General features: G+C 72.4%; 91 protein-coding genes, 2 tRNA genes and 1 riboswitch (1 of these 94 running past the window's edge). Of the genes, 59 read left to right on the top strand and 34 right to left on the bottom strand.

Features of this window, described 5'->3' with window-relative positions; translation table 11 throughout:
* The 4 genes from AB0F82_RS10125 to AB0F82_RS10110 all read right to left on the bottom strand — a co-directional run.
* Positions 1–491: the 5' portion of a 50S ribosomal protein L25/general stress protein Ctc gene (locus AB0F82_RS10125; RefSeq protein ID WP_362625459.1), read on the bottom strand. It extends 97 nt beyond the left edge of the window; 491 of the gene's 588 nt are visible here — the first part of the coding sequence; its start codon is at positions 489–491; its stop codon lies off the left edge, out of view.
* Positions 492–670: 179 nt separating this feature from the next.
* The gene (locus AB0F82_RS10120) at positions 671–1648 is read right to left on the bottom strand and encodes a ribose-phosphate diphosphokinase (protein WP_356815134.1); all 978 of its coding nucleotides are present in this window, start codon (positions 1646–1648) and stop codon (positions 671–673) included.
* A 133-nt stretch (positions 1649–1781) separates the two neighbouring features.
* Entirely contained in the window at positions 1782–3227 is a 1446-nt protein-coding gene (gene glmU, locus AB0F82_RS10115; RefSeq protein WP_356815133.1) for a bifunctional UDP-N-acetylglucosamine diphosphorylase/glucosamine-1-phosphate N-acetyltransferase GlmU, read from the bottom strand.
* Between the two features lie 111 nt (positions 3228–3338).
* Positions 3339–3410 (bottom strand) — tRNA-Gln (locus AB0F82_RS10110).
* A 168-nt stretch (positions 3411–3578) separates the two neighbouring features.
* Between AB0F82_RS10110 and AB0F82_RS10105 the strand changes: the two genes are divergently transcribed.
* Positions 3579–4856, top strand: coding sequence for a histidine kinase (locus AB0F82_RS10105; RefSeq protein ID WP_362625456.1), 1278 nt, complete (start codon positions 3579–3581; stop codon positions 4854–4856).
* A 567-nt stretch (positions 4857–5423) separates the two neighbouring features.
* Here AB0F82_RS10105 and AB0F82_RS10100 read toward each other — a convergent pair.
* Positions 5424–5930 carry an SUKH-3 domain-containing protein gene (locus tag AB0F82_RS10100; RefSeq protein ID WP_356813495.1) on the bottom strand — a complete coding sequence of 169 codons (507 nt, stop codon included), beginning with the start codon at positions 5928–5930 and terminating at the stop codon, positions 5424–5426.
* Between the two features lie 3 nt (positions 5931–5933).
* Entirely contained in the window at positions 5934–6494 is a 561-nt protein-coding gene (locus AB0F82_RS10095; protein ID WP_356813494.1) for a YwqJ-related putative deaminase, read from the bottom strand.
* Between the two features lie 230 nt (positions 6495–6724).
* Here AB0F82_RS10095 and AB0F82_RS10090 point away from each other — a divergent pair, with 230 nt between their 5' ends.
* The 3 genes from AB0F82_RS10090 (at position 6725) to AB0F82_RS10080 (ending at position 11342) form a co-directional block, all read left to right on the top strand.
* Complete coding sequence (locus AB0F82_RS10090; protein ID WP_356813493.1) at positions 6725–7720, top strand: SMI1/KNR4 family protein; 996 nt, start codon at positions 6725–6727, stop codon at positions 7718–7720.
* Positions 7721–7727: 7 nt separating this feature from the next.
* The gene (locus AB0F82_RS10085; protein ID WP_436842060.1) at positions 7728–10292 is read left to right on the top strand and encodes an SUKH-4 family immunity protein; all 2565 of its coding nucleotides are present in this window, start codon (positions 7728–7730) and stop codon (positions 10290–10292) included.
* A gap of 177 nt (positions 10293–10469) precedes the next feature.
* Positions 10470–11342, top strand: a complete 873-nt coding sequence (locus AB0F82_RS10080; RefSeq protein WP_356813491.1) for a cellulose-binding protein — start codon at positions 10470–10472, stop codon at positions 11340–11342.
* 555 nt (positions 11343–11897) lie between these two features.
* On the opposite strand, the gene AB0F82_RS10075 is transcribed toward AB0F82_RS10080, so the two are convergent.
* Together AB0F82_RS10075 and AB0F82_RS10070 are read right to left on the bottom strand one after the other, a co-directional pair.
* Positions 11898–12740: a hypothetical protein gene (locus AB0F82_RS10075; RefSeq protein WP_362625451.1), complete on the bottom strand. Its 843-nt coding sequence runs from the start codon at positions 12738–12740 to the stop codon at positions 11898–11900.
* Between the two features lie 84 nt (positions 12741–12824).
* On the bottom strand, positions 12825–14540 hold the full coding sequence (locus tag AB0F82_RS10070) for an MFS transporter (protein ID WP_362625449.1): 1716 nt from the start codon (positions 14538–14540) through the stop codon (positions 12825–12827).
* Positions 14541–14889: 349 nt separating this feature from the next.
* On the opposite strand from AB0F82_RS10070, the gene AB0F82_RS10065 reads away from it, so the two are divergent.
* Positions 14890–15666 carry an ABC transporter ATP-binding protein gene (locus tag AB0F82_RS10065; protein WP_436842072.1) on the top strand — a complete coding sequence of 259 codons (777 nt, stop codon included), beginning with the start codon at positions 14890–14892 and terminating at the stop codon, positions 15664–15666.
* The gene (locus AB0F82_RS10060; RefSeq protein ID WP_362625445.1) at positions 15663–18248 is read left to right on the top strand and encodes an ABC transporter permease; all 2586 of its coding nucleotides are present in this window, start codon (positions 15663–15665) and stop codon (positions 18246–18248) included. The genes AB0F82_RS10065 and AB0F82_RS10060 overlap by 4 nt, the downstream gene beginning before the upstream one ends.
* Positions 18249–18337: 89 nt before the next feature.
* Here the strand turns inward: AB0F82_RS10060 and AB0F82_RS10055 are convergent, their stop codons facing one another.
* On the bottom strand, positions 18338–19738 hold the full coding sequence (locus AB0F82_RS10055) for a DUF2079 domain-containing protein (protein ID WP_436842071.1): 1401 nt from the start codon (positions 19736–19738) through the stop codon (positions 18338–18340).
* 278 nt (positions 19739–20016) lie between these two features.
* Between AB0F82_RS10055 and mfd the strand changes: the two genes are divergently transcribed.
* The 3 genes from mfd to AB0F82_RS10040 all read left to right on the top strand — a co-directional run bounded on the left by mfd (position 20017) and on the right by AB0F82_RS10040 (position 25934).
* Complete coding sequence (gene mfd, locus AB0F82_RS10050; RefSeq protein ID WP_362625441.1) at positions 20017–23553, top strand: transcription-repair coupling factor; 3537 nt, start codon at positions 20017–20019, stop codon at positions 23551–23553.
* Between the two features lie 168 nt (positions 23554–23721).
* The gene (locus AB0F82_RS10045; protein ID WP_362625439.1) at positions 23722–24354 is read left to right on the top strand and encodes a hypothetical protein; all 633 of its coding nucleotides are present in this window, start codon (positions 23722–23724) and stop codon (positions 24352–24354) included.
* A gap of 56 nt (positions 24355–24410) precedes the next feature.
* On the top strand, positions 24411–25934 hold the full coding sequence (locus AB0F82_RS10040; protein ID WP_436842070.1) for a protein kinase domain-containing protein: 1524 nt from the start codon (positions 24411–24413) through the stop codon (positions 25932–25934).
* Positions 25935–25954: 20 nt separating this feature from the next.
* Here AB0F82_RS10040 and AB0F82_RS10035 read toward each other — a convergent pair whose 3' ends face one another.
* On the bottom strand, positions 25955–28321 hold the full coding sequence (locus AB0F82_RS10035; RefSeq protein WP_362625435.1) for a YfhO family protein: 2367 nt from the start codon (positions 28319–28321) through the stop codon (positions 25955–25957).
* Between the two features lie 193 nt (positions 28322–28514).
* Between AB0F82_RS10035 and AB0F82_RS10030 the strand changes: the two genes are divergently transcribed.
* Together AB0F82_RS10030 and AB0F82_RS10025 are read left to right on the top strand one after the other, a co-directional pair.
* Positions 28515–29135 (top strand): SurA N-terminal domain-containing protein, encoded by a 621-nt coding sequence (locus AB0F82_RS10030; protein ID WP_362625433.1) that lies wholly within the window; start codon positions 28515–28517, stop codon positions 29133–29135.
* A gap of 28 nt (positions 29136–29163) precedes the next feature.
* Positions 29164–30213: a nucleoside triphosphate pyrophosphohydrolase gene (locus AB0F82_RS10025; RefSeq protein ID WP_362625431.1), complete on the top strand. Its 1050-nt coding sequence runs from the start codon at positions 29164–29166 to the stop codon at positions 30211–30213.
* Between the two features lie 87 nt (positions 30214–30300).
* Here the strand turns inward: AB0F82_RS10025 and AB0F82_RS10020 are convergent, their stop codons facing one another.
* Positions 30301–31491, bottom strand: a complete 1191-nt coding sequence (locus tag AB0F82_RS10020; RefSeq protein WP_362625429.1) for a globin domain-containing protein — start codon at positions 31489–31491, stop codon at positions 30301–30303.
* A gap of 181 nt (positions 31492–31672) precedes the next feature.
* On the opposite strand from AB0F82_RS10020, the gene AB0F82_RS10015 reads away from it, so the two are divergent.
* The 9 genes from AB0F82_RS10015 (at position 31673) to AB0F82_RS09975 (ending at position 42466) form a co-directional block, all read left to right on the top strand.
* On the top strand, positions 31673–32935 hold the full coding sequence (locus AB0F82_RS10015; RefSeq protein WP_356813471.1) for a cytochrome P450 family protein: 1263 nt from the start codon (positions 31673–31675) through the stop codon (positions 32933–32935).
* Between the two features lie 190 nt (positions 32936–33125).
* Complete coding sequence (locus AB0F82_RS10010) at positions 33126–34079, top strand: transglycosylase family protein (RefSeq protein ID WP_362625427.1); 954 nt, start codon at positions 33126–33128, stop codon at positions 34077–34079.
* Between the two features lie 280 nt (positions 34080–34359).
* Positions 34360–34531, top strand: a riboswitch (cyclic di-AMP (ydaO/yuaA leader).
* A 3-nt stretch (positions 34532–34534) separates the two neighbouring features.
* Entirely contained in the window at positions 34535–35239 is a 705-nt protein-coding gene (locus AB0F82_RS10005; RefSeq protein WP_356813469.1) for a transglycosylase family protein, read from the top strand.
* Positions 35240–35511: 272 nt separating this feature from the next.
* Positions 35512–36798, top strand: coding sequence for a phosphopyruvate hydratase (gene eno, locus AB0F82_RS10000; protein ID WP_031150828.1), 1287 nt, complete (start codon positions 35512–35514; stop codon positions 36796–36798).
* An 89-nt stretch (positions 36799–36887) separates the two neighbouring features.
* Positions 36888–37376 carry an FtsB family cell division protein gene (locus AB0F82_RS09995; RefSeq protein ID WP_362625424.1) on the top strand — a complete coding sequence of 163 codons (489 nt, stop codon included), beginning with the start codon at positions 36888–36890 and terminating at the stop codon, positions 37374–37376.
* A gap of 69 nt (positions 37377–37445) precedes the next feature.
* Positions 37446–37985, top strand: a complete 540-nt coding sequence (locus AB0F82_RS09990; RefSeq protein ID WP_356813465.1) for a DUF501 domain-containing protein — start codon at positions 37446–37448, stop codon at positions 37983–37985.
* Positions 37982–38935 carry a Ppx/GppA phosphatase family protein gene (locus AB0F82_RS09985; protein ID WP_362625422.1) on the top strand — a complete coding sequence of 318 codons (954 nt, stop codon included), beginning with the start codon at positions 37982–37984 and terminating at the stop codon, positions 38933–38935. The genes AB0F82_RS09990 and AB0F82_RS09985 overlap by 4 nt, the downstream gene beginning before the upstream one ends.
* A 610-nt stretch (positions 38936–39545) precedes the next feature.
* Positions 39546–40931 carry an NAD(P)/FAD-dependent oxidoreductase gene (locus AB0F82_RS09980; protein ID WP_356813463.1) on the top strand — a complete coding sequence of 462 codons (1386 nt, stop codon included), beginning with the start codon at positions 39546–39548 and terminating at the stop codon, positions 40929–40931.
* Between the two features lie 146 nt (positions 40932–41077).
* On the top strand, positions 41078–42466 hold the full coding sequence (locus AB0F82_RS09975) for a cyclopropane-fatty-acyl-phospholipid synthase family protein (RefSeq protein ID WP_362625420.1): 1389 nt from the start codon (positions 41078–41080) through the stop codon (positions 42464–42466).
* An 88-nt stretch (positions 42467–42554) separates the two neighbouring features.
* Here AB0F82_RS09975 and AB0F82_RS09970 read toward each other — a convergent pair whose 3' ends face one another.
* Complete coding sequence (locus AB0F82_RS09970) at positions 42555–45107, bottom strand: ABC transporter permease (RefSeq protein WP_362625418.1); 2553 nt, start codon at positions 45105–45107, stop codon at positions 42555–42557.
* Between the two features lie 58 nt (positions 45108–45165).
* Entirely contained in the window at positions 45166–45930 is a 765-nt protein-coding gene (locus tag AB0F82_RS09965; protein WP_106981591.1) for an ABC transporter ATP-binding protein, read from the bottom strand.
* Between the two features lie 420 nt (positions 45931–46350).
* Between AB0F82_RS09965 and AB0F82_RS09960 the strand changes: the two genes are divergently transcribed.
* Positions 46351–46432 (top strand) — tRNA-Leu (locus AB0F82_RS09960).
* Positions 46433–46602: 170 nt separating this feature from the next.
* The gene (locus tag AB0F82_RS09955; protein WP_362625416.1) at positions 46603–47451 is read left to right on the top strand and encodes a Bax inhibitor-1/YccA family protein; all 849 of its coding nucleotides are present in this window, start codon (positions 46603–46605) and stop codon (positions 47449–47451) included.
* A 127-nt stretch (positions 47452–47578) separates the two neighbouring features.
* On the opposite strand, the gene AB0F82_RS09950 is transcribed toward AB0F82_RS09955, so the two are convergent.
* Positions 47579–47809 (bottom strand): DUF4287 domain-containing protein, encoded by a 231-nt coding sequence (locus AB0F82_RS09950; RefSeq protein ID WP_356813459.1) that lies wholly within the window; start codon positions 47807–47809, stop codon positions 47579–47581.
* Positions 47810–47910: 101 nt separating this feature from the next.
* Between AB0F82_RS09950 and AB0F82_RS09945 the strand changes: the two genes are divergently transcribed.
* Positions 47911–48255, top strand: coding sequence for a hypothetical protein (locus AB0F82_RS09945; RefSeq protein WP_356813458.1), 345 nt, complete (start codon positions 47911–47913; stop codon positions 48253–48255).
* Here the strand turns inward: AB0F82_RS09945 and AB0F82_RS09940 are convergent.
* The 3 genes from AB0F82_RS09940 to AB0F82_RS09930 all read right to left on the bottom strand — a co-directional run bounded on the left by AB0F82_RS09940 (position 48239) and on the right by AB0F82_RS09930 (position 52132).
* Positions 48239–49054, bottom strand: a complete 816-nt coding sequence (locus AB0F82_RS09940) for a hypothetical protein (protein WP_362625653.1) — start codon at positions 49052–49054, stop codon at positions 48239–48241. The two genes, AB0F82_RS09945 and AB0F82_RS09940, sit on opposite strands and share 17 nt — an antisense overlap.
* Positions 49055–49586: 532 nt before the next feature.
* The gene (locus AB0F82_RS09935) at positions 49587–50807 is read right to left on the bottom strand and encodes an acetyl-CoA C-acetyltransferase (RefSeq protein ID WP_356813457.1); all 1221 of its coding nucleotides are present in this window, start codon (positions 50805–50807) and stop codon (positions 49587–49589) included.
* 308 nt (positions 50808–51115) lie between these two features.
* A complete protein-coding gene (locus AB0F82_RS09930; protein WP_362625414.1) occupies positions 51116–52132 on the bottom strand; it encodes an SGNH/GDSL hydrolase family protein in 1017 nt (338 codons plus the stop codon).
* A gap of 128 nt (positions 52133–52260) precedes the next feature.
* Between AB0F82_RS09930 and AB0F82_RS09925 the strand changes: the two genes are divergently transcribed.
* Positions 52261–53646, top strand: coding sequence for a cystathionine beta-synthase (locus tag AB0F82_RS09925; RefSeq protein ID WP_356812536.1), 1386 nt, complete (start codon positions 52261–52263; stop codon positions 53644–53646).
* 364 nt (positions 53647–54010) lie between these two features.
* Here AB0F82_RS09925 and AB0F82_RS09920 read toward each other — a convergent pair whose 3' ends face one another.
* Complete coding sequence (locus AB0F82_RS09920; protein WP_362625412.1) at positions 54011–54394, bottom strand: hypothetical protein; 384 nt, start codon at positions 54392–54394, stop codon at positions 54011–54013.
* A gap of 142 nt (positions 54395–54536) precedes the next feature.
* Here AB0F82_RS09920 and AB0F82_RS09915 point away from each other — a divergent pair, with 142 nt between their 5' ends.
* Positions 54537–55379, top strand: a complete 843-nt coding sequence (locus tag AB0F82_RS09915; RefSeq protein ID WP_362625410.1) for a MurR/RpiR family transcriptional regulator — start codon at positions 54537–54539, stop codon at positions 55377–55379.
* Between the two features lie 98 nt (positions 55380–55477).
* Here the strand turns inward: AB0F82_RS09915 and AB0F82_RS09910 are convergent, their stop codons facing one another.
* Positions 55478–56830: a diaminopimelate decarboxylase gene (locus AB0F82_RS09910; protein WP_362625408.1), complete on the bottom strand. Its 1353-nt coding sequence runs from the start codon at positions 56828–56830 to the stop codon at positions 55478–55480.
* A gap of 106 nt (positions 56831–56936) precedes the next feature.
* Between AB0F82_RS09910 and hutU the strand changes: the two genes are divergently transcribed.
* From hutU to AB0F82_RS09870, 8 genes are all read left to right on the top strand, one after another.
* Positions 56937–58601, top strand: coding sequence for a urocanate hydratase (hutU, locus tag AB0F82_RS09905; RefSeq protein WP_362625406.1), 1665 nt, complete (start codon positions 56937–56939; stop codon positions 58599–58601).
* Positions 58602–58669: 68 nt separating this feature from the next.
* A complete protein-coding gene (locus AB0F82_RS09900; RefSeq protein ID WP_356812537.1) occupies positions 58670–59860 on the top strand; it encodes an allantoate amidohydrolase in 1191 nt (396 codons plus the stop codon).
* Positions 59851–61191 (top strand): formimidoylglutamate deiminase, encoded by a 1341-nt coding sequence (locus tag AB0F82_RS09895; RefSeq protein ID WP_362625404.1) that lies wholly within the window; start codon positions 59851–59853, stop codon positions 61189–61191. The genes AB0F82_RS09900 and AB0F82_RS09895 overlap by 10 nt, the downstream gene beginning before the upstream one ends.
* Before the next feature lie 99 nt (positions 61192–61290).
* Complete coding sequence (gene hutI, locus AB0F82_RS09890; RefSeq protein ID WP_356812497.1) at positions 61291–62469, top strand: imidazolonepropionase; 1179 nt, start codon at positions 61291–61293, stop codon at positions 62467–62469.
* Positions 62470–62582: 113 nt separating this feature from the next.
* Entirely contained in the window at positions 62583–63269 is a 687-nt protein-coding gene (locus AB0F82_RS09885) for an LPXTG cell wall anchor domain-containing protein (RefSeq protein ID WP_356812499.1), read from the top strand.
* Between the two features lie 16 nt (positions 63270–63285).
* On the top strand, positions 63286–64332 hold the full coding sequence (locus AB0F82_RS09880) for a COG1470 family protein (RefSeq protein WP_362625402.1): 1047 nt from the start codon (positions 63286–63288) through the stop codon (positions 64330–64332).
* Between the two features lie 5 nt (positions 64333–64337).
* On the top strand, positions 64338–65510 hold the full coding sequence (locus AB0F82_RS09875; protein ID WP_436842069.1) for a hypothetical protein: 1173 nt from the start codon (positions 64338–64340) through the stop codon (positions 65508–65510).
* Positions 65507–66835: a hypothetical protein gene (locus tag AB0F82_RS09870; protein WP_362625398.1), complete on the top strand. Its 1329-nt coding sequence runs from the start codon at positions 65507–65509 to the stop codon at positions 66833–66835. Before AB0F82_RS09875 ends, AB0F82_RS09870 begins: the two co-directional genes overlap by 4 nt.
* A gap of 63 nt (positions 66836–66898) precedes the next feature.
* Here the strand turns inward: AB0F82_RS09870 and AB0F82_RS09865 are convergent, their stop codons facing one another.
* The gene (locus tag AB0F82_RS09865) at positions 66899–68419 is read right to left on the bottom strand and encodes a peptide MFS transporter (protein WP_362625396.1); all 1521 of its coding nucleotides are present in this window, start codon (positions 68417–68419) and stop codon (positions 66899–66901) included.
* Between the two features lie 499 nt (positions 68420–68918).
* Here AB0F82_RS09865 and AB0F82_RS09860 point away from each other — a divergent pair, with 499 nt between their 5' ends.
* On the top strand, positions 68919–69596 hold the full coding sequence (locus tag AB0F82_RS09860; RefSeq protein ID WP_030961403.1) for a response regulator transcription factor: 678 nt from the start codon (positions 68919–68921) through the stop codon (positions 69594–69596).
* A 169-nt stretch (positions 69597–69765) separates the two neighbouring features.
* Positions 69766–71031: an ATP-binding protein gene (locus AB0F82_RS09855; RefSeq protein ID WP_362625394.1), complete on the top strand. Its 1266-nt coding sequence runs from the start codon at positions 69766–69768 to the stop codon at positions 71029–71031.
* 172 nt (positions 71032–71203) lie between these two features.
* Here AB0F82_RS09855 and AB0F82_RS09850 read toward each other — a convergent pair whose 3' ends face one another.
* A complete protein-coding gene (locus tag AB0F82_RS09850) occupies positions 71204–71704 on the bottom strand; it encodes a GtrA family protein (protein WP_362625392.1) in 501 nt (166 codons plus the stop codon).
* A gap of 218 nt (positions 71705–71922) precedes the next feature.
* Here AB0F82_RS09850 and AB0F82_RS09845 point away from each other — a divergent pair, with 218 nt between their 5' ends.
* The 4 genes from AB0F82_RS09845 (at position 71923) to AB0F82_RS09830 (ending at position 75963) form a co-directional block, all read left to right on the top strand.
* The gene (locus AB0F82_RS09845) at positions 71923–73041 is read left to right on the top strand and encodes a 5-(carboxyamino)imidazole ribonucleotide synthase (RefSeq protein ID WP_356812538.1); all 1119 of its coding nucleotides are present in this window, start codon (positions 71923–71925) and stop codon (positions 73039–73041) included.
* Entirely contained in the window at positions 73038–73574 is a 537-nt protein-coding gene (gene purE, locus AB0F82_RS09840; protein WP_356812506.1) for a 5-(carboxyamino)imidazole ribonucleotide mutase, read from the top strand. Before AB0F82_RS09845 ends, purE begins: the two co-directional genes overlap by 4 nt.
* Positions 73571–74767 (top strand): dipeptidase, encoded by a 1197-nt coding sequence (locus AB0F82_RS09835; protein WP_356812507.1) that lies wholly within the window; start codon positions 73571–73573, stop codon positions 74765–74767. Before purE ends, AB0F82_RS09835 begins: the two co-directional genes overlap by 4 nt.
* 128 nt (positions 74768–74895) lie before the next feature.
* Positions 74896–75963, top strand: a complete 1068-nt coding sequence (locus AB0F82_RS09830; RefSeq protein WP_356812508.1) for a membrane dipeptidase — start codon at positions 74896–74898, stop codon at positions 75961–75963.
* Between the two features lie 93 nt (positions 75964–76056).
* Here the strand turns inward: AB0F82_RS09830 and AB0F82_RS09825 are convergent, their stop codons facing one another.
* Positions 76057–77400, bottom strand: a complete 1344-nt coding sequence (locus AB0F82_RS09825; RefSeq protein ID WP_362625389.1) for a UDP-glucose dehydrogenase family protein — start codon at positions 77398–77400, stop codon at positions 76057–76059.
* Positions 77401–77613: 213 nt separating this feature from the next.
* Between AB0F82_RS09825 and AB0F82_RS09820 the strand changes: the two genes are divergently transcribed.
* The 3 genes from AB0F82_RS09820 (at position 77614) to AB0F82_RS09810 (ending at position 80583) form a co-directional block, all read left to right on the top strand.
* The gene (locus tag AB0F82_RS09820; RefSeq protein WP_356812510.1) at positions 77614–78786 is read left to right on the top strand and encodes an acyl-CoA dehydrogenase family protein; all 1173 of its coding nucleotides are present in this window, start codon (positions 77614–77616) and stop codon (positions 78784–78786) included.
* A 61-nt stretch (positions 78787–78847) separates the two neighbouring features.
* Positions 78848–79351 carry a hypothetical protein gene (locus tag AB0F82_RS09815; RefSeq protein WP_362625387.1) on the top strand — a complete coding sequence of 168 codons (504 nt, stop codon included), beginning with the start codon at positions 78848–78850 and terminating at the stop codon, positions 79349–79351.
* A gap of 149 nt (positions 79352–79500) precedes the next feature.
* On the top strand, positions 79501–80583 hold the full coding sequence (locus AB0F82_RS09810) for an NDP-sugar synthase (protein ID WP_362625385.1): 1083 nt from the start codon (positions 79501–79503) through the stop codon (positions 80581–80583).
* 57 nt (positions 80584–80640) lie between these two features.
* On the opposite strand, the gene AB0F82_RS09805 is transcribed toward AB0F82_RS09810, so the two are convergent.
* Complete coding sequence (locus tag AB0F82_RS09805) at positions 80641–81936, bottom strand: LCP family protein (protein ID WP_356812513.1); 1296 nt, start codon at positions 81934–81936, stop codon at positions 80641–80643.
* Positions 81937–82042: 106 nt separating this feature from the next.
* Here AB0F82_RS09805 and AB0F82_RS09800 point away from each other — a divergent pair, with 106 nt between their 5' ends.
* Complete coding sequence (locus AB0F82_RS09800) at positions 82043–82579, top strand: acyl-CoA thioesterase (protein ID WP_030659854.1); 537 nt, start codon at positions 82043–82045, stop codon at positions 82577–82579.
* A gap of 53 nt (positions 82580–82632) precedes the next feature.
* On the opposite strand, the gene AB0F82_RS09795 is transcribed toward AB0F82_RS09800, so the two are convergent.
* Positions 82633–84129, bottom strand: a complete 1497-nt coding sequence (locus AB0F82_RS09795) for an LCP family protein (RefSeq protein WP_436842059.1) — start codon at positions 84127–84129, stop codon at positions 82633–82635.
* A 187-nt stretch (positions 84130–84316) separates the two neighbouring features.
* Here AB0F82_RS09795 and AB0F82_RS09790 point away from each other — a divergent pair, with 187 nt between their 5' ends.
* On the top strand, positions 84317–85342 hold the full coding sequence (locus AB0F82_RS09790; RefSeq protein ID WP_356812514.1) for a glycosyltransferase family 2 protein: 1026 nt from the start codon (positions 84317–84319) through the stop codon (positions 85340–85342).
* Between the two features lie 73 nt (positions 85343–85415).
* Here the strand turns inward: AB0F82_RS09790 and AB0F82_RS09785 are convergent, their stop codons facing one another.
* The 4 genes from AB0F82_RS09785 to AB0F82_RS09770 form a co-directional block, all read right to left on the bottom strand.
* A complete protein-coding gene (locus AB0F82_RS09785) occupies positions 85416–87107 on the bottom strand; it encodes an LCP family protein (protein WP_362625382.1) in 1692 nt (563 codons plus the stop codon).
* Positions 87108–87168: 61 nt separating this feature from the next.
* Positions 87169–88908, bottom strand: coding sequence for an LCP family protein (locus AB0F82_RS09780; protein WP_362625380.1), 1740 nt, complete (start codon positions 88906–88908; stop codon positions 87169–87171).
* 223 nt (positions 88909–89131) lie between these two features.
* Positions 89132–90370, bottom strand: coding sequence for an LCP family protein (locus AB0F82_RS09775; RefSeq protein ID WP_362625378.1), 1239 nt, complete (start codon positions 90368–90370; stop codon positions 89132–89134).
* A 174-nt stretch (positions 90371–90544) separates the two neighbouring features.
* The gene (locus AB0F82_RS09770) at positions 90545–91294 is read right to left on the bottom strand and encodes a TIGR03089 family protein (protein WP_356812518.1); all 750 of its coding nucleotides are present in this window, start codon (positions 91292–91294) and stop codon (positions 90545–90547) included.
* 139 nt (positions 91295–91433) lie between these two features.
* Here AB0F82_RS09770 and AB0F82_RS09765 point away from each other — a divergent pair, with 139 nt between their 5' ends.
* Entirely contained in the window at positions 91434–92819 is a 1386-nt protein-coding gene (locus tag AB0F82_RS09765) for a peptidoglycan recognition protein family protein (RefSeq protein ID WP_362625376.1), read from the top strand.
* A gap of 123 nt (positions 92820–92942) precedes the next feature.
* A complete protein-coding gene (locus tag AB0F82_RS09760) occupies positions 92943–93950 on the top strand; it encodes a DNA-3-methyladenine glycosylase family protein (RefSeq protein WP_356812520.1) in 1008 nt (335 codons plus the stop codon).
* A 211-nt stretch (positions 93951–94161) separates the two neighbouring features.
* On the opposite strand, the gene AB0F82_RS09755 is transcribed toward AB0F82_RS09760, so the two are convergent.
* From AB0F82_RS09755 to AB0F82_RS09745, 3 genes are all read right to left on the bottom strand, one after another.
* The gene (locus AB0F82_RS09755) at positions 94162–95460 is read right to left on the bottom strand and encodes a coenzyme F420-0:L-glutamate ligase (RefSeq protein ID WP_362625374.1); all 1299 of its coding nucleotides are present in this window, start codon (positions 95458–95460) and stop codon (positions 94162–94164) included.
* Positions 95457–96416 (bottom strand): 2-phospho-L-lactate transferase, encoded by a 960-nt coding sequence (gene cofD / locus AB0F82_RS09750; protein WP_362625372.1) that lies wholly within the window; start codon positions 96414–96416, stop codon positions 95457–95459. Before cofD ends, AB0F82_RS09755 begins: the two co-directional genes overlap by 4 nt.
* 169 nt (positions 96417–96585) lie before the next feature.
* Positions 96586–97140: a cysteine dioxygenase gene (locus tag AB0F82_RS09745; protein ID WP_356812523.1), complete on the bottom strand. Its 555-nt coding sequence runs from the start codon at positions 97138–97140 to the stop codon at positions 96586–96588.
* A gap of 625 nt (positions 97141–97765) precedes the next feature.
* Between AB0F82_RS09745 and AB0F82_RS09740 the strand changes: the two genes are divergently transcribed.
* The 3 genes from AB0F82_RS09740 (at position 97766) to AB0F82_RS09730 (ending at position 103387) form a co-directional block, all read left to right on the top strand.
* Positions 97766–98029: a WhiB family transcriptional regulator gene (locus AB0F82_RS09740; RefSeq protein ID WP_003983763.1), complete on the top strand. Its 264-nt coding sequence runs from the start codon at positions 97766–97768 to the stop codon at positions 98027–98029.
* A 238-nt stretch (positions 98030–98267) separates the two neighbouring features.
* Positions 98268–101906 (top strand): glycosyltransferase family 2 protein, encoded by a 3639-nt coding sequence (locus AB0F82_RS09735; protein WP_362625369.1) that lies wholly within the window; start codon positions 98268–98270, stop codon positions 101904–101906.
* Positions 101903–103387, top strand: a complete 1485-nt coding sequence (locus tag AB0F82_RS09730) for a DUF5719 family protein (protein ID WP_362625367.1) — start codon at positions 101903–101905, stop codon at positions 103385–103387. The genes AB0F82_RS09735 and AB0F82_RS09730 overlap by 4 nt, the downstream gene beginning before the upstream one ends.
* Before the next feature lie 26 nt (positions 103388–103413).
* Here AB0F82_RS09730 and AB0F82_RS09725 read toward each other — a convergent pair whose 3' ends face one another.
* Complete coding sequence (locus AB0F82_RS09725) at positions 103414–103893, bottom strand: metallopeptidase family protein (protein WP_385958695.1); 480 nt, start codon at positions 103891–103893, stop codon at positions 103414–103416.
* Between the two features lie 90 nt (positions 103894–103983).
* Between AB0F82_RS09725 and AB0F82_RS09720 the strand changes: the two genes are divergently transcribed.
* The 6 genes from AB0F82_RS09720 to AB0F82_RS09695 all read left to right on the top strand — a co-directional run bounded on the left by AB0F82_RS09720 (position 103984) and on the right by AB0F82_RS09695 (position 109624).
* A complete protein-coding gene (locus AB0F82_RS09720) occupies positions 103984–104358 on the top strand; it encodes a DUF3499 domain-containing protein (RefSeq protein WP_362625365.1) in 375 nt (124 codons plus the stop codon).
* A gap of 77 nt (positions 104359–104435) precedes the next feature.
* Positions 104436–105809, top strand: coding sequence for a phosphomannomutase/phosphoglucomutase (locus AB0F82_RS09715; protein WP_356812527.1), 1374 nt, complete (start codon positions 104436–104438; stop codon positions 105807–105809).
* A gap of 209 nt (positions 105810–106018) precedes the next feature.
* Positions 106019–106201: a Trm112 family protein gene (locus AB0F82_RS09710; protein WP_030032543.1), complete on the top strand. Its 183-nt coding sequence runs from the start codon at positions 106019–106021 to the stop codon at positions 106199–106201.
* Positions 106202–106294: 93 nt separating this feature from the next.
* A complete protein-coding gene (locus tag AB0F82_RS09705) occupies positions 106295–107428 on the top strand; it encodes an SIS domain-containing protein (protein WP_362625362.1) in 1134 nt (377 codons plus the stop codon).
* A 39-nt stretch (positions 107429–107467) separates the two neighbouring features.
* A complete protein-coding gene (gene manA, locus AB0F82_RS09700) occupies positions 107468–108628 on the top strand; it encodes a mannose-6-phosphate isomerase, class I (RefSeq protein WP_362625360.1) in 1161 nt (386 codons plus the stop codon).
* 72 nt (positions 108629–108700) lie between these two features.
* The gene (locus tag AB0F82_RS09695; protein WP_362625358.1) at positions 108701–109624 is read left to right on the top strand and encodes a cation diffusion facilitator family transporter; all 924 of its coding nucleotides are present in this window, start codon (positions 108701–108703) and stop codon (positions 109622–109624) included.
* Between the two features lie 68 nt (positions 109625–109692).
* On the opposite strand, the gene lepB is transcribed toward AB0F82_RS09695, so the two are convergent.
* Positions 109693–110379, bottom strand: coding sequence for a signal peptidase I (lepB, locus tag AB0F82_RS09690; protein WP_362625356.1), 687 nt, complete (start codon positions 110377–110379; stop codon positions 109693–109695).
* Between the two features lie 312 nt (positions 110380–110691).
* Between lepB and ahcY the strand changes: the two genes are divergently transcribed.
* Both ahcY and AB0F82_RS09680 read left to right on the top strand, forming a co-directional pair.
* Entirely contained in the window at positions 110692–112128 is a 1437-nt protein-coding gene (gene ahcY, locus AB0F82_RS09685; RefSeq protein ID WP_356812532.1) for an adenosylhomocysteinase, read from the top strand.
* Positions 112129–112227: 99 nt separating this feature from the next.
* Positions 112228–112848: a hypothetical protein gene (locus AB0F82_RS09680; RefSeq protein WP_356812533.1), complete on the top strand. Its 621-nt coding sequence runs from the start codon at positions 112228–112230 to the stop codon at positions 112846–112848.
* 4 nt (positions 112849–112852) lie between these two features.
* Here the strand turns inward: AB0F82_RS09680 and AB0F82_RS09675 are convergent, their stop codons facing one another.
* A complete protein-coding gene (locus AB0F82_RS09675; protein WP_362625354.1) occupies positions 112853–113761 on the bottom strand; it encodes an RDD family protein in 909 nt (302 codons plus the stop codon).
* 109 nt (positions 113762–113870) lie between these two features.
* Between AB0F82_RS09675 and AB0F82_RS09670 the strand changes: the two genes are divergently transcribed.
* Both AB0F82_RS09670 and AB0F82_RS09665 read left to right on the top strand, forming a co-directional pair.
* Entirely contained in the window at positions 113871–114878 is a 1008-nt protein-coding gene (locus AB0F82_RS09670; RefSeq protein ID WP_356812535.1) for a stage II sporulation protein M, read from the top strand.
* A gap of 143 nt (positions 114879–115021) precedes the next feature.
* Entirely contained in the window at positions 115022–115243 is a 222-nt protein-coding gene (locus AB0F82_RS09665) for a hypothetical protein (RefSeq protein ID WP_362625352.1), read from the top strand.
* Positions 115244–115343 lie beyond the last annotated feature (100 nt).

The raw sequence follows: 115343 nt of genomic DNA, 5'->3' as shown, positions 1-115343 counted from the left end.
GTGGTGCCGGCCGGCAGCTTCAGGTCGGAGGCGTGCACGGTCGCACCGGCCTCCAGGCCCTCGATCGAGACGGTGATCTCGGTCGGGATGTGGGTGGCCTCGGTCTCGACGGAGATCGTGGTGAGCAGGGTCTCCAGCAGGTTGCCACCGGCGGCCAGGTCGCCCTCGGTCACGACCGGAACCTCGACGGTGACCTTCTCGCCCTTCTTGACGATCAGGAAGTCGACGTGCGAGATGGTGCGCTTCAGGGGGTGGCGCTGCACGGCCTTGGGGATGACCAGCTCGGTGCCGCCGCCCGCGATGTCCAGGGAGAGCAGGACGTTCGCGGTCTTCAGCGCCATCATCAGGCCGTGGGCCTCGACGTTGACGTGCTTCGGGTCCGTGCCGTGGCCGTAGATGACACCGGGGGTCAGGGCGTCGCGGCGGGCCTGGCGGGCGGAGCCCTTGCCGAAGGTGTCGCGCAGGGTGGCGGAAAGCTTGACCTCGGACATGCTCACTCCTCGTGGGGTGACGGAAAAACGGACTGGAGTCACCCGGCCGAAACGGCCTGCTACGAAGAGCGCGTCGATAACGGAGCATCCGCACACGAAAGTGCAGCCTCCCTCGCCGAGCAACTTCATGAGTCTACCCGGCGGGAAGGCCGCACTTCAAAAGGATCTAGCCGCAGCGGTTACTGCTGCTCCTCGAACAGGCTCGTCACCGAACCGTCCTCGAAGACCTCGCGCACCGCACGCGCGATCATCGGGGCGATCGACAGCACCGTGATCTTGTCCAGTTCCAGGTCGGACGGGTCCGGCAGGGTGTTCGTGAAGACGAACTCGCTCACCTTCGAGTTCTTCAGGCGGTCGGCCGCGGGACCCGACAGGATGCCGTGCGTCGCCGTCACGATCACGTCCTCCGCGCCGTGCGCGAAGAGCGCCTCGGCCGCGGCGCAGATCGTGCCACCCGTGTCGATCATGTCGTCGACCAGGACGCAGACGCGGCCCTTGACCTCACCGACGACCTCGTGGACCGTCACCTGGTTGGCGACGTCCTTGTCGCGGCGCTTGTGCACGATCGCCAGCGGTGCGTCCAGCCGGTCGCACCAGCGGTCCGCCACCCGCACCCGACCGGCGTCCGGGGACACGATCGTCAGCTTCGTGCGGTCCACCTTCGCGCCCACGTAGTCCGCGAGAACGTTCAACGCCGAGAGGTGGTCCACCGGGCCGTCGAAGAAGCCCTGGATCTGGTCCGTGTGCAGGTCGACCGTCAGGATGCGGTCCGCGCCCGCGGTCTTCAGCAGGTCCGCCACCAGACGCGCCGAGATCGGCTCGCGGCCCTTGTGCTTCTTGTCCTGGCGGGCGTACCCGTAGGACGGGATGATCACGGTGATGGAACGCGCCGACGCGCGCTTCAGCGCGTCGATCATGATCAGCTGCTCCATGATCCACTTGTTGATCGGAGCCGTGTGGCTCTGGATCAGGAAGCAGTCCGCGCCACGCGCCGACTCCTGGAAGCGGACGTAGATCTCACCGTTGGCGAAGTCGAAAGCCTTGGTCGGCACGAGGCCGACTCCCAGCTGGTGCGCGACCTCCTCGGCCAGCTCGGGGTGGGCGCGGCCGGAGAAGAGCATCAGCTTCTTCTCGCCGGTCGTCTTGATCCCGGTCACAGCACTGTCTCCTCAGACGTGTTGAAGCTGCTCGCCCCCATGTGCGTCCGTCCCGCACACGGTGAGCCAGCCGAATTGCGTGCACGTATCACGGTACGCCGTTCGAGACGTACCTGTTTCCGGTCAGTTCACCTCAGGGGCGCTCGGAGTCCTCCGAGGCCGCCGACTGCGCCGCAGTGGCGGCAGCGCTTCCCGGACGCTTGCGGGCCACCCAGCCCTCGATATTCCGCTGCTGGCCACGGGCCACGGCCAGCGCGCCGGGGGGCACATCCTTCGTGATCACGGATCCGGCGGCCGTGTAGGCCCCGTCCCCGATGGTGACGGGCGCCACAAACATGTTGTCCGACCCCGTCTTGCAATGCGAGCCGACGGTGGTGTGGTGCTTGTGCTCACCGTCGTAGTTCACGAAGACGCTCGCCGCGCCGATGTTCGTGTACTCGCCGATCGTCGCGTCGCCCACGTACGACAGGTGCGGCACCTTGGTGCCCTCGCCGATCGTCGCGTTCTTCATCTCGACGTACGTACCGGCCTTCGCCTTCGCGCCGAGGGTCGTACCCGGGCGCAGGTACGCGAACGGCCCCACGCTCGCCTGCGGGCCCACGACCGCGCTCTCGGCCACCGTGTTGTCCACGCGCGCGCCCGCACCCACCCGGGTGTCGCGCAGCCGGGTGTTGGGGCCGACCTCGGCCCCCTCGGCGATGTGCGTGGTGCCCAGGAGCTGGGTGCCGGGGTGCACGACCGCGTCCTGCCCGAAGGTGACGGTCACGTCCACGAAGGTGCTGGCGGGATCGACGACCGTCACGCCCGCGAGCATGGCCTGCTCCAGCAGGCGGGCGTTCAGCAGGGCGCGGGCCTCGGCGAGCTGCACGCGGTTGTTGATCCCGAGGATCTGGCGGTGGTCGCTGCCCACGGCCGCGCCCACCCGGTGCCCGGCCTCGCGCAGGATGCCGAGGACGTCGGTGAGGTACTCCTCGCCCTGGCTGTTGTCGGTGCGGACCTTGCCGAGCGCGTCGGCGAGGAGGGCGCCGTCGAAGGCGAAGACGCCCGAGTTGATCTCGCGGATCGCACGCTGGGAGTCGGTGGCGTCCTTGTGTTCGACGATCGCGGTCACGGCGCCGCCGGCGTCGCGCACGATGCGGCCGTAGCCCGTGGAGTCGGGTACCTCGGCGGTGAGCACGGTGACGGCGTTGCCGTCGGCGGCGTGCGTCCGCGCCAGCCGGCCCAGGGTCTCCCCGGTCAGCAGCGGGGTGTCGCCGCAGACGACGATCACGGTGCCGTCGACGGGCCCGCCGAGCTCTTGGAGGGCCATGCGGACGGCGTGGCCGGTGCCGTTCTGTTCGTACTGGACGGCGGTGCGGACGTCGGTGTCGATGCCGGCCAGGTGCGCGGTGACCTGCTCCCGGGCGTGGCCGACGACCACGACGAGGTGTTCGGGGTCCAGCTCACGGGAGGCGGCGACGACGTGACCGACGAGCGAGCGCCCGCAGATCTCGTGCAGAACCTTGGGTGTGGCCGACTTCATGCGGGTGCCTTCACCCGCTGCGAGTACGACGACGGCTGCCGGGCGGTTGGCGCTCACGGGTGTGCCCTTCGGCTTCGGGGGTGGACCCGTGAAGGATACCGGGGGGGCCGGGGGCCCGAAACGAAGTCGGGTCCCGACCTCTGCGGTCAGGACCCGGACGTGCGCAAGCTCCCCCGCCAGGACTCGAACCCGGACATAAGGCACCAAAAGCCTCAGTGCTGCCAATTACACCACAGGGGACTATTTACGACTAAACCGGACATTGCGTCGCTGTGGTCGAGTCGACGGCACCTACTATGCCGCACCAGCGCCCTTCGATGCGACGGTAAAGATCGGTGCCTTGGGGGAGTTCTCGGAGGCGTTGGTTCTGTCGGTGGTCTGTAGGGGCGCCTGCGTACGCTGGGCGGCATGACCAGTACGGGGGAAGAGCAAGGCCGTGCCGGGCCGCCTTTGTGGTGGACGCGGCGGCGGGATGTAGTGGTGGACGCGGCGCTGGCCGCGGTGTCCGCCGCGGAGTGCGCGTGGGAGGGGGTCCGCTTCGCGCACGACGCGGGGATCCCCGTGCCCGCCGGGGTGCTGTTCGGAGCCGTCGTGGGGGCCACGCTCGTGCTGCGGCGGCGGTGGCCGATCGCGGTGGTGCTCGTGGGGATCGCCGTGGCGCCGGCCGAGACGGGGTTCCTGCTCTCGGTGGTGGGCATGTACTCGCTCGCCTCGTCCGAGGTGCCCCGGAGGATCATCGCGGCGCTCGCGTCGATGTCGCTGCTGGCGACCTTCGTCGTCATGTACCTGAAGACGCGCGGCGACGTGGAGGCCGATGCGTCGCTCGTGGTCGCCCTGTCCGGGTTCGTCGCGGTCGCGCTGACCGTGCCGCCCGTCCTGCTCGGGCTCTACATCGGCGCCCGGCGGCGGCTGATGGAGAGCCTGCAGGAACGGGCCGACTCGCTGGAGCGGGAGCTGTCGCTGCTGGCGGACCGGGCGGAGGAGCGGGCCGAGTGGGCCCGTACCGAGGAGCGGACCCGGATCGCGCGGGAGATGCACGACGTGGTCGCCCACCGGGTGTCGCTGATGGTCGTGCACGCGGCCGCGCTGGAGGCGGTGGCCGCCAAGGACCCGGCGCGCGCGGCGAAGAACGCCGCGCTGGTGGGGGACATGGGGCGGCAGGCGCTCACGGAGCTGCGGGAGATGCTCGGCGTGCTGCGGGCGGCGCCCAAGCCCGCGGTGGCCGTCGCCGCGGCCGCGGCCGTGGCCGTGGCGACGGCGGGGCCGGTCGCCGTCGGCGGTGCGGAGGAAGGACCCACGCTGGCGGAGCTGGAGGCGCTGGTCGGGCAGTCGCGGGCGGCCGGAATGGCCGTGGAGATGGTCGTCCAGGGTGACGGCGCGGGGACGGTGTACGCGGCGGAGGTGGAGCAGACGGCGTACCGCGTGGTGCAGGAGGCGCTCACCAACTGCCACAAGCACGCTCCGGGGGCGCGGGTCGTGGTGCGGGTCGCGCACCGGGAGGGCGAGGTGGCGATGCAGGTGGAGAACGGGCCGTGCGAGGGGGCGGCGGACGGGGTGGGGCTGCCGAGCGGGGGGAACGGGCTGGTCGGTATGCGGGAGCGGGTGCTCGGGCTGGGCGGGGTGTTCGTGTCGGGGCCGACGGATGCGGGCGGCTTCCGCGTGTCGGCGGTCCTCCCGGTCCGCTAGGGCCGGCCGCAGGCCCGGCCCGGTGGTGCCGGGGCTCCGCCCCGGACCCCGCGCCTCAATCGCCGGCGGGGCCCTTCCCTCGGCGGGGCGGGCGGGTTCGGATCGTCCTGCGGACCGGTTCGCGGGGCGGGATCCGGGTGCGGTGGGGGCGGGTCCGCGGGGCCGGGGAGGGGTGTCTCCTCGGCTCGGCGCGTGCGGGGTGCCGCGGCTGTACTCGGTGGTTGCGCGCTCGTCCTGCGGGGACACCCCTCCCCGTCCCCGCTCCCCAAGCGTCGGGCCCGCTTCGGGGAACCGTCCAGTCGGTCGGGGCGTCTTCGGGGCACTGTCGGAGCCCTGCCGTGGGGCGGGGACACGGGGGAGTGTCCCCGCAGGACGAGGCGCGACCACCGGGCACCACCGCGACGGCCCGTTGGCGCCGAGCCGAGGAGACACTCCGGCGGGGCACCGCCCCACACCACCAAGCCCCGCCGGCGATTTAGGCGCGGGACCCGGGGCAGCGCCCCAGCACCACCCACCAGCCGCAGCCGAACCGCAGGGACCCGGCTGCCAGGGCCACCCCCGCGGGAGCTACGTGGTGAGGCGGGGGGGTTGGAGGCCCGTCAGGAGAAGGGTGAGGGCTTCGTCGACCGTGGGGCCGAGGTACCAGTCGCCCGTGTGGTCGATGCCGTAGACCCGGCCCTCCCGGTCGATGGCGAGGTGGGATCCGCCGTCGGCCTCGACCCCGAGCGGGCAGAGCTGCGTGGACAGGGCCCGGCCCAGGTCGGCGAAGGTGCGGGCGAGGTGGAGCCCGGTGAGGGGGTCGATGCGCACCGGGACCGGGGCGATCTGGCGGCCCGGTCCGGGGGCGGTGACGGTGAGGCCGCCGAACTCGGCCCACGCCTCGACCGCGGCGGGGAAGACCGTGTGCCGGTGGCCGGCGGGCGTCGTGTGGTCCCGCAGGGCGTCGGCCCAGTACTCGGCCTGCTTGATGTCCCAGCGGCCGGGCTCCCACCCGGCGGTCCGCAGCGCGGCGTCCACCGCGACCGGGAAGCGGGTGGTCGAGGAGCGGTCGTAGGAGGCGGAGGTCGTGGTCATTGGCTACTCGGCTGGGGTGAGGTCGACGGAGCGTACGCCGAAGTGGGCGAGGAGGGCGTCGCAGGAGCGGCAGGGGGGCGCGTAGCTGCCGTGGAGGGGGTCGCCGTCCTCGCGGATGCGGCGGGCGGTGATCTTCGCGTGCTTGAGGGAGCGGCGGGCCTCGCTGGGCGAGAGCGGTTTGCGGGAGGCGCGCCGGGAGCGGGCGCCCTCGACGGCGGCCAAGTGGCGCGAGAGCAGTATCGCTTCGGGACATCGGCCGGTGAAACGTTCGCGCTGGCCGCTGGTCAGGGTGTCCAGGAAGTCCTGGACGAGGGGGTGGAGCGCGGGCGGCTGGTCGGCCTTGCCGGCGGTGCCGGTGAGGGTCTCGCCGCGTACGGAGAGGGCGGCGGCGACGGTGGGCAGGATGCCGTCCCTGCGGAAGCGCAGGACGGGTGGTGTGGGCCGGCCGTCGCTGCTGCTCCAGCGCAGGCGTGGGTCGCCGGTGGGGCCGCCCGCTTCGGCGGGTGTGCCGGCCGCTCCGGCGGTGCCGTCGCCCGGATCCGTACGTGTTGCCGTGTTCTGCATGGTCGCGCTTTCCCTCCCGTGGCGGCGGTGGTGACCGCTTTCGCGCACGCCCCCGTGCTGCGGGGACAGCCTGCCAAATGTCATCTGTCATACGGAAGCGGGGTCGAATTTTCGTATCAATTCGGATGTTCCTGGCCCTCGAGCTGGTGTGCGGGTCGTGGGCGGGTGAGCCTCTTGTCCCAGCGCATAGGCTGTGGTGAACCAGCCAGATCCAGCAGGGGGCTACCGCCATGACGACAGGTCGGCTCGGGCAGCAGGCCGCGCCACCCAACGCCGCTTACTCGGGGCAGGTCGTGCATTTCCCGGACCCCGTCCGGGCCGCTCGGCATCCCCACGGAGTGCGGATGGACGGCGACGGGTATCCGGACTTCTCCGCCTACGCGCGTGCGGCGGTGGAGATCGCCGAACCGCCCGAGGGCTTCGGCGTGGACGAGTTGCGGCTGACGGACTACGTGTCCGCGAACGCGGCGATGAAGGCCGCGGGGCACGAGCTGTGGGACACGGTCGGGCCGGTGGCCACCCCGCACGGCTGGACCTGGCACCACGTGGCCGGTTCGCGGCGCATGGAGCTGGTACCCGTCGAGGTGAAGGCGCTGCTGCGGCATCACGCGGGTCTGGCGACGGCTCCGGTCGACCACGAGAAGCGCGGGACACGGCCGTTGCAGGAGGTGCGCCCGGCGCACTTGGGGCTGCCGAAGTCGGTGGTGTCGGTCGGTGAGGAGCAGGTGCAGGGGGTCGAGGAGGACCTCGGCTACCGGCTGCCCGAGGCGTACCGCTCGTTCCTGAAGGCCGCGGGCGGTTGCGCGCCGGTGGGCGCGGGCCTGGACGTGGATCTGGGAGTGCTGGTCGACCAGCCGTTCTTCACGGTGCGTGAGGAGGCCGCGATCAATGATCTGGTGTACGTCAACAAGTGCCTGCGCGACCACCTCACGAAGGACTACCTGTGCGTGGCCTTCGCGCAGGGCGGACTGCTCGCGCTGAAGGTGAAGGGCGAAGGCATCGGATCGGTGTGGTTCTCCCCGTACGACGACGCACGCGACCGGGACGGATGGTCGGTGCAGGAGCGCGTGGAGCGGCTTTTGCTGCCGTGCGGCGGTGATTTCGATGCCTTTCTGGAGCGGTTGGCGGGTAACCCGCCGGAACTGGAGACGGTGGCCGGTCTGATGGTGGACGGCGGATTCGCACGTTCGGTTCCGGTGGCGCGCACCGGTTCGGATGAGGGGTGACGGCGCAGTGGTGACGTTTGCGCAGGCGCAGGAGCGCGCCGAGGAGTGGATCAACGGGGACGTGCCCGCGTACCAGCACCGGGAGGTGCGCGTACGGGAGTTCGGGCTCGGGTTCGTGGTGTGGGCGGAGGACCGTCCGGCGGGTCCGGTGTCGGGAGGAGGCCGGCAGCGGCTGGTCATCGCCCGGGACAGCGGCGAGGTGACGTTGTGGCCGGGGCTGCCGGTGGGTGAGGTGATCCGCCGGTACGAGGAGGAGTACGGGGCCGCGGCCGCGACGCCGCCTTCGGAGGCATCGGTTCCGCCGCCGCGGATCGACTCGGAGCAGACGTCGTTCATGCTGAGTCCGCCGGAGTGGCTGCAGGAGGCGGCCGACCGTGCGGGGATCCCGCGCGCGCCGGCCGCGCCGGTCTCGGCGGCCTCGGCCTCCGCGTCGCCGTCGGCGTCCCCGTCGGAGCCGCAGACGGTTTCGGTTTCGGCGGAGTCCGGTCAGGCCGAGGCTCCCGCCGCTGTTCCGGGCGCCGCGGACGCGGTGCCGTTGCGGCGCGGCGGTGAGATCCCGTACGAGCCGACGGCCAACGACGGGGTTCCGACGACTCCCGCGGTCGCGGTGCCGACCGGAGCCACGCCGTGGGCGGGGACCGATGTGAACTCCGGCACCGACGACGCGTCCGTGCCGCTGCCGGCGACCGTGTTCGCGCCGCCGCTGTCCGGGTCGGACCTGGAGGACGCGCCGTCGTCCTCCTCGGTGGCCTCCGAGGCGAAGACGACGTTGATGCCGGGCGGCAGCCAGCTGCCGAGGACCGCGATCGTGCCCGCGCTGGGGTCCTCCTCGCAGGACATCGCGGACGCGCCGACGAGCAGGGCCCGGGTCTCGCGGCCGGGCGCCGCGGAGACTCCGGGTGCGGGACAGCCGTCGACGCCGCCCGGTCCTCCCGGTGCGCCCGGTGGCGGGCTGGACCATGCCGCGACGATGTTGGCCGGTCCGGCCGTGACGGGTCAGCCGCCGGCGCCTCCGGGTCCCCCCGGGGCTCCCGGGCAGCCGCCCGCGCCTCCCGGTCCGCCGGGGGCTCCCGGGTCGTTGGGCCGTGGGCTGGACCATGCCGCGACGATGTTGGCAGGTCCGGCTGTCACGGGTCAGCCGCCGGCGCCTCCCGGTCCGCCCGGGGCTCCGGGTGCCGGTGCGCCGCAGCCTCCCGGCCCGCCCGGTCCGCCGGGAGCTCCCGGGTCGCTGGGCCGTGGGCTGGACCATGCCGCGACGATGCTGGCCGGTCCGGCCGTGACGGGTCAGCCGCCGGCGCCTCCCGGTCCGCCCGGGGCTCCGGGTGCCGGTGCGCCGCAGCCTCCCGGCCCTCCCGGCCCTCCCGGCCAGCCCGGTGCGCCCGGTGGCGGGGCCCATCACGCCGCGACCATGCTCGCGGGTCCCGGCGTACCCCAGCCTCCCGGTCCGCCGGGGGCTCCCGGTGCTCCCGGTGCGCCCGGTGGCGGGCTCGACCATGCCGCGACGATGCTCGCGGGTCCCGGCGTACCCCAGCCGCCCGGCCCGCCCGGCCCGCCGCCGGGCGGCCCCGCGGCGCAGCCGCCGGCCCCGACGGGTGCGCCCACGGTCGGCCCCGGCTACCAGGCCGTGCTGCGCTACCGCGCTCCCGACGGCTCCGAGCAGCAGCTCATCCGCCGCTCGGCGCCCGGCACCCCGCACCCCGAGTGGCAGATCCTGTACGAGCTGCGCGCGATGAACGTGCCGCCGCAGCAGGTGCTGGAGCTGCACACCGAGCTGGAGTCCTGTGAGCTGCCCGGCGGTTACTGCGCCCGGATGATCCGGGAGACGTGGCCGCAGGTGCGGATCACGAGCGTCGCTCCGTACGGGCAGGACCACGCGGGCCGCCAGCAGGGCATGCGGCACCTGCTCACCCATCAGGGCGAGCTGCACCAGGTCGCCGACGGTCCGGCGCGCCCGGCGCCGGTGCGCGCTCCGCTGCCGCAGGTTCCGCTGCAGCCGGCGATCCCGCTGGAGGCCATCGGACAGGAGCTGGCGGCGGCGTTCGGTCCGCAGGGCGTGTTCCGTTTCGACCAGCGGGCGGTGTCCCGTCAGGGTGTGCCGGAGATCGTGGCGCAGACGCTGATGTGGGCGGGACTGCCGGTCGATTTCGGGCCGTTCTTCTGGGCGCAGGCGGTGCCCGGGCAACCGGTGCCGACGCTGGCCGAGCTGGCGGCGCAGCGGCAGGTGCAGCCGGCGACGGACGCGGGCTCGTACCTCGTGATCGGCAGCGACTTCGGCAAGGCGCTGTGCGTGCAGTACGGGACCGCGCACATCGTGGCGGTGCCGGTGGAGGGTGGTCCGGGGGGTGCCCCCGTGCCGCCGCAGTTCGTGAATTCGAGCCTGCCGCAGTTCGTGCGCTCGGTGGCGATGCTGGGTCACATGTGGCGGCTGCGTCAGCATCTGACGCCGGAGCAGGCGGGCCGCTGGACCGTCGATTTCCAGGCGAATCTGGCGGGGCTGGACAGCGCCGCGCTGTCGTCGCCGGAGAGCTGGTGGTCGGTGCTGCTGGAGCAGATGTGGGACGGCCTGTTGTGAGGGCCGTCTGACACGACGTGACATGGCATGTGGCATGCCGCGGCTGATCGTGGCGTGAGCGTGAGCGTGAGTGGCCGGGTCGGGACCCTCGGAGGGGGTCTCGGCCCGGCCATTCGGGCTTCAGGGAGCAAATGGCGCATCCTTGAAGGGAATCCCCGCGAGAGAGGCGCATCCAGGATGAGTGCACCCATTGCGACCGTGCGCGGTCGCGGCTACCGCATGGAAGAGGTCGACCGGTACCTCGCCCGGCTCTCGGGGAGCCGTGACGAGGCCTGGGAGCGGGTGGCGCGGCTGACGGTCCTGGCCAAGCAGATGGAGGCAGAGGCGGCGCGGCTGCGCGAGGTGGTGGCCGGGCTCGCCCCGCAGACGTACGACGAGCTGGGCGAGCGGGCCCGGCGGATCCTGCTGCTGGCGGAGGAGGAGGCCGAGTCCGTACGGGCGGAGGCGCGGGCGGACGTGGCCGCGACGCTGGACGCGGCCGGCGCGCGGGCCGAGCGGGTGGCGGAACTGGCTCGCGGCGACGCGGAGGCGGTGCGGGAGCAGACCGAGGTCCGGGCGCGGCAGGGGCTGTTGCGGGCGGAGCGGGAGGCGGACGACCTGCGGGCGGGGGCCCGCCAGGACGCGGCCGCGTGGCGGGCGGACGCGGCGGCGGTACTGGCGCAGGTGCGGCGGCGGGCGGAAGCGGCGCGGGTGGAGCGGGAGCGGGAGCAGGGGGAGCGCTGGGAGGCGGCAGGGCGGGAGCTGGCGGCGCGGGAGGCGGAGGCGGACGCGCGGCACGCGGAGTCGGAGCGGTACGCGCAGGCCGCGCTGGCGGAGGCGCGGCGGGGGCTCGCGGAGGCGGAGGAGGCGGCGCGGCACGGGCAGGAGGACGCGGAGGCACGGGCCGCGGAGTTGGTGGCGCAGGCGCGGGTGGCGCAGGAGCGGATCGGCCGGGAGACGGAGCGGGTGCTGCGCGAGCACATGGAGGCGCAGGAGGAGATGCGGGCGCACATGGCCCATGTGAAGGCGAGTCTGTCGGCGCTGACGGGGCGTGCTCCAGCGGAGGGCTGAGGCGGTTGTCGCCGGCCCGGGCCGGACCGGGCTGACGCCTGCGACGGTGAAGAAGCACAGGAGGGCGGTCTCGCCCCGGTCCGGGCCGGCCGCCTCCCACCCGCCGCCGCGGGTCCGCGAGATCACCTCGTTCGTGCCGGCTGTTGCGCGGACGAGGCGCCGGTGGAAGCGGTGCACCGTGAACGCCAGGGTCCGTCCGTCGTCCAGGACGAAATGGATGCCCCGGCGGTGTGCCGGCAGTGCTCTGCCCAGGGCTCGGGCCGTGAACGGCACGCCGTCGAGCGTGCCGTGGATGCCGTGGCGCATCCGGACCCGTACTCCGCGCCAGGGCGGTGCGGCGTCCTCGATGTCGAGGACGGTGTCCTCGGCGAGCCGGAACTGCCACCGCTCCCCCGCCTCGGCCTTGGCGGTGGCGGTCAGTCGTCGGCCGGGCTCCCGGAAGAGCGTGTAGGCGCCCAGGGGCGTGTCGATCTCGGCGTGCCGTGCGCGGGTGTGCGCGGGCGCCGGCCAGGTATGCCACGGGGTGCGCCATGTCGGCGTGATCGCGGGCATGGGCTACTGGGCCGGGTGCTGTTGCGCCGGGACGGTGGGGGGCTCGTAGCAGTACGGGTCACTGCGTAGGCCGCGGGCGGTGACCACCAGGGTGAGCGGGGGCTTCGCCCGGGGTGGGAGGGGGGCGGTCAGGGCGCCCGTCAGGAGGTCGGCCCGGGTGGGGACGGCGGTGCCGTCGACGGTGAGGCGGGCGTCGGCGAAGCCGCCGCCCTCGACCGTGAGGTGGTCGCCGGAGACGGAGGCGCGGGTGATCACCGGGTTCGCACGGGTGGCGATCTTGTTGACGAGGTAGGCGCCCGCCGGGGCACCCGTCAGGGCCCAGATCTCCTCGGGCAGGCGGGGCAGGCCCGCGCCTACGTCGGCGAGGAAGAAGAGGACGACGTAGAGCATCGTGATCGCGCTGAGCGTGACGTACTGGAGGTCGATGAGGTCGGTGCGTCCGCTGTCGTTCGCGATGAGCTCCCGCAGCGGGCGGCGGCCCGACGCGGTCGGCGGGGCGGCGGGTTTGGCGAGGCTGCCGTGTTCCACGCGCAGGCCGACGACGGTCTTGGCGGCGATCAGGGCCACGTACGGGCCGCCGAGCAGCGGCAGGTACACCGTCGTCAGCGTGGACAGCGGGCCGTCGGCGCCGCGGAAGTAGGTCACTCCGCCGCCCGCGGTGAGGCCGTAGCCCAGGGTGGCGACCAGGAGCCAGACCAGGATCACCGTCCAGGCCAGGGCGAGTGCCGTGGAGGTGGAGAGCCGGCCGTCGCGGCCGGTGATGAAGGCCGGATGGCGGCTCAGCCGCAGGCAGATCGGGCCGGCCAGCGCGGCCAGTAACAGCAGTGCGCACAGTGCGGATGCCATGGTGTCCCCCCGGATGACGGTGCTGCGTACGAGGGTCGCCCACTGCCCTGGCCATGACAAGGCGGCTCTCCGGGCGCGGGCGGTTCAGTCGTCGCGCAGTTCGGGGAGGACCGGGAACCTGCGGGGCGCCACCAGGAGCAGGACGAGCAGCGCGGCCACGGCGGCCACCGTCGCGCCGAGGAAGATGTGCTCCACGGCGGCGGCCACCGCTTCGCGCAGGTGATCGGCGGCGGCCCGGGGGAGCAGGTCCGGGTGTTCCAGGGCCTTGGCGACGTCGTCGAGGTGGCGCGGGAGTCCGGCCACGGGGGCGTCCGCCAGGCGGGCGGCGATGGTGGCGTTGGCGACGGCGGCGAGCAGGGCGGCGCCCACGCTCTGGCCGACCTGGCGGCAGAAGAGCACCGAGGCGGTGGTGGTGCCGCGTTCGGCCCAGCCCACGGTGGACTGGACCCCGACGATCAGCGGGAGCTGGAAGAGGCCGAGGGCGGCGCCGAGCAGCAGCATGATCAGGGCGGGCTGCCAGGGCCGGGCGGGGTACGGGAGCAGGGTGAAGGAGTACAGGATCACCGCGGCGAGGCCGATGCCGACGACCGCGCTGTTGCAGAAGCCGATGCGCCGGTAGACGTGCTGGCTGAGGGCGGCGGTGACCGGCCAGCTCAGGGTCATCACGGACATGACGAGTCCGGCGCCGACGGGGCCGAGGCCGAGGACGGACTGGGCGTACGTCGGCATGAAGACCATCGGGGCGACCATCAGCAGGCCGAGCGCGCCCATGGCCAGGTTGACGGCGGCTATGGTGCGCCGGCGCCACACCCAGCCGGGCAGGATCGGTTCCTCCGCGCGCCGTTCCACCCGGACCACCACGGCGGCCAGGACGGCGCCGGCGCCCAGCAGGCCCAGTGAGGGGGCGGACAGCCAGGGCCAGGCGACCCCGCCCTGGACGAGAGCGAAGAGCAGGAGGCCGCCGCAGCAGAAGACGCCGAGGGCGCCCGCCCAGTCGACGGGGCCGCGGCGGCCGGGGGAGCGTACGGGCTCGGTCAGGTGGCGGGTGATCATCCACAGGGCGAGGGCGGCCAGCGGCAGGTTGATCAGGAAGATCCACCGCCAGTGGGCGTAGGAGGCGAGCAGCCCGCCGAGGGCGGGGCCGGCCACGGCCGAGGTGGCCCAGACGCTGGACATGCGGGCCTGGATCTTCGGGCGTTCCTTGAGCGGGTACAGGTCGGCGGCCAGGGTCTGGACGGTGCCCTGGAGGGCGCCGCCGCCCAGGCCCTGGACGATGCGGAAGGCGATGAGGGCGGCCATGTTCCAGGCGGAGGCGCACAGCAGCGAGCCGAGGAGGAACAGGCCGATGCCGAAGAGCAGGACGGGTTTGCGGCCGAGGGTGTCGGACAGCTTGCCGTAGACCGGCAGGGTGACGGTGACGGCGAGCAGGTAGCCGGAGAAGAGCCAGGAGAAGACGGAGAAGCCGCCGAGGTCGCCGACGATCTGCGGGACGGCGGTGGCGACGATGGTGCTGTCGAGGGCGACGAGGGCCATGCCGAGCATCAGGGAGGCCACGACGGGGGCAGCGGGGCGTTCGGCCGGCCGGTCCGCGCCCCCACGGCCGTCCGCGTCCGTATCGCCGCCCGCGGTTCCGCCGCCCGCGGTTGCGCCGCCGACGGTTGCGCCCGTACGCCCGCCCGCGGCCCCGGCGGCGCTGCCGGTGTTCGTGCCCGTGGCCGAAACGGCGGCACCGGGGGTGGCGCCCGCACGCCCGGCGGGTATGCCGGCCGGGCCTCCGTCCGTGCTGTCCGCTGCCGGCACCGAGATTCCTTCCCCTTGCACGTAGTTGCGGGGGACACGATCTCACCGCAGTCCTGCGGGCGGTATCCCTCAGGCCGTGTCGTCCGAAGGGCGGACAACCCCTAAGGGTCTCTCCGCACTACGGGCCAGGGGTGTTTCCTCCCGGCGGAGGAGGTGCGGGCGTCCGGCGTCTCCTTAACTGGAGCCTACGTACCGGGGGGCCGGGTGGGGTTAACCCCCGGGTGGATACGGCTACGGGCACCAGCGCGCCGTAGGGCCCTGCCGCCGCAGACTCGTCACGGCGGAGCACGCACGCACGTTCACGCACACGCACGCATTGCGAAGAAGGAGACAGACCGTGACAACGGCAATGACCGAAACCAGGCACGGGGGTACTGGAGGGCATGCTGCCGTCGCGGCCCGGGCGCGAAAGGTCGTCAAGGCCTACGGCTCCGGGGAGACACGTGTCGTCGCCCTCGACGAGGTCGACGTGGACATCATGCGCGGCCGGTTCACCGCGATCATGGGACCCTCCGGCTCCGGCAAGTCCACCCTGATGCACTGCCTCGCCGGCCTCGACACGGTGACCAGCGGGCAGATCCACCTGGACGACACCGAGATCACCGGGCTGAAGGACAAGAAGCTCACGCGGCTGCGCCGCGACCGGATCGGCTTCATCTTCCAGGCCTTCAACCTGCTGCCCACGCTCAACGCCCTGGAGAACATCACGCTCCCCATGGACATCGCGGGCCGCAAGCCCGACGCGGAATGGCTGAACCGGGTGGTGGAGACCGTGGGCCTGGCCGGCCGGCTCAAGCACCGTCCGACCGAGCTGTCCGGCGGCCAGCAGCAGCGCGTGGCGGTCGCCCGCGCCCTCGCCGCCCGCCCCGAGATCATCTTCGGTGACGAGCCGACCGGAAACCTGGACTCGCGCGCCGGCGCCGAGGTCCTCGGCTTCCTGCGCCGTTCGGTGGACGAGCTCGGCCAGACCATCGTCATGGTCACCCACGATCCAGTGGCCGCGTCCTACGCCGACCGCGTCGTCTTCCTGGCCGACGGCCGGATCGTCGACGAGATGCACGCGCCCACCGCCGAACAGGTCCTGGACCGGATGAAGGACTTCGACGCGCGCGGGCGGACCTCATGAGCAACACGGTCCTGAAGACCTCGCGGCGCAACTTCGTCGCGCACAAGGGGCGGATGGCGCTCTCGGCCGTCGCGGTCCTGCTCTCCGTCGCGTTCGTCTGCGGCACCCTGGTGTTCACCGACACCATGAACACCACCTTCGACAAGCTGTTCGCCGTCACCAACTCCGACGTGACCGTCAGCCCCAAGAGCGCCGGGAGCGGGGAGGAGACCCCCGATCGCGGCAAGCCCGAGACACTGGCCGGCTCGGTCGTCGAGCAGGTCAAGAAGGCCGAGGGCGTCAAGAGCGCCGAGGGCGGCGTCGTCTCGATGGCCGTCACGGTGGTCAACGCCAAGAACGAGAACATGGGCTCGACCACCGGCGCCCCGACCATCGCGGGCAACTGGAGCGACAACGAGCTCAAGTCCATGAAGATCACCTCGGGGCAGGCACCGCGCGGCCCCACCGAGGTGATGGTGGACGCCGACACCGCGAAGAAGCACGGCCTGGGACTCGGTGACGAGCTGCGCACCATCGCCATCACCGGCGACATCCGCGCCAAGATCACCGGCATCGCCGCCTTCACCGTGACCAACCCGGGAGCGGCCGTCGTCTACTTCGACACGGCCACCGCGCAGCAGTCGCTGCTCGGCTCCCCGGACGCCTTCACGCACGTCAACGTCACCGCCAAGGACGGGGTGAGCGACGAGCAGCTCAAGGCGAACATCGGACGCGCCGTCGGAGCGGACGCCTACAAGCTCCAGACCGCCAAGGAAGCGGCGGACGCCAACCGCAAGGACGTCGGCGCCTTCCTCGACGTCATGAAGTACGTGATGCTCGGCTTCGCCGGCATCGCCTTCCTCGTCGGCATCTTCCTGATCTTCAACACCTTCTCCATGCTGGTCGCGCAGCGCACCCGTGAGATCGGCCTGATGCGTGCCATCGGCGCCGACAGCGGACAGGTCCTGAAGTCCGTGGTCGTCGAGGCCTTCCTGCTCGGCGTGGTCGGCTCGGTCCTGGGTGTCGGCGCGGGCGTCGGCCTGGCCGTCGGCCTGATGGCGCTCATGGGCCAGATGGGCATGCACCTGTCCACCGACGACCTGACGGTCGTCTGGACCACGCCCGTCGTCGGCATCGTCCTCGGCGTCATCGTGACCGTCGTCTCCGCCTTCGTCCCGGCCCGCCGCGCGGGCAAGGTCTCCCCGATGGCCGCGCTGCGCGAGTCCGGAACCCCGGGGGACAAGAAGGCCGGCCGTGTCCGCGCCGCGCTCGGTCTGGTCCTCACCGGCCTCGGCGGAGCCTCCCTCTACCTCGCCGGAGCCGCCGAGAAGGCCGTGGCCGGATCCCTCTGGCTGGGTCTGGGCGTCGTCCTCACCCTGATCGGCTTCATCGTGATCGGCCCGCTGCTCGCCGCGGGCGTGGTGCGGGTGCTCTCCGGTGTGGTCCTGCGGCCCTTCGGGTCCGTGGGCCGGCTCGCCGAGCGCAACGCCCTGCGCAACCCGCGCCGCACCGGCGCCACCGCCGCCGCGCTGATGATCGGCCTCGCGCTGGTCGCCTGCCTGTCGGTGGTCGGGTCCTCGATGGTGGCCTCCGCGACCGACGAGCTCGACAAGTCGGTCGGCGCGGACTACATCGTCGCCTCCGAGGCCGGCCAGCCCGTCCTGCCGCAGGCCGAGCAGGCGCTGCGCGCCACCGCCGGCCTCGACCACGTCACCGCCTACCGCCAGCTGGAGGTCAAGCTCACCGCGCCCGACGGCACCACCGAGGAGACCGACCTCGGCGCGACCGACCCGACGTACGCCAAGGACATCCGGCGCAAGATGACGGCCGGCGAGCACGCCGCGGCCTACGGCGACGGCTCCATGTCGGTCGGCTCCCTGTACGCCACCGCGCACGGCATCAAGCTCGGTGACGAGATGACGGTCGCCTTCACCGGCGGCAAGACGGTCAAGCTGAAGGTCGCGGCGATCACCAGCGACGAGGGCAACCTCGACAAGGGCATGAAGTACATCAGCACCGAGACCGCGCGGGCGAACGTGCCGGCGGACCGGATGCCGCTGCCCTTCATGATGCTGGCCACCGCCAAGGACGGGCAGTCCGACGCCGCCGCGTACAAGTCGGTCAAGGCGGCCCTGGGCGCGTACCCGCAGTACGTGGTGCGCAACCAGGCCGACTACAAGCAGGCCCTGAAGGACCAGGTCGGCCAGCTGCTGAACATGGTCTACGGGCTCCTCGGACTCGCGATCATCGTCGCGGTGCTGGGTGTGGTGAACACCTTGGCCCTGTCGGTGGTCGAGCGGACCCGCGAGATCGGCCTGATGCGCGCCATCGGCCTCTCCCGCCGCCAACTGCGCCGCATGATCCGCCTGGAGTCGGTGGTCATCGCCCTCTTCGGCGCCCTGCTCGGCCTCGGGCTGGGCATGGGCTGGGGGGCCACCGCACAGCAGCTGCTGGCGCTGGAGGGCCTGAAGGTCCTGGAGATCCCGTGGCCGACGATCATCGGGGTGTTCGCCGCGTCGGCCTTCGTGGGCCTGTTCGCCGCACTGGTCCCGGCCTTCCGGGCGGGGCGGATGAACGTCCTGAACGCGATCGCGAGCGAGTAGCGGGCGCCGCGTTCGTACGGGGTTGGCGCAGGCCCGGGACCGTTGTCCCGGGCCTGCGCCCTTTTTCGCGTCCGCCGGTACGGGCCCGCTCAGCCGGCGGTGTCGCGGCGCATCAGGACGATCCCGCCGGCCTCGCCCACCAGGGTGTACCGCTCGCCCGGGTGGAGCTGGGAGGCGTAGCCGGTCGGGTCGTCGCCGGCCCACTTGTTCCCGTTGTCGATGGTGATCCAGTCGGGGACGACGCCCTTGCTGCCGCCGATCCACAGGACGCGGCAGCGGGAGGTCAGCCGCGTCAGCGGTGTGGTGTCCGCCTCCACGGTGGCCCCGTCGGGGATCCGGTCGAGGAGCCGTTCGATCGCGGCGACGCGTTCGGGCTTCTCGTAGGTGGACGCCTCCGTGAGCTTGGCCGTCGGCATGGTGGTCATGGCCAGGGCGAGCGAGGCGGCGAGCACCGCCGTGGGCATCTGGAGGGCGTAGGCGCGCAGCCGGGGCCGGTCTCCGCGCCGGACGGTGTCGATGGCGTCGACCAGGGCGAGGGCGACGACGGGCATCAGTACGGCGCTGTAGTGCCAGTCGGTGGACCAGTAATGGTCGTCCCCGGACAGGAACCGCCAACCGAGGGTGGGCGCGGCGACCAGCAGCAGGGGCGAGCGCAGGGCGAGCAGGCCGGAGGTGGGGATCAGCACCCAGCCCAGCGTGGCCAGCTTGGTGCCGGCACCGGCGAAGGGCCCGCCGCCCTCGATCTTGTGCCAGTAGCCGTAGCCGTCGGTCGCGAAGGCCGGTATGAACACGGTGAACACCAGTACGGCGCACACGCAGGCGGCCGCGGCGATGCCGAGCGCCGTCCAGACGGTGCGCCGGTCGGTGGCCCGGGCGCGCCAGGCCACCACGACGGCCAGGGCGGCCAGCGTGAAGCCGAGGTCCTCCTTGACGAGGAGCAGCGGCAGCCCCCACAGCAGCGCGGCCCGCCAGCGCCGGGCCAGGACCGCCTCCAGGGCGAAGGCCAGCAGCGGCACGGCGAAGGCGATCTCGTGGAAGTCGAACTCCACCGCCCGCTGGATCCCCCAGGACAGGCCGTACGCGACGCCGACGGCGATCCCGCGGGCCCGGCCCAGGAGCCGTCCGGCCGCCCGGGTGACGGGCACGGCGGAGAGCGCGAACAGCGCCGCCTGGACGACCAGCAGCGTGATCGGCCCGGGGAAGACCCGGTAGACGGGTGCGATGAGCGCGATGATCGGGCTGAAGTGGTCCCCGAGGATGTTGGCGCCCGGCCCCTTCAGGTCGGCGACCGGCTCCCGGAGGTGGGCGTACGCCCGGATCGCCTGCTCGAAGATCCCCAGGTCCCAGGAGGCCCAGTCCATGCGCCGGAACCGGCCGACGGACAGCACGAGGTAGACGAGGAAGAGCCCGCACGCCACCAGCCAAGGTCCGGCCCAGCGGGTTGCGGCCGCCCGGGGCGGGGCCTGGGGGGCCGGTGCCGGGCGGGCCATGGCATCGCTCGTCACGGACTCGTGCTCCTCGGCCGTTCGGCGTGAACTCCTGCGGAAAAGGACGCGGCGAGCTCAGGCGGTGGTTACGTGCACATCGTAAAGCGGGAGCAACGTCTCCAGGAGGAGGGGCCCGCCCCGCGCCGTGAACCGAATCCCTCGCGCGTCGGTGCCGGCGTCGTCGTAGGGTGGGAACCCCCGGCCCGTACGACGTGTCGGGTGCTTCGCGTTGCCCCTTCACGCCCTCAAGACCAGACCCTCACCGGACGGAAAGCCCCCTCATGAGCCTGCACGGACTGCTCGACGCCGTCACCCGGGACGCCGCCCTCACCGAGGCGGTCACCGCGGCCGGTGACGGCAACCGCATGCACGTGGACCTCGTCGGACCGGCCGCCGCGCGCCCCTTCGCGATCGCCGCGCTGGCCCGGCGCACCGAGCGGACCGTGCTGGCGGTCACCGCCACCGGGCGCGAGGCCGAGGACCTGGCCGCCGCGCTGCGCTCCCTGCTGCCGCCCGACGAGGTGGCCGACTACCCGTCCTGGGAGACCCTCCCGCACGAGCGGCTCAGCCCGCGCAGTGACACCATGGGCCGCCGGCTCGCCGTACTGCGCCGGCTGGTGCACCCCAGCAAGGACGACCCGGCCGCAGGACCCGTCAGCGTGATCGTCGCCCCCATCCGGTCCGTGCTCCAGCCCCAGGTCAAGGGCCTGGGCGAGCTGGTTCCGGTGAGCCTGCGACAGGGCGCGACCGCCGATCTCGGCGAGATCACCGAGGCGCTGGCGGCGGCCGCGTACGCACGCGTCGAGCTCGTCGAGAAGCGCGGCGAGTTCGCCGTCCGCGGCGGCATCCTCGACGTCTTCCCGCCCACCGAGGAGCACCCGCTGCGCGTGGAGTTCTGGGGCGATGAGGTCGAGGAGATCCGCTACTTCAAGGTCGCCGACCAGCGGTCCCTGGAGATCGCCGAGCACGGCCTGTGGGCGCCGCCCTGCCGGGAACTGCTGCTGACGGACGCCGTACGGGAGCGGGCCCTGGCCCTCGCCGAGGCCCACCCGGAGCTCGGCGAACTGCTCGGCAAGATCGCCGAGGGGATCGCGGTGGAGGGCATGGAGTCCCTCGCTCCGGTCCTGGTCGACGACATGGAACTGCTGATCGACGTGCTGCCGGCCGGGGCGATGGCCGTCGTCTGCGATCCCGAGCGGGTACGGACCCGGGCCGCCGACCTCGTCGCGACCAGCCAGGAGTTCCTGATGGCCTCCTGGGCGGCCACCGCGGGCGGTGGCGACGCCCCCATCGACGTCGGCGCGGCCTCGCTGCGCGGCATCGCGGAGGTCCGCGACCGGGCCCGCGAGCTGGACATGATGTGGTGGTCGATCTCCCCGTTCGCCGCGGACGACACCGGCCTGGCCGCCGACACCCTCAAGCTGGGCATGCACGCCCCGGAGGCCTACCGCGGCGACACCGCCCGCGCCCTGGCCGACACCAAGGGCTGGATCGCCGACGGCTGGCACACCGTCTACCTCACCGAGGGCCACGGCCCGGCCGCCCGCACCGTCGAGGTGCTCGCCGGCGAGGGCATCGCCGCCCGGCTGGAGCCGGACTTGGGAGCCCTGGAGCCGAGCCTGGTCCACGTCGCCTGCGGATCGATCGACAACGGCTTCGTCGACCCGGTGCTGCGCCTGGCCGTGCTCACCGAGACCGACCTGACCGGGCAGCGGACCGCCAGCAAGGACCTCGGCCGGATGCCGACCCGCCGCCGCAAGACGATCGACCCGCTGACCCTGGAGGCCGGCGACTACATCGTCCACGAGCAGCACGGCGTGGGCCGCTACGTCGAGATGGTCCAGCGCACCGTGCAGGGCGCCACCCGCGAGTACCTGCTGGTGGAGTACGCCCCCGCCAAGCGGGGGCAGCCCGGCGACCGGCTCTACATCCCCACCGACCAGCTGGAGCAGGTCACCAAGTACGTCGGCGGCGAGGCCCCGACCCTGCACCGGCTCGGCGGCGCCGACTGGACCAAGACCAAGGCGCGCGCGAAGAAGGCGGTCAAGGAGATCGCCGCCGACCTGATCAAGCTCTACAGCGCGCGCATGGCCGCCCCCGGCCACACCTTCGGTCCCGACACGCCCTGGCAGCGGGAGCTGGAGGACGCCTTCCCGTACGCGGAGACGCCCGACCAGCTGACGACCATCGCCGAGGTCAAGGAGGACATGGAGAAGTCGGTCCCGATGGACCGGCTGATCTGCGGCGACGTCGGATACGGCAAGACCGAGATCGCCGTGCGCGCCGCGTTCAAGGCGGTGCAGGACGGCAAGCAGGTGGCCGTCCTCGTCCCGACCACGCTGCTCGTGCAGCAGCACTTCGGGACCTTCTCCGAGCGTTACAGCCAGTTCCCGGTCAACGTGAAGGCGCTGTCCCGCTTCCAGAGCGAGACGGAGTCGAAGGCGACGCTGGAGGGCCTGCGGGAGGGCTCGGTGGACGTGGTCATCGGCACCCACCGGCTGTTCTCGCAGGAGACCAGGTTCAAGGACCTGGGCCTGGTCATCGTCGACGAGGAGCAGCGCTTCGGCGTGGAGCACAAGGAGCAGCTGAAGAAGCTCCGCGCCAACGTCGACGTGCTGACCATGTCCGCGACGCCGATCCCGCGCACCCTGGAGATGGCGGTGACCGGCATCCGCGAGATGTCGACGATCACCACGCCGCCGGAGGAGCGCCACCCGGTGCTCACCTTCGTCGGGCCGTACGAGGAGAAGCAGATCGGCGCGGCCATCCGCCGTGAGCTGCTGCGCGAGGGCCAGTGCTTCTACATCCACAACCGGGTCGAGTCCATCGACCGGGCGGCGGCCAAGCTGCGCGAGATCGTGCCCGAGGCGCGGATCGCGACGGCGCACGGCCAGATGTCGGAGCAGGCGCTGGAGCAGGTCGTCGTCGACTTCTGGGAGAAGAAGTTCGACGTACTGGTCTCCACGACCATCGTCGAGTCGGGCATCGACATCTCCAACGCCAACACCCTGATCGTGGAGCGCGGCGACAACTTCGGCCTGTCGCAGCTGCACCAGTTGCGCGGCCGCGTCGGCCGAGGCCGGGAGCGCGGGTACGCGTACTTCCTCTACCCGCCGGAGAAGCCGCTGACGGAGACCGCGCACGAGCGGCTCGCGACGATCGCCCAGCACACCGAGATGGGCGCGGGCATGTACGTGGCGATGAAGGACCTGGAGATCCGAGGCGCGGGCAACCTGCTCGGCGGCGAGCAGTCCGGTCACATCGCGGGCGTCGGCTTCGACCTGTACATCCGCATGGTCGGCGAGGCGGTGGCCGACTACCGGGCCGCCGTCGAGAACGGCGGGGTGGAGGAGGAGCGGCCGCTGGATGTCAAGATCGAGCTGCCGGTCGACGCGCACGTCCCGCACGACTACGCGCCGGGCGAGCGGCTGCGCCTGCAGGCGTACCGGTCCATCGCGTCGGCGACCTCCGAGGCGGACATCAAGGCCGTCCGCGAGGAACTCACCGACCGCTACGGAAAGCTCCCGGAGCCGGTGGAGAACCTGCTGCTGGTGGCCGGGCTGCGGATGCTGGCACGGGCCTGCGGGGTCGGTGACATCACCCTCCAGGGCAACAACATCCGCTTCGGGCCGGTGGAGTTGCGCGAGTCGCAGGAGCTGCGGCTGAGGCGCCTCTACCCGGGCACGGTCCTCAAGCCGGCGACCTCGCAGATCCTGGTCCCGCGCCCCAAGGCGGGCAGGATCGGCGGCAAGCCGGTGGTCGGCCGCGAACTGCTGGCCTGGACCGGCGAGTTCCTCACCACCATCCTCGGCTCGTAGCGCCCGGCGGCCGCGGCCGGGGAGCCCGCGCTCCCGGCCGCGGCCGACGTGCCGGCGGGGGCCGTGCTGCGACCCTGCAACGGTTGCGCGCATCCCCTCACTGATGGCCGGGAACGCTGTATACCCTCAGACCCGAAACCTCTTCCGCACGGCCCGTCAGGAGCAGCGATGCACGGCCCCGGCCTTCCGCCGCAGCACGCCCCCCAGTCCACCTCGGGCGGCGTGGTGACACTGCGCGTGCTGTTCATGCTGCTGCCCCTTCTGAGCTGCGGCTTCCTGGCATGGGGCTCGATGCTGCGGCTCGCGCTGGTCACCCGTAGGTCCCGGGACTGGACCCTGCTGGTGGCCAGCGGTGTGCTCGCCGTCGTCTGGATGACGTTGATCCAGCTGGACCCGACCCCCGACGTCGACGGCTGGCAGGGCAACCTCGGCGCCGGTGGCTCGATCCTCACGGGCTTCGCGATCTGCGTGTACTTCCTCGTCGCCGACATCAAGCACCACGAGGCCGTCAGGGCCTCGGCGCCCGCGCCCTGGTACCCGGGGCAGCCCATGCCGTACAACCACCCGCCGCAGAACTCGCCTTCCTACGGCTACCCGCACGCCGCCCAGGCCCCCACCGTGATCTCCGGCCAGACGCCGGCCGCCCCGCAGGTACCGCCGCAGCCGACCCCGCCCCCGCGCATCGGGCAGGTCCGCGCCGAACTCGACGAGCTCAGCGAGCTGCTGCGCAAGCAGACCCCGCCGCCCGGCGGGCACCACCAGGACCCGAACCAGACCGCCTTCCGGGATCCGCAGCAGTGACCGAACGCCTCATCGGAGACCGCTACCAACTGGCGAGCGTCCTCGGGCAGGGCGGCATGGGCCAGGTGTGGACCGCGTACGACCGCCGTCTGGACCGGCGGGTCGCCGTCAAGCTGCTGCGCCCCGACAAGGTCGCCGGCCCCGGCACGGTCGCCGAGGAGCTGCGCCGCCGCTTCGTGCGCGAATGCCGGGTCACGGCCCAGGTCGACCACCCCGGCCTGGTCACCGTCCACGACGCGGGCAGCGACGGCGACGAGCTGTTCCTCGTCATGGGCTACGTCGAGGGCTCGGACCTCGCCGACCACCTCGCCGCCCACAGCCCCTACCCGTGGCAGTGGGCGGTCGCGGTCGTCGCGCAGCTGTGCTCGGTGCTGTCGGCCGTGCACGCGGTGCCGATCGTCCACCGCGATCTGAAGCCCCGCAACGTGATGGTCCGCCCGGACGGCACCGTCCTGGTCCTCGACCTCGGCGTGGCCTCGGTGATGGACACCGACACCACCCGCCTCACCAGCACCGGCACACCGATCGGCAGTCCCGCGTACATGGCGCCGGAGCAGGCGATGAGCGGCGCGGTGGGCCCGTACACCGACCTGTACGCGCTCGGCGTGCTCCTGTACGAACTGCTCAGCGGCAACGTCCCCTTCGCGGGGTCCACCGCCCTGGGCGTGCTCCACCGCCACCTGTACGAGGCGCCGGTCCCGGTCCGCCCGCAGCGCCCGGAGGTCCCGCAGGTGCTGGAGGCGCTCCTGATGCGCCTCCTCGCGAAGGACCCGCAGGACCGGCCGTCCTCGGCGCAGGAGGTCTACGAGGCCCTCGCCCCGCTGCTGCCGGCCCGCGACGGCCGCGGCCCGGTCCGCCCGCTGGACCCGACCCGGCCCTTCGTACGCCCCCTGGCCCCCTGGCCGGACCGGGCCGCGGTGATCCCGCCCCGGCCGACCACCCCGCCGCCGTCCACGCCGACGGGCACCCCCGTGCCGCCCACGTCCGCGCCGACGCCCACGCGGACCCCCGCGCCGGTGCCGGCGCCACAGAAGCCCGACATCCCGGGCGCCGTGGACCAGGCCCGCACGCTCCTGGACCAGGGCCGGCTCACGCAGGCCGTGGACATCCTCGGCGGGATCCTCCCGGCGGCGGCCGCCGAGCACGGCGAGCGCTCACCGGTGGTCCGCTCCCTGCGCAAGCAGTACGCGGCCACGCTGATGGACGACGGACAGTACCGCCGCGCCCTGCCCGAACTGCGCCGCCTGGCGGAGGAGTTCCCGGCCGGCGATCCCCAGTCCCTGCGGTTCCGCTACGACGCGGCGCAGTGCCTGGAGCAGCTCGGCGAGCCGGCCGCCGCCCTGGCGGAGTACCGCTCGCTGCTCCCGTACTTCGAGAACCGCTACGCCAACCCGGACCAGGCCCTGCCGCTGGAGATCCGCCGCCGGATCGCGCACCTGCTGCTCTCCCTCGGCGACCGCCCGGCGGCCCACGAGACCCTGGCCCGGCTGCTGTTCGACGCGGAGCGGCTGCACGGCCCGACCCACCCCTTCCCGTCGGAGATACGCCGCACCCTGCAGTGGCTGAGCCAGGTCCGCTGACGCGGGCTCGGCCGACAGGATCAGAGAGAGACGACCCGCTGCCGGCGGCGGGCGCCGCGGGTCCTGACGGCGGTGACCGCCAGGACCGTCAGGGCCACGGCCGCGACCGCCAGCCCGGGCACCAGCCCCGGCGGGCGGAAGGAGCACTCGACCCGCGTGGTGCCGGCGGCCAGCGGGACCGCGACCAGCCCCAGGTGGGCCGAGGCGGGGCGGCCGTTGCAGGTCCAGCCGGCGATCGCGGGGACGGAGAGGACCGCCGTGCCCGTGGTGCCCGCGGGCAGCACGGCCCGCACGCCCGAGGAGCCGACCCGGACCGAGGTCGCGGCCGTGGCCCGCAGGGCGGCCACGGCCGCGTCGAGGCGGGTGCGGTCCAGGCACGACAGGGTCCAGCGCGCGGGCGGGGCGGCGTCGAAGACCAGCGCCGAGGAGGCGCCGCGGGAGACGCCCATCGGCTGGAGGGCCGCCCGGTTGCGGGGGGCGCTGCCGTTCAGGCGGAAGGCCCGGCCGTCGGCGAGGCGGGCCGTGGCGTTGTACTCCGGCGCCCACAGGTAGGCCTCGGTGCCCGCACGGCAGACCCCGGGCGCGAGCGGGTCCTCGTACACACGGGCGCCCAGCAGCAGTTCCTGATTGGTGAAGGGCGACTCGCCGTAGGAGACGGACGGGCCGGGCGGGCGGGTGGTCACCAGCGGGGGCACCTCGGCCCGCAGCACCGAGCCGTCCGGCTGAAGGCGCGCGCCGACCGCGAAGACGGCGTCCGTCACCGGGTTGTCGATGCTCTGGACGTTGCGGCCGCGCGAGGTCCAGCCGGCGCCGAGCGCGACCATCGTCCGCGTGAACACCTCGGGCGTGTGGCTGCTGTAGTACGAGCCGCCCTCCCCGCCCAGCAGCAGCGGGTCGTTGCCGGACAGCGCGGGCCGGCTCGGATCGGTGCGGTACGCCGGCCAGCCCCCGGCGGCCGCCAGGGCCCCGGCGCGCGCGGTGTGGCTCCGCCCCCAGGAGGGGTAGTCGTCGAGGCCGCCCAGTTTGCCCCGGTGGCCGAAGGCGGTCGTCGCCGCCGCCTGCACGAGCAGGACCAGGGCCAGCAGCCCGGCCGCCGGGAGGACCAGGCGGCCGTGGCGCAGCGCCCACCAGGCCGCGGCCGCCGACGCCAGGCCGCCCGCGAACAGCACGTACCCCCATGCCGTCGTCAGCGTGCTCCCGCGCGCCCACAGCGCGGCGGCCGCCAGCAGGCCCGCCCCCGCGGCCAGCGCCGGCGGCCGCGGCAGGCCGTGTTCCAGGGCGGTCCAGGCGGCGATGACGGCGATCCCGGCCAGGACGAAGGTCTGCCGGTACGGGCTGCCGTTCGGGGTGGCGAACAGGTGCCAGGCCAGATGGGTCGGAGCCCACTGGAGGGAGAGCGCCACGGCCGCCGTCAGCCCCGTCCACCACAGCCGGTCGCGCGGCGGCACCGCCCGGTGGAAGGGCAGCGCGGCGGCCAGCAGCAGCGTGCCGGTGCCCACGAAGACGGCGGGGGAGGAGAAGGAGTAGGTGCCCGGCAGCAGCCGGGCGAAGAGGTCGGCCCAGGACACCGGCCGGAACTCCTTGACCCACCCCGGGTAGGCCCGGCCCGAGCTGAGGAACAGCGGGAGCAGGACGGGCGCCGCCAGCGCGATGCCCGGCAGGGTGGTCCCGGCCACCCGCGCGGTCACCGCGATCCGCATCCGGAGGCCGTCCCGGGTCAGCACCATCCGTACCAGCAGCACCAGCGCGGCGCCCAGGGTCGCCATGTAGGCGGTGTAGAAGTTCGCCGTCCAGCAGACGGCGACGACCAGCGGCGCGAGCAGCACCCGCCGGCCGCGCAGGGCCCATTCACCGGTGAGGCAGAGAAGGGGGAAGGCGGTCAGCCCGTCCAGCCACATCGGGTTGTAGGAGGCTTCGATCACCGACCAGCCGCACAGCGCGTACGAGGCCCCGAGCAGTCCGGCCGCCCACCAGGGCCCCCGGTGGAGGGTGCGCAGCAGCCAGGCCATGGCCGCCGCCGCGGCCGCCGTTTTCAGCACCGTGACGACGTACACGGCCAGGTCGATGTCGGCGCGCGGGAACACGGCGACGAGGACGGACAGCGGGCCGGTCAGGTAGGTGCCGAGGTCGGGCAGGAAGCTGGTGCCGTACCCGGACTGCCAGTTGAACAGCAGTCCGCCCCGGGCACGGCCGTGCAGGAGGTCCCACAGGTGCGCGTGGAAGGGTACGAACTGATTGCCGAGGTCGTTGACGCTGCGGTGGCGCGGTCCGTACGGGAAGACACGGGCGGCGGCGTCCCCGGCGCACACGGCCACCGCCGTGAGCAGGGCGGCGAGCGCCGAACCGGACAGACTGCGGCGGCGCGGCGAGCGGTGCGGTGTCGACATGGTGGGCCGACCCTGGCAGCACCGGGGGACGCGGGAGTGGCCGCGCAGTGGCCGCGACACGAACAGACACGTACCCCGGACACCCCGCGAATCGTTGGTCGAACCGGTGGCCCGGGCCACCCTTACTGCATACCATCGATCACCGCACGGCCCTTGTGCATTGACGCACAATCTCCCGGCCCTGGAGGCTCCTTTGCACCGTCGCACTGCGCTCTCCGTCTCCGCCGCCCTGCTCGTGGCGGCGCCCCTGCTGTCCGCCTGCTCGGGCGAGACCCGGCCCGGCACCGCGGCCGTCGTCGGCGGTGAACGGATCACCACCTCCGCGCTCCAGGCCCAGGTGGGCGACGTCCGCGCCGCACAGAACCGTTCCGAGCACGCCGCGACGCTCATCTCCAACACCCCGCAGCTGGACCGGATCAAGCTCGGCAAGATGATCCAGCTCCGGGTGCTGGAGCGGGCCGCGAAGGACGCGGGCATCTCGGTCACGACCAAGGAGGTCGAGGACGCCCGCAAGGCCCAGGAGGGCGGCAAGGGCGCGGCGGCTCTGGAGCAGGCGGCCCTCCAGGGCCGCGTCCCGCTCGCCGCCGGGCAGATCGACGAGGAGGTGCGCTTCCAGCTGCTGCTCGGCAAGCTGAGCGAGCGCTACGGCGAGGACAAGATCATCGAGCCGCTCGCCAAGGCCTCACAGGCACTCCACATCGAGGTGAACCCGCGCTACGGGGCCTGGGATGCCCAGCAGGTCGGACTCGGCCCGGTGGAGACCTCCTGGATCACCCAGCGGACGCGCCCCGAGCAGGCACCCGCCGGAGCCTGACGTCCCGCGGCGGGGGTAGGTTCGGAGGGTGACCGACCACTCCCAGCCCACCGCCGCCCCCGAGCCCACCGGCCGTATCGTCCTGCTGACCACCAGCCACCGGGTCGCCCCCGGGGTGCTGTCCTGGCCGGCGTGGCAGACCCTGCACGCCGCGGACCGGGTGCTGTGCGCCGACCCCGGCCACCCGCAGCTGCCGTACCTGCGGGAGGCGGGCGTCGAGGTCGAGTACACGGTCCCGGACGCGCACGAGCTGGTCGAGGCCTGCGCCGGCGGCCGTACGGTCGTGGTGCTCCCGGCCGGGGAGGGCGACCGGCGGCTCACCGACGGGCTGGCCGGGCTGGCCGGCTCCGGCCGGGTCTCCATGCCCGACCTGGAACTGCTGCCCGGCTCGTACGACCTGCCGGGCGCGCGCCTGCTCGACCTGGTCCAGGTGATGGACCGGGTCCGGCGCGAGTGCCCGTGGACCTCCCGGCAGACCCACCGGGGCCTGGCCAAGTACGCGATCGAGGAGGCGTACGAGCTCGTCGAGGCGATCGAGGACGGCGACCGGGAGGAGCTGCGCGAGGAACTCGGCGACGTCCTGCTCCAGGTGGTCTTCCACGCCCGGATCGCCGAGGAGGGGGTCCCCGGCGGGGAGGGCGAGGACGAGGACGACGGGGACGGCGACGGGGAGGGCCTCGGGGCCTTCTCCATCGACGACGTGGCCGGAGCCCTCGTGCAGAAGCTGATCCACCGGCACCCGCACGTCTTCGGCGACGCGGAGGCCGAGACCCCGGAGGACGTTCACGCGCACTGGCAGCGCACCAAGGCGGTCGAGAAGCGGCGCGAGTCGGTCACCGACGGGATCCCGGTGGGCCAGCCGGGCCTGGCGCTCGCTGCCAAGCTCGCGGGCCGGGTCCGTACGGGCGGGGTGGCCGTCGAGCTGCCCCGCGGCGACGGCATCGGCTACGAGCTGCTGCGACTGGCGGCGCGCGCCGAGGCGGAGGGGGTGGACCCGGAGACCGCGCTGCGCGCGGCGGCCCGCGTCTACCGCGACGCGATCCGGGCGGCCGAGGGCGTCGGAGCCGCCACGGAGTAGCCCTGCCACGGAGTGGCCCCGCACGGCGTGGCCCCGCACGGCGTGGCCCCGCACGGCGTGGCCCCGTACCCCTCCTCGGTTCCTACCTCAGTACTCCCTCGGGGCGCGGGCCGAGGGGTTGTGCCAGTGCGGGGCCGGGCGGTTCAGGAGCCACTCGGCGAAGCCCAGCGGGCGGCCGCCCTGCGCGGGGTCGGCGGCTCCGGCGGGCACGGAGTCGTGGAAGAGGCGGGAGGGGAGGGCGCCGAGCTCCTCCAGGAGCCGGGCGGTCTCGTCGATGAACTGCCCCGGCCCACTGAGGTAGACGTCCTGGTCGGGCCACAGGCCACGGTTGCTCAGGGCGGTCGCGAGCCGCTCGGTGGCCTCGTTGCGGGGCCGGCCGGGGGCGGGCGTGATGTAGGTGACGTCGAGCCAGCCGCAGGAGGTGCCGTACGCGTCGATGAGCGGCCGGTCGTAGAGGTGCGCGCAGTCCCGGGCCACCACGAAGAGCCTTACGTCCTGATCGGGGGGCCGGTCCGCGAGTTCCTCCAGCATGGCCCGGATCGGGGCCCAGCCGGTGCCCGCGGCGATCAGGCTGACCGGGCGGTCGGAGCGGCGGAAGGTCAGGTGCCCGCCGGGGGCGCCGAGTCGCAGGACCTCGCCCGGCCGGGTCTCGCGGACCAGGGCGGTGCTGAGCCGCCCGTGGTCGATCCGGCTGACGTGCAGGTCGACGGTGCCGTCGGGGCGGGGGGCGTTGCCGATGGAGTAGGTGCGCCAGGTCCGGGGGACCCGGTCGCTGCTCACGCTCGTGTACTGGCCGGGGAGATAGGGGAAGGGGGCGTGCGGCCGCAGGGTGAGCACGCCGATGTCCTGCCCGTACTGGAGGTGGCGCACGACCTCCGCGTCCCACCACGGCGGGTCCTGGCTCGCGCCGGCCCCGGCGAGCATGGCGTCGGCCATCACCTGGTAGGCCTCGGTCCAGGCCTTCTCCACCTGCGGGGTCCAGGCTTCGCCGGAGGTCGCGGCGAGTGCGGCGAGCAGGCTGGAGCCGACGACCGCGTAGTGCTCGGGGCGGACCAGGAACTTGCGGTGGTCGCGGCCCAGGTCGCGCAGGTAGGGGCCGAGGGTCTCGTCGTCGTCGCCGAGACGGGAGATGACGTGGGTGAGCGCCGCGAAGAGCCGGTCGCGCTGGCGTTCCATGTCCTCGGAGGAGACCGGGAAGAGGTCACGGACTCCGGGGTTGTGCCAGAACAGGTGGGAGTAGAAGAACTTGACCGCGTGCTCGGCCCGTCTCTCCACCACCGCGAAACTGCTTTTCAAGATCCTCACATCCACACGACCGAAAGTAGGAGTGCTGGACGGGGCGAGGTCAAGCGTTGTCCGATCTACGGACAGCCTCGACGAAGCAGTCATATGGGATGACCGGTCGGGTGGGCCGCGGCCCGCGCGGGTCCGCCCGTGCGCGGCGGCTACTGTCGGGGACATGCACGATCAGTCGTCCACTCCCTCCGTCGGCGCGGCGCCCGAACTCTTCACGTGGGAGTTCGCGACCGACCCCTACCCGGCTTACGCATGGCTGCGCGAGCACTCCCCGGTGCACCGCACGAAGCTCCCCAGCGGGGTCGAGGCCTGGCTCGTCACCCGCTACGCGGACGCCCGCCAGGCCCTCGCCGACCAGCGGCTCAGCAAGAATCCGGCACACCACGCGGAGCCTGCGCACGCCAGGGGCAAGACCGGGATCCCGGGGGAGCGCAAGGCGGAGCTGATGACGCATCTGCTGAACATCGACCCGCCGGACCACACGCGGCTGCGGCGCCTGGTGTCGAAGGCGTTCACGCCGCGCAGGGTCGCCGAGTTCACCCCGCGGGTGCAGGCGCTCACCGATCATCTGATCGACGGGTTCGCGGGGAGGGGGGAGGCGGACCTCATCCACGAGTTCGCGTTCCCGCTCCCCATCTACGCCATCTGCGAGATGCTCGGGGTACCGCGCGAGGACCAGGACGACTTCCGCGACTGGGCCGGGATGATGATCCGCCACGGCGGCGGTCCGCGGGGCGGAGTCGCCCGGTCGGTGAAGCAGATGCGGACCTATCTCGGTGAGCTCATCCATCGCAAAAGGGATGACCTGGGCGACGATCTGATCTCCGACCTGATCCGGGCGAGCGACCACGGCGACCATCTGACGGAGGGTGAGGCCACCGCGATGGCCTTCATCCTGCTCTTCGCCGGTTTCGAGACGACCGTGAACCTCATCGGCAACGGCGTCCACTCCCTCTTCATGAACCCCGTCCAGCGCGAGCGCCTGCAGAGCTCCCTGGCCGCCGGGGAGAGCGGGCTGCTGGCCACCGGCGTCGAGGAACTCCTGCGCTACGACGGCCCCGTGGAGCTTGCGACGTGGCGGTTCGCCACCGAGCCGTTGACCCTCGGCGGCGAGCGCGTCGAGACCGGCGATCCCGTCCTGGTCGTCCTCGCGGCCGCCGACCGGGACCCCGAGCGGTTCACCGACCCGGACACCCTCGACCTCTCCCGGGCCGACAACCAGCACCTCGGGTACGGCCACGGCATCCACTACTGCCTGGGCGCGCCGCTGGCCCGGCTCGAAGGACAGACCGCGCTCGCGACCCTGCTGACGCGCCTGCCCGACCTGGAACTCGCCGTTCCGCCCCAAGACCTGCGCTGGCGTGGGGGGTTGATCATGCGAGGGCTTCGTACTCTTCCCGTTCGCTTCACAGCTCAAAACACTTGAGCGGGATCTGATCAAAAGTCAGATCCTGCTTGAACTTGTGACAATCGTTCGAAGGCCGCTAGGTTCTGCCGTTACCCCGCTGTTATGCGAAAGGTGATCCCTCATGCTCTCCGGGAACGGCCGTCACAGACGCCCCCGCCAGGTCCCCGCGCTGGTAGTCACAGCCGGAGTCACTGGCTCTGCGCTGGCCATGCCGCTGCTTGCCGCCACCAGTGCCACCGCTGCCGACACCGCCACCTGGGACAAGGTGGCCGAGTGCGAGAGCGGCGGCGCGTGGAGCGCCAACTTCGGCAGTGGCGCGTACGGCGGCCTCCAGTTCACCCAGGAGCAGTGGCAGAACGCCGGCGGTCTGGACTTCGCCGAGCGGGCCGACCTCGCGAGCCGCTCGCAGCAGATAGCGGTGGCCGAGCGCGTGCTGGCATCCCAGGGCCCGCAGGCCTGGCCGCTGTGCGCGGCCTCCGCCGGACTGGACCAGCAGGGTCCGGCCGCGGTCGTCGACCCCGGTCTGCCCGGCAGCCCCACCGCGGTGGGCCCCGCGCCGTCCCGCCCCGACGACACCGTGCCCTCCGCCAAGGGCGGCAAGCCGGCCACGGACTTCGGACTCTCGACCGCGGAGACCCCGAGCCCTTCGGGCACCCCCTTCCTGATCCCCGACGCGCCGTCCCTCGGACTGCCCGTCATGCCCGCGCCCGACGTCCCGACGACGCCCCCGGCCGACCCGGGCACCCCGGTCCTCCCGACCGACCCGGCGACCCCGCCGGTGAGCCCCACCGACCCCACGGCCCCGGTCCTCCCGACGGACCCGACGGCTCCGACGGCGCCCACGACCCCGCCGGTCACCCCGGGTCCGTCCCCGACTGACCCGACGGCCCCCGCGGCACCGGCGGCCCCGGCGACCCCGGGCGCCACTCCCGCCGAGGGCAACGGCAAGCACCGCGGTGCGCCCTCCCCCGAGGAGGGCGCCCCGTCCGATGCCGCGCCGGACCCCGTCTACACCGTGCAGGCGGGCGACAGCCTGGCGACCATCGCGGTTGCCAAGGGCGTGAAGGGCGGCTGGAGCGGCCTCTACGAAGCCAACGAGCAGGTCATCGGCGAGGACGCCGATCTGATCAAGCCCGGGCAGAACCTGGATCTAACCACGTAATAAGGACAGTTGGTTCGCCCGGAAAGACCTTGATTGTCTGTTTTCGGCAAGTGAGACATGTGTCTCTTCCGGTCAACTGGCGTGTCCCGCCCGGGGCCTTCCGCAAACCCCGGTCTCACCTGCGCAAACACCTCTGCGGAGAGCGCAAGTAGGGCCCCTTTCTCCCCGATGTTCCTCGTTGAACATCGGGGAGAGCTGTGTCTACCTTCTGAATCGCTCGCCACCGCGAGCTCCTTCGACCGCATCGCCGAGTCCTGCCGGCGGACGGGGGGAACAGTCGTCGCGTAAAGCGCCGAAGGCAGGAGCGGGGGACCCAAGGTAGGTGCCGCGAGCGTCCGTTGAGAGACGGTCACGCAAGCGGCTTGGGGTTAAGCGGTGCGCTAGGTCGCACCGCCGGGCACTCACAGGCCCGAACCCGACAGCTCACCTCGTAGGCGTCGGTGAGGAGAAACCTCATGCTGCTTTCCGGCAAGGGCAAGCACCGTCGCGCCTCCAAGGCCGTCCGCATCGTCACGCTCGCCGGTGTCGCCGGTGTGGCCGTCGCGGCCCCCCTGATGACCGCGGGCGCCGCCAGTGCCGCCACCGCGTCCGAGTGGGACAAGGTCGCGCAGTGCGAGTCCGGTGGCAACTGGGCCATCAACACGGGCAACGGCTACTACGGCGGACTGCAGTTCTCGTCCTCCACGTGGGCGGCGTTCGGCGGCAAGTCGTACGCCTCACAGGCCAACCAGGCCTCGAAGGCGCAGCAGATAGCCGTGGCCGAGAAGGTCCTGAAGAAGCAGGGCAAGGGCGCCTGGCCGCACTGCGGCAAGGGCCTGTCGAACTCCTCGTACACGGGCGGCTCCTCCGAGACCCCGGCCTCCACCAAGCCGAAGGCCGAGACGAAGAAGACCGAGACCAAGAAGACCGAGACCAAGGCCGCGCCGAAGAAGGACACCAAGCGCGCCGAGGCCCCGGTCACCCGCTCCGAGCGGACCGAGGCCCCTGCCGCGCCGAAGACCGGCAACGGCTCGTACGAGGTCAAGCCGGGCGACACCCTGGGCACCATCGCCGAGGCCAACGGCGTCAAGGGCGGCTGGCAGCAGCTGTTCGAGCTGAACAAGGACATCGTCTCGGACGCCGACCTGATCTTCCCGGGTCAGAAGCTGAAGCTCAGCTGACCGCTGCGGCAATAGCCGCAAAAGCGTACGCAACGCGCAGAATTCCCACCGCCCGGCGCCCTTCCCCCCACGCGCCGGGCGGCGGTGTGTGCGGCAGCGGAACCCCCGTCATGCGGGGCCCTATGTCCGGGAAGAGGGGTATTCGGGCCCTTTTTCGTCCCAGGACCCGGGCGGTCGGCAGGGTGAGTGCCCGGATCCGGTTAGGCTCTAGTCGGCCAGGCCGTCCCACGGCCTGACGCCACCGCACACCCAGCGTCACATCCCAGAAGGAGATGCTCGTGCCGTCCATCGACGTCGTCGTAGCCCGGGAAATCCTGGACTCCCGAGGCAACCCCACGGTCGAGGTCGAGGTGGGCCTCGACGACGGCAGCACCGGCCGTGCTGCCGTTCCGTCCGGCGCCTCCACCGGTGCCTTCGAGGCCATCGAGCTCCGTGACGGTGACCCCAACCGTTACTTCGGCAAGGGTGTCGAGAAGGCCGTCCTCGCCGTCATCGAGCAGATCGGCCCGGAGCTCGTCGGCTACGACGCCACCGAGCAGCGCCTGATCGACCAGGCCATGTTCGACCTGGACGCCACCGACAACAAGGGCTCGCTCGGCGCCAACGCCATCCTCGGCGTCTCGCTCGCCGTCGCCCACGCCGCGTCCGAGGCCTCGGACCTCCCGCTCTTCCGCTACCTCGGCGGTCCGAACGCGCACCTGCTGCCCGTTCCGATGATGAACATCCTCAACGGTGGGTCGCACGCCGACTCCAACGTCGACATCCAGGAGTTCATGATCGCCCCGATCGGCGCGGAGTCCTTCTCCGAGGCGCTGCGCTGGGGTGCCGAGGTCTACCACACCCTCAAGAAGGTCCTGCACACCAAGGGCCTGTCCACCGGTCTCGGCGACGAGGGCGGCTTCGCCCCGAACCTGGAGTCCAACCGCGCCGCGCTCGACCTCATCATCGAGGCCGTCAAGCAGGCCGGCTACACGCCGGGCAAGGACATCGCGCTCGCGCTCGACGTCGCCGCGTCCGAGTTCTACAAGGACGGCAAGTACGAGTTCGAGGGCCAGTCCCGCTCGGCCGCCGAGATGACCGACTACTACGCCGAGCTCGTCGAGGCGTACCCGCTCGTCTCCATCGAGGACCCGCTGTTCGAGGACGACTGGGCCGGCTGGAAGACCATCACCGACCGCCTGGGCGCCAAGGTCCAGATCGTCGGCGACGACCTCTTCGTCACCAACCCCGAGCGCCTGGCCCGCGGCATCGAGGAGGGCTCCGCGAACGCCCTCCTCGTGAAGGTGAACCAGATCGGCTCGCTGACCGAGACCCTCGACGCCGTCGAGATGGCCCAGCGCAACGGCTTCAAGTGCATGATGTCGCACCGCTCCGGCGAGACCGAGGACGTCACCATCGCCGACCTCGCCGTCGCCGTGAACTGCGGTCAGATCAAGACCGGCGCCCCGGCCCGCTCGGACCGCGTCGCCAAGTACAACCAGCTGCTGCGCATCGAGGAGATCCTCGACGACGCCGCGGTGTACGCGGGCCGCAGCGCCTTCCCGCGCTTCAAGGGCTAATCACGCTCTGCCTCCGTACGTCCCCGCACTCGGTCCCGTACCGTGTGCGGGGACGTATTGCGTAGTGCGTACAAAGGGGAGGCGGACCAATGGCCGGGAGCCGGGATCGGTTCTCCACCTTCTCCACGGCGACGCGGCTCAAGCAGCTCGGTGAGCGGACCGCGGCCCACGTCTACCGCTCGCAGTCGCGCCGGCAGGTGCGCCGCAGCCGCCTCACCGGCAGGGCCGCGCTCCTGGTGCTCGTGCTCTGTACGCTGGTGGTCGCCCTCGCGTATCCGATGCGCCAGTACGTCTCCCAGCGCTCGGAGATCGCGGAGCAGCAGCGGGCCGCCGCCGCCGCGCGGGACCGCCTGGAGCGGCTCCGCGACGAGAAGGCCCGCTGGCAGGACGACGCGTACGCGGAGCAGCAGGCGCGCAAGCACCTGCACTTCCTGCGCCCGGGGGAGGTCGGCTACATCATGAGCGACCCCGGGTCCCAGCCCCCGGAGCCGCACCGGACCGGCCAGGCCGGCTCGGACCGCCCCTGGTACTCCAACGTCTGGGACGGCGTCGACAAGGCCGACCGCCCCGGCGAATGAGCACGGCGGTACCGGAGTACCGCAGTACCGCAGCACCCATCCACGAGAACGAAGAGACTTCCTCCAGGCATGCAGACGCCCCCGCCCCAGACCGACCGGACCGAGCCGACCGACGCGGACATCGAGGCGTTCGAGCAGCAGCTCGGCCGCCCGCCGCGCGGGCTGCGCGCCATCGCGCACCGCTGCCCCTGCGGTCAGCCCGACGTGGTGGAGACCGCGCCGCGGCTTCCCGACGGCACCCCCTTCCCGACGCTGTACTACTTGACGTGCCCGCGCGCGGCCTCCGCCATCGGCACGCTGGAGGCCAACGGCGTGATGAAGGAGATGCAGGCGCGGCTTGCCGAGGACCCGGAACTCGCCGCCGCCTACCGGGCCGCGCACGAGGACTACATCCGCCGCCGCGACGCCATCGAGGTGCTCCAGGGCTTCCCGAGCGCCGGCGGGATGCCGGACCGGGTCAAGTGCCTGCACGTGCTCGTCGGCCATTCCCTGGCCGCCGGCCCCGGGGTGAACCCGTTCGGCGACGAGGCCCTCGCGATGCTGCCGGAGTGGTGGGCCAAGGGCGCCTGCGTCACCCCGTGCGGCGAGAAGGCCGAGGAGTCCGAGTGACCCGGGTCGCGGCCATCGACTGCGGTACGAACTCCATCCGGCTGCTCGTGGCGGACTGCGAACCCGCCACGGGCGAGCTGACCGAGCTGGACCGGCGGATGATCGTGGTCCGGCTCGGCCAGGGCGTGGACAAGACCGGGCGCCTGGCCCCGGAGGCGCTGGAGCGCACCTTCGCCGCCTGCCGTGAATACGCGGCGGTCATCAAGGAGTTCGGCGCCGAGCGGGTGCGCTTCGTGGCGACGTCCGCCTCCCGCGACGCCGAGAACCGCGACGACTTCGTCCGTGGCGTCGTGGAGATCCTGGGCGTCGAGCCCGAGGTGATCTCCGGCGACCAGGAGGCCGAGTTCTCCTTCACCGGCGCCACCAAGGAGCTGACCGCGCACGAGCACCTGGAGCGGCCGTTCCTGGTGGTCGACATCGGCGGCGGCTCCACCGAGTTCGTGGTCGGCGACGACCACGTACGGGCCGCCCGCTCCGTGGACGTCGGCTGCGTCCGGATGACCGAGCGCCACCTGGTGGTGGACGGGGTCGTCACCGACCCGCCGACGCAGGAGCAGGTCGCCGCCGTTCGCGCCGACATCGAGGCCGCGCTGGACCTGGCGTCCGAGACGGTCCCGCTGGCCGAGGCGCGCACCCTGGTGGGACTGGCGGGCTCGGTGACCACCGTCGCCGGGATCGCCCTCGGCCTGCCCGAATACCGGTCGTCGGCGATCCACCACTCCCGGATCTCCTACGAGCAGGTCCGCGCGATCACCGAGCGGATGCTGACGGCCACGCACGCCGAGCGCGCGGCGATCCCCGTGATGCACCCGGGGCGGGTGGACGTGATCGGCGCGGGCGCGCTGGTCCTGCTGGCCATCATGGAGCGCACGGGCGCCGAGGAGGTCGTCGTCTCAGAGCACGACATCCTCGACGGCATCGCCTGGAGCGCGGCGGCCGCCACCGCGTGACGGCCTGAAACGCCGGACGACGACGGCGTTCCGGGTCGCAGAACGGAGCGCCCTCGTCCTGGCCGCCGTCAGATGCCGCGGTGGACGTCGCCCCAATCGCCGACCCCGACGACGGGGATGCCGGTGCCAGGGGATGAAAGGTCATCGCGCGTTCTGACCCCGTGGATCCCACACGCAGCACCTCCGGGACGGATGAACCGTGGGGTGCTGCGTGCGTTTCGGGCCTTCGTAACGGCCTTACGGGGGTCCGGGGTCGCCGCGCGCCGAAGAAGTTCGTGAAGTTCTTCACAAGGAAAAGTTCGCGATGGCGCACTGGAGGGCCGCTTCGGGCCGTTCCGGGGCTCCACGGGGGCGTCTGGCAGTGGGCGTTCGTGCGATGCGAGGAGGCCGACGAGTGGTGTCGGTAGGTATCCACGAACCCGGTGGTCTACTCCGGTTTCGGCCTTGGAGGCCAGTTCAGGACGGGTGAACAACGACTCCCGTAACCCCTTGGTTCCCGTTGCGCGTCATGACGTCCGTCACGTGGGCGGCGCAGTGTAGCAGAGGCCTCCCGAGTCCTTGTGAAGGGGCTCACGAGCAACACCCCATTGGGTGCTGGATACTCGTTCTCATGAGCACCACGGAGCGTCCCAGGATCCTCGTTGTAGGAGGTGGGTACGTAGGCCTGTACGCAGCCAAGCGCATCATGAAGAAGATGCGTTACGGCGAGGCGACCGTCACGGTCGTCGACCCGCGCTCGTACATGACCTACCAGCCCTTCCTCCCCGAAGTGGCCGCAGGCAGCATCTCGCCTCGGCACGTCGTCGTCCCGCTGCGACGCGTGCTGCCCAAGGCTGAGGTTCTCACCGGCCGGGTCACCAGCATCGACCAGGACCGCAAGGTCGCCGTCGTCACGCCGCTGGTCGGCGAGGCGTACGAGCTGCCCTTCGACTACCTGGTGATCGCCCTCGGTGCCGTCTCCCGCACCTTCCCGATCCCCGGCCTCGCCGAGCAGGGCATCGGCATGAAGGGTGTCGAGGAGGGCATCGGCCTGCGCAACCACGTACTCGAGCAGCTGGACAAGGCCGAGTCCACGACGGACGAGGACGTCCGCCGCAAGGCCCTCACCTTCGTCTTCGTCGGCGGCGGCTTCGCCGGCGCCGAGACGATCGGCGAGGTCGAGGACATGGCCCGCGACGCCGCGAAGTACTACTCCACGATCAAGCGCGAGGACATGCGCTTCATCCTGGTCGACGCGGCCGACAAGATCCTCCCCGAGGTCGGGCCCAAGCTCGGTACCTGGGGCAAGGAGCACCTCGAGTCCCGCGGCATCGAGATCTACCTCAACACCTCCATGGACTCCTGCGTGGACGGCCGCGTGGTGCTGAAGAACGGCCTCGAGGTCGACTCCAACACCATCGTGTGGACCGCCGGCGTCAAGCCGAACCCGGTCCTGGCCCGCTACGGCCTGCCGCTGGGCCCGCGCGGCCACGTCGACGCCCAGCCGACCCTCCAGGTCACGGGCACGGACTACATCTGGACCGCAGGCGACAACGCCCAGGTTCCGGACATGGCCGCCCGCAAGGCCGGCATCGAGAACGCCTGGTGCCCGCCGAACGCCCAGCACGCGCTGCGCCAGGCCAAGGTCCTCGGCGACAACGTCATCTCGGGCATGCGTGGCTTCCCGCAGACCGAGTACTCGCACTCCAACAAGGGTGCGGTGGCGGGCCTCGGCCTCCACAAGGGCGTCGCGATGATCGTCATGGGCAAGACGAAGATCAAGCTCAAGGGCCGGCTCGCCTGGTACATGCACCGTGGCTACCACGGCATGGCCATGCCGACCTGGAACCGCAAGATCCGCGTCTTCGCCGACTGGACCCTCGCCATGTTCCTCAAGCGCGAGGTCGTCTCCCTCGGTGCGCTGGAGACCCCGCGCGAGGAGTTCTACGAGGCCGCCAAGCCGGCGCCGGCTCCGGCCGCCGCCGCTGCCCCGGCCGAGAAGGCCAAGGCCTCCTGACCCTGCGTCGGGAACCCGGCCCTTGAGCCGGTAGAAGGTACGACCCCGAAGGGGCCGCCCGCCATCCGTGGTGCGGGCGGCCCCTTCGGCGTACCCGGGGCCGCGGATGGGTAGAGGGATGGGTCGGAACTTTGTGGAGGTGCGCCATGACCGACGCCGCTCCGCGGCTGGCCGCTCTTGCCGAGACCCTGCTGGGCGGCCCCCTGCCCGTGCGCATCCGCGCGTGGGACGGGAGCGAGGCCGGGCCGCCCGGCGGCCCCGTGCTCGTCGTCCGGGGCCGCCGTGCCCTGCGCCGGATGCTGTGGAAGCCCGGCGAACTGGGCCTGGCCCGGGCCTGGGTGGCCGGCGAACTGACCGTCGACGGCGATCTGTTCGAGGTGCTGGACCGGGTGGCCGGCCTGCTGTGGGAGCGTGACCGGGAACCCGTCCCCGCGCCCGCCCCCACCCCGTCCCGCCTGGCCGCGCTGCGCACGCTCCTGCCCCGGCGCGCCTCGGCCGCCGCGGGCGCCGCCGCCGGCACCGCCGCGCTGCTGCGCGACGCGGACGCGCGGGGCGCCGTACGGGACCTCGTCACCCTCGCCCGCCCGCTGCCGGCGCCCCCGCCGCCCGCGGAGGAGGCGCCCCGGCGCGGCGGCCCCCGGCACACCAGGGGCCGCGACCGGCAGGCCATCGGCCACCACTACGACGTCGGCAACGACTTCTACGAGCGGGTCCTCGGCCCCTCCATGGTGTACTCCTGCGCCTACTGGACCCCCGGCTCCACCCTGGAGCGGGCCCAGCACGACAAGCTCGACCTGGTCTGCCGCAAACTCGCCCTGAAGCCCGGGGACAGGCTCCTCGACGTCGGCTGCGGCTGGGGCTCCATGGCCCTGCACGCGGCCCGCGAGTACGGCGCCCGCGTCACCGGGATCACGCTCTCGCGCGAACAGGCCGTGTACGGCCGCAAGAAGGCCGCGGACGAGGGCCTGGCCGACCTGGTCGAGATCCGGATCCAGGACTACCGGGACGTCAAGGACGGCCCCTACGACGCCATTTCCTCCATCGGGATGGCCGAACACGTCGGAGCCGACCGCTACCGCGACTACGCCCATACCCTGCACGGCCTGCTGCGCCCCGGCGGCCTGCTGCTCAACCACCAGATCGCCCGCCGGCCGGAGGCCGACGAAACGGCCTACAGGGTGGACGAGTTCATCGACGCGTACGTCTTCCCCGACGGCGAGCTCTCCCCGGTCGGCACCACGGTCGGCGAACTGGAACGGGCCGGCTTCGAGGTCCGCGACGTGGAGGCGCTGCGCGAGCACTACGCCCTGACCCTGCGGGCCTGGGTGGCACGGCTGGAGGAGCACTGGGACGAGGCCGTGGCCCTCACATCGGCCGGCCGGGTCCGGGTCTGGCAGCTCTACATGGCCGCCTCCGCCCTCGGCTTCGAGCGGGGCCGCCTCGGGGTCAACCAGGTGCTCGCGGTGCGGCCCGCGGGCCGTGGGGACGCGGGGCTGCCGCTGCGGCTGCGCACCTGGGGCGCACAGGCGGGCTGATCGTTCCTGCGAGGGCGACGGGAAGAGCCCCGGGGCATGTCGCCCCGGGGCCCTTCCGTGTCCTCCCGCCGGTTTCCGCGCGGCGCTCCTACTCGGTCTTGATGGCGGTCAGCATGTTCAGGCGGGCGGCGCTGCGGGCCGGCCACATGGCGGCCAGGACGCCGACCACTGCGGCCAGCAGGAGGAAGATCCCGATCCGGTCCCACGGGAGGATCAGCTCGTAGCCGGGCATGGCCTTCGCCAGCGTGGAGCCGACGGCCCAGGCGAGGAAGATGCCGATGGCGACGCCGAGGACGGCCCCGAAGAGGGAGATCACCACGGCTTCGAGGCGGATCATGTTCTTGACCCGGCTGCGGTCGAGGCCGATGGCCCGCAGCATGCCGATCTCCTGGGTCCGCTCGAAGACGGACATGGCCAGCGTGTTGACCACGCCGAGCACCGAGATGACCAGCGCCATGCCGAGCAGGCCGTACATGATGTTCAGCATCGTGTTGATCATGCCGCCCATCTCGTTGCGCATGTCCTGCTGGGTGGCGACGGTGATGGCCGGGTTCTTGCCGAGGGCGTCGACGACCTTCTGCTGGGCGGCCTTGGAGGCCCCGCCGTCGACGTTGACGTACACCTCGGGGATGTACATCTCCTCGCTGTGCTCGCTGAGGACCTTGTCGTCGATGACGTAGGGGGAGAGCAGGCCCTCCATGTCCTTGAAGATCGCGCCGACCTTGACGGACGCTTCGCTGCCGTCGTCGTACTGCAGCTTGATCGGGCTGCCGACGGTGAAGTTGTGCTTCTTGGCGGTCTTCTCGGCGACGGCGACCTCGCCCTTGCCGAGGCTGTCGAGCGAGCCGCTGAGGACCTCGACGTTGAGGAGCTGGCCGATGGTGGCCGGGTTGACGCCGGATGCGGCCCGGAAGTCACCGTCGACCAGGAAGTAGCCGGCCGTCTGCGGGGAGACCGCCCTGATGCCGGGGGCCTTGGCCAGCGTCTCGGCCACGGACTTGTCGAGGCTCCCCGCGTCGGAGGACATGGAGACCCGGTAGTCGGCCTTGAGCTTCTCGGTGCTCATGCGGTCGACGACCTTGCCGACGGTGATGCCGAGCACGGACAGCGTGGTGACGAGGGTCAGGCCGATCGCCAGGGAGGCGGCCGTGACGGCGGTGCGGCGCGGGTTGCGGACGGCGTTCTGGGCGGCCAGCTTGCCGGGGACGCCGAAGACCTTCTGCAGCAGCGGGCGGACCGCGCCGATGACCGGCTTGGAGAGCAGCGGCAGCAGCACGATCATGCCGATCAGCATGAAGAAGGCGCCGCCGCCCATGGTCATGCGGCCCGTGTCGCCGCCCTTGGACACGCCCAGGAAGACCAGGCCGATGCCGGCGAGGCTGATGACCGACCCGAGGATGTTGCGTACGAGCAGGGACTTCGAAGTGGCCGGCAGGTGGGCGCTGCCCATGGCGGCTACGGGTGCGATCCGGCCGGTGCGCCAGGCCGGCAGCACGGCGGCGACGGTGGTGACGACGACGCCGATGACGAGGGCGGCGACGACGGTGCCCGGGGCGATCACGGGGGCGCCGCCCGGCAGCTTGGCGCCGAGGGAGCCGATGACGGAGCGGATCCCGATCGCCAGGCCGATGCCGCCGAGCAGGCCGGCGGCGGCCGACAGGACGCCGACGACGAGGGCCTCCGTCAGCACGGAGCGCATGACCTGGCCGCGGTTGGCGCCGACGGCGCGCAGCAGCGCCAGCTCCTTGGTCCGCTGGGTGACCAGCATCGTGAAGGTGTTGTAGATCAGGAAGATGCCGACGAAGAGCGAGATGCCGGCGAAGACGAGCAGCATCGTGCTGAGGTTGCTGAGGCCCTTCTCGATCTGCTCGGCCTGCTCGTCGGCGAGCGCCGCGCCGGTCTGCGCCTTGGTCGTCTTGCCGTCGATCAGCGGCTTGATGTCGGCGAGCAGCTTGTCGGCGGAGGTGCCGTCCTTCGCGGCGACCGACAGCTCCTGGAAGTAGCCGGGCTTGAGGTAGAGCTCCTGGGCGACCTTGGTCTCGAACAGGACCAGGCTGCCGCCGGCCTGGACGGCGCCGTCCTCGGTCGTGAAGACGCCGGCGAGGGAGTACTCCTTGACCGGGCCGTTGGTGGCGACGCGGACCTTGTCGCCGACCTTGTAGCCGCCCTTGTCGGCGGTGGCCCTGTCGAGGGCGACCTCGTCGGCCCTGGCCGGGCCGGCGCCCTGGACGAAGGCGTAGCGCGGGTTCTTGCCGTCCTTGACGGGCATGTAGTTGGCGCCCTGGTTGGACCAGCCGGAGCCGATCAGCTTGCCGTTCTCGTCGCCGACGCCGGCGAAGCCGGAGACACGGCCGGAGACGGAGTCGACGCCCGGGAGCGCCTTGATCTTGTCGAGGGTCGGCTGGCCGAGGCCGGGCTCGCCCTCCTTCTGGCCCTGCTCGTTGCGGCCCTGGCCGTACGAGGTGACCGAGACGGCGACACCGTCGTAGCTCTTGGCGGACTGGCCGGAGAGGGACTTCTTGAGGGTGTCGGTGAAGACGAGGGTGCCGGATACGAAGGCGACGCCGAGGGTGACGGCGAGCACCGTCATCAGCAGCCGGGCCTTGTGCGCGAGGACGTTGCGCAGGGCGGTACGGAACATGGGGGATCTCAGTCCTGGGGCTGGAAGTCTGGAGGAAGGGCCGGGGCGGGACCCGGGATCAGCTGGTGCGGCCCTTGGCGTCGAAGGCCTTCATACGGTCCAGCACGCCGTCGGCGGTGGGGCTGAGCATCTCGTCGACGATGCGGCCGTCGGCGAGGAAGATGACGCGGTCCGCGTAGGAGGCGGCCACCGGGTCGTGGGTGACCATCACGACGGTCTGGCCGAGCTCGCGGACGGAGTTGCGCAGGAAGCCGAGGACCTCGGCGCCGGAGCGGGAGTCCAGGTTTCCGGTCGGTTCGTCGCCGAAGATGATCTCGGGGCGGGAGGCCAGGGCGCGGGCGACGGCCACGCGCTGCTGCTGGCCGCCGGAGAGCTGGGTGGGCCGGTGGCCGAGGCGGCCGGAGAGGCCGACCATGTCCACGACGGTGTCGAGCCACTGCTGGTCGGGCTTGCGGCCCGCGATGTCCATCGGGAGCGTGATGTTCTCCAGGGCCGTCAGCGTGGGCAGCAGGTTGAACGCCTGGAAGATGAAGCCGATCTTGTCCCGGCGCAGCTGGGTGAGCTGCTTGTCCTTCAGGGAGCCCAGCTCGGTCTCGCCGATGCGGACGGAGCCCGCGGAGAAGGTGTCCAGGCCGGCGACGCAGTGCATCAGGGTGGACTTGCCGGAGCCCGAGGGGCCCATGATCGCGGTGAACTGCCCCTGGCCGAAGTCCACGGAGACGTTGTCCAGGGCGACCACCTGGGTCTCGCCCTGGCCGTACACCTTGGAGAGGCCGGTGGCGCGGGCGGCCACGGCCTGGGCGGTGTGCGGGGCGTAGTTCATGGTGGTCACAGGACGGCTCCTCGGTCTGTTGTGCGGGGACCCCTCCATCTTCACCGCGGCCTTACCCGCCGCGGATCAGCCGCCGTGCCTGTTCCCGGGCCCACTCGAGACTGACGGCGGGCGGGCCCGCCTCCTCCTCTGGTATGACAGGAGCTCCGGCAGGAGATGACGGGAGCCCTGGTCGGCGGGCGGTGGCCCGGGGTGGCGCGGGGGGTGGCGCGGGCCGTCGAAATCCCGTCATTCCCGTACAGGTGGTGATCGACGTCCAGAACGGGCCGACCGTGCATTCTGGGGCCTGACGGACCCTCAAGCGCCAATAAAATCAGACAACATCGGATAGGCGGCCGGTCGGCGGCGAGTGTGTTCCGGATAGGCTCGGCGCAGCGTTCAAGGCTTTTTCCACGGGGGCCGCCACGCCCTGCCCGGATGGTGGAATGCAGACACGGCGAGCTTAAACCTCGCTGGCCTTCGGGCCGTGCCGGTTCAAGTCCGGCTCCGGGCACTCCGCAGCTCTGGCGAGGTACCCCTCGCGGCCGCGGCGGGACTCCCTCGTTTTATCCTCTGCGCTTCGCCATGCCTTCTCCTAAGATCCTCCTCCAGCAGTAGGGTGCTTTCTTTGCGAGCGCATTACTCTTGTTGCAAGGCCGCGCTCGGTGGCCACGGAGGAGTGAGATGAGGAGCAGTAACCCGGTCTTCTCGCGACGGGGGTTCAGCCGCGACAACGGTGGCTACGCGGGCTTTGACGCGCAGCACCAGCAGGCCGGGACCAACCCGTACGCGACGAACCCGTACGCGACCGACCCGACCACGGGTATGCCGCAGGCGCCGGCGCGCACCAACGCGATGACCATGGACGACGTCGTGAGCCGTACGGCCATGACGCTCGGCACGCTCATCGTGACGGCCACCCTCTCCTGGGTGCTGCTGCCCGTCGACCCGGCGAACCTCAACAAGTCGTACGCGATCGGCATCGGCGCCGCCCTGGTGGCGTTCGTCTTCGCGATGATCCAGTCGTTCAAGCAGAAGGCCTCCCCGGGCCTGATCCTGGCCTACGCGGCGTTCGAGGGCGTGTTCCTCGGCGTGATCAGCGCGGCCACCAGCACCTACTTCGGTGCCGGCGTGGTCATCCAGGCCGTGCTGGGCACGATGTGCGTCTTCGCCGCCGTGCTCTTCTCGTACAAGATGGGCTGGATCCGCGTCACCCGCCGCTTCTACGGCTTCGTGATGGCCGCGGCCCTGGGCTTCATCCTCCTCATGCTCGCGAACACCCTGTTCGCGGTCTTCGGCGGCGGTGACGGCCTCGGCTTCCGCAGCGGCGGCCTCGGCCTGCTGTTCGGCGCCATCGGCGTCATCCTCGGCGCCTGCTTCCTCGCCCTCGACTTCAAGCAGGTCGAGGACGGCGTGACGTACGGCGCCCCGCGCGAGGAGGCCTGGCTGGCGGCCTTCGGCCTCACCATGACCCTGGTGTGGATCTACATCGAGATGCTGCGCATCTTCCAGATCCTCTCGGGCGACGACTAGCAGGACCTGCGGGCCGCCAGGCCCGCCCGGTCCGGCACACGGCACGGGGAAGGCCCCGCGAGCACACCGCTCGCGGGGCCTTCCCGCGTCCAGGGACCAGGGCGTGGCTTGTCGGGGCCAGGAGTGGTCAGCCGAACCTTCGTGCGGCCCGGCGCAGGTCGTACTCGTGGATGATCGCCTTGGCCTGGCCGTACGACAGCTCGTGCGCGCCGCGCAGCCAGCTGACCTTCTCCTCGAACCGGACGAGCGAGGGGCCTTCGTCGACGGTGCGGAGCCAGTAGGAGACCTCACGGCCGGTGGTCAGGGGGATTCTGTCGATCATGTTGCGGTGGGTCTGCTCGGAGAACTCTACGGACATGGGCGCCTCCGGAGGTTTTGCCGTGCTGTTCTCTTCACGCCACCGTGCCGGAGAGTTCGCCCATTGGCAATGGTGCCCGGACGGCGCGTAGGGTCGGCCGGGTGCTTGACACTTCGCCCCTGAGCGCCGCCGTGGAACGTTTCGCCGACCGCCTGCGGGCCGCACCGCAGAGCCGCCTCCAGCAGGGAGCGGCCGCCGCCGCGCTGGACCTGGCCCGTGAGCTCTCCGTACGCGCCCAGCGGCTGGAGGAGCCCGGGCGGGCGCCGCGGGAGATGCCGGACGAGGGCCTCTTCGTCGTCGGCGACCAGGTGGCGGTGGCCGGCCGGGACCTCGCCGAGGCCCTGCGCGCCGGGGCCGGGGCCCCGGACACGGCGAAGGCCCCGTCCGAGATGCTGGACGAGGCCGTATCGCTGGTGGAGCAGGCGGAGATCAGAGCGATGCGATGACGCGGTCCGCGAGGATGTAGACGTTGCTGTCGGGGTCCTCGGAGTCACCGCAGGAGAAGGTCAGCGCGTAGGCGCCGGAGATCCCCGAGCCGCCCAGCAGGACCGGCGCGGTGCCCGAGCGCAGCGCCTCGGCGAGGCGCTCCGCGGTCTCCCGGTGCCCCGGGGTCATGCAGAGCGTCGTGCCGTCCGTGAAGACGTACACGTCCAGCGTGCCCAGCGGGCCGGGACGGACGTCCGCGAGGGCCGTACGGGCCTCCGCGAGCTCTTCCAGACGGTTCACGGTGCGCTCGTGGTCGGCGCCGGGGTGCGAGGCCTGGGCCGGTACGAAATCGGGGTGCGAGGGGTGGCGCCGGCGGGCGGCGGCCAGCTCGGCCGAATCCTCCGGGTAGCCGGGCAGCTCGTCGAGGGCCTCCTCGCCCAGGACCGGCTCCAGGCCCACCAGGTCGGCCTGCCGGGGCAGGAAGACCGGGTTGTCCTCGCCGAGCCCGGACAGACCGCCCAGCAGCGACGGGGCGTCGGCGGCGTCACGGGCCTCCTGCGCCGCCCAGAAGGCGCGCGCCTCGGCCAGCTCGCGCTCGCGCTCCTCGGCCAGGGCCTCGGCCACGGCGGCTCGTATCTCCGCGGCGGGGGACTCGGCGGCGTGGCGGGCGTGCGGGACGGTCGTGCCACGGGCGTGGACCGGCACCGCCAGCTCACTGCGCAGGGCGGAGACCTGCTTGCGCAGACCGTGGACGGCGTGCAGAGCAGCAGCGCCCACAGCCGTGGCAGCGGCCGTGGTCAGCAGCAGGGCAAGAGACATGGCGCTCACTGACTAACTCCTGAGGTGATTCGATCCCCCGACTTCCTACATCAGAGTGTCCCGGCCTGGGAATGGCGTGCAGTGCATTACGTCACGAAATGGACAGGGCATTCGTCACACCTTGCACCCCTGCGGCGGTGCTGACCTGCGTAAACACCGATCCCCCAGGACATAGGTCACATCCTGGGGGAGATTCGGTCACAGGTCGGCCGCGACGGGATTAGAACCAGCGTCAGTACGGGCCGAGGGTCCTTGCGGCGTCTGGCCCCACACTTGATCCAGTAACCGGACCCCTACTTTCGGCCACGTCCGGGCGGGGGTTTCGACAGCTCGGCCGAGCCGCGCTGTTGCCTGGTCGCGCTGAGCTTCGCCACCGCTGCGGGCAGGTGCCGGCATTCGTTCCTCAGCCGGCTCCTACCCTCCGCTACGGCTCAGCTCAGCCGCGCTGTTGCCTGGTCGCGCTGAGCTTCGCCACCGCTGCGGGCAGGTGCCGGCATTCGTTCCTCAGCCGGCCCCTACCCTCCGCTACGGCTCAGCTCAGCCGCTCGATCACCATCGCCATGCCCTGGCCGCCGCCCACGCACATCGTCTCCAGACCGAACTGCTTGTCGTGGAACTGCAGGCTGTTGATCAGCGTGCCGGTCAGGCGGGCGCCGGTCATCCCGAAGGGGTGACCCACGGCGATGGCCCCGCCGTTGACGTTCAGCTTGTCGAGGGGGATCTCCAGGTCCCGGTACGACGGGATGACCTGGGCCGCGAAGGCCTCGTTGATCTCGAACAGGTCGATGTCGCCGACCGTCAGGCCGGCCCGCTTCAGGGCCTGCTTCGACGCCTCGACCGGGCCGAGGCCCATGATCTCGGGGGAGAGCCCGGTGACACCGGTGGAGACGATCCGGGCCAGCGGGGTCAGGCCCAGCTCGCGGGCCTTGGTGTCGCTCATGATGACCAGCGCGGCGGCGCCGTCGTTCAGCGGACAGCAGTTGCCGGCCGTCACCAGGCCGTCGGGGCGGAAGACGGGCTTCAGGCCCTGCACACCCTCCAGGGTCACGCCGGCGCGCGGACCGTCGTCGGTGGAGACGACCGTGCCGTCCGGGGTGGTGACGGGGGTGATCTCTCGGGCCCAGAAGCCGTTCTTGATGGCCTCCTCGGCCAGGTTCTGGGAGCGGACGCCGAACTCGTCCATGTCCTGGCGGGTCACGCCCTTGAGGCGGGCCAGGTTCTCCGCGGTCTGGCCCATCGCGATGTACGCGTCGGGGATCAGGCCGTCCTCGCGCGGGTCGTGCCACGACGAGCCCTCGCTCTGGGCGACGGCCGCAGTGCGGGCCTCCGCGTCGCCGAAGAGCGGGTTGTGGGTGTCCGGCAGGCCGTCCGAGGACCCCTTCACCGAACGCGAGACCATCTCGACGCCCGCGGAGATGAAGACGTCACCCTCGCCCGCCTTGATGGCGTGCAGGGCCATGCGGGAGGTCTGCAGCGACGAGGAGCAGTACCGGGTGATCGTGGCGCCCGGCAGGAAGTCCATGCCCATCTGGACGGCCACGATGCGCGCGAGGTTGTGGCCCTGCTCGCCGCCCGGCAGACCACAGCCGAGCATCAGGTCGTCGATGTCGCGCGGGTCCAGCTCGGGGACCTTGGCCAGGGCGGCCTGGATGATCGTCGCGGTCAGGTCGTCCGGGCGGACGTCCTTGAGGGACCCCTTGAAGGCGCGCCCGATGGGAGAGCGGGCGGTGGAAACGATGACGGCTTCGGGCATCGGGACTCCAAGGGGTGCGTCGTTGCGGGACCGCATGCGAAGTTACCGCCCCGTACGGTCGAGGTCACCGGCCTGAGGGTGTGATGCCGGTCGCTCCCACGGGCCCCGGCCGGCAGGGGCCCGCACCCCAAGGGTGCGCCACACCGGCCGGGCCCGGGCCACACCCCCTGGTCTCGCCGATCGGGCCGGGCCCCACGGCCCCCAGCACTGATCCGGCCGATCGACCAGACACCCCTGGGCCGTGTCGTCGAAGTCCCGCCCGGCCGGCCCCGCCCTTCGGGCGGCCGACGCTCCTTTGACGACCCTCCCTAGGGAGCGAGCTCCGCCGCGTCCGGGGCCGCGGGCGCCGGGTCCTCGCCCGGCACCCGCCGCCGGCGGCGGTGCTTGAGCAGCACCCACGGACCGCGGGCCGCCGTGACCTCCGTACCCGCCTGGCCCGCGGCGGCCGACGCGGCCTTCGCCACCGGCAGCATGTCCTCGTCCCGCGACACGTCGAGCCGGTCCGACTCCGGCCACAGCGCCAGCGCCGCGCACAGGGTCGGCAGCATGGCCATGGCCGCCGTCGCATACCCCTCCGCCGACGGGTGGTAGGAATCCGGGCCGAACATCTCACGCGGGTTGGCGGCGAACTCCGGGCCCAGCAGGTCCCCCATCGAGACCGTACGGGCACCCAGCGCGACCACTCCTATGGTCTGCGCGGCGGCCAGCTGCCGTGACACACGGCGCGCCAGCCAGCGCAGCGGCTGGTACACCGGTTCGATCGTGCCCAGGTCCGGACAGGTCCCCACGACAACCTCGGATCCCGCCATGCGCAGCCGGCGCACCGCCGACGTCAGCAGCCGGACCGACTGGGTCGGCGGCATCCGGCGCGTCACGTCGTTCGCGCCGATCATGATCACGCAGACGTCCGGCGGGGGCGCGTCCCGGTCCAGCAGCAGCCCCACCTGGCGGTCCAGGTCGTCCGACATCGCACCCGACAGGGCCACGTTGCGCAGCTCCACCGGCCGCTCCGCGACCGCCGCCAGCCCCGAGGCCAGCAGCGCGGCCGGAGTCTGCCGGGCCCGCCGCACACCGAGCCCGGCGGCCGTGGAATCACCCAGCATCCCCAGCCGCAGCGGGCCAGGGCTCTGCTCCGGGCCGCCGAACTCGCTCCCGTACAGCCCGTCCGCGCGCGGCGGGTCCGGCAGCCCGGAGCCCACCGTGCGCTTGGCGAACTGCACCTCCGCCACTACCAGCCCGACCGCGGCGGCCCCGACGAGTCCGATTCCGCCACCGCCGTACGCCGCCCCCGCCGCGATGCGGCGGGCTGTTCGCGCCCTGGACACCTTTCAGGCCACCTCCTCGGTCCTCATTGACCCCTACCTGCCCCGTACACACGGTCGGCCAATCCCTTTCGGCATACCCTGGCCATGCCTCCCGGAGAACCCGTGGAGTCCCCTCCTTGGAGAACATGGTGCAATTCCACGACTCGATGATCAGCCTCGTCGGCAACACCCCGCTGGTGAAGCTCAACCGTGTGACCGAAGGCCTGCAGGCCACCGTCCTTGCGAAGGTCGAGTACTTCAATCCCGGCGGATCCGTGAAGGACCGGATCGCCGTACGGATGATCGAGGCCGCCGAGCAGAGCGGAGCCCTCAAGCCCGGTGGCACCATCGTGGAGCCGACCAGCGGCAACACGGGTGTAGGACTCGCCATCGTGGCCCAGCAGAAGGGCTACAAGTGCATCTTCGTCTGCCCTGACAAGGTGTCCATGGACAAGATCAACGTGCTGCGCGCGTACGGCGCGGACGTGGTCGTCTGCCCGACCGCCGTCGACCCCGAGCACCCGGACTCGTACTACAACGTGTCCGACCGCCTCGTGCGCGAGACCCCCGGTGCCTGGAAGCCCGACCAGTACAGCAACCCGAACAACCCCCGTTCGCACTACGAGACCACCGGTCCGGAGCTGTGGGAGCAGACGGACGGGAAGATCACCCACTTCGTCGCCGGCGTCGGCACGGGCGGCACGATCTCCGGCACCGGCAACTACCTCAAGGAGGTCAGCGGCGGGAAGGTCAAGGTCATCGGCGCCGACCCCGAGGGCTCGGTCTACTCCGGCGGCTCCGGCCGCCCGTACCTCGTCGAGGGCGTCGGCGAGGACTTCTGGCCGACCGCCTACGACCCCAACGTCACCGACGAGATCATCGCGGTGTCCGACAAGGACTCCTTCCAGATGACCCGCCGGCTGGCCAAGGAGGAGGGCCTCCTCGTCGGTGGTTCCTGCGGCATGGCCGTCGTGGCCGCGCTGAAGGCCGCCGAGGGCCTCGGCCCGGACGACGTCGTCGTCGTCCTGCTGCCGGACAGCGGCCGCGGCTACATGAGCAAGATCTTCAGCGACGAGTGGATGGCGGGACACGGCTTCCTGGAGGAGGCCGGGCCGGCCGCCCGCATCGGCGACGTGCTGGACGACAAGGAGGGCGGCATCCCCTCCCTCGTCCACATGCACCCCGAGGAGACCGTCGGCGAGGCCATCGAGGTCCTGCGCGAGTACGGCGTCTCCCAGATGCCGATCGTCAAGCCGGGCGCCGGCCACCCCGACGTGATGGCCGCCGAGGTCATCGGCTCGGTGGTGGAGAAGGAGCTGCTCGCGGCGCTGTTCGCGCAGCGCGCCTCGCTCTCCGACCCGCTGGAGAAGCACATGAGCTCGCCGCTGCCGCAGGTCGGCTCGGGCGAGCCGGTGTCCGAGCTGATGGCGGTGCTCGGCGAGGCCGACGCGGCGATCGTGCTGGTCGAGGGCAAGCCCACCGGTGTGGTGAGCCGGCAGGACCTCCTCGCCTTCCTGGCGAAGACCGCGAAGTAACCGGCGTTTTCCGGCCGTCGCGCAAACGGTACGGGCCGGACACGTGACAGCAGCACGGCCTTAACACGGCTCCGGCACAGTGGTGGTCGTCGGCAGGGAGACCGGGAGACCGGACCCGGCCGGCACCACCGACGGTGTTCGCGCACCTCCGGAGCGGCTCCCGGACACGCGGACACCACGGACGCGGACGGCCCTGACCCGGCCGTGTCCTCCGCGGGGACCGCCGTCGTCCCGCCCCTCGCCCGCCGAGGGTGCGGCGGTCCCCGCGCCAGAATTCCGGGGCTCGGTTCGCCTCAGAGCCGGCCGGTCGATCCAGCCCCGCCGGCGTTCGAGGCGCGGGGCAGCGGTCGGGCGGCGGCGGCAGTCAGTCGAGGGGATCCGGCCGGGTGCGCCGCAGGCGAGCGGCGTGGATGAAGTTCACCCCCAGCACGCCCACCCAGGCCACCACCAGCCCCTTGAAGCCCGTCTGCGCGGCGCCGACGGCCGAGAGCGGCACCGCCAGGACCAGGGTGATGACCGCGAAGCCGAAGCGTTCGCCGAAGTTCCCCTCCGGCGGTCCGGCGGCCGCGTACGGGCTCTCGCCGCGGGCATGGGACAGCCGTTCCTCGGCGAGTCTGCGCCGCAGCTGGGTGTCGACCTTCTCGACGAACGAGTCCACCAGCGCGGCCTCGTACTCCGGGCCCAGCTCCCGCCGGGCCTTCAGCGTCGCGTCGAGTTCCTTCTTGAGCTCTTGGGCGTGGGCGTCCATGCCCTCACCGTAGGAAGCGCCGCCGGCCCCGGCACTGGGGCTGGCCCCCCTATCCGCATCGCGGGCACCGGCTTGCCCCGCTGCATAACCGCATGCAGAGTGCTCCGTGACTGAATAAACCACCGGGACGGAGGGGGACGGCATGAGCGACAGCCCGGCGGCGCGGCTCCAGGCGCTGTTCGAGGGGCACCGGCTGACGCCGACCCAGCGGCGGATCGCGCACTGCATGGTGCGCGGGGCGGCACAGGTGCCCTTCCTGTCGAGCGTCGAGCTCGCCGACCTGGCCGGGGTGAGCCAGCCGTCGGTGACCCGGTTCGCCGTGGCGCTGGGTTTCGACGGCTATCCGGCACTGCGCAGGCACCTGCGCGAGGTGGCTCCGGCCGAGCGGGCCGCCGCCGTGCAGGAGGACTCGTACAACGAGTACCAGCAGGCGGTGCTCGGCGAGATCGAGAACCTGCGGCAGCTGGCCGAGATGCTCGCCGACCCCGCGCCGGTCGAGGAGGCGGGGCGGCTGCTCGCCGCCTCGACCCCGCTGCCCGTGCTCGGGCTGCGGGCGGCGTCCTCGCAGGCGCGCGGCTTCGCGTACTTCGCGGCCAAGGTGCACCCGGACGTACGGCTCCTCGACGAGGGCGGCTCGATGATGGAGGACCGCATCGACGCGGCCCTCTACGAGGGCGCCACCGCGCTGCTGTGCTTCGCGCTGCCCCGGCACCCCCGGGAGGTCGTCGACACCCTGGAACGTGCGCGGAAGGCCGGCCTGACCGTGGTGACGGTCGCGGACTCGGCCTTCGCCCCGGTGGCCCGCCACTGCGACCTCCTGATCCCCGCCCCGGTCGGCACCGGGCTGGCCTTCGACACGGCGTGCGCGCCGATGCTGCTGGGCCGGGTGCTGCTGGAGGCGATGGCGGACGCGCTGCCGGACGCCCAGGCCCGCCTGGAGGCCTTCGACACCCGCGCCGCGGCCCGCGGCCTGTTCGTGGAGTGAGCCCCGCCGCCGGCTGAGCCCCCGCGACGACGCCGAGCCCCGCTAGGACTTCCGAGCCCCCGCGACGACGCCGAGCCCGCGACGACGCCGAGCCCCCGCTACAACAGGGCGTCGCCCAGGGTGCCGCCCGCCTCCGCCACGATGTCGGCGAGGGTCTGCGCGGGCCTGGCGAGGCTGAAGCGGACCTCGCCCCGCGGGGTCACCGTGAAGCCGTGGACCGCCGGGCGGGGCAGGCTGTTGTAGCCGTAGTGGGCCGTGAAGAAGTACGCGCCGGTGTCCGGTACGCCGATCAGGTCGCCGGGGGAGAGCAGCGGCAGCTCGCGGGCCGCGGCGAGCAGGTCCCCCGCGAAGCAGGCCGGGCCCGCGACGTCCTGGGCCACCGGGGCGCCGGCCTTCGGGGCGCCCTTCGCGTCGTACGGCAGGATCCGCACCGGCCAGGCGGCCGGCGCGTAGGCGGTGCGGGTCGCCAGCTGGACGCCGGCGTGCGTGAGCGCGATCGGCCGGGAGCCGCTGCTCTTGGTGTACTCGACCCGGGCCAGCACGAGCCCGTGCTTGGCCAGCAGGGACCGGCCGAATTCGGTGACCAGGCCGTACGAGCCGTCGAAGAGCGCCGGGACGGCCCCGCGCAGGGCGCGGACGTACTGGGCGTACGTCGGGGTCGCCTCGTCCGAGGCGAAGTTGACCGGCAGGCCGCCGCCGATGTCGAGGGTGTCGATCCGGCGGTGCCCGGCCGCCGCGTTGATCTCCTCGGCCAGGGCGTGCAGCTCCCGTACGCCCTGCGCGATCAGCTCCAGGGGGACGCCCTGCGAGCCCGAGTGGATGTGCAGGCGGGTCAGCCACGGCCGGTCCAGGCAGGCCCGTACGAGCCATTCGCGCGCCCCGGGGTCGCGCAGGGCGACGCCGAACTTCGAGGTGGACGTCGCCGTGGACAGCGCGTCGATGGCGCCCGCGCCCGTCTGCGGGTTGATCCGGACGCCGATCGGGGACGCGGTCGGCGCCCCGGCGACGAGTCGGTCGAGGCGTTCCAGCTCCTGCCGGTTGTCGGCGTTGACGGCGATCCCCAGCGCCAGCGCCTCGCGCAGCTCGGCCGTCGTCTTGGCGGGGGAGTCCAGGACCGTCAGGGCCGCGGGCACTCCCGCCGCCCGGGCCAGTGCCAGCTCGCCCGGGCTGGCCACCTCGCAGCCGAGCCCGGCCGCGGCGAGCAGCCGCAGCACCGGGACCAGCGGGGCGGCCTTCACGGCGAAGGCGTGCAGGACGGGCGTGCCGGGTGCCAGGGCGTCCGCGAAGGCGGCCGTCAGGGCGGCCGCGGAGGCCCGGATCCCGTCGGTGTCCAGCAGGCAGACCAGGGGCTCCGCGGAGTCCGTCCCGCCGACCAGTCCCTGTTCGACGGCGGCCCGTACGACCAGATCCCGGCGCTCGGCGGCGCCCTCGCCCTCCGTGTCTGCGGCCATGTCCGCCATCCCATCACCCGACGGGGCCGCCCGCAGCTGTTGACTGAATCTATTCAGGGCGAGAGGATGTGAATGGAAACACCAACATCGGAGGAGGCACCCCGCCATGTCAGGACCCCGCCCCGTACGCGCCGCGCGCGGCACCGAGCTCAGCGCCCTGGGATGGCAGCAGGAGGCCGCGCTGCGGATGCTCCAGAACAACCTCGACCCCGAGGTGGCCGAGCACCCCGACAAGCTCGTCGTCTACGGCGGCACCGGCAAGGCCGCCCGTGACTGGCGCTCGTACGACGCCATGGTCCGCACCCTGCAGACGCTCAAGCAGGACGAGACCATGCTGGTCCAGTCCGGCCGCCCGGTCGGCGTCATGCAGACCCACGAGTGGGCCCCGCGCGTGCTGCTCGCCAACTCCAACCTGGTCGGCGACTGGGCCAACTGGGAGGAGTTCCGCCGCCTGGAGCACCTCGGCCTGACCATGTACGGCCAGATGACCGCCGGTTCGTGGATCTACATCGGCACGCAGGGCATCCTCCAGGGCACCTACGAGACCTTCGCGGCCGTCGCGGCCAAGAAGTTCGGCGGCACCCTCGCCGGCACGATCACCCTCACCGCCGGCCTCGGCGGCATGGGCGGCGCCCAGCCGCTGGCCGTCACCATGAACGACGGCGTCGCGATCTGCATCGACGTCGACCCGCGCGCCATCGACCGCCGCATCGAGCACCGCTACCTCGACGTCAAGGCCGACAGCCTGCGCCACGCCCTCCAGCTGGCCGTCGAGGCCCGTGACGCCCGCAAGCCGCTCTCCATCGGCCTCCTCGGCAATGCCGCCGAGCTGCTCCCGCAGATGCTCGCCGAGGGCGCCCCGATCGACATCGTGACGGACCAGACTTCAGCGCACGACCCGCTGGCCTACCTGCCCGTCGGTGTCGACTTCGACGACATGGCCTCCTACGCCGCCAAGGACCCGGCCGGCTTCACCACCCGGGCCCGCGAGTCCATGGCCAAGCACGTCGAGGCCATGGTCGGCTTCATGGACGCCGGCGCCGAGGTCTTCGACTACGGCAACTCCATCCGCGGCGAGGCCCAGCTGGCCGGCTACGACCGGGCCTTCGCCTTCCCCGGCTTCGTGCCGGCCTACATCCGCCCGCTCTTCTGCGAGGGCAAGGGCCCCTTCCGCTGGGCCGCCCTGTCCGGCGAGGCCTCGGACATCCACAAGACCGACAGGGCGATGCTCGAACTCTTCCCGGAGAACGAGTCCCTGCACCGCTGGATCAAGATGGCCGGCGAGCGCGTCCACTTCCAGGGCCTGCCCGCGCGCATCTGCTGGCTCGGCTACGGCGAGCGCGACAAGGCCGGCGAGCGCTTCAACGAGATGGTGGCCGACGGCACCCTCGCCGCGCCGCTGGTCATCGGCCGCGACCACCTCGACTGCGGCTCGGTGGCCTCCCCGTACCGCGAGACCGAGGCCATGCTCGACGGCTCCGACGCCATCGCCGACTGGCCGCTGCTCAACGCCATGGTCAACGTCGCCTCCGGCGCATCCTGGGTCTCCATCCACCACGGCGGCGGCGTCGGCATGGGCCGCTCCATCCACGCGGGCCAGGTCACCGTCGCCGACGGCACCCCGCTGGCCGGCGAGAAGATCCGCCGCGTCCTCACCAACGACCCGGGCATGGGCGTCATCCGCCACGTCGACGCCGGCTACGACATCGCCGAGACCGTCGCCGACGAGCGCGGCGTCCGCGTCCCGATGCGCGAGGGCGACGACGCGTGAGCGGGGCCCGGTTCACGCCCGCGGCCGGTTCGGCCGCGGGCCCCGGCGGGACGCCGTCGTTCCACGAGATGTGGGCCGAGCTGGCGCCCGTCGGCCGCAACGCCGACACCGGCGGCTACCGCCGCTACGCCTGGAGCGGGGCCGACGCGGACTGCCGGACCTGGTTCCAGGAGCAGGCCGAGGCGCGCGGGCTCACGTACGAGACCGACCGCAACGGCAACCAGTGGGCCTGGCTCGGCGACCCCCTCGCCGGGGACGCCGTGGTCACCGGCTCACACCTGGACTCCGTCCCCGACGGCGGTGCCTTCGACGGCCCGCTCGGCGTGGTGTCCTCCTTCGCGGCCCTGGACGAGCTGCGCAGGAGGGGCGCGCAGTTCTCCAGGCCGCTGGCCATCACCAACTTCGGTGACGAGGAAGGCGCCCGCTTCGGGCTCGCCTGCGTCGGCTCCCGGCTCACCGCCGGCCGGCTGACGAAGGAGAAGGCCCACGAGCTGCGCGACGCCGACGGCGTCTCCCTGCCGCAGGCCATGGAGGCCGCCGGCTACGACCCCGAGGCCATCGGGGCCGACCCCGAACGCCTGGGCCGCATCGGCGCCTTCGTCGAGCTGCACGTGGAACAGGGCCGGGCCCTGGACCTGTCCGGGGACCGGGTCGGCATCGCCTCCGCGATCTGGCCCCACGGACGCTGGCGGTTCGACTTCCGCGGCGAGGCCAACCACGCCGGCACCACCCGGCTGGTCGACCGGCGCGACCCGATGCTCACCTACGCGGCGACCGTGCTCGCGGCCCGCAGCGAGGCGGCCCTCGCCGGTGCCGTCGCCACCTTCGGGAAGATCTCCGTCGAGCCCAACGGCGTCAACGCCATCCCCTCGCTCGTGCGCGGCTGGCTCGACTCCCGGGCCGCCGACCAGGCCACCCTCGACACGGTCGTCACCGCCATCGAGAAGGCCGCCCGAGAGCGCGCCGACCAGGACGGCATCGACCTCGGCATCGTCCGTGAGTCCTTCACCCCGGTCGTCGAGTTCGAGCACGCCCTGCGCGACGAGATGAACCGGATCCTGGGCGGTTCGGTCCCCGTCCTAGGAACCGGGGCGGGACACGACGCCGGAATCCTCTCCGCCGCCGTCCCGACCGCGATGCTGTTCGTACGGAACCCGACCGGCGTCTCCCACTCCCCTCGGGAGTTCGCCGCCGAGGACGACTGCGTGGCCGGCGTCCTCGCCCTCGCCGACGTACTGGAAGGCCTGGCATGTCGCTGACGACGTACTGGCTGGAGCACGCCTGGCTCGGCACCCATGTCGAGCCGGGCGTCGCCCTCGACGTCACCGAAGACGGGCGGATCGCCGCCCTGCGCACCGGCGCCGACACCCCGCCGCCCGGCGCGGAGGTCCTGCGCGGCCTGACCCTGCCGGGCCTGGCCAACGCGCACAGCCACGCCTTCCACCGGGCGCTGCGCGGGGCCGTCCAGGTCGGCTCCGGCACCTTCTGGACCTGGCGCGAGCTCATGTACCGGGCCGCCCAGAACCTCACCCCCGACAACTACTTCGCGCTCGCCCGCGCGGTGTACGCCGAGATGGCCCTGGCGGGCATCACGAACGTCGGCGAGTTCCACTACGTCCACCACGCGCCCGGCGGCACCCCGTACGCCGACCCCAACGCCATGGGCGAGGCCCTGATCGAGGCGGCCGCCGCGGCCGGGATCCGGATCACCCTCCTGGACACCGCCTACCTCTCGTCCGGCTTCGGCGAGGCGCCCAACGCCCACCAGCAGCGCTTCTCGGACGGCAGCGCCGACGCCTGGGCCGAACGCGTCAGCGCGCTCAAGCCCCGCGAGCACGCCCTGATCGGCGCGGCCGTGCACTCGGTGCGGGCCGTGCCCGCGGACCAGCTGGCCACCGTCGCCCGCTGGGCCGAGGAGCGCCGGGCGCCCCTGCACGTGCACCTGTCCGAGCAGACCGCGGAGAACGACGCCTGCCAGGCCGCCCACGGCCGCACCCCGACGCAGCTGCTGGCCGACCACGGGGTGCTCGGCCCGCGCACCACCGGCGTCCACAACACGCACCTCACGGACTCCGACATCGCCCTGCTCGGCGGCACCGGCACCGGCACCTGCATGTGCCCCACCACCGAGCGCGACCTCGCCGACGGCATCGGCCCGGCCACCCGGCTCCAGCAGGCGGGCAGCCCGCTGTCGCTGGGCAGCGACAGCCACGCCGTCATCGACCTGCTCGAAGAGGCGCGCGCGATGGAACTGAACGAGCGGCTGCGCAGCCGTACGCGGGGCCACTGGACGGCGAACGCGCTGCTGACCGCCGCCACCGGTGAGGGGCATACGGCGCTCGGCCTGGTCGACGCGGGCCGCCTGGAGGCCGGCGCGCTCGCGGACTTCACCACCGTCGCCCTGGACTCCGTCCGCACGGCCGGCCCCCTGCCGCGGCTCGGCGCCGAAACGGCCGTCTTCGCCGCCACCGCCGCGGACGTCCGCCACACGGTGGTCGCCGGCCGGCACATCGTCCGCGACGGCCACCACACCCTGGTCGCCGACGTCCCGTCCGCCCTGTCCGAGTCCGTCGCGGCCCTGCGCGCCTGACCGTGCCGCCTGCGGCGGGCCCTTCCCCCATCCCGCCCCTTCCCGAAACCGGGCTCTGCGCGGGGTCTGGGGCGGAGCCCCAGGAAACCGAGAGGAACCATGACCACCACGGCCATCACCAACATCGGCAGCCTGGTCACCAACGACCCGGCCCTCGGCGACGGCTCGCCGCTCGGCCTGATCGAGAACGCGGCCGTCGTCATCGACGGCGGCGAGATCGCCTGGGTCGGCCCCGCCGACAAGGCTCCGGCCGCCGACGAGAGCTTCGACGCGCAGGGCCGGGCTCTGATCCCCGGCTTCGTCGACTCGCACTCGCACCTCGTCTTCGCCGGCGACCGCACTCAGGAGTTCAACGCCCGGATGTCCGGCCGCGCCTACTCCGCCGGCGGCATCCGCACCACCGTGGCCGCCACCCGCGCCGCCTCCGACGCCCAGCTGGAGGCGAACCTCGTCCGCCACCTCGACGAGGCCCGCCGCCAGGGCACCACCACCTTCGAGACCAAGTCCGGCTACGGCCTCACCGTCGCCGACGAGGCCCGCGCCCTGCGCATCGCCGCCGCGCACACCGACGAGGTCACCTACCTCGGCGCGCACATCGTCTCCCCGGACTACGCCGAGGACCCGGCCGGCTACGTCGCCCTCGTCACCGGCGAGATGCTGAGCGCCTGCGCCCCGTACGCCCGCTGGGTCGACGTCTTCTGCGAGAAGGGCGCCTTCGACGGCGACCAGGCCCGCGCGATCCTCACCGCCGGCGCCGCGGCCGGGCTGATCCCGCGCGTCCACGCCAACCAGCTCTCCTACGGCCCCGGCGTCCAGCTCGCCGTCGAGCTGGAGGCCGCCTCCGCCGACCACTGCACCCACCTCACCGACGCCGACGTCGACGCCCTCGCCCAGGCGGCGGACACCACGGTCGCCACCCTGCTGCCCGGCGCCGAGTTCTCCACCCGCGCCCAGTGGCCCGACGCCCGGCGCCTGATCGACGCGGGCGCGACCGTCGCACTGTCCACCGACTGCAATCCGGGCTCCTCCTACACGAGTTCCATGCCGTTCTGCATCGCGCTCGCCGTCCGCGACATGCGGATGACCCCCGACGAGGCCCTCTGGTCGGCCACGGCCGGCGGCGCCCGCGCCCTGCGCCGCACGGACATCGGCACCGTGACTCCGGGAGCCCGCGCCGACCTGGCCCTGCTGGACGCCCCCAGCCACGTCCACCTGGCCTACCGGCCGGGCGTACCGCTCGTCTCCGCGGTGTGGAGCAAGGGCGTCCGCGCCTACTGACGAACGGTCAATTCGGGCCTGTCCTTTGTCTTCCCTCCGTAAGGCCCCGGGCGTACCTTGAGCCACCGATCTGATGTGTCGTCAGCTACTTGTGGCCCGAGGGGAAGACGAAGGTGTCCGACCGCAAACGCTCCACCGCGCTCGCGCTGGCCTCCGCGCTGGCCGGATCGGCGGTGCTGCTCGCCGCCCCCACAGCCCACGCCGCGGTCGTCGACGTGGCCTACGACTGCAAGACCCCGATCGGGGACAAGTCGGCCGTGTCGCCCATCGACATCAAGGCCGTCAAGGAGGGCGACGGCTACAAGCTGACGATGTCCTTCCAGAAGGGCGTCTCCTCCAGCCCCATCGAGCTCGGCAAGGGCGCCATGAGCCCCGGCGCCGTCATCGTGGTCGGCGGCGCCGAGAAGGTGTCCGTACCGGTCTCCGGCCCGTCCAACCCCGAGGCCGTGCCGCCCGACACCCCCATCAAGATCACCGATCTCTCGGGCACCTACACGCCCAAGAAGAGCGGCAAGGTCACCTTCACCGCCGGCGTGCTCACCATCAAGGCGATGGGCACCACGACCACCTGCACCCCCGGCAACAACCCGGGGCCCTCGCTGGAACTGGACGTCACCGCGGCCGGCGGGACCGGCGGAGCCGGCGCGCGGCCCGGCGGCGACGCACCGCCCGACACCCTCCCGCAGACCGGGCCGACCGACTCCGCCCTCGCCCTCGGCACCCTCGGCGGCACCGTGATGCTCACCGGCGCGGCCGGCGTGCTCTGGCTGACCCGGCGCGGCCGGCGGGCCCGGTCCTGAACGGAGCGCCCCGGCCATGCCCGTGCTCCACACCCTCAGGCGCGCCGCCCGCCGCCTCCTCCTGTTCCTCCTGGTCCTGCCGGCGGCGGCCGCGCTGCACACGCTCCCCGCGGCCTGCGCCGCCGCCGACGAACCGGGCTGGACCGCCGAGCCCGCCGCCGGAACGGCCGCGGCCCGGCCCGGCGGCGCCCGCCCGTACTTCTACCTGGAGGGCGCCCCGGCCACCGTGCTGGAGGACCGCCTCGCCCTGACCAACACCACCGACCAGGAGCGCACCGTCACCCTCCGCGGGGCCGACGCGCACGACACCGCCGACGGCGCCCTCCCGGCCCGCCCGGCCGCTTCCGGCGCTCCCGGCGCTCCCGGCGGCGCCGGTTCGTGGTTCAGCTTCGGTGCCGGAGCCACCGTGAAGATCCCGCCCCGCACCCGCGCGGTGGTCCCCTTCACCGTCACCGTGCCGCCCGCGTCCCCACCCGGCGACCACCCGGCTGCCCTCATCGCCGCCGAAGCGGGCCGGGAGGTGGGCGTACGGGTCCACCTGCGGGTCAGCGGCCCCAGCCTGGCGGCCCTCACCGTCGAGGACGTCTCCGTACGGGGCCGGGGCGGGGCCGCGGTCGTCGCCTACACCCTGGTCAACCGCGGCAACGTCGCCCTCGCGCCCGAGCTGGGCATCCGCGCCGACGGCGTCCTCGGCGAGGTCACGGGCCGGGGCCCGCGCGCCGTGCCCGTCGAACTGCTCCCCGGCCGGCGGGTCGAGCTGACCGAACCCTGGCCCGGCGCCCCGGTCCTCGACCGGGTTCGCGTCACCGTCACCGTGACCGCCCCCGGCGGGGCCCGGGCCGTCGCGGGCGCCTCCGCCTGGTTCGTGCCGTGGCGGGCCGCCGGCTGGACGGGCCTCGGCCTGCTCGCCCTCGGCGGGACCGCACGGGCCGCGCTGTGCCTCGTACGCGGCCGGAGCCCGTGGCGGCGGCCGGCGGACGGCGCGGCACCGGGCGGACCGTCCGGGAAGCCCGGAGCGACGAGCCCGGCACCGGAACACGAACTGACGGGAGCCTCCAGGTGAGCGCCATGGCCGGCGGCAGGATCGACGTCAAGACCGGTGCCAGGGCCGGCGGCGGGTTGGGCGGCGGGTTCGGCGGCGGGTTGGGCGGCGCCGTCCGGGCTCTCCTGGTGGGGCTGGCGGCCTGCGCCCTCGCACTCCTGCCCGCGGTCCCGTCCGCCGCGGACGAGGGCAAAGCCACCGTGGCGCTCTCCCTCCAGGAGGCCGCCAAGGGCACCGAGCTCACCGTCACGGGCGCCGGCTGGCGGCCCAGGACCCTGGTGATGCTGCTGGTGTGCGGCCAGAACATGATCGGCGGCACCAACAGCTGCGCCAACGCCGACGGGGCGGCCGTCTCCGTCGCCGAGGACGGGCGCTTCGCGGGCCGGCTGCCGGTGGTGGCACCGCCGAAACCCTGCCCCTGCATCGTCAACGTCACCTCCGTCAACGGCGACCGGTCCACCGTCACGGCCACCCTGAAGATCACCGACCATCCGGTGGCCGAACTGCCCGCGGAATCCGGCACCGGCCGCCTCGCGATGCTCACCGGGGTCCGGCTGGAAGGGGACGACGGCGTGCTGACCTGGTTCGGCGCCCCGCCCGGCCGGAAGTTCAAGGTCACCGTCGGGAACCTCGGCACGGCCCCCGTCAAGGACCCCGTCTTCCAGCTCGGCACCGCCCACGGCGTGTTCGCCCCGCTGTGGGAGGAGGCCCGGTGGAAGGGGACCATCCCGCCCGGCGGCAAGGCGGAGGTCGCGCTCGACGTCACCCTCCCCGCGGGCGCCCACGGCGACTACACGATCTCCCTCAAGTACGGCGAGACCGTCGTGGCCACCCAGCCCTGGGGCGTGGCTCGCCCGTACGGGGTCCTGCTGTTCTGGGGCCTGCTCCTGCTGGTGATCCCGGCCGCGGTCTTCCGTACCGGCATGGCCGTCGTCGACAAGGTCCGGCCGCGCACGGCCCACGGCGCCGGACGCCACCGCGGCACACGGCCCGCCGATGCCGCGGCCGCCGTGACGGCCCGGCTGCCCGGGCTCCCCGCCGCGCGCCCGGCCGCGCCGGCCCGCGCCGAGCGGCCGGCGGATCCCCCTGAGACCTCCACGGCGGTCCTGCCGTGGTTCACCCCGGACAGCGCGCCGGAGAGAGCACCACAGACGTCCGCACCGTCTGAGAACCGTTCGACGACGAAGGGACCATCGTGAAGAACCGACGGAGGGTGAGCGCGGCCCTGGTCGCGCTGCTGCTCGGCGGCGCGGGCCTCGCCATCACGGCTCCTACCGCCCAGGCCGCCGAGGCCACGTTCAAGGTCAAGTGCGTGCCGCCGGCCGGCGGTGGCTCCCCGGTGGAGGGGGAGACCACCGCCAAGGTCACCGCGCCGGCCACGGCCAAGGTCGGCGACGAGGTGGACGTGTCCTGGGAGACGGTCAAGCCGGCCTCGAACAACACGGACCTGATGGACATCCCGGCGGACTCCGTCCAGCCCACCGGCTGGATCACCGTCGGCGGCGGGGGCGGAGAGCTGAAGGTCGTCGGGGAGAAGAAGAACCCGCCGATCCCCAAGAAGGCCCCCATGCAGATGTCCACGATGAAGGGCAAGCTGAAGCTCACCAAGGCCGGCAGGATCAGCCTCACCCCCGGCAAGTACGACGTCGCCGTCACCTTCCCCTTCGGCACCTTCGTCACCAAGTGCGCGCCGGTCGGCGAGGTCAAGGGCGGCGCCGTCATCGACGTGTCGGGCGGCTCCAGCGGCGGTACGACCACGGGCGGTACGACGACGGGCGGCACCACGACGGGCGGCAACACGACCGGCGGCACCACGACGGGCGGCACCACGACCGGCGGTTCCGCCACGGGCGGTTCCACCGCCTCGGGCGGCAGCGGCGGCGGGGGCGGCCAGACCGACTTCCCGGGCAAGGCGGTCCAGGTGACCTTCGACTGCGGCGCGGTCGTCCCTGGAGGCATCAAGACCCCGGTCACGATCAACGCCAAGAAGAACGGCGGCAGCTACGACCTCACCGTCAAGACCGCCAAGGGCGCGATGGCGGCGCCCATGGCGCTGCCCGCGGGAGCCCTCAAGCCCTCGATGGACGTGAAGCTCGGCGGCGCGGACAGCGGCACGGTCAAGGTCTCCGGACCCGCCAACGCCGAGCCGATCCCGGACAAGGCCCCGGTCAGCCTCAGCGACATGACCGGCACCTACAAGCCCGGCACGTCCGGGAAGGTGACGCTCAGCCCGGACCAGCTGACGATCGACGTCACGATGGCGCCCGGCTCCACGCCGATCAACGTCCCCTGCAAGGCGACGAGCAGCGGCGTCTCGCTGGAACTGGACACCACCGCCCAGCCGGGCGGCTCCGGCTCCTCGACCGGCACCACCGGCAGCACCACCTCGGGCGGCCTCGCCGAGACCGGCGCGGAGGACGAGGGCGGCATCAAGGCCCTCGCCCTCGTCGCCGGCACGGTGATCCTGCTCGGCGGCGCGGTGTTCACCTTCACCCCGTGGCGCCGTCTGCGCGGCACCCGCTGACACGGAGACGGCCCGGCACACCTTGCGGTGTGCCGGGCCGTCTCTCCGCCGGAGCGGGACGGGTCAGTTCATGCCGCCCATCAGCGCGTTGACCTTCTTGCGGTACATGAAGATCGCGACACCGGCGAGCACGGCGGCGAACGCCTGGAAGAGGATCACGCCGACACCGTTCAGCTGGACATCGGCCAGGCCGAGCAGACCGGTGACGCAGTCACCGGCGGTGACGGCCAGGAACCAGACGCCCATCATCTGGGAGCCGTACTTCTGCGGCGCCATCTTCGTGGTGACCGACAGGCCCACCGGGGAGAGGCACAGCTCGGCGAGCGTGTGCATCAGGAAGATGAGCACCAGCCACCACATGGTGACCTTGGTGTCGTTGCCGGCGGTCTGGCCCAGCGGGATGGCGAAGACGAAGAACGAGGCGCCCACGATGACCAGGGCCGCCGAGAACTTCACGATGGTGCTGGGCTCGCGGTTGCGGCGGGCCAGCGCCACCCACGCGGCGGCGAAGACCGGGGCCAGGGCCACCACGAAGAGCGGGTTGAGCGACTGGAAGATGGTGGTCGGGACTTCCCAGCCGAGCAGGCTGCGCTCGGAGTTCTTGTCACCGAACAGCGAGAGGGTCGAACCGCCCTGGTCGTAGATCATCCAGAAGACGGCGGCGGCCACGAAGAACCAGATGTAGGCGCTCATCCGGGTCTGCTCGCCGGCGGTGAGGTCCTTGTCCCGCTTGATACGGGTGAGGACGGCGACCGGAATGATCAGACCGGCGATCGTGATCGGGTACAGCGCCCACTTGATGGTGAACATGTCCGCAGCGACCACGGCGCCGTAGAAGACGGCGACGACGGCCAGGACGGCGAGGGCCTTGGTGATCACGGCCTTGCGCTCGGCGGCGCTCAGCGGGTTCGGGACCAGGCTGCTCTTCGGGCTCAGGGTGCGGCCGGCGAGAAGGAAGACGGCCAGGCCGATGCCCATGCCGACGGCGGCGAGCGCGAAGCCGAGGTGCCAGTTCACGAGCTCGCCGACCATGCCGATGCCGACCGGGGCGAGGAGGGCACCCACGTTGATGCCGATGTAGAAGATCGTGAAGCCACTGTCACGGCGCGGGTCGTCCGCGTCCTTGTACAGGTGGCCGACCATCGTGGAGATGTTGGCCTTCAGCAGACCGGAGCCCACCGCGACCAGCAGCAGACCCATGAAGAAGGCGAGCTGGCCGGGGACGGCCAGCGCCACGTGACCCGCCATGATGACGAAGCTGGCGATGGCGACCGTCTTGCGGGCGCCCCACACGCGGTCGCCGAACCAGCCGCCGGGCATGGCCATCAGGTAGACCATGGCCACGTAGACGGAGTAGATCGCCGTCGCCGTCGCCGCGGTGAAGCCGAGGCCACCGCCCTGGCTCCCGGTCGCGGCGTCGACGCCGCCGGAGACCAAGTACAGAACGAGAAGCGCACGCATGCCGTAGTAGGAGAAGCGCTCCCACATCTCGGTCATGAACAGCGTGGCCAGGCCGATCGGGTGGCCGAGGACGGTCTTCTCGTGAGCGGGGCTCGGTGAGGCCGTCGTCAGGCTGGAAGCCATGGTCGATCCTTGCTTGCTCGGGACGCTTCGGCCTCGTGAGCCCATCCGCGCCCGGTGGGGGGTGGCCGGCACCGGCGGTCGGACCTCCCACCCCACGCCTGGGGGTCTCGCCCCCGTCGTACCGGGAGTGAAGGGACATCCGTAACCGGGATCCGCGCCCACCCGCGCATCATCACGCGAGGGGCCCGGCCAACAGGTCATCCACTGTCGCCAAGGCCGGCCGGGTCAGTCCTCGACAAGGCTGCCCGTCCGGTTCCGGACAGAAATAGAGACCTATGCGCTGTTTTTCGGCACAAAGGTCCCTGAGGTATTGCATCAGGCGTCTCGCCACCATACGACACGACACTGTGGCATATGAAAGGACTTGAGAGATGGATCACAAGGCGAGTCGGGAACCGTTCGACCATATTCGAAGGCGCTCAGTGGTCCATAAAGCCAGATCGGAAGGGGTCTGCGGGCAGGCCTCTCGATGCAGTCGCCTCGGACTACCATCACCCACATGACGCGTGTACTGCTCGCCGAGGACGACGCATCCATCTCGGAGCCCCTGGCCCGCGCCCTGCGCCGGGAGGGGTACGAGGTCGAGGTCCGGGAGGACGGCCCCACCGCCCTGGACGCGGGACTCCAGGGCGGCGTCGACCTCGTCGTCCTGGACCTGGGCCTTCCGGGCATGGACGGACTCGAAGTGGCCCGCCGGCTGCGCGCCGAGGGCCACGGCTTCCCGATCCTGGTCCTCACCGCCCGCGCCGACGAGGTCGACACGGTCGTCGGCCTGGACGCGGGCGCCGACGACTACGTGACCAAGCCCTTCCGCCTCGCCGAACTCCTGGCCCGGGTCCGGGCCCTGCTCCGGCGCGGCGCCACCGAGGCCGCCCAGCCCCCCGCCACCCACGGCGTCCGGATCGACGTCGAGTCGCACCGCGCCTGGATGGGCGAGGAGGAGCTCCAGCTCACCGCCAAGGAGTTCGACCTGCTGCGCGTCCTGGTGCGCGACGCGGGCCGGGTCGTCACCCGCGACCAGCTCATGCGCGAGGTCTGGGACACCACCTGGTGGTCCTCCACCAAGACCCTCGACATGCACATCTCCTGGCTGCGCAAGAAGCTGGGCGACGACGCCGCCAACCCCCGCTACATCGCCACCGTCCGAGGCGTCGGCTTCCGCTTCGAGAAGAGCTGACCTCCAGGGCCTTCCTTCCGGGTCAGGCCGGGCTCGCGCGCTCCGGTGCGCCCGCCGCGTCGGCGCCGGCCGCCAACGCTCCGCGTCGTCTCCCTCCTCCGCCTTGCGATCGAGCGCACCGGACCCCGCCCCCTGATCCGGCCCGACCCCGGAAGAAAGGCCCTGGCCCATGCGCCGCCGCCTCATCCAGTCCACGCTCGCCGTGGTGCTCGTGGTGATCGCCGTCTTCGGGGTCTCCCTCGTCATCGTGGAGACCCGGACCATCACCAGCAGCGCCCAGGACCGGGTCGAGTCCGAGGCGCTGCGCCTGGTGAGCGTCGTCGAGGCGAACGTCCTGGAGAAGAAGCCGACCGACCCCGTCGCCCTCGCCGAACAGCTCGACGCCGGCCACTACGCCCGGATCACGATCCCCGGGCAGCCGACCGTCGAGGTCGGCGCGTCGATCCCCGACAGCGTCGTACGCGGCACCGCCCGCGGCGAGCAGGGCGAGACCGTCGTCGTGGAGGAGGCCCGCTCCACCGTCACCAGGGAGGTCGTACGGACCCTGGCCGTGGTCGGAGCGGTGGCCCTGCTGGCCGTCGTGGCGGCCGTGTTGCTCGCCGTACGGCAGGCGAACCGGCTGGCCTCCCCGCTCACCGACCTCGCCGAGACCGCCGAGCGGCTCGGCTCGGGCGACCCGCGGCCCCGGCACAAGCGGTACGGGGTTCCCGAGCTGGACCGGGTCGCCGACGTGCTGGACTCCAGCGCCGAACGGATCGGCCGGATGCTCACCGCCGAGCGGCGCCTCGCCGCCGACGCCTCCCACCAGCTGCGCACCCCGCTCACGGCGCTGTCGATGCGCCTGGAGGAGATCACGGTCACCGACGACCTGGAGACCGTACGGGAAGAGGCGACGATCGCCCTGACCCAGGTGGAGCGGCTCACGGACGTGGTGCAGCGGCTGCTCACGAACTCGCGGGACCCCCGTACGGGCTCCGCCGTCCCCTTCGACCTCGACGAGGTCGTCAAGCAGCAGGTGGAGGAGTGGCGGCCGGCCTACCGCAGCGCCGGCCGGGCCATCGTGCGCTCCGGGAAGCAGGGCGTACGGGCCGTCGGCACCCCCGGCGCGGTCTCCCAGGTGCTGGCCACCCTCGTGGAGAACGCCCTGATGCACGGCGGCGGCACCGTCGCCCTGCGCACCAGGGTGATCGGCAACCAGGCGGTGCTGGAGGTCACGGACGAGGGGCCGGGCGTCCCGCCGGACCTCGGCAACCGGATCTTCGAGCGGGCCATCAGCGGCCGGAACTCGACCGGGATCGGCCTCGCGGTCGCCCGGGACCTCGCGGAGGCGGACGGTGGCCGTCTGGAGCTGCTGCAGACGCAGCCCCCGGTGTTCGCGCTGTTCCTGAGCCGCACGGCCCCGCAGCCGGCCGAGCCGGAGAAGACCGTCCGCTAGAGGGACCCCTAAGGGCTGTCCCGTAATCCCCGGTGGATCAGCGCGCGGCGTCAGACGCGGTGCATCGCAAGGCGGAGGAGCGTGCTGATACTGGGCGTATCCGGGCGTTCCGACAACGCGACGAGGTGCCGTGGCTGTCGTCGTGCGCCCGCCGGGGATTACGGGACAGCCCTTAGTTGTTCGCCGGTTCCGGCTCCGGCCCCGGCACCGGCTCGGCGGCCACGGGCGGGGCGACCGGCGGCAGGGCCTTGAAGACCCAGGTCCGGTACGACCAGAAGCGGAAGACGGTGGCCGTGCCGATGCCGATGAACTTGAAGACGTTGCTCGCGAGCGGCCCGTCCCAGCCGAAGCCGTAGGTCGCGGTGTAGAGCACGCCGTTCTCGATGACCAGGCCGATCACGCTGAAGCCGGCGAAGAGGGCCATCTCGCGGGTGCGGCCGCTCTGGGCGCGGTCCCGGTAGGCGAAGTAGCGGAAGCCGAGGTAGTTCGTGGCGATGGCCACGATCGTGGCCATCACGCTCGCACGGACCACCTGCAGATCGGTGGTGCTGCGGATCAGGTTGAAGACCCCCAGGTTGACCAGGACACCCAGGCCGCCGACCGCCCCGAACTTGGCGACCTCTCGCACGAGGCCGCGTACGCGTTCGAGGACAGATCCGCCCTGCGTGCTCATCAGTAGGCCAGTCCTGTCGGTCACCGCCCCCTCACGGGGCGTTCGGTGTTCTCCGTCAACCCACCCATGCTAAGTCTCCCCCCAGTACTCCGTCTGTGCCTTCCGGCGCCCTGCGACGCACGGCACACCGGGGGTCCGGCCCCACACCTCCCAGGGTCAGGTCCGGATGGCCGAATACCGGCGGATACCCTGGAGGAGTGACGTTCCCGGTAGTCGGCATGGTCGGCGGCGGTCAGCTCGCCCGCATGACCCACGAGGCGGGTATCCCCCTCGGCATCAGATTCAAGCTCCTCAGTGACACACCACAGGACTCGGCGGCCCAGGTCGTGAGCGATGTCGTCATCGGCGACTATCGCGACCTGGAGACCCTGCGCGCCTTCGCGCGCGGCTGTGACGTGATCACCTTCGACCACGAGCATGTACCCACCGAGCACCTGCGGGCCCTGGAAGCGGACGGCATCCCCGTCCGCCCGGGGCCCGACGCTTTGGTACACGCCCAGGACAAGGGGGTGATGCGCGCCAAGCTCGACGAGATCGGCGCGCCCAGCCCCCGCCACCGGATCGTGAGCGATCCGGACGACGTGACCGCCTTCGCGGACGAGGTGGGCGGGTTCCCCGTCATCCTCAAGACCGTGCGCGGCGGCTACGACGGCAAGGGGGTGTGGTTCGTCCGCACCCCGCAGGACGCCGAGGCCCCGTTCAAGGCGGGCGTCCCGGTCCTCGCCGAGGAGAAGGTGGACTTCGTCCGCGAACTCGCGGCGAACATCGTGCGCTCCCCGCACGGGCAGGCGGTCGCCTATCCCGTCGTCGAGTCCCGCCAGGTGGACGGGGTCTGCGACACGGTGATCGCTCCCGCCCCGAACCTCTCCGAGGAGCTGGCCGGCGAGGCCCAGACCCTCGCCCTGCGCATCGCGCAGGAACTCGGCGTGACCGGCCACCTGGCCGTGGAGCTGTTCGAGACCACCGACGGCCGGATCCTGGTCAACGAACTGGCGATGCGCCCGCACAACAGCGGTCACTGGACCCAGGACGGGGCCGTGACCTCCCAGTTCGCCAACCACGTGCGCGCGGTCTTGGACCTCCCGCTGGGCGACCCGCGCCCCCGCGCCAAGTGGACGGTCATGGCGAACGTGCTGGGCGGGGACTACCCCGACATGTACGCGGCCTACCTGCACTGCATGGCCCACGACCCCCAGCTGAAGATCCACATGTACGGCAAGGACGTGAAACAAGGTCGCAAGGTCGGCCACGTCAACACCTACGGCGACGACCTGGACGATGTGCTGGAGCGCGCACGCCACGCTGCCGACTACCTCAGAGGAACGGTCACGCAATGAGCACCACCGCCGCAGGTCCTGTCATCGGCATCGTCATGGGGTCCGATTCGGACTGGCCCGTGATGGAGGCCGCCGCCCAGGCCCTCGACGAGTTCGAGATCCCCTACGAGGTCGACGTCGTCTCCGCCCACCGGATGCCGCGCGAGATGATCGAGTACGGGGAGCGGGCCGCCGGCCGCGGCCTGAAGGCGATCATCGCGGGCGCGGGCGGAGCCGCCCACCTGCCCGGCATGCTCGCCTCGGTCACCCCGCTGCCGGTCATCGGCGTGCCCGTGCCGCTGAAGTACCTCGACGGCATGGACTCCCTGCTGTCGATCGTCCAGATGCCGGCGGGGGTTCCCGTCGCCACCGTCTCGGTCGCCGGGGCGCGCAACGCCGGCCTGCTGGCCGTACGGATGCTGGCCGCCCACGACACGGAGCTGCTGGCCCGGATGCGCGACTTCCAGCAGGAGCTGAACGACCAGGCCACGGAGAAGGGCAAGCGGCTGCGCACCAAGGTCGCGAACGCGGAGTCCTTCGGGTTCGGCAAGTGAGTGCGGCGCAGCGTCTGGCGGAGGCGCGCGAGCTGCTGGCCGAGCACCCCGTCGCGGACGGTCACAACGACCTGCCCTGGGCGCTGCGCCAGCAGGTGCGCTACGACCTGGCGCGACGGGACATCGCGGGCGACCAGTCCGCCCATCTGCACACCGACATCCCCCGGCTGCGCGCCGGGGGTGTCGGGGCGCAGTTCTGGTCCGTGTACGTGCGCTCGGACTACGCGGGCGACGAGGCGGTCAGTGCCACCCTGGAGCAGATCGACGCCGTCGGACAGCTGATCGACCGCTACCCCGGCGACCTCGTGCGGGCACTGACGGCGGACGACATGGAGGAGGCCCGCGCCACCGGCCGGATCGCCTCGCTGATGGGCGCCGAGGGCGGCCACTCCATCAACAACTCGCTCGCCACGCTGCGTGCCCTGCACCGGCTGGGCGTGCGGTACATGACGCTCACGCACAACGACAACATCGACTGGGCGGACTCGGCGACCGACGAGCCCCGGCACGGCGGCCTGACCGGCTTCGGCCGCGAGGTCGTCCGCGAGATGAACCGGGTCGGCATGCTGGTGGACCTCTCGCACGTCGCCGCGACGACGATGCGGGACGCCCTCGCCGTCTCGGTCGCGCCGGTGGTCTTCTCGCACTCCTCGGCGCGGGCGGTCTGCGACCACCCGCGCAACATCCCCGACGACGTGCTGGCGCTGCTGCCCGCCAACGGCGGCGTAGCGATGGCCACCTTCGTACCGAAGTTCATCCTTCCGGCGGCCGTCGAATGGACCCTGGCCGCGGACGAGAACCTGCGGGCGCACGGCTTCCACCACCTCGACACCACCCCCGAGGCGATGGCCCTGCACCGGGCGTTCGAGGAGGCACGCCCCCGGCCGGTGGCCACCGCCGCCACGGTGGCCGACCACCTGGACCACATGCGGGAGGTGGCCGGGGTCGACCACATCGGCATCGGCGGCGACTACGACGGCACGGCCTTCACCCCGTCCGGGCTGGACGACGTGGCCGGCTACCCGAACCTGGTCGCGGAACTCCTGGCCCGCGGCTGGTCCAGGGCCGACCTGGCGAAGCTGACCTGGTCGAACGCGGTACGCGCGCTGCGCGACGCCGAAGCGGTGGCGCGCGAGGTGTCGGCGACCCGGGGCCCGTCGAACGCGGTGATCGAGGTCCTGCCGGGCCGATGAGCCGGTGGGCGTGGTGACCGGTTGTGACCCGCGGGTCACCCGAACGCCACACCTGCCGGGCGTCCGCGCCGCCCCACGTGGCACGGTGGCTGCATCTCCATGCTGCCGCCGAGACCGGAGCGAATGCCATGGCCGACCTGCAGGACGAACCCCACTCCGTGGGCATCGGGGCCGAGGACCTCCCGGCCCCCGCCGGAGCCGAGACGACGGCGAGCGTCCTCGACAGGGCCGCCGCGCTGCTGTCCGTCCACCCTGTTGCCGACGGGTGCAACACCCTGGTCTGGACCCTGCGCCAGAACCCGTACCACGACATCGACACCCCCGAGGCGGGCGTCGACACCGACATCCCGCGCCTGCGCGCCGGCGGGGTGGGGGCCCAGTTCTGGTCCCTGCTCGTGCCGCCGCAGGGCCGGCCGGGCCCGGACGAGGCCGATGACCGGGTGGTCTCCGACACCCTGGAACAGATCGACGCCGCGCTGACCCTGGTGCGCCGCTACCCCGACAGCCTCCGCCTCGCGCTCAGCGCCGACGACATGGCGGACGCCCGCAACCGCGGCCGGATCGCCTCGTTCCTCGGTCCCGTGCCGGGCCGCGCGCTGGCCGGTTCCCTGGGCGCGCTGCGCGCCTTCCACGCACTGGGCGTACGGATCCTCGCGCCCGCGGGAGCGCCCTGGGCACAGGAGACGCTGACGGCCTTCGGCCACGAGGTGGTGCACGAGGCGAACCGGCTGGCGATCCTCCTGGACCTCTCGGGCTGCGGACCGGCGGCCGCCTGCCGGCTCGCGGGCGCCTCGAAGGCCCCGGTGATCATCTCGAACACGGCGGCCGCCGCGCTGAACCCGCATCCGGAGAACGTGCCCGACGAGGTGCTCCTCGCCGTGCGCGAGGCGAACGGCCTGGTGATGGTCACCTTCGACAGCGCGCGCACCGGGGACTCCCTGCACGCGGTGGCGGACCACCTGGACCACGTACGGGCGGTCGCGGGCCCGGAGGGCGTCGGACTCGGCGCGGCCTTCGGCACCGAGCCACCGGTCATGCGCCCGACCGGCCTGACCGACCCGTCGGGCTACCCGCGGCTGATCGCGGAACTCCTGGACCGCGGCTGGCCCGAATCCGATGTCGCCCTGCTGACCTGGGGCAACGCCCAGCGCGTGATCCGCGACGCGGAATTCACCGCCCGCCGCAACCCCCGCTGACCCGCCGGCCCGGCCCAGCCCCGCCGGCGTGCGAGGCGCGGGGCCGGGGCGGAGCCCCGGGTCCTTCCGGACGGCCGGTCAACCCCGCAGGGGTCAGGCCCGGGGCCGCCCCATCGCCCGGTACGTCCAGCCGGCGGCACGCCACCGCACCGGATCCAGTGCGTTGCGGCCGTCCAGCACGAGCCGGTCGGTCACGACGGAGGCGAGCGCCGCCGGGTCGAGGTCGCGGAACTCGCGCCACTCGGTGAGGTGGAGGACCACCTCCGCGCCGCGGGCCGCCGCGAGCGCGGAGTCCGCGTACCCGAGGGTCGGGAAGACCTGCCGGGCGTTGTCCATGCCCTTGGGGTCGTAGACGGTGACCTGGCCGCCCTGCAGGTGGATCTGACCGGCCACGTTCAGCGCGGGGGAGTCGCGGACGTCGTCCGAGTCCGGCTTGAAGGTGGCGCCGAGCACGGCGACCCGCTTGCCGAGGAAGGACCCGCCCACGGCCTCGCGGGCCAGCTCGACCATGTGACCGCGCCGCCGCATGTTGATGGAGTCGACCTCGCGCAGGAACGTCAGCGCCTGGTCCGCGCCCAGCTCGCCGGCGCGCGCCATGAAGGCCCGGATGTCCTTCGGCAGGCAGCCGCCGCCGAAGCCGATGCCGGCCCGCAGGAACTTCGCGCCGATCCGCTCGTCGTAGCCGATGGCCTCCGCCAGCTTGACCACGTCACCGCCGGCGGCCTCGCACACCTCCGCCATCGCGTTGATGAAGGAGATCTTGGTGGCGAGGAAGGAGTTGGCGGCGGTCTTGACGAGCTCGGAGGTCGGGAAGTCCGTGACGACCAGCGGGGACCCCTCGGACATGGGGGTCTCGTACACCTCGCGCAGCAGCTTCTCGCCGCGCTCGCCCTGGACGCCGATCACGATCCGGTCGGGGTGCAGGGTGTCCTGCACCGCGAAGCCCTCCCGCAGGAACTCCGGGTTCCAGGCCAGCTCCACGTCCCCGCCCGCCGGGGCCAGCTCCGCCAGCTTCTCCGCCAGCCGCTGCGCCGAGCCCACCGGCACCGTGGACTTGCCGACGACCAGCACCGGCCGCGTCAGGTGCGGGGCCAGCGAGGACATCGCGGCGTCGACGTAGGACATGTCGCAGGCGTACTCGCCGTGCTTCTGCGGGGTGTTCACGCAGACGAAGTGGACGTCGCCGAAGGCGCCGACCTCCTCGTAGGAGGTCGTGAACCGCAGCCGCCCGGTCGAGCCCGGCAGCCCGGCCACGTGCTTGGCCAGCAGCTCCTCCAGCCCGGGCTCGTACATCGGCACCCGGCCCGCGGCCAGCATCTCGATCTTCTCCGGCACGACGTCCAGGCCGAGCACCTCGAAGCCCAGCTCGGCCATCGCCGCGGCGTGGGTCGCGCCGAGGTAGCCGGTGCCGATCACAGTGATCCTGAGGGGGGCCATGGGTGCTCCAGAGGTGCGGGGCCGTTTGCGGCCACTGAGCATAGTCGGGCCGATCGGCGGGGACGGTCTCCAGGAGCGCCCCGGCAGCACCGTCTCTGTCACGCAGCTCACGTGGCTCGTCCATATCGCCATCCGTGACCGGGACACTAAGCTTGGGTTACTTAACGGTAGTTAGCATCACGTATCGCGTGTCACCCTGGGGAGTGAGAGATCTTGGCGGGTTCTGCCGACTTCGACCTGTACCGCCCGGCCGAGGAGCACGACATGCTCCGCGAGTCGGTCCGCTCGCTCGCCGAGGCGAAGATCCTGCCGTTCGCAGCCGCCGTCGACGAGGAGTCCCGCTTCCCGCAGGAGGCCCTCGACGCGCTGGTCGCCAACGACCTGCACGCCGTGCACGTGCCCGAGACGTACGGCGGCGCGGGCGCCGACGCCCTGGCCACCGTGATCGTGATCGAGGAAGTGGCCCGCGTCTGCGCCTCCTCCTCCCTGATCCCGGCCGTGAACAAGCTCGGCTCCCTCCCGGTGATCCTCTCCGGCTCCGAGGAGCTCAAGGCCAAGTACCTCGGCCCGCTCGCCAAGGGCGACGCGATGTTCTCCTACGCGCTCTCCGAGCCGGACGCGGGCTCCGACGCCGCCGGCATGAAGACCCGCGCCGTGCGCGACGGCGACTTCTGGGTGCTCAACGGCGTCAAGCGCTGGATCACCAACGCGGGCGTCTCCGAGTACTACACGGTCATGGCCGTCACCGACCCGGAGAAGCGCTCCAAGGGCATCAGCGCCTTCGTCGTCGAGAAGGGCGACGAGGGCGTGTCCTTCGGGGCCCCGGAGAAGAAGCTCGGCATCAAGGGCTCCCCGACCCGCGAGGTCTACCTCGACAACGTGCGGATCCCCGCCGACCGCATGATCGGCGCCGAGGGCACCGGCTTCGCCACCGCGATGAAGACCCTCGACCACACCCGCATCACGATCGCCGCCCAGGCGCTCGGCATCGCGCAGGGCGCCCTGGACTACGCCAAGGGCTACGTCCAGGAGCGCAAGCAGTTCGGCAAGCCGATCGGCGACTTCCAGGGCGTGCAGTTCATGCTCGCGGACATGGCCATGAAGATCGAGGCCGCCCGCCAGCTGACGTACGCGGCCGCCGCCAAGTCCGAGCGCGTCTCCGCCGGAGGCGACAAGGAGGACCTGACCTTCTTCGGCGCCGCAGCCAAGTGCTTCGCCTCCGACGTGGCCATGGAGGTCACCACGGACGCCGTCCAGCTCCTCGGCGGCTACGGCTACACCCGTGACTACCCGGTGGAGCGCATGATGCGCGACGCCAAGATCACGCAGATCTACGAGGGCACGAACCAGGTCCAGCGGATCGTCATGGCCCGCAACCTGCCGTAGCCGCAAGGCTCCGGCCCGCGCGATCCAGGACGACCCCCGGCCGCGGCCGGGGGTCGTCCCGGTGGCATCCCCTGGCCCCGGCTCCGCCGTGGGACGCATGGCGGCCCTGGTCCACGTGGCCGGGCACCACGGCTTCGAGTACGCGCAGCCGATCGGGACCGGGCACAAGAAGACGCTCGTCCTGATCCGGATGTACCGGAAGGGGTCCCTGCAGCCCCTGCCCGGCGCGCGGGACGCGGTCGCCCGGACCAAGGACCGGATCATGTTCGACGTCCTGTCCTCCCACGCCGCGGACAAGCTCCGCAAGATGCCGGGCCACGGCATGTGCGCGGTCCTGGCCCTCGTCCTGCTCGCCTCCGGCAAACCGCTCGTCGCGCTCGTCGGCGGCGGGATGCTCGCGGCGTTCCTGACCGGCGCGTTCAAGTGGGGCGAGATCCGCCGACAGCAGATCACCGCCCGGCTCACCGGCGCCGCCTTCGTGCCGGTACGGGACGGTTCGGGTCGGCAGGGCTTCCTGCGGCCCGGACCGCAACTACCCGGCCACGCCGAGCCGTTCGCCGCCTGAAGCGCGAACACCCGGTCAATGCATGACATACCGACCGCCGCGCCCGCACGGTGCGCGCGCCGGTCGACACATCCGGCACGGGCCTTGGGGCGCCCCCGGATGGGCTAAATTTGGACCTTCGTACGCCGTAATCGGTTGGGGAGAACGCAATGACGGAAGCGATCCTGCTGGTCGGCGGACAGGGGACGCGGCTGCGTCCCGTGACGGTGAACACGCCCAAGCCCATGGTGCCCACGGCCGGCGTCCCGTTCCTCGCCCACCAGATAGCCAGGGCCGCCGCCGCCGGCGTCACGCACATCGTCATGGCGACGTGCTACCTCGCCGAGGTCTTCGAGCCCTACTTCGGTGACGGTTCCGACTTCGGCCTCACCCTGGAGTACGTGGTCGAGGACGAGCCCCTCGGCACGGGCGGCGCCATCCGCAACGCCGGGCAGCGCCTGACCGGCGGCCCCGACTCCTCCGTCCTCGTCTTCAACGGCGACATCCTCACCGGCCTGGACATCGCCGGCCTCGTCGAGGCCCACGAGGCGGCCGACGCCGACGTCTCCCTGCACCTGGTGCGGGTCGAGGACCCGCGCGCCTTCGGCCTCGTCCCCACCGACCCCGACGGGCGGGTGCTCGCCTTCACCGAGAAGCCGCAGACGCCCGAAGAGATCATCACCGACCAGATCAACGCCGGCTGCTACGTCTTCCGCCGCAGCGTCATCGACTCCATCCCCGCCGGCCGCCCCGTCTCCGTCGAGCGCGAGACCTTCCCCGGCCTGCTCGCCTCCGGGGCCACGCTCCACGGAGTCACCGAGAACACCTACTGGATGGACCTCGGCAAGCCCGAGTCCATCATCCAGGCCTCCGCCGACCTCGTCCGCGGGGTCGTCCCCTCCCCGGCCGTACCCGGCCGCCGCGGCGAGTCCCTGGTACTGCCGGGCGCGCAGGTCGCCGCCGGAGCCAAGCTGTCGGGCGGCACCGTCGTGGGCGCCGGCGCACGCGTCGGGGCCGGAGCGGTCGTCCAGGGCTCCATCGTGCTCGACGGCGCCGTCATCGGCCCCGACGCCCAGATCAACGCCAGCCTCATCGGCGCCCGCGCCGCCGTGGGCGCGCGGACCGTGCTGGACGGGACCGTCGTCGGCGACGGCGCCGTCGTGGGCGCCGACAACGAACTGCGGGCCGGCGCCCGGGTGTGGTGCGAGGCGCAGCTGCCCGCCGCCGCCATCCGCTTCTCCCCGGACGCCTGATCCCGGTCCGGGGAGGGGAGCGCGTACGGCCGGGGCGCGAGAGGCCCCGGCGGTACGTCAGTTGCCGCGGACGGTGACCTTCTCGTCGTTCTGGATCTGCTTCACCAGCTGCTGCACCTTCGCCTTGTCCCAGACGAGGTTGCCGCCGCGCTGCCCGGAGATCGGCATGTTCATCGACACGCCGTCACCACCGTTGACCCCCTTCATCGCGAAGAACATCTGGCCCATGTCGTACAGGCCCATGTCCTTGTCCACGATGAGGGTGTCCAGGCCCGCACCCAGCATCGGGTAGAGCGCGAACGGGTTGAGGATCGTCGACGGCGTCGCGGCCTGGTTGGCGAGCGCCGACAGGAACTTCTGCTGGTTCTTCGTCCGCTGGAGGTCCGACTCGGCGAAGGCGTAGCGGGTCCGTACGAAGGCCAGCGACTGCTCGCCGTTCAGCGTCTGCCTGCCCGCCTTGAAGTCGGCGCCCGACTTCTCGTCCTTGAAGCCCTCCTCGATGTCGAGCTCCACACCGCCCAGCGCGTCCACGATGTTCGCGAAGCCGGCGAAGCCGATCTCCGCGTAGTGGTCGATGCGCAAGCCCGTGTTGTGCTCCACCGTGCGCACCAGCAGCTCGGGGCCGTCCTCCGCGTACGCCGCGTTGAGCTTGACCCGCCGCCCCTGTGCGGGGAACTTCTTGCCGGACTGGGAGCCGACGAAGGAGGGGATCTCCACGTCCGAGTCGCGCGGCAGCGAGATCATGGTGTTCCCGCTGGAGCACTTCGCCAGGATCATCATCGAGTCGGTCCGCTTGCCCTCGGCCGAGCCCGTGTGGAGCTTCTTCTTCTCCTCGTCCGACATGCCCTCACGGCTGTCCGAGCCCACGATCAGGTACGTCGTGCAGTCGCCCTCCTTCGGCCGTTCGACGACCTTGGAGAGGTCCACCTCGCGGCGCACCTTGGAGTCGGCCCAGAAGTAGGTGGAGACGGACGTCACAAGCAGCGCGGAGACCAGCACGATCGAGCCGACCTTGATGCGCTTGCGCCAGTCCGGGGCCGGGCCGGACGCCCGCCCGGGGCCGCCGGGGCCCGACGGCCCGCCGGGACCGCCCGGCCGGCCCGGGACACCGCCGGAGGGCGAGCCGTACACCTGGCCGGTGTTGTAGCCGCTGTCGTAACCGCCGTACGTGTCGTGGCCGCCCGCCTGCTGCGGAGGGACGCCGGGTGCGGGCACGGGCCCGGCCGGGCGCTGCGGCCGCGGCGGCTGCTGGGGCTGCCGCTGGATGTGCCGCATCCGCTGCACACCTTCGGGCTGCGGACGCGCGCTGCCGCGTCCGTAGGCGTCGTCACGACCTTCTGGCCAGTCATTCATGCGCCCAAGGATGCCTGCCGGGGCGGCGCCTGCGACAGCCCGGGGGAGGTTCCGTACCTGTGCTGTTGCAGAGCTGATGCCTGCGCGATCCATCTAAGGTGTCCGTATGACACAGATACCGGGCGAGCTGCCCGGGAAGCCGACCGCCGCCTCCCGGACGACCCTCAGCCACATCATGACCGCCAACGACACCAACCTCCTGGGCACGGTGCACGGTGGCGTCATCATGAAGCTGGTCGACGACGCCGCCGGCGCCGTGGCGGGCCGTCACTCCGGCGGTCCGGCCGTCACCGCCTCCATGGACGAGATGGCCTTCCTCGCACCCGTGCGCGTGGGCGACCTCGTCCACGTGAAGGCCCAGTGCAACTGGACCGGCCGCTCCTCCATGGAGATCGGCGTACGCGTCCTCGCCGAGCGGTGGAACGAGTCCACCCCCGCCACCCAGGTCGGCAGCGCCTACCTCGTCTTCGCGGCCGTGGACGCCGACGGCAAGCCCCGCCAGGTCCCGCCCGTGCTCCCCGAGACGGAGCAGGACGAGCGGCGCTACCAGGAGGCCCAGATCCGCCGCACCCACCGGCTCGCCCGCCGCCAGGCCATCATGGCCCTGCGCGAGGAGCGCGCCGCCCAGGGCTTCGACGACTGAGACGGCGCCCGCGCGGGGCCGCCCGTACGGCTCGGGAGAGCCGGCACGGGCCCTCAGTTGCCGCAGACCACCTGGTCGCCGCCGACGACACCGAAGGCGCCCGGGTACGGGTCCTCCGCGCGCACCGGCACCACCTTGCGGTAGTCGGCGCCGGCGATCACCGTGACCGTCCGGCCCTGCCCCGCGACCGCCCGCAGCTCACTGCCGGGCAGCGCGGTCGCCACCGACCGCGCCGAGCGGTCCCAGCGCGGGTCGTACGTGATCACCGTGCGCTTGACGTCGCGGCCGGCGCCGTTGCCCGGGGTCCCCGTGGTGTCGAAACCGGTGGCGCGCAGTGCGCTGTCCACGCGCCCGCCCAGCCCGTCGATCCGCGTCCCGTTCTCCACCTGGACCCGGACCTGCGGCGGCGGCACGTCCACGGGCACCGCCGCGGGCCGGCCGGCGGCATCCTTCCCCGGCCGCGCCGGGGCCAGCGGCCGGTCCTCGCGCAGCGCCTCGAAGAGCTTGGCCGCCTTCGGCTCGTCCCACTTCACGGTGGACCCGATGCCCTTCACCCGGAAGGAGGGGCTGCCGATGGGCACCGAGGCGAACTCGGAGGAGGAGGGGGTGAAGTCCCGCATCGCCTGCCCGAGCGCCAGCATCTGCTCCGAGCCGAAGCCCTTGTCGGCGCGGACCGAGCCCAGCAGGGTGGAACTGAGCTCCTTGAACTTGACGGGATTCAGCAGCACCCCGCCGCCGGTCGCCTGTTTGATCAGGGCTGCGACGAACCGCTGCTGGCGCTGCATCCGGCCGAGGTCGGAGGCGCCGTCGACGTGGCGCGAGCGTACGTACTGCAGGGCCTGGCCGCCGGTCAGCCGGTGGGTGCCGGGCAGCAGGTCGAGGCCGGTGTTGGGGTCGCGCATGGTCTTGGCGGTGCAGATCTCCACCCCGCCCATGGCGTCGACCGTCTTCATGAAGCTGGTGAAGTCGACCTCCAGGTAGTGGTCGATCTTCACCCGGGTCATGTTCTCGACCGTCCGCACGGTGAGGTTGGGCCCGCCCTCCGCGTACGCCGCGTTCAGGCGCACCGGGTGGGCCTTGTGCGCCTTGCCGGTGACCTGGTCGCGGTGAGCGGGCACCTCGGCGTAGCTGTCGCGGGGCAGGCTGACGACGCTCGCCCGCTCCTTGTCCGCCGACAGGTGCACCAGCATGATCGTGTCCGTGCAGTGGCACGGCGCCCCGCCCAGGCGGTACTCGCGCTTGTCCTCGGGGCTGATCTTGTCCCGGCCGTCGGTGCCCACGAGCAGGAAGTTGACGCCGTGTCCGGCCTGCGGGCGGTTCTTCATGTCCTTGAACGGGTCCACCCGCTCGATCCCGGTGTCCAGACCGGTCATCACGGCGTGCCCGACGGCCCCGGATCCCAGCACCGCCACGGACAGCCCGGCCGCCAGCCGCACCCCCCACCGGGGCCGGCCCTCCCGGCGCCGGGACCGACCGCCGGCACCGCCGCGCCGTGCGCGCGGCGGCTCGGGCGGCCGGGCGGGACGGGTGGGTCGGTGCGGCTGGGGCACGGCGGACACCTCCGCGGGGCAGCAGGGATACCGGTCACGGCCGGGCCGGGTCCTGAGTACTCAGCCCGCTGATTCGACAGAACAGTAGGCCCATACGATCAGCAGCTGTCCCTACCGATCACTCGGCGCGCACCCGGTTCCCCCGTACGCGGTAACGTGACACCGATACCCGACCTTGAAGGACCACATGCCCGCCCAGCAGCCCGCAGTCTCGGTGATCATGCCGGTGCTCAATGAGGAGCACTACCTCCGCGAGTCCGTCCGCCACATCCTGGAACAGGAGTATGCGGGCGAGATGGAGGTGGTGATCGCACTCGGGCCGTCCACGGACCGCACCGACGAGATCGCCGCCGAACTCGTCGCCGAGGATCCCCGAGTCCACACCGTCCCGAATCCCACCGGCCGGACCCCGGCGGCGCTCAACGCCGCCATCAAGGCCTCGCGTCACCCGATCGTGGTACGCGTCGACGGCCACGGCATGCTCTCCCCGAACTACATCGCCACCGCCGTCCGCCTCCTGGAGGAGACCGGTGCGCAGAACGTCGGCGGGATCATGCACGCCGAAGGCGAGAACGCCTGGGAAGAGGCCGTCGCCGCCGCGATGACCTCGAAGATCGGCGTCGGCAACGCCCCCTTCCACACCGGCGGCCAGGCCGGCCCGGCCGAGACCGTCTACCTCGGCGTCTTCCGCCGTGAGGCGCTGGAACGGCAGGGCGGCTACAACGAGGAGTTCATCCGCGCCCAGGACTGGGAGCTGAACTTCCGCATCCGCGAAGCCGGCGGGCTGATCTGGTTCTCGCCCGAGCTGCGGGTCCAGTACCGACCGCGACGCTCCGTCAAGGCCCTGGCCAAGCAGTACAAGGACTACGGCCGGTGGCGGCACGTGGTGGCCCGCTACCACTCGGGCTCCATCAACATGCGCTACCTGGCCCCGCCGACCCTGGTCTGCGCGATCGCCGCGGGCGTGGTCGTGGGCGTGACCGTCAGCCCGTTCGGCTTCGCCGTCCCGGCCGGCTACCTCGCGGCGATCGCCGCGGGCTCCGTCCCGGCGGGCAAGGGGCTGCCGCTGAAGGCCCGGGCGCAGATCCCCGTCGCCCTGGCGACCATGCACCTGTCCTGGGGCTTCGGCTTCCTGACCAGCCCGCGCGCCCTGGCGGACAAGCTCATCGCGAGCCGCCGCCCGGCCGTGCTGCCCGGCGTCCCGCAGGCCTGAGAGGTACGAAGGGGCCCGGCGCGGGAGCTGCGTACGAACGCAGCTCCCGCGCCGGGCCCCTCTCGTGTGCGTGCTACCAGGTGAAGCCGGGCTGGATCGGCATGCAGGCCTGGTCGTTGTCGCCGTTGAGCGCGTGGGCGGAGTCCGGCGCCTTGGTCGGGGCGGGCGCCGGCGCGGCCGGCGTGCCGCCGGAGCGCCAGTCCTTGCCGACGAACACGACGATTCCGGCGACCTGGTCGGACTTCTGCACCGAGGCGGCGGGCAGGCCGAGGGCGGTGGCCACGGCGGCCGCGTCGGCCGCCTGCGTGTCGGTGGCGTAGCGGATCACCGAGGTGTCCTCCGCGCCCGTCTGGGTGTCGGCGACGACCTTGGTGAAGCCCTTGCCGGTCAGCAGGGCCGCGACCTCGCTCGCCCGACCCTTGACCTTGGCCTCGGTGCCGTCCTTGCCGCCCGTGGAGTTGCGGACGGTCACGGCGATCTTCGCGGGCGGCGCGGCCGTGGCCGCCGCGGTGGCGGCGGCGCTGGGCTGCTGCGGGGGCGCGGACGGGGCGGCGGGGGACGCGGAGGCGTCCGGGGAGCCCGAGCCCTGGCCGTCCAGGGCGATGTCCTCGCGGACCATCCGGAAGAGGTCCTCGGCCTCGCCCGCCTTGGGCTCGACCCGCCCGTCCAGGCCGGGCCTGGTGCTGTAGACCCACGGCATGGTGGTCATGGTGATGCGGCCCGGCGGGACCTTCTTGAGCTCCATGCTGAGGTCGAACAGCTTGTCGATCTTGTTCAGGCCGGTGTCCACGACCATGGCCTCGATCGCCGCCTGTGCCAGGCTGTTGAGCTTGACCGGGTTGCTGAGCTTGGCGTTCCTGCGGAACTCGCGGGCCATCGAGTTCATGTACTGGTGCTGGGCGTGGGTGCGGCCGATGTCGGTGCCGTCCTCGAAGCCGTAGCGGGTGCGCAGCCACTGCAGGGCCGTCTCGCCCTGGATGACGCTCGTGCCCTTCGGCAGCTTCAGGCCGGAGCCCTTGCCGTCGCGCGTACGGGAGTGCACGTTCTGCTCGACGCAGACCGGGACGCCGCCGATGGCGTCCGCCATCCGTACCACGCCCTTGAAGTCGATCATCATGAAGTGATCGATGGGGATCTTCGTCAGCTCGGTCCACGCGGCGACCGTGCAGCCCGGTCCGCCCCGCTGGATCGACTCGTTCGTCTGGACGAGCCCCTTGCTGGCGGGGTGCACCTTGCCGCCGGGCTCGGTGCACTTGGGCATCGTCAGCATCGTGTCGCGCGGCATGGAGATCACGGACATGTTGCTGCGGTCGGCGGACAGGTGCAGCAGCATCTGGACGTCCGCGAGCGGGGGCCCGTCGAAGCTGTCCGTGGCCCCGCCGAGGGCCTGGTTCTCCGCGTCGTCGCGCGCGTCGGAGCCGATGAGCAGGATGTTCAGCGGGGTCTGCCCGAAGGCGTTGGGCTTGGAACCGCCCAGTTTGTTCTCACCGAGGTTCAGCGCGTCCGTCTGGATGCTGCCGTTGAGGTGCCGGTAGTAGAGGTAGCCGGCCGCCGCCGTCCCGAGTATGAGGAGGGACAGGACGGAGGAGACCCAGCGCAGCACGCGCCGGCGCCCCTGTCTGGTGGGACGGGCGCCGTCCCGGCGGCCCGACCCGGAGCCGCCCCTCTGTGGGGGCACCGTGCCGGGCGCGCTCGCCCCGACGCCGGATATGTCCCCGTCGGCCTGGGCGCCCGCCCCCTCCTCCCGCACGTCGCTGTGCCTCACGCGTATCCCCCTCAAGGTCCTTCTTGGTCGACATTGCGCCGGTCCGACCGGCAACGTCCCGCTACTTGGCGCAGATCGCCTTGTCGGCCTGTGCCTGCTGGACGTCCTTGGGCAGTTCCTGCGGAACCGGCGGCGCCAGCGGGGTGCCCGGCTTCTGGAAGTCCGGGCCCAGCGTCAGCTTCATCGGGGTCTTCGCCGCCGCGTCCGTCGTCCCCATCTTCAGCGCGGTGGCGGGCAGGCCCATGGCGTCCGCGAGCGCCCGGGCCTGGTCGGCCTGGTTGGGCGCGTACTCCAGCTGCGTGGCACCGACCTTCGCCGGGGCGTTGCCCTGGTTGCTGGTCTTGGACATCCCCTTGGTGTCCTGCAGCCACTTCAGCGTGGTGGAGGCGGATCCCGAGGGCCCGCCGCCGTTGTAGACGCTCACCCGTACGTCCCCGGCGGGCGCCCGGTTGCCCTGGAGCAGGGCGTCCTGCTTGGCCTTCGTGTCCGCGTCGGCCGCCTCCTGTGCGGCCTGCTCCTTCTTTTCGACCTCCGTCAGCGAGACGTCCCCCCGGATCATCTGCAACAGCGGGTCGGCCAGAGAATGTTCGACGACGACGGTCGCCTTCTTGCCCTCCGGTTCGGCCGGATTGTCCTTCACGGGCAGGGTGGTGAAGGTGATGTTCTTCGTGTCGATGTTCTTCAACTCGCCGGCCAAGTCGGTGAGTTTGGCGATGGAGCCGATCCCCGAGTCCACGCTCAGCGACTTGGTGGCCGCCTCCGCGAGGGACAGGAACTTCTTGGGGCTGGTCAGCGTCTCCTGCGACTTCATCTGGCGCATCATCGAACCCAGGAACTGCTGCTGGATCCTGATCCGGTCGAGGTCGCTGTTGTTGCCGAAACCGTGCCGGGTGCGTACGAAGGCGAGGGCCTGCTCACCCGACAGCCTGTGTTCGCCGGGGCCCAGCTTGAGCTGCGAGCCGTCCTCGTCGTTCACGGCCTTGTCCAGGCAGACCGGTACTCCGCCGACCGCCGTGCTCAGCGTCTTGACGGCGTTGAAGTCGGCCATCATGAAGTGGTCGACCTCGATCCCGGTGAGTTCCTTGACCGTGCGCATGGTGCAGCCCGCGTCGCGGCCCTCCTGGCCCAGGCTGGTGTTGAAGCGGGTGCCCTTCACGGGCGCGATGGTCTTCGTCGAACCGTCCGGCTGCTTCGTCGGGCAGGCCGGGATGTTGGTGATCAGGTCGCGGGGGATGGACAGCGCGGTCGCGTTCGTCCGGTCCTTCGAGACGTGGAAGAGGATCGTGGTGTCGGCGTGGCCGACGCTGTCCTTGTCCCCGTAGCCCTCGTTGCCCTCACCGCTGCGCTTGTCGGTGCCGATGACGAGGATGTTGATGGGCTGGTCCTTCTTGAAGCCGCCCGTGCCCGCGCCCGCGACGTCGGTGACGCTGAGGTTGCCGTTCAGGTGGTCGTAGTAGAGGTACGCCGCCGTGGCGCCGCCGACCAGCAGGAGCGCCAGCGTCCCGCTGGTGATCAGCAGAGCCTTCTTGCGGCGTCCGCCACCGCCGCCGCCCTTGCGCGAGCGGCCGCCCCTGCGGCCCCCGGGCGGGGCGTCGCCGCGGCGCGGCCCGGGTACGCCGGGGGAGGGGGCGGTGGGGGCTGCGGGGGCCGCCGCCGCCGACCTGCGAGGCGCGGCGACCCTGGGCCGCTGCTGCGCAGTGGAGTCACCCAGTTGCAGTTCGTAATTGCCTGTGCGGGGGTTGAGCACCCACTGGTCGGCGGGGTCGATCTCGTCCGCCCGTCCACGGCTCTGCGCATCCACGGTTGCTCGAATCCTCCGTCGGTGCCTCGCGACGCGCCTCCCCCAGGCGCTCGGTCAACGATCCGGCTGCTGGTACCCGGTCTCCGGTCCGGCCGGGCACCGGATCGCTCACCTTATCCGTCCTGTTCGGCCGCAAACCATGGTGGGTGAGAAATTCCACTCCCCTTATAACGGGGTGAACCGCCCATCCCACTCGGTTCGGTCACCGGCCTTTGGGATTGCTTTACCGGCATTCCGCGTTCCCTGCGGTCGTTCCTGTGAAGGTAGGGATGGGTGCGGAGGGGGTCGGGGTTCCCTCGCCGGTCGAATTCCCTTCCGGAACCGCGTCAGTGGGCGTCGCGGAGGGGGTCGGCGCCGCCGTCGCGGTGGCCGGGGCCGGGGTCGTCGACGGCTCCGGAGGGGCCACCCTCACCGGTGCGTCCTCCCGCAGCTGCCGGAACAGCTGTGCCGCGTCCGGTTCCACCAACTCGTCCCGGTTCGGGTCGGCGGCGTACGGCCGGCGCGGAACCGTCAGGAACTTGATCTGTTCGGTCGGTATGTTCCGCACGCCCCGCACGAGTTCGTACAGGTCGCGCAGCGAGGCCAGCCCCCTGTCGGTGGTCAGCGAGGACGTCGCCGCGTCCAGCAGCGGGTACAGGCGGGCCGGGTTCAGCAGGACCCCGTTGCTCTGCACCTTCTTGACGAGCGCGCCGAGGAACTGCTGCTGGCGCTCCATCCGTTCGGTGTCGCTGCCGTTGCCGAGGCTGTGCCGGGCGCGGACGAAGCCCAGTGCCTTCTCGCCGTGCAGGGTCTGCCGCCCGGCGGCAAGCCGCACCTTGGCCTCGGCGTCGTTCACGGGCTGCTTGAGGCACACCTCCACCCCGCCGATGGCGTCCACCATCTTCTTGAACCCGCCGAAGTCGATGACCATGTGGTGGTCGATCCGGATCCCGGTGAACGCCTCCACCGTACGGATCGTGCAGGCGGCCCCGCCCCACTGGAACGCCCAGTTGAACTGGGCGAACCGGGACACGCTGCGGCTCCCGTCCGGCTGCGTGCAGGCGGGGATCTGCGTCATCAGGTCGCGCGGTATCGACACCGCGGTCGCGCTCCGGCGGTCCTTCGGCAGGTGCAGCAGGATCGTGGTGTCCGACCGCTGGGTGCCCCGGTCCTGCCCGTACCCGGCGTTGCCCTTGCCCGAGCGCGAGTCGGAGCCGATCAGCAGGATGTTCTGGGCGCCCGTGGCCAGGTGCGCCGGCCGCTCGCGCTCGTAGCGCTCCAGCTCGGCCGCGGCCGAGGTGTCCTCGGTGATGTTGCCGTCGAACTTGCTGTAGAGCCACCAGCCGGTGGCCGCGCCCGCCAGCACCAGCAGGGTCAGCCCGAGGCCGATCCAGCGCAGCAGCCGACGCCTGCGGTTCCGCGGAGGCCGTCGTTCGCCTCCGGCCGCGTCGGTGCCGCCCGGTATGCCTGCGCTGTCCGTCACTGGCGTCCGTCCCCTCGCCGCTGCGAGCAGCCGTACGGGGGAGCACGGCCACTGCCGATCCTGCCCCCGGGGTGCCGGAGCAGCCCGGGGGCGGGGCCGTGTCTAGGGCCGTTCGGGTGACAGATCGACCGTTCCCGAGATTGATCAGTGTGGGTGACGGGGCGGGTGCCTGAGTCAGACCGTGTGGGTGACGCGCTCGCTCTCGGCCCGCTGCGCCAGTCCCTCGGGCGACAGCCGGTCCAGGTTCCGGCAGAGCACCACGGAGGCCCCCGCGGCCAGCGCGGCGTACAGCCCGGCGGAAAGCCCTTCCCAGGTGTCGTAGCCCAGCCCGGTCAGGACCCGCGAGCCCTCGCCCAGGCCGAGCTTCGCCGCGTCCTCGCGGGCGCGGGCGACCAGCGCGGTGTGCGAGAGCTCCTCGCCGCCGACGACCAGCGCGGGATCCTCGGGATCCACCGGTACGAAGGGGGCGAAACGGTCACCCTGTCCCGGCACCTCCACCGCGTAGTCCGCGAACCCGGCCGGGGGCTGCGGGAAGCGCCCGCCCAGCGGCCGCAGGGCGAGCGCCACCCGCTCGCCGCCGCACTCCAGGGCCCGCTCCAGCGTGTCCGGGCCGCTGACGACGAGATCGGCGTCGCCCGGGGCCCCGCCCACCGAGGCCACGACCCCGACCGAGTCGCAGGCGAGCAGCCACACGGCGCTCTGCCAGTGCGCGGGGAGCAGCAGCGCGAGCCGGTCCCCGGGCTCGGCCCCCAGGTCGCCCTGGAGCAGGTTCGCGGTCTTGGCCACCCAATTGGCGAAGGTCGCGACGGACAATTCGACGCGTTCGCCGGTGGCGTCGTCGTAGAAGGTGACGAGCGGGCGGCCCGGATCGGCGGCGAGCGCGGATCGCAGCAGGTCGGCAGGGGTGCGGGTCATGGCGTTCACCCGGCACAGCGTACGCGGGGCCCTCCCCCGTACGGGGGCCCGCGGCTCCTCCGTACGGGGGAGGGGTATCGGCGGCCCAGCGGACGGAGCATCAGATCTCGGATGGCGCCCGGTGGTGCGCGTGTTCACCATCCTTTTCATGCGTGGATTCCTTGCTTCCTCGATCGGCGTCGCGACGGCCGCCGCACTGGCCCTGCCCCTCGCGCTCCCGACTCCAGCACTCGCCGAAACCGTCCCCGTGACCCCGGCCGGGTCCACCCAGTCGCTGCCGCTCGCCCCCGTGGGACCCGCGGCGGACCGCAGCCCCGGCGTCCCCGGAATGAGCGCCTCGCCCCGCGGTCCCGAGATGCAGGGCCTGACCGCCCGTGAGGTCAAGACGTTCTCGCTGGTCGGCGTCGTCTGGGACGACGTCGCCACCGAGCTCAACGGCCGCGTCCAGGTCCGTACGCGTTCCACCCGGACCGCGACCTGGTCCGACTGGCAGGACGTCGAGGTCCACAACAGCGAGCACGCGGCCGACCCCGACGCGGTGGAGCGCGGCTCCGGCCGGGTCCGCGGAGCGACCGCCCCCCTGTGGGTCGGCGAGTCCGACGGCGTGGAGGTCCGCGTCCAGGCGGAAACGGGAGCCCCGGCCACCCGCGCGGGATCCCGGCTGCCCTCGGGCCTGCGGATCGAACTCGTCGACCCCGGCGAGGGGGCGCCCGCGGGGCCCACGGACGGCAAGAACAGCGGCCCGGGCGACGACAAGGGCGACTTGGTGGCGCCCGGCCTCACGATGGAGATGGCAGAGGCCTCCGAGGCGAACGTGCCGCACGCCCAGCTCGGCGCGAACGAGATCACCGAGCTGAACAAGGCCGACTCCACCGCCGACGCCGTCTTCGCCAGCGACGGCGAACTGACCGCGGCGGCCGCCCCCTACATCGGCCCGCGCCCGCGGATCGTCACCCGCAAGGGGTGGGGCGCGGACGAGTCCCTGCGCGAGAAGGCCTTCGCCTACACGAACACCGTGAAGGCGGCGTTCGTCCACCACAGCGCCTCCGGCAACAACTACGCCTGCAAGGACGCCCCGGCGGTGCTCCGCAGCCTGTACCGCTACCACGTGGTCAGCAGCGGCTGGCGCGACTTCGGCTACAACTTCGCCGTCGACAAGTGCGGCACGGTCTACGAGGGCCGCGCGGGCGGCGTCTCCAAGCCGGTCCTCGGCGCGCACACCATGGGCTTCAACACGGACAGCATGGGCGTGGCGGTCCTCGGCACCTTCACCTCCTCCGCGCCCCCCGCCGCCGCCGTCGACGCGGTCGCCCGCCTCACCGCCTGGAAGCTCGGCCTCTTCGGCCGGGACCCGCGCGCGAAGACCACCCTCAAGTCGGGCGGCGGCAACCGCTACCCGAAGGGCCAAAACGTCTCGATGAACGTCATCTCGGGCCACCGCGACGGCTTCGCCACGGAATGCCCCGGCAAGAAGCTCTACGGCAAACTCCCGACGACCCGCACCTCCTCGGCCAAACTCCAGGGCCGCCCCTAGGATCTCGCCGATCACGCCGGGTTCGCGGCGCGGCCTGATCGACCAGACACTTCCCGGGGGGTGTCTCGTCCGCCCGGCCACCGCAGCCCACTGCGGGGGCCGCGGAGCGCTTAGGCTCGGTACATGGCCGGCCGCTTCGAACCCCTCAACCGGACCGTCGTGCGCGGCGGGCGCACCGACGTGCCGCCGGGGCGCGCAAGCAGCGCCGGCGGCGGGGCCGGGGAGCGCCGCTGGATCCCCGACGGCCCCGTCGACCTCGGCCTCACTCTCGGCCCCCTCCGCCGCGGCCCCGGCGACCCCACCTTCCGCACCACACCCGACGGCTCCGTCTGGCGCGCCACCCGGACCCCCGAGGGGCCCGCCACCCTCCGCGTCTCGCGGACCGGACCGGCCGGCGCGGAGATCGACGCCGAGGCCTGGGGCGCCGGCGCCGCATGGCTCCTCGACCACCTGCCCGCGCTGCTCGGCGCCGGAGACGACCCGGCGGTCTTCGTCCCCCGCCACCGCCTGGTGCACGCCAGCCACCGCAGCCGTCCGGGCCTGCGCCTGACCCGCACCGGCCTGGTGCTGGAGTCCCTGATCCCCACGGTCCTGGAACAGAAGGTCACCGCCGACGAGGCCTACCGCGCCTGGCGCCGCCTCGTACGGCAGTACGGCGAGCCCGCCCCCGGCCCGCACGGGCAGAACCTGTACGTCATGCCCGACCCCCGCACCTGGGCGCTGATCCCGTCCTGGGACTGGCACAAGGCCGGGGTCGACGCCAAGCGCTCCGACACCATCGTCCGTGCCGTTCGCGTCGCGAGCCGCCTGGAGGAGGCGGCGGCCATGGACCTGCCCGAGGCCGCACGACGGCTGGAGGCCGTCCCCGGCATCGGCCCGTGGACCTCCGCCGAGACCCTCCAGCGCAGCAACGGCCACCCCGACGCCGTCACCACCGGCGACCTGCACCTGCCCGGCATCATCGGCTACGCCCTCGCCGGAGACCGCGACGCCGACGACGCCGCCATGCTGGAGCTCCTCGCCCCGTACGCCGGCCAGCGCCACCGCGCGGCCCGCCTCATCCTCCTGGCGGGCCGCACCCCGCCCCGCCGCGCCCCCCGCATGTACCGCAGCGACATCGGCCGCTTCTAGGCCGTGTCTTTCGGTTCTTGCCGGGCCCGCGCTGCCCGGCACCGCGCCTCGCTGCGTTGGTGGGGCTGGCGAGTACGTCGAGTACGCGGGAGCGCCTCCGCCTTGCGATGCACGGCGCCGGACCCGCCGCGCCGCGCTCCCCGGGGCGGCCGACGCCGCTTCGCGGACACTCCCCAAGGGGTGTCCCGCCGGTCCGCCGGGCCGGCCGCAGTCACCGGACCTGGATGAAGTCCTCCGCCGCCCGCCCCGGCCGCTGCGGCGGGGCCGCCGCCGGGTGGCCGACCGCCACCGTCCCCATCGGGTCCCAGTCCGACGGCAGCTCAAGCACCTCCCGCACGACGTCCCGGCAGAACATCGTCGAGGACACCCACGCCGAGCCCAACCGCTCACCGGCCAGCGCGACCAGCAGGTTCTGCACGCCCGCGCCCATCGCCACCACGAACATCTCCCGCTCGGCGGTGTCCCGCCGGGCGTGCCCGTAGTGGTGCGCCCCGTCCGTCACCAGACACGGCACCACCAGGTACGGGGCGGCCCGCAGCACGTCCCCGCGCCGGACCCGCTTCGCGACGGACTCCTCGGACTTGCCGTCGGAGCGCAGGTCCGCGATCCACGCGTCCCGCATCGCGTCCAGCAGCCGCAACCGCGAGGACTCGGACTCCAGCAGCACGAACCGCCACGGCGTCGTGTGGTGCGGGGCCGGGGCCGTCACGGCCGCCGCGACCGCCCGCCGCACCGCGCCCGGGTCCACCGGCTCCGCCGTGAAGGCCCGTACGGTCCGGCGCTGCGTCACGGCTTCCCGCACCGCCTCCGAGGTCCCCAGCCGGAACATGTCGTCGGCCGGTGTGCGCACCAGGTCCCGTGCCGAGGCGCCTTCGCCCATGACGTGCGCCAGTCCGCGCACGACGGCCACCGGAAGCCCGGCCGCCTTGCCCTTGACCAGGTCGCCGGCGGCGGCGAGCTCGTCCGCCGTCGCTACCACCGTCGCGCTCAGCGGGTTGCCGTGGGCGTCGGTGGCGCCGCGCAGGTCGTCCAGGACCCGCACCCCGGCGGAGCCGATGGCCACGTCCGTCAGCCCGTTGCGCCACGGCCGCCCGAAGGTGTCCGTCACGACCACGCCCACGTCCACGCAGAGCGCGTCGCGCACCCCGGCGCGGATCGCGGCGGCCGAGGCGTCGGGGTCCTCCGGCAGCAGCAGCACCGTGCCGGGGGCGGTGTTGGAGGCGTCCACGCCGGCGGCGGCCATCACCAGGCCCTGCCGGTTCTCGACGATCCGCAGCGCGCCCCGGCGCGCGACGACCCGTACGGTCTCCGCGTCTATGGCGGCCTCGCGCGAGTCCGCCCGTACGATCCGCCCCTCGGCCTTGGAGACGATCTTCGAGGTGACGAGCAGGACGTCGCCGTCGCGCAGGTCGGGCGCGGCCGTCGTGATCAGCTTCGCCAGGTCGTCGCCCGGCCTGACCTCCGGCATCCCGGGGACGGCCCGCACCTCGTACGAGGGGGCCGCCGTCACCGAGAGGCCTCCGCCAGCTCCAGCGCGGCCCGGGCCATCTCGGCGGTGGCCTCCAGGTCGGTCATCATCAGCGGCACCGCGCGGCAGGTGATCCCGGCGGCCTCCACCTCGGCGACCGCGGCCGCGTCGGCGGTGTCGACCAGCCAGCCGTCGAGCAGCTCGGTCCCGTAGTGCAGGGCGACCGCGGCGGCGGTGGCCTCGACGCCGACCGCGGCGAGCACCTTGTCGGCCATGCCGCGCACGGGCGCTCCGCCGACGATGGGGGAGAGGCCCACGACGGGGGCGTCGGCGGCGGCCACGGCCTCCCGGATGCCGGGCACGGCGAGGATGGTGCCCACCGACACCACGGGGTTGGACGGCGGGAAGAGGATCACGTCGGCCGCGGCGACGGCCTCCAGCACGCCGGGAGCGGGCTTGGCCTGCTCGGCCCCCACGGGTACGACGGCTTCCGCGTCGACCGAGGCGCGCAGCCGGACCCAGTACTCCTGGAAGTGGACGACCCGGCGCTCGCCGGTGCCGGCCTCGGTGATCGCGACGTGGGTCTCCACCCGGTCGTCGGACATGGGCAGCAGCCGCACCCCGGGCTGCCAGCGGTCGCAGAGGGCTTCGGTGACGGCGCTCAGCGGGTAGCCGGCGCCGAGCATCTGCGTGCGGACGATGTGGGTGGCGAAGTCGCGGTCGCCGAGGCCGAACCACGTGGGTCCGACCCCGTAGGCGGCGAGTTCCTCCTTGACGGTGAAGGACTCGTCGGTGCGGCCCCAGCCCTGGTCCTCGTTGATGCCACCGCCGAGGGTGTACATCACCGTGTCCAGGTCGGGGCAGACCTTGAGCCCGAAGAGGTGGATGTCGTCACCGGTGTTGCCGATGACCGTGATGTCCGCGTCGGGCACCGCCGACTTGAGTCCGCGAAGGAACCGGGCGCCGCCTATACCGCCGGCCAGAACAACAATGCGCATGCAGACAGTCTGTCAGCCGAAGGCTGTCGTGGAGGGGTGGTGGTCGGGCGGCGGGTGGGACTGTCAGCCGAAGGCTGTCGTGGAGGGGTGGTGGTCGGGCGGCGGGTGGGACTGTCAGCCGGAGGCTGTCGCCCGGGGACGGCGGGCGGGAGTCGCAGGCGGGCCGGGGTCAGGCGGGGACGGACTCGGATTCGGCCGGGGAGCAGCTGTGCATCGGCATCTCGGTCAGTCCGGGGAAGTAGACGTGCAGGCTGACCGCGCCGTCGAGGGTGTCGTTGACGACCTCGTGGGCGTAGCCGGGGGCGAAGACGCGCTGGGCGCCGGCGCGGTGGGTGAGCCGTCCGCGGGAGGTGTGCTCGGTGAGCTCGCCCTCCAGGACCGTCAGGACGCCGGAGGAGGCGCCGTGGTCGTGCAGGCCGCTGCCCTGGCCGGGGACCCAGCTGAGCAGCCAGACCTCGTAGCCGGGGCCGGTGCGCAGCCGGTGGTACCAGCGGGTGGTGGCGTCGTACCGGACGAGGTGCTCCCAGGAGGCGCGGTCCTCGGCGATGGAGCGGGCCAGGCCGACGAACTCGGCGATGGTGGCCGGGTGCTCGCGGGCGGGCTGGAGGAGGTGCTGGACGGCGAGGATGTCGCCGGCGATCTGGAGGTCGCTCTCGACGGCGGCGGGCACGTCGGCGACGGCGGTCGCGGGAGCGGTGGTGGCGCTGGCGGGGGTGCTGTTCATCGGGGTGTACCTCGACGGATGTCAGTCGTGCTGGCGGTCGCTGTGGGGAGGGCCGGAGCTCTGGGGAGCCGAGGCTCCACGGGCATCAACAGCAGCAACAGCAACAGCGAACCTGGGCAGCGCACAGGAACCCACGAATGGGGGTCCGGGTGGTGGCTGCGGGCGCTGACATGCGAACCAGGAGACCGGGTTCAGGGTCCGGCTGTCAACCCAATGTCCGGTTTGGGGTAAAAGTTTCACCTCATCCGGTCGCTGTGCCCGGAGAAAGGTTTGTGCAGTCCATGACGGGGCAATTGCGCTGCGCCGGGGTTAAACCTGATCCCGCCATGTCGTGACCTGAATGTGATCTGCGCCGCTCTTCGCGGCCGATCGCAACCCCGCTTCCAGGTGACGCGTGGATAACGGGTGAAGGTGACGTCTGAGGACGCCGATGGCATGTGTCACGATTTTTGGCGATATGAACACTTTCTGCATAGGCTTGGTTCCGCAGAGTGAATAAGGGGCCCAATAGCAGATCTCGGCTTGACTGCCCCGGAGCCACGCACTTGTAATTTCACTCGTGTCGTTACGTAGCAATGAGTGACGACGTGACCACGGGGACGCACCAACAGAGCGAGGGGCGCACATGACCGAGCTGTTTCAGGAACTGCTGGTCGAGGAAGCGGACGAGGAGCTCGGATGGCAGGAGCGCGCCCTGTGCGCCCAGACCGACCCCGAGTCCTTCTTTCCCGAGAAGGGCGGCTCCACCCGCGAGGCCAAGAAGGTCTGCCTCGCCTGCGAGGTCCGCTCCGAATGCCTTGAGTACGCCCTCGCCAACGACGAGCGATTCGGCATCTGGGGCGGCCTGTCCGAGCGCGAGCGCCGGCGCCTGAAAAAGGCAGCCGTCTGACACCGCCGGACCACCACCGGCGCGGCACCCGCAGCACCCCGCACGACATATCCGAATATCCGAGCAAGACGTCGAGCACGGCGCACAGCCGAACAAAGAGCACCACACACGGTCCGCCTCCTGCACCTTCCCCGCAGGAGGCGGACCGCTGCTTTGGCAGCCGTTAGGGTGGGGCGCTGTCCAGCAGCCTCCGAGGGCACACCACCCCCGGACCCCCGGCCGGAGGGCCCGTACCGCGATGTCCCTGCACAGCCAGTCGACGGCCTCTTACCAGGCCCCCGACACACCACAGTTCCCCCGGCACGTCGTCACCGCGGTCCTCGTCGCCCACGACGGCGCCCGCTGGCTGCCCCGGACGCTCGCCGGCCTCCTCGGCCAGGAACGCCCCGCGCAGGACCACATCGCCGCCGACACCGGCAGCGCCGACGAGTCCGCGCGGCTCCTCACCGAAGCCCTCGGCGACGACCGCGTCCTCCACCTCGCCCGCCGTACCGGATTCGGCACCGCCGTCGAAGAATCCGCCCGCACCGCAGGCACCCTGAGCGCCGAGGACCTCCCGTACCTCAAGCGCCCCAGCGGCTGGGACCCCGTCAGCCGCACCTGGCGCGACGACGCCTACGACCTCCCCGACCTCCCCCACGGCGAACCCGTCCAGTGGCTCTGGCTCCTGCACGACGACAGCGCCCCCGAACCCGACGCCCTCACCGAACTGCTCCGCGTCGCCGACGAGAACCCCGACGCCGCGATCATCGGCCCCAAGCTCCGCGGCTGGTACGACAAGAAGCAGCTCCTCGAAGTGGGCGTCACCATCGCCCGCAGCGGCCGCCGCTGGACCGGCCTCGACCGCCGCGAACAGGACCAGGGCCAGCACGACCAGGTCCGCCCCGTCCTCTCCGTCTCCACCGCCGGCATGCTCGTACGCCGCGACGTCTACGACGACCTCGGCGGCTTCGACCGGCGCCTGCCCCTCATGCGCGACGACGTCGACCTGTGCTGGCGCGCCCAGAGCGCCGGCCACACCGTCCTCGTCGCCCCCGACGCGGTCATGCGCCACGCCGAGGCCTCCGCCCGCGAACGCCGCACCGTCGACTGCGCCGGCCGCACCACCGCCGGCCCGCACCGCGTCGACAAGGCCGGCGCCGTCTACACGATCCTCGCCAACAGCTCCGGGCGCGCCCTGCCCTACGTACTGCTGCGCGTCGTCCTCGGCACCGTGCTGCGCACCCTCGCCTACCTGATCGGCAAGGCCCCCGGCCAGGCCGTCGACGAGATCACCGGCCTCCTCGCCACCCTGCTGCGCCCCGGCCGCCTGCTCGCCGCCCGCAAGGCCCGCCGCCGCCCCGCCGTCCCCGCCTCCGAACTGCGCGGGCTCTTCCCGCCGCCGGGAGCCTCCCTGCGGGCCAACGCCGACCAGCTCGCCGGCTACTTCGGCGGCGACCGCCACACCGACTCCGCCCCCGCCGGCCGCCACGGCGGCGGCAGCATCCTCAATGCGCCCGGTGAGGACGGCGACTACCAGGAGACCGAGCGCTTCGCACGCCTCAAGCGGATCGCGCGCAACCCCGCACCCTTCCTCTTCGGACTGCTCCTCCTGGTCTCCCTCGCGGCCTGCCGCGCCCTGATCGGCGGCGGCTCCCTCATGGGCGGCGCCCTGCTGCCCGCCCCCGACAACGGCCTCGACCTGTGGAGCATCCACACCGACGGCTGGCACCCCGTCGGCACCGGGTCCACCGCCTCCGCACCGCCCTACCTGGCCGTCCTCGGCGCCTTCTCCACCCTGCTGTTCGGCTCCACCCAGGCCGCCCTGACCCTCCTGCTCGTCGGATCCGTGCCGCTGGCCGGCCTCACCGCCTACTTCGCCTCGCGGCCGCTCGTCGAATCACGGCTGCTGCGCGCCTGGGCCGCCACCGCCTACGCCTTCCTCCCCGCCGTCACCGGCGCCCTCGCGGGCGGCCGCCTCGGCACCGCCGTCCTCGCCGTCGTGCTCCCCCTCACCGCCCGCTCCGCCGTCGCCGCCTTCGGCCTCGGCGAGCACGCCGCCGCCGAACAGCGGGGCGGCTGGCGCGCGGTGTGGACGTACACGCTCCTGCTGACCCTGGCCACCGCCTTCACCCCGGTCGTCTGGCCGCTCGCCGTCCTCCTCGGCACCGCCGCGCTCGTCCTGCGCCGCGCGCAGTGGAAGACGTACGGCCTGCGGCTGCTCGCCACCCTCGCCGTCCCCCTCCTCGTCCTCGCCCCCTGGTCGCTGGGCCTGCTCACCCACCCCGGCCGCCTCCTCCAGGAGGCCGGACTGCCCTACGGAGCCGGCTCCGCGGGCGCCCTGGACCTGCTCGGCATCAGCCCCGGCGGCCCCGGCACCGGCGCCCGCCTGCTGCTCGCCGGCATCGTCCTCGCCGCCCTGGCCGCCCTGCTCCGCGCCGACCGGCAGTTCGCCGTCCGCTCCGCCTGGGCCACCGCCCTGGCCGCCCTGCTCCTCGCCGTCCTCGCCAACCGGACCGCCTGGGCCGGACCCGCCACCCTCGTCTACGGACTCGCCCTCCTCGCCGCCGCCACGGTCGGCGCGGACGGCGCCAAGGACCGGGTCGCCGCCCGCAACTTCGGCTGGCGCCAGCCGCTCGCCGCCCTCGTCGCCCTCGCCGCCGCCGCGGGCCCGCTCATCGCCGCGGCCACCTGGATGGTCGCCGGCGCCGACGGCCCGCTCCAGCGCCGCGACCCGGTACAGGTGCCGGCCTTCGTCGCCGACGCCGGCGGCGACGACAACCAGACCCGCACCCTGCTCCTCGACCTCGACGGGCCCTCCACCGTCGTCTACAGCCTCGTCCGCGGCCCCGGCGGCCGCCTCGGCGACGCCGAGATCGCCGCCCGGACCGGCGACGACCCCCGCCTCGACAAGGTCGTCTCCAACCTCGTCGCAGGCTCCGGCGCCGACCAGTCCAGCCAGCTCAGCGCCTACGCCATCCGCTTCGTGATGTTCCGCCCCGGCGGCCCCGAGGACATCCGCCGCGTCCTCGACGCCACCCCGGGCCTGAGCCGTCGCCACCAGCAGGACGGCACCGCCCTGTGGGGCGTCGAGCCCTGGCTGCCGCGCGCCGTCATCGTCTCCGGCAAGCAGGGCGAGGCCCCGATCCCGGTCGCCGCCGGCCCCGTCGAGGCCCACGGCAAGATTCCCGCCGGCGAGGCCGGCCGCGTGCTGCGCATCGCCGACCGCGCCGACGCCGGCTGGCAGGCCACCCTCGACGGCAAGCCGCTCAAGGCCAAGACCCTCGACGGCTGGGCGCAGGGCTTCGAACTCCCCGCCGGCTCAGGCCGCCTCGACCTCGTCCACGAGGACTCCCTGCTGCGCACCGCCTGGAACTGGACCCAGGGCCTGCTCGCCCTCGTCCTGCTGGTCATGGCCCTGCCCGGCCGGCGCGCCCAGCTCGACGACGACCTGCCCGAGGAGGAGGCCGCGCCCCCCTCCCGCCCCGGCCCGGGCGAGGCCGGCGAAGGCCGCCGCGCCCGCCGGCTCCGCGCCGGGGCCGAGGCGGACGCCGCCCCCGGCCCCGTGGAGACCGCGGCCGCCGCCGACCCGTACGCGCAGATCCCGGCGCAGCCGGTGTACGGCGAGGAGTCCTACGCGTACCAGGCGTACGACGACCAGGGCGGCTACGCCTACGAGCCCCAGCAGCCCCAGCAGCAGTACCCGTACGAGCAGCAGTACACCGGGTACGACCAGCAGCAGGACGGCGCGGCCTACGAGCCCCCGTACCCGCAGCAGCCGGTCCACGACCAGGACGGGCAGCACTACCCCTACCCGTACGAGCCCTACGAGCCGTACCCGCCCCACGACGTCCACGCCCAGCACGACCCGCGTCCTGACGGGAGCCCCCAGCAGTGAAGCAGCGCGCACCCCTGACGCTGGCGGCCGTGACCGCGGCGCTGGCCGCCCTCACCGGCGTCGCCGCCCTCACCGCGCCCGCCCCCGCGGGCGGGGCGTCCGACGGCAAGGCCGCCGCCTCCGCCCGGATGCCGGTGGAACGGTCCCTGCTGGTGTGCCCCGGGCCCAGCTCCTCGGACATCGCGGAGACCACGTACACCTCCTTCACGCCCGGCGCCCCCGCCGGAGAGGGCAAGGGCTCGGCCCGGCTGCTCGGCGCGACCAAGGACGCCAAACCCGTCCTGGAGCCCAAGGAGCCAGGCAAGCCCGTCGGCGCCACCGCCAACGGAGCCGACGCCCCCGCCCTCACCGGCAGCGCCGACGGGGCCCTCGCCCCCGGCTGGACGGCGCAGCTGACCACCAAGGTCTCGGTCGGCCGGGCCCGGGGCGTGCTCGGCGTCGGCTGCACCGCGCCCGGCACCGACTTCTGGTTCCCCGGGGTCAGCACCGCCAAGGGCCGCGAGGACTACCTCCACCTCACCAACCCCGACGACGCGGCCGCCATCGTCGACATCACGCTCTTCGGCCCCGACGGCATGGCCAAGGCCGACGCGGGCACCGGCGAGAACATCCGCGTCGACCCCAAGTCCACCAAGACCGTCCTGCTCTCCTCCCTGCTCCCGGCCACCCAGCTCGCCGACGCCACCGCCCACGTGACGACCCGCGCCGGCCGGGTGGGCGCCTCCGTCCAGGTCGCCGAGGAGAACGTGGGCGCCGACTGGCTGCCCGCGTCCACCGACCCGACGGGCTCGCTGGTGCTGCCCGGCATCCCGGCGGACGCGGCCTCCGTACGGCTGGTCGCCTTCGTGCCCGGCGAGGAGGACGCGGACCTGAAGCTGCGGCTGGCCGGCCCGGGCGGCTCCATCAGCCCGGCCGGCAGCGAGCAGCTCCACGTCAAGGCGGGGATGACGGCGGTGATGGACCTCAAGGACCTGACCCGCGGCGAGCCCGGCTCGCTGCTCCTGACCCCCACCGACGCCAAGAAGGCCACCCCGCTGGTCGCGGCGGTACGCGTCGTCCGCGGCAGCGGGACCAAGCAGGAACTCGGGTTCGTCCCGGCCACCCGGCCGGTCGGCGCCCGGGCCACCGTCGCCGACAACCGGCCCGAGGAGAACACCACCCTGCTGTCACTGACCGCTCCGAGCGCCGAGGCGAAGGTCAAGGTGACGGCGTCCCCGGGCACCGGCGGCGGCGAGCCGGCCTCCCAGGAGGTCACGGTCAAGGCGGGCACCACCCAGACGCTGGCGCTGGCCCCCGCCGGCGGGAAGGGCTCCTACGCCCTCACCGTAGAGACCCTCTCGGGCGGCCCGGTCCACGCGGCCCGCACCCTGTCCCTCCCGAACGACGGCATCACGATGTTCACCGTCCAGGGACTCTCGGACGACCACTCCACGGTGTCCGTCCCCCGGGCCGCCCAGGACCTCTCCGTCCTGACCAGGTGACGGGCCGGGCCCCCGTCACGGCCGGATCAGTCCTGGCCGTAGCGGGGGTCCACGGTCTCCGGAGTCAGCCCCAGCAGCTCCGCCACCTGCTCCACGACGATCTCGTGGACCAGCATCGCCTTCTCGTCGCGCGATTTCGTCCGGATCTCCACGGGCCGTCGGAAGACCACGATCCGGGCCGGCCGCCCCTGACGGGACTCCGACACCGCGCCGAGCGGTACCGCCTCGTCGTTCCAGCCGCCGTCCGGACCGCCCGGCGGCCCCGGCACGTCACCGACCAGGAACTCCACCTCCGACAGCTGCGGCCAGCGCCGCTCCAGCCGCTCGACAGAGTCCCGTACGAGATCCCCGAACAGCTCCGCCCGGCTCGCCGCCAGGGGCACCTGCGGAGGGGCCAGCGGACCGCGCATCCCGCGCCCGTGCCGGTCCCGCCGACGCGTTCTGGGCTCGACAGGACCCCCCGCGGGGGGCTCGGCGGGGCAAGGGGGCAGAGGGGTGTCCGTCACCCCCGCAGGGTAGCTCCGAGCACGACACGGGGGAGGGCGCAGAGGTGGAGTCGTCGCGGCCCGGTCAAGAGTGCGGTACCGTCCAACGTCGTGAGCCTTGTACGTCGCTGTTCGCGCACCGCGTGCGGCCGCCCTGCCGTCGCGACACTGACGTACGTCTACGCCGATTCGACCGCAGTTCTCGGCCCGCTCGCCACCTACGCCGAACCACACTGCTACGACCTGTGCGCCGAGCACTCGGAGCGCCTGACAGCCCCGCGGGGCTGGGAGGTCGTCCGTCTGTCCGACGGGTCCGGTCCGTCGCGCCCCAGCGGCGACGACCTCGAAGCCCTGGCCAACGCCGTCCGCGAAGCCGCGCGCCCGCCGGGCCGCGCGGCCGGCACCGGCGGGACCGGCAAGGGCGGCCCGGCCACCGGCGAGACCCGCCGCGGACACCTGCGCGTCCTCAGATCGCCCGATTCCTGACGCTCGGGTCATCTGCGGTGCCGCTGCGGGTTCAGGGTAGGTTTGCCGAACCGCACAGAACCTCAGGAGGGCAGGCAGTGGCCGCAGATCTTTCGAACATCGTCAAGGCGTATGACGTGCGTGGCGTCGTGCCGGACGAGTGGGACGAGTCCCTGGCGGAGCTGTTCGGTGCCGCTTTCGTCGAGGTCGTGGGTGGGTCGGCGATCGTGGTCGGTCATGACATGCGTCCGTCGTCGCCGGGTCTGTCGGCGGCGTTCGCGCGGGGTGCCGCGGCGCGTGGTGTGGATGTGACGTTGATCGGTCTGTGTTCGACGGACCAGCTGTACTACGCGTCGGGGTCGACGGGGCTGCCGGGTGCAATGTTCACGGCCTCGCACAATCCCGCTCAGTACAACGGGATCAAGATGTGCCGGGCGGGTGCGGCTCCGGTGGGTCAGGACACGGGTCTGTCGCAGATCCGGGGTCTGGTGGAGGGGTGGCTGGACGCGGGCGGCGCTCCGCAGGCCCCGGCGGGCACGGCGGCGGGCAGGGTGACGGAGCAGGACTCCCTGAAGGGGTATGCGGAGCACTTGCGGTCCCTGGTGGACCTGGCGTCGATCCGTCCGCTGAAGGTGGTCGTGGACGCGGGCAACGGCATGGGCGGTCACACCGTCCCGACCGTGTTCGAGGGTCTTCCGCTCGATGTGACCGAGATGTACTTCGAGCTGGACGGTACGTTCCCCAACCACGAGGCGAACCCGCTGGATCCGAAGAACATCGTGGACCTGCAGGCGCGGGTGCTGGCGGAGGGCGCGGATCTGGGTATCGCCTTCGACGGTGACGCGGACCGCTGCTTCATCGTGGACGAGCGCGGTGTGGGCGTCTCCCCGTCGGCAATCACGGCTCTGGTGGCCTCCCGTGAGCTGGCGCGCAACGGCGGGTCGGGCACGGTGATCCACAACCTGATCACCTCCTGGTCGGTGCCGGAGGTGGTGCGGGAGAACGGCGGCACTCCGGTCCGCACCCGGGTGGGTCATTCCTTCATCAAGGAGGAGATGGCGAAGACGGGTGCGATCTTCGGTGGTGAGCACTCGGCGCACTACTACTTCAAGGATTTCTGGAACGCGGACACGGGCATGCTGGCGGCTCTGCACGTGCTGGCGGCGCTGGGTGGTCAGGACGGTCCGCTGTCGGAGCTGGTCGCGTCGTACGACCGGTACGAGGGTTCGGGGGAGATCAACTCCACGGTCGCGGACCAGGCGGGTCGTCTGGCAGCGGTGAAGGAGACCTTCGGCGGTCGTGAGGGCGTGACGCTGGACGAGCTGGACGGTCTGACGGTGACGGGCGGGGACTGGTGGTTCAACGTCCGTGCGTCGAACACCGAGCCGCTGCTGCGTCTGAACGTCGAGGCCCGCGACGCGGACACCCTGGCCCGCATCCGCGACGAGGCCCTGTCCCTCATCCGCGCCTGACACGTCCCGCGGGGCCCGCGCCGTCAGGCGCGGGCCGGCCGTTCCAGCCCCCGCCGGCGATTGAGGCGCGGGTCCGGGCGGCGGTCGGTGCCCGGCGGAACCGGGCTCCCACCCCCGCCCGGCCGCCGGCGGTACTCCGGGCCGCACCGGCGGAGCCCCAGGGGTACGCTGACCACGCCCCACCCGTACCCCGAAGGGAACCCATCCCCATGCCGCTCGAAGCCGGCCTCCTGCAGATCCTCGCCTGCCCCGCCTGTCACGCACCGCTTGAGGACAAGTCGGCCGACGAGACCCCCGAGCTGCTCTGCACCGGCCAGGACTGCGCTCTCGCCTACCCGGTCCGCGACGGCATCCCGGTCCTCCTCGTGGACGAGGCCCGCCGCCCCGCCTGACCGCAGGCCCCCCGCACGCCACGCCACACCGCACCCGCACCTCACCGCGAGACGCGCAGACAGGTTCCCGTCACCCAACAGCCGGAGGCCGCCATGCTCGACGAGTCGCTCCTCGACGCACCGGACGATCTTGCCCGCGTCGACCGACGGGGTCTGCTCCGCGGCGCGGCCGAGGCGGGGGCCAGGGTCCGTACGGCGGCCCGGCACGCGAGCGAGGCGGGCATCGCCACCCTGCGCCCCGACGGCCGCCCGCGCGCGGTCCTGATCGCCGGGCCCGGCACCGCCGCGACCGGTGTCGCCGACCTGCTCGGCGCCCTCGCGGGCGCCTCCGCGCCGGTGATCCGGCTCGACCCCACAGGGGTCGCCCACGCCGCCGGGGCACTGCGCTGGGCCCTGCCCGGCTGGGCCGGGTCCGTCGACCTGCTGCTCGTGGCCACCACCGACGGCACCGAGCCCGGGCTCGCCGTGCTCGCCGAGCAGGCCTACCGGCGCGGCTGCACCGTCGTCGCCGTCGCCCCCGAGCGCTCACCGCTGAGCGAGGCCGTGGACGGCGCGCACGGGCTCCTCGTACCCATGGCCAAGGCCCCGTACCAGGAGTTCGACGAGTCGGCCGCCGCGGGCCCGGGCGCCCTGTGGGCCCTGCTGACGCCCCTGCTGCTGCTCCTCGACAAGGTCGGCCTGATCGCCGCGGCCCCCGACACCCTCCAGCTGGTCGCCGACCGGCTGGACCGGACCGCCGAACGCTGCGGGCCCGCCATCGCCACCTACTCCAACCCGGCCAAGACCCTCGCCGCCGAGCTGGCGGACTCGCTGCCGCTCATCTGGAGCGAGGGCACCGGCGCCGTCCCGGCGGGCCGCCGCTTCGCCGCCACCCTCGCCGAGCTCGCCGGCCGTCCCGCGCTGGCCGCCGCGCTCCCCGAGGCCCTGCCCGCCCACGGCATCCTGCTCGCCGGCGCCTTCGCCGCCGGCGCCGACCCCGACGACTTCTTCCGCGACCGGGTCGAAGAGCCCCAGGCCCTTCGCGCCCGCGTCGTCCTGCTGCGCGACCGGCCGGCCGGCGGCCTCACCGCCGCCCCCGCCGCACGCGAGCTCGCCCTCAGCCACGACACGGCCATCAGCGAGCTCGAACCGGAGGAAGGCGCCGAGCTGGAGCAGCTCGCCGAACTGCTCGCCGTCACGGATTTCGCCACCGCCTACCTGGCGTTGGCGGCCGGGGGACACAGCTGAGACCCGCGCACGTGCCCGGATCTATCCAGGAAGACGACGATGGACCGCCTGATCAACACGATCCGCCCCTACGCCTGGGGATCCACCACGGCCCTCCCCGCGCTCCTCGGTGTCGAACCCACCGGTGAGCCGCAGGCGGAGCTGTGGATGGGAGCCCACCCGGGCGCCCCGTCCCGCGTCGACCGCGGCGCCGGCGAGAGGTCGCTCGCGGAGGTCATCGCCGCCGACCCCGAGGGCGAGCTCGGCGCCGCCACCGTCGCCAAGTTCGGCCCCAGGCTGCCCTTCCTCTTCAAGATCCTCGCCGCCGGCGCCCCCCTCTCCCTCCAGGTCCATCCCGACCTGGCCCAGGCGAAGGCGGGGTTCGAGGACGAGGAGCGGCGCGGCATCCCGATCGACGCGGCCCACCGCAACTACAAGGACCCCAACCACAAGCCCGAGATGATCTGCGCGATCACGCCGTTCGACGGGCTCTGCGGCTTCCGCTCCCCGCAGGCGTCCGCCGACCTCTTCGAGGGGCTGGGCGTGGGCTCCCTCAAGCCGTACGCCGACCTGCTGCGCGCCCACCCCGAAGAGGCCGCGCTGCGCGAGGTGCTGACCGCCGTACTGAGCGCGGACCGCGAGCAGATGGCCCGTACGGTCGCCGAGACCGCGGCCGCCGCCGAGCGCCTGGGCGGCGAGTACGCCACGTACGCCGCCCTGGTCCACGAGTACCCGGGCGACCCCGGCGTCATCGCGGCGATGCTGCTCAACCACGTCCGACTCCAGCCCGGAGAGGCCCTGTTCCTCGGCGCGGGAGTCCCACACGCCTACTTCGACGGCCTCGGCGTCGAGCTGCTGGCCAACTCGGACAACGTGCTGCGCGCCGGGCTCACCCCCAAGCACGTGGACGTACCCGAGCTGCTGAAGATCGTGAGGTTCGAGCCGAGCGACCCGACCGTCATGCGGCCCGAGGGCGACGGCGGCGAGGAGGTCTACGAGGCCCCCATCGACGAGTTCCGGCTCTCCCGCTTCCTCCTCGCGCCCGGCGGCGCCCCCCGGGTGCTCGCGAACGGCGCCCCGCAGGTCCTGCTCTGCACGGCCGGCTCCGTACGCGCCGGCGAACTGGCGCTCTCGCCCGGCGGATCGGCTTTCGTACCGGCGGACGAAAAGGTCGAACTATCCGGAAACGGCACGGTCTTCCGGGCCACCGTGGTGGTCTGACGCGGCGTCCGCCCCAGGGGCTGCAAGAATGTGCGGCCGTAGTCACTGGCCCAGGAAGGACACCCTGCACCCATGAGCGCGTCGGGCGGTACCAAGGCGATCGTGGCGGCACTCGCCGCCAACCTCGCCATCGCTGTAGCCAAATTCGTGGCGTTCCTCTTCAGCGGCTCGTCCTCCATGCTCGCGGAGAGCGTCCACTCCGTGGCCGACTCCGGGAACCAGGGCCTGCTCCTCCTCGGAGGGAAGAAGGCCCAGCGCGAGGCGACGCCGCAGCACCCCTTCGGGTACGGGCGCGAGCGTTACATCTACGCCTTCCTCGTCTCCATCGTGCTCTTCACCGTGGGTGGCATGTTCGCCATCTACGAGGGCTACGAGAAGATCCACGAGCCGCACCCGATCGAGGCCTGGTACTGGCCGGTCGGCGTCCTCGTCTTCGCGATCATCGCGGAGTCCTTCTCCTTCCGCACCGCCATCAAGGAATCGAACGAGGTCCGCGGCAAGCTCACGTGGAGCCAGTTCATCAAGCGGGCCAAGGCCCCCGAGCTGCCGGTCGTCCTCCTGGAGGACCTCGGCGCCCTCGTCGGCCTGGTCCTGGCCCTCGGCGGTGTCGGCCTCGCCCTGCTGACCGGCAACGGCGTCTGGGACGGCATCGGCACCCTGTGCATCGGCGTCCTCCTCATCGCCATCGCGATCGTCCTGGCCGCGGAGACCAAGTCCCTGCTGCTCGGTGAGGCCGCCGGCGTCGAAGAGGTCGAGAAGATCAAGGCCGCGGTCGTCGACGGGGACGTCGTCACCCGCGTCATCCACATGCGCACTCTGCACCTCGGTCCCGAGGAGCTGCTCGTCGCCGCCAAGATCGCCGTCGAGGGCAACGACACCGCGACCGAGGTCGCCGACGCGATCAACGCCGCCGAGGCCCGCATCCGCGAGGCGGTCCCGATCGCCCGGGTGATCTATCTGGAGCCGGACATCTACCGCCCCGAAGCCGCCGAGTAGTCCGCGTACGAACGCCGAAGGCCCCCGCGAGCAACAGCCCGCGGGGGCCTTCGGTGTCCGTACGACGACTACGGGGCGTCCACCTGCGTGGCGCCCCAGACGGGCCCGTGCGGCTCGACCGGCTTGCGCCGCCGCGCCACGAGCGAGGCGATCCCCAGCCCGAGCGCCACGGGCAGCAGGCAGGTCCCCGCGAACGAGACCAGGCTGAGGCCGACCATGAACGGGGACTCCTCCCGCAGTCCGGAATCGACGCCGGTCACCGCGGACACCGGCAGCGTCCCCTCGTGGTGCTCCCGGTGGTACCGGGAGTCCGCCGAGTTGCCGCGGTTGTCGCCGAGCACGAACATCCGGCTGTGCGGCACCGAGACGGCGAAGCTCAGTCCGTCGCCCCCGGGAACGCCGTCGCGCACGTAGGGCTCGTCGAGCGGCTTCCCGTTCAGGGTCAGCACCCGGTCGCCCTCCGCGTAGGCGATGTGGTCCCCGCCCAACGCCACGACACGTCCGATGAACGGGCCGTCGAACCCCCAGTCGGCCGGATCGTAGGTGACCACGTCGCCGTGCCGGACCGGGCCGTGGTCCTTCTCCATCGCGAGGAAGGTCCCGACGGGGAGCGTGGGCAGCATGTTCTCGCTGGACTGCATCGCCGGCGTGAACCGGCCGAAGACGTACACCAGAGGACCGGCGGCCAGCGCCACACCGAGCACCAGCAGGACGATCGCCCAGATCCCCCGTCTCCGCCCAGGCCTGCCTGCCATGAATCCCAACCCCTCTCACCAGTGCGAACGGCCGGAAGACTACGGTCTGGCCGAAAGTGCACAGCAGGCGGGGGCGCCGCCGGACGCCCCGGCAGCCGGGCCCGCCCAGTTCTCCGTTCGACTGGGGCCGCCGCCACCGATCGGTGTAGATTCGTCGTCAGTGTCAGGCGTCGCTGCTGATGGCGGGTCGGGCGGTCCTTGCGACCGGCCGAGGGGAGAGAGGACCCCCGACGGACTGTGCTCGGTGTCCCGTCCCCAGGACGGCGCACGGACCAGCCGTACCCACCTCTCGAACCATGAGGAGCAGCACCCATGGACTTCAAGGTCGCAGACCTCTCCCTTGCCGCGTTCGGCCGCAAGGAGATCACCCTGGCCGAGCACGAGATGCCGGGCCTGATGTCGATCCGCCGTGAGTACGCCGAGGCCCAGCCCCTGGCCGGCGCCCGCATCACCGGCTCGCTTCACATGACCGTGCAGACGGCCGTGCTCATCGAGACCCTCGTCGCCCTCGGCGCCGACGTCCGCTGGGCCTCCTGCAACATCTTCTCCACCCAGGACCACGCTGCCGCCGCCATCGCGGTGGGCCCGAACGGCACCCCGGAGAACCCGCAGGGCGTCCCCGTCTTCGCCTGGAAGGGCGAGACGCTGGAGGAGTACTGGTGGTGCACCGAGCAGGCGCTCACCTGGCCGAACACCCCCACCGGCGGCCCGAACATGATCCTCGACGACGGTGGTGACGCCACCCTCCTCGTCCACAAGGGCGTCGAGTTCGAGAAGGCCGGCGAGGCTCCGGACCCGTCCACCGCGGACTCCGAGGAGTACGCGTACATCCTCACCCTGCTCAACCGCACCCTCGGCGAGAACCCGCAGAAGTGGACGCAGCTCGCGTCCGAGATCCGCGGCGTGACCGAGGAGACCACCACCGGTGTGCACCGTCTCTACGAGATGATGCAGTCCGGTGACCTGCTCTTCCCGGCGATCAACGTGAACGACGCCGTCACCAAGTCGAAGTTCGACAACAAGTACGGCTGCCGCCACTCCCTGATCGACGGCATCAACCGCGCCACCGACGTCCTCATCGGCGGCAAGGTCGCGGTCGTCTTCGGCTACGGCGACGTCGGCAAGGGCTGCGCCGAGTCCCTCCGCGGCCAGGGCGCGCGTGTCATCGTCACCGAGATCGACCCGATCTGCGCCCTCCAGGCCGCCATGGACGGCTACCAGGTCGCCACGCTGGACGACGTCGTCGAGACCGCCGACATCTTCATCACCACGACCGGCAACAAGGACATCATCATGGCCTCCGACATGGCCAAGATGAAGCACCAGGCCATCGTCGGCAACATCGGCCACTTCGACAACGAGATCGACATGGCCGGTCTGGCGAAGGTCGACGGCATCGTCAAGGACGAGGTCAAGCCCCAGGTCCACACCTGGACGTTCCCCGACGGCAAGGTCCTGATCGTCCTCTCCGAGGGCCGCCTGCTGAACCTCGGCAACGCGACCGGCCACCCGTCCTTCGTGATGTCGAACTCCTTCGCGGACCAGACCCTGGCCCAGATCGAGCTCTTCACGAAGCCGGAGGAGTACCCGACCGACGTCTACGTGCTCCCCAAGCACCTCGACGAGAAGGTCGCCCGCCTCCACCTCGACGCCCTCGGCGTCAAGCTCACCACCCTCCGCCCGGAGCAGGCCGCCTACATCGGCGTCAAGGTCGAGGGCCCGTACAAGCCGGACCACTACCGCTACTGATCACCAGCTGGTCAACCGCGGACGTACCTGAAGCAGGCCCCCGGCACACGTGCCGGGGGCCTGCCCCGTATTCCCTCCGATCCGAAGAAGTGTGCGCACATGCCCCGCGGCCGCTACTCGCTCCACGACCCGCACGACCACACTCCCCTCGGCGAGGAGCACTTCCACTGCGCCCCCGGACCCTCCGGCTGGCGCTACGTCTCCCAGCTCACCGCCCCGGACGGCGACCACCGGGGCTCCGTGGACCTGGCGATCGACGAACTCGGCCGCCCCATTCGCCTGGAGGTCAACGCCGCGAGCTGGCAGGTCCGCGGAGCCGCCCTCGACGGCGTCACCTGGGTCCGCACCGACCCCACCGGCACCGAGGCCACCGAGGGCAACATCGCCGCCCCCGGCTTCACCGGCACCTCACCGGCCTTCCTGATCGCCACGTCCCGCCTGCTGCGCCTGACCCCGGGCGCCCCCGACACCCGCGTCCGGCTGCTCGCCCTCACCGACCCGGTCCTGGCCCCGCGTACGGTCGACCAGGCCTGGGCACTGGTGGCACGCGAGGAACACCCCACGGACAGCGGCCCGCTCCAGGTGGACGAGTACCGGGTCACCGCCCTGGACACGGGCGAGGTCCACACGGTCCACATCGCCGGCGACGTGGTCCTCTCGGCCCCCGGCATCGAACTGGAACACCTGGAGACCCCGCCCTCGGCCTTTGAGGACCAGTGACCCCTCAGGCCGGCGGAGCGAACCCGCCGGCGCGCGGAACCTCCCCGGGGGCCGCGGGCGCGGGGGCGACGTACGAGGACGGGACGGGAGCGACGGGTGCGACGGGCGCCATGTGCGGGACGGGCGCCACGGGCGCCACCGGCGCCGAGGGAGAGGCTGCGGCCGCGGTGCGGAAGGCCCGGGCGGCATCGCGCGACTGACGCTCGTGGACCACGGCCATCAGGAAGGCAGCGGCCGGCACCCCCGCCGGCGGCGGCGCACCCGTACGCGCCACGAGATCGTCCGCGAGCCGCGCCGCCATCACCGCACCCACCTGCGGGTCCAGTTGGTTCATGCGGGTCAGGTACTGGCGGATCGCCAGCCACAGCCCGTCCGGTACGGCCGAGAGGTCCAGCTGGGCGAACCGTCCGGCCAGCCACGGCGGGGGTGGCGGCACCGGCATCACCCGAGCCCCCGGCACCCGCTCCCGGACCACCAGGGTCCCCGCGAAGACGTCCCCGAGCCGCCGCCCGCGCGCCGACACCAGCGAGGCGATGGCCGCCACCGTGCCGAAGGTCAGCAGCAGCTCCACGACCCCGAGGGCCCCGCGCACCAGCGCGTGCCGGAACCGGATCGGCCCGCCGTCGTCGCGCACCACCCGCAGCCCGCAGGCGAGCTTGCCCAGCGAGCGCCCGTGGGACAGGGTCTCCACCGCGATCGGGATGCCGACCAGCAGCAACAGGAAGCTCGCCACTCCGACGGCGGCTTGGGCGGCCGGGTCCAGCGAGGCGGTCGCGAAGGTCAGCCCGACGGTGAGGAGCCCGTAGACGGTGACGTAGACGGCCAGGTCCAGGAGGATCGCCAGCGCCCGGCTGGGCAGCCTCGCCGGTCTCAGCCCCAGGACGACCGCGTCCCCCGTCACCAGATCGCTCACCGCAGCACCTCTCATGTGACCTGCTCCGCCCCTACGGCGTCCAGTCTGCCAAGCTGACCACACTAGGAATAGGCAGCGGCCAGGGGACCTGGGCAGGGGAGCGCACCGGATGGATCTCGACGTCTTCGTCACGGCACACCGCGCGGAATGGGACCGCCTGGAGCAGCTCCTGGGCCGTGGCCGCAGGCTGACGGGCGAAGAGGCCGACGAACTCGTCGCTCTCTACCAGCGCACCTCGACCCACCTCTCCCTCGTCCAGTCCAGTGCCCCCGACCCCATGCTGACCGGGCGGCTGACCCAGCTGGTGGCGCGCGCCCGCGCCACGGTCACGGGCACCCGCCGCGCGGGCTGGCGCGACGCGGCGCTCTTCTTCACCGTCGGCTTCCCGGCCGCGGTCTACCGGAGCCGCCGCTGGTGGATACCGACAGCCCTGCTCTCCACGGCGCTCGGCGTGCTCATCGGCTGGTGGATAGCCACGCACCCCGAGGTCCAGGGAGCCATCGCCGCCCCGGAACAGCTGAAGGAGCTCACGAAGCCGGGCGGCGAGTACGAGACGTACTACTCCAGCAACCCCGCGGGCTCCTTCGCCGCCCAGGTGTGGACGAACAACGCCCAGGCGGCCGCGATGTGCCTGGTCCTGGGCGTCTTCCTGGGGATCCCGGTGCTGTGGATCCTCTTCCTGAACATGGCCAACCTCGGGGTCGGCCTCGGCCTGATGGCATCCGCCGGCCGGCTCGACGTCTTCCTGGGCCTGATCCTTCCGCACGGCCTGCTCGAACTGACGGCCGTCTTCGTGGCGGCGGGCACGGGCCTGCGCCTGGGCTGGACGGTCATCGACCCGGGTCCCCGGACCCGCCGTACGGCCCTGGCAGAACAGGGCCGCGCCGCCCTCGGCATGGCCCTCGGTCTCGCGGCGGTCCTGTTCGTCTCCGGCCTGATCGAAGGCTTCGTGACTCCCTCGGGCCTTCCCACCTGGGCGCGCATCACGATCGGCGTCGTGGCCGAGGCCGCCTTTCTGATCTACGTCTTCGTCCTGGGCGGCAGGGCCGCCCGCGCCGGCGAACTCGGCGACGTGGAGGCCGCGGACCGGACGGCAACGCTCCCGATCGCGGCCTGATGTGCGTACAAGCCCGCTGAGCTGCTAGTGTCCTGGTCGTCCCGCAAACGCCGTTGACACGGAACGAGCGGGGAGGTAGATTCGAACGGTTGCCTCGAACTGGACAAGTTCGGCAGTGATGGTTTAGAATTAACTTACCCCACATGGACATCAAGATCCGCTCGGGGTACGCCGACTCCTCATTTCAGGAATTCGAAGCCGGAGAAATCCGGTGGAAAACTTCTGATAGAGTCGGCACCGCCGGAAAGGGAAACGCGAAAGCGAGAACCTGGAAAGCGCCGAGGAAATCGGACGCGAAAGAGTCTGATAGAGTCGGAAACGCAAGACAGCAGAACGAAAGCCCGGAGGAAAGCCCGCGAGGGTGAGTACGAAGGAAGCGTCCGTTCCTTGAGAACTCAACAGCGTGCCAAAAATCAACGCCAGAAGTTGATACCCCGTCCACTTCGGTGGATGAGGTTCCTTTGA

This window comes from Streptomyces virginiae (assembly GCF_040638905.1).
Taxonomy (GTDB): Bacteria; Actinomycetota; Actinomycetes; order Streptomycetales; family Streptomycetaceae; genus Streptomyces; species Streptomyces virginiae_B.
This window is presented reverse-complemented; position numbering and strand designations above follow the sequence as displayed.

Coding starts and splice junctions, on each gene's coding strand:
- AB0F82_RS09955 (WP_362625416.1), top strand. CDS start 46,603: ATGAGGAGCAGTAACCCGGTCTTCTCGCGACGGGGGTTCAGCCGCGAC.
- AB0F82_RS09940 (WP_362625653.1), bottom strand. CDS start 49,054: ATGTCTCTTGCCCTGCTGCTGACCACGGCCGCTGCCACGGCTGTGGGC.
- AB0F82_RS09800 (WP_030659854.1), top strand. CDS start 82,043: ATGACACAGATACCGGGCGAGCTGCCCGGGAAGCCGACCGCCGCCTCC.
- AB0F82_RS10100 (WP_356813495.1), bottom strand. CDS start 5,930: ATGACCACGACCTCCGCCTCCTACGACCGCTCCTCGACCACCCGCTTC.
- AB0F82_RS10065 (WP_436842072.1), top strand. CDS start 14,890: ATGACCGAAACCAGGCACGGGGGTACTGGAGGGCATGCTGCCGTCGCG.
- AB0F82_RS09970 (WP_362625418.1), bottom strand. CDS start 45,107: ATGTTCCGTACCGCCCTGCGCAACGTCCTCGCGCACAAGGCCCGGCTG.
- AB0F82_RS09975 (WP_362625420.1), top strand. CDS start 41,078: ATGACCGACGCCGCTCCGCGGCTGGCCGCTCTTGCCGAGACCCTGCTG.
- AB0F82_RS10060 (WP_362625445.1), top strand. CDS start 15,663: ATGAGCAACACGGTCCTGAAGACCTCGCGGCGCAACTTCGTCGCGCAC.
- AB0F82_RS09895 (WP_362625404.1), top strand. CDS start 59,851: ATGTCGCTGACGACGTACTGGCTGGAGCACGCCTGGCTCGGCACCCAT.
- hutI (WP_356812497.1), top strand. CDS start 61,291: ATGACCACCACGGCCATCACCAACATCGGCAGCCTGGTCACCAACGAC.
- AB0F82_RS09995 (WP_362625424.1), top strand. CDS start 36,888: ATGGCCGGGAGCCGGGATCGGTTCTCCACCTTCTCCACGGCGACGCGG.
- purE (WP_356812506.1), top strand. CDS start 73,038: ATGAGCACCACCGCCGCAGGTCCTGTCATCGGCATCGTCATGGGGTCC.
- AB0F82_RS09880 (WP_362625402.1), top strand. CDS start 63,286: ATGCCCGTGCTCCACACCCTCAGGCGCGCCGCCCGCCGCCTCCTCCTG.
- AB0F82_RS09830 (WP_356812508.1), top strand. CDS start 74,896: ATGGCCGACCTGCAGGACGAACCCCACTCCGTGGGCATCGGGGCCGAG.
- AB0F82_RS10095 (WP_356813494.1), bottom strand. CDS start 6,494: ATGCAGAACACGGCAACACGTACGGATCCGGGCGACGGCACCGCCGGA.
- AB0F82_RS09805 (WP_356812513.1), bottom strand. CDS start 81,936: ATGAATGACTGGCCAGAAGGTCGTGACGACGCCTACGGACGCGGCAGC.
- AB0F82_RS10075 (WP_362625451.1), bottom strand. CDS start 12,740: ATGGCATCCGCACTGTGCGCACTGCTGTTACTGGCCGCGCTGGCCGGC.
- AB0F82_RS10005 (WP_356813469.1), top strand. CDS start 34,535: ATGCTGCTTTCCGGCAAGGGCAAGCACCGTCGCGCCTCCAAGGCCGTC.
- AB0F82_RS09965 (WP_106981591.1), bottom strand. CDS start 45,930: ATGAACTACGCCCCGCACACCGCCCAGGCCGTGGCCGCCCGCGCCACC.
- AB0F82_RS10090 (WP_356813493.1), top strand. CDS start 6,725: ATGACGACAGGTCGGCTCGGGCAGCAGGCCGCGCCACCCAACGCCGCT.
- eno (WP_031150828.1), top strand. CDS start 35,512: ATGCTCGTGCCGTCCATCGACGTCGTCGTAGCCCGGGAAATCCTGGAC.
- AB0F82_RS09790 (WP_356812514.1), top strand. CDS start 84,317: ATGCCCGCCCAGCAGCCCGCAGTCTCGGTGATCATGCCGGTGCTCAAT.
- AB0F82_RS09855 (WP_362625394.1), top strand. CDS start 69,766: ATGCGCCGCCGCCTCATCCAGTCCACGCTCGCCGTGGTGCTCGTGGTG.
- AB0F82_RS09735 (WP_362625369.1), top strand. CDS start 98,268: ATGTCCCTGCACAGCCAGTCGACGGCCTCTTACCAGGCCCCCGACACA.
- AB0F82_RS10035 (WP_362625435.1), bottom strand. CDS start 28,321: ATGTCGACACCGCACCGCTCGCCGCGCCGCCGCAGTCTGTCCGGTTCG.
- AB0F82_RS09695 (WP_362625358.1), top strand. CDS start 108,701: ATGAGCGCGTCGGGCGGTACCAAGGCGATCGTGGCGGCACTCGCCGCC.
- AB0F82_RS09825 (WP_362625389.1), bottom strand. CDS start 77,400: ATGGCCCCCCTCAGGATCACTGTGATCGGCACCGGCTACCTCGGCGCG.
- AB0F82_RS09760 (WP_356812520.1), top strand. CDS start 92,943: ATGGCCGGCCGCTTCGAACCCCTCAACCGGACCGTCGTGCGCGGCGGG.
- AB0F82_RS09910 (WP_362625408.1), bottom strand. CDS start 56,830: ATGGCCGCAGACACGGAGGGCGAGGGCGCCGCCGAGCGCCGGGATCTG.
- AB0F82_RS09950 (WP_356813459.1), bottom strand. CDS start 47,809: ATGTCCGTAGAGTTCTCCGAGCAGACCCACCGCAACATGATCGACAGA.
- AB0F82_RS10010 (WP_362625427.1), top strand. CDS start 33,126: ATGCCGCTGCTTGCCGCCACCAGTGCCACCGCTGCCGACACCGCCACC.
- AB0F82_RS09845 (WP_356812538.1), top strand. CDS start 71,923: ATGGTCGGCGGCGGTCAGCTCGCCCGCATGACCCACGAGGCGGGTATC.
- AB0F82_RS09765 (WP_362625376.1), top strand. CDS start 91,434: ATGCGTGGATTCCTTGCTTCCTCGATCGGCGTCGCGACGGCCGCCGCA.
- AB0F82_RS09990 (WP_356813465.1), top strand. CDS start 37,446: ATGCAGACGCCCCCGCCCCAGACCGACCGGACCGAGCCGACCGACGCG.
- AB0F82_RS10080 (WP_356813491.1), top strand. CDS start 10,470: ATGAGTGCACCCATTGCGACCGTGCGCGGTCGCGGCTACCGCATGGAA.
- AB0F82_RS09670 (WP_356812535.1), top strand. CDS start 113,871: ATGGATCTCGACGTCTTCGTCACGGCACACCGCGCGGAATGGGACCGC.
- AB0F82_RS09745 (WP_356812523.1), bottom strand. CDS start 97,140: ATGAACAGCACCCCCGCCAGCGCCACCACCGCTCCCGCGACCGCCGTC.
- AB0F82_RS09810 (WP_362625385.1), top strand. CDS start 79,501: ATGACGGAAGCGATCCTGCTGGTCGGCGGACAGGGGACGCGGCTGCGT.
- hutU (WP_362625406.1), top strand. CDS start 56,937: ATGTCAGGACCCCGCCCCGTACGCGCCGCGCGCGGCACCGAGCTCAGC.
- AB0F82_RS09900 (WP_356812537.1), top strand. CDS start 58,670: ATGTGGGCCGAGCTGGCGCCCGTCGGCCGCAACGCCGACACCGGCGGC.
- AB0F82_RS09710 (WP_030032543.1), top strand. CDS start 106,019: ATGCCGCTCGAAGCCGGCCTCCTGCAGATCCTCGCCTGCCCCGCCTGT.
- AB0F82_RS09915 (WP_362625410.1), top strand. CDS start 54,537: ATGAGCGACAGCCCGGCGGCGCGGCTCCAGGCGCTGTTCGAGGGGCAC.
- AB0F82_RS09705 (WP_362625362.1), top strand. CDS start 106,295: ATGCTCGACGAGTCGCTCCTCGACGCACCGGACGATCTTGCCCGCGTC.
- AB0F82_RS09665 (WP_362625352.1), top strand. CDS start 115,022: ATGGACATCAAGATCCGCTCGGGGTACGCCGACTCCTCATTTCAGGAA.
- mfd (WP_362625441.1), top strand. CDS start 20,017: ATGAGCCTGCACGGACTGCTCGACGCCGTCACCCGGGACGCCGCCCTC.
- AB0F82_RS09865 (WP_362625396.1), bottom strand. CDS start 68,419: ATGGCTTCCAGCCTGACGACGGCCTCACCGAGCCCCGCTCACGAGAAG.
- AB0F82_RS10055 (WP_436842071.1), bottom strand. CDS start 19,738: ATGGCCCGCCCGGCACCGGCCCCCCAGGCCCCGCCCCGGGCGGCCGCA.
- AB0F82_RS10040 (WP_436842070.1), top strand. CDS start 24,411: ATGGGCCAGGTGTGGACCGCGTACGACCGCCGTCTGGACCGGCGGGTC.
- manA (WP_362625360.1), top strand. CDS start 107,468: ATGGACCGCCTGATCAACACGATCCGCCCCTACGCCTGGGGATCCACC.
- lepB (WP_362625356.1), bottom strand. CDS start 110,379: ATGGCAGGCAGGCCTGGGCGGAGACGGGGGATCTGGGCGATCGTCCTG.
- AB0F82_RS10015 (WP_356813471.1), top strand. CDS start 31,673: ATGCACGATCAGTCGTCCACTCCCTCCGTCGGCGCGGCGCCCGAACTC.
- AB0F82_RS09980 (WP_356813463.1), top strand. CDS start 39,546: ATGAGCACCACGGAGCGTCCCAGGATCCTCGTTGTAGGAGGTGGGTAC.
- cofD (WP_362625372.1), bottom strand. CDS start 96,416: ATGCGCATTGTTGTTCTGGCCGGCGGTATAGGCGGCGCCCGGTTCCTT.
- AB0F82_RS09875 (WP_436842069.1), top strand. CDS start 64,338: ATGGCCGGCGGCAGGATCGACGTCAAGACCGGTGCCAGGGCCGGCGGC.
- AB0F82_RS10105 (WP_362625456.1), top strand. CDS start 3,579: ATGACCAGTACGGGGGAAGAGCAAGGCCGTGCCGGGCCGCCTTTGTGG.
- AB0F82_RS09860 (WP_030961403.1), top strand. CDS start 68,919: ATGACGCGTGTACTGCTCGCCGAGGACGACGCATCCATCTCGGAGCCC.
- AB0F82_RS09680 (WP_356812533.1), top strand. CDS start 112,228: ATGCCCCGCGGCCGCTACTCGCTCCACGACCCGCACGACCACACTCCC.
- AB0F82_RS10045 (WP_362625439.1), top strand. CDS start 23,722: ATGCACGGCCCCGGCCTTCCGCCGCAGCACGCCCCCCAGTCCACCTCG.
- AB0F82_RS09935 (WP_356813457.1), bottom strand. CDS start 50,807: ATGCCCGAAGCCGTCATCGTTTCCACCGCCCGCTCTCCCATCGGGCGC.
- ahcY (WP_356812532.1), top strand. CDS start 110,692: ATGGACTTCAAGGTCGCAGACCTCTCCCTTGCCGCGTTCGGCCGCAAG.
- AB0F82_RS09740 (WP_003983763.1), top strand. CDS start 97,766: ATGACCGAGCTGTTTCAGGAACTGCTGGTCGAGGAAGCGGACGAGGAG.
- AB0F82_RS09920 (WP_362625412.1), bottom strand. CDS start 54,394: ATGGACGCCCACGCCCAAGAGCTCAAGAAGGAACTCGACGCGACGCTG.
- AB0F82_RS09850 (WP_362625392.1), bottom strand. CDS start 71,704: ATGAGCACGCAGGGCGGATCTGTCCTCGAACGCGTACGCGGCCTCGTG.